This window comes from Francisella sp. AG1 (assembly GCF_057683165.1).
The window spans coordinates 1843513-1958855 of record NZ_CM173135.1 but is presented as its reverse complement, the minus strand read 5'-3'; the positions used below and the strand labels follow the sequence as shown (position 1 = coordinate 1958855).

Here is a 115343-nt window from a genome sequence, read left to right as displayed (position 1 = left end):
AGGGTAGATGTTATTGATGACTATGGTCATCATCCAGTAGAAGTTACAAATTGCCTAGGTGCTGTTAAAGATAAATACCCAGGTAAGAAGATTATTCATGTTTTTCAACCACACAGATATACTAGAAATAGAGATCTTATAAATGAATGGAATAAAGCTCTTAGATTGTCAGATCACTTAATTATATTGCCAACATATTCAGCTGGTGAAGAAGTGATCCGAGGAGCTGAAAGTCGAGATATTACTAAAAATATAGTAAATTGTATCGTGGCGAATAGTTTTGAAAAGGCAGTTCATTATATAGGAAAGCTTGTGGATAATAGTTGTGTTATTTTAATTCAAGGAGCAGGAGATGTTGCAAATTTAGTGGAGATGTTAGGTGAATAATGTAGATAAGTCAGTGCTTTATATTGTTGCTACTCCAATTGGGAATTTAGGTGATATAACGTATAGAGCAGTCGATGTTTTAAGTAATGTTGATGTGGTGTTAGCTGAAGATACACGTGTGACAGCTAAGCTTTTAGCTAGCCTTAATATTAGGAATAAGCAACGTTTAGTTTCGTGTCATAATTTTAATGAAGAGTCTAGGGTACAACAGGTTAAAGATTTCCTTGATCAAGGTGATTCTGTTGCTTTAGTTAGTGATGCAGGTACGCCCTTAATATCTGATCCAGGTTATAAAGTAGTTAGTGAGTTAAGAAAAGATGATTATAAGATAGTTCCAATAGCTGGTGTAAGTGCAGTTATTACAGCGTTATCAGCAGCAGGATTGCCATCAGATAATTTTATGTTTAAGGGGTTTCTATCTGCTAAAAAAGCAAAAAGAAAAGAGCAGATTGTTGAGCTTAAACAAATAGGAACAACCGTTGTATTATATGAATCTGTGCATAGGATAATCTACCTTTTGGAGGATTTGTGTGAGCTTATACCTGAAGCAAACCTAGTTGTTGCAAAAGAGCTGACAAAACAATTTGAAAAGTTTATATCAGGGACAGCTCACGAGGTTAAAAGTTTTTTTGAAAATAACCAAAGTATAATAAGGGGGGAGTTTGTTGTGCTTATTGATTGTGCTATAAGTAAGAAAATTGATGAAACTCCTAGTTTAGGAATAAACGTGAATGAGCTTTTGCAAGAGCTTTTAAAAGAATTACCACTTAAAAAAGCAGTTGCTACGGTAGTAAAGTTAACTAAAGCTAAAAAAAATATAATTTATAACCAGGCGTTAAAGTTTAAAAATTCAACTTCTAATTAGTTTTTTTATGATAAGAAATTTTCGACAAAATCATTCTAACTTTTATGTTTACTCTAATTAGTGCTTTTGATTAAAGGTCCTATAATATAGTTTATTTCTTTTTTCGAAAACCAGTATTTATTGTCATTAAGACTAGGTTTCATGTTTTTTAGGTGTTGGCATTTCATATATTTCTTGTATATATCGGGTAATAATTTTGTATACTATGGTTATAGTTTTTTAAAAAAATACAAGTATGCTACAGCGATCTTTATATACTTTAAAACAGATTTTTAAATACAGAGGAAAGCTTAGGAAGCTTGATGTATCAAAAAGAAGTATTAAAAATATTTTAGAGTTAACTCCTGAGAGACTTGATCAATTAGGAGTTAAGTATTTGGCTTTAGATTTTGATGGGGTTCTATCAAGTCATGGTAAGCCTGAAATGTATCTAGAAGTTAAGCGATGGCTAGATAGTTTTATAACGAAGTTTGATGAAGCTAGGATATTTATTCTTTCAAATAAACCTACTCAGGAGAGATTGTCATATTTTGAGAATCACTATCCTAAGGTTAGATTTATTTCAGGAGTTGCTAAAAAACCATATCCAGATGGCTTAAATAAAATAATAGCATTGTCAGGTTGCAATCCTAGAGAGATTGCACTTGTTGATGATAGACTTTTAACTGGGTATTTAGCTTGCTTGATTGCAGGTTGTTGTCCTATTCTTATCACAAGCCCATATGTAGATATGGATAATTATACTAAAGAAGAAAAGTTTTTTAAGTTTCTACGTTATTGGGAACAAAAATTTTTTTTATAGAATTTTACGTACTAGTATTTTTGTTGATTATTGCTTAGTATTGTATTAGTTGCTTTAAATTAGTATTTATAAATGAAAAAAAATATTCTTGTAACTGTGTTTATATTTATATGGTGCAATGCTTTTGCTAATCACACATTCAGTCAGAGTTTTTTTGATGATTATAATTATTCTACAGAGGGTAATTTTTCTTATAAAAATCAAAGTTATCGCGATGATGCTAAAAAGCAAGAATATAATCATGCTTTTAACAAAGATGATTCTAGTAGTTACAATTGTTCATTTGATGCATCTGGACAGGTTAGATGCGGTGATTATAAAATTATAAATTATAAAAATAATGCAGCAAGTACACAAATAAAAGCACACTTTAAAAAAATCAAAGATGTAAGAGACGTTAGAGATGTAACAGCTGGAGATGATTTTAATTGTGCATTAGATGATGCCGATGATGTATATTGTTGGGGTAGCAATAAGAGGGGTCAGCTAGGTAGTGAAACAGAAAAAACTAAAATATCTAAACCTTTAAAAGTTGATATTGATAAAAGTATTAATTTCAAAAAAATTTATACCAAAGCTCATTACGCTTGCGCCTTAGATGAAAATGGAGGTGCTTATTGCTGGGGTGATGGTAGTAATGGTGAAGTTGGAAATGGAGAAAAAGGACATTTTACAAAGCCTCAGAAAGTCAAAACAGATGTGCGATTTAGTCGATTAAGTATGGCTAGGACTTATACTTGTGGCGTGGCTAAAGACTCAAGAGATGTATACTGTTGGGGAAAAAGCAAGAAAGGTACAGCAAGTCTAGATTCAGAAGTTCCTGTTAAGATGTAAAATGCTTAAAGATTCTAAAAAATTTGTCACGAATACAGGCAATACTAAAATTTTAACTGAAATAGTTGATCAACTTAATAGTTGTGATGAATTTATCATAAGTGTGGCTTTTGTTACTTTTAGTGGCGTGATTTGTATTTTGGAGAATTTACAGCAGTTAAAAATAAGAAGAATAAAAGGAAAAATTTTAACGGGCTGCTATTTAAACTTTACTGAGCCAAAGGCTCTTGAAAAACTGTTGGAATTTGAAAATATTGAGCTTAAAATTCTTGATAATGAAAATTTTCACGCAAAAGGATTTTTCTTTCGCAGAAAAGGCTGTTGGAGCATTATGCTTGGAAGCTCAAATTTGACCCAATCGGCACTTACGGTGAATAATGAATGGAATCTGTTATTTAAAGCCGCTGTGGATGATATTTTCTTAAAACAAATTCTGGCTGAATTTAAAAATCTTTTTAACCAAGCAAGCTACGTGAGAGATATGCTTGATGGGTATAGAGAGATTTATCAAAGTCAAAGTAATTTACTTTCATCAAAAACTCTTGTTTTAAATAGAGTTAAAATAATTCCAAATAAAATCCAAGTAGAAGCTTTAAAAAGTCTGGAGAAGCTTAGGTTAAATGGTGAAGATAAGGCTTTAATAATTAGTGCTACAGGTACAGGTAAAACTTTCCTGAGTGCATTTGATGTTTTGGCATTTAAACCAGAACGATGCTTGTTTATTGTGCATCGTACGAATATTGCAATTAGAGCAAAGGAAAGTTTTTCTAAAATTATTAGTAGTAAAAGTCTGGGTTTGTATACAGGAGGAAATAAATCATCGGCAGACTATCTATTCGCTACGGTGCAAACGCTTAAAAATCCAAAAACTTTGGCAATTTTTAGAGCTGAAGAGTTTGATTATATAATTATTGATGAAGTTCACCATGCAGAGGCTGAGAGTTATAGAAAAGTTTTAGCACATTTTAAGCCCAAGTTTTTGTTAGGAATGACAGCAACTCCTGAAAGAACAGATAGTGCTGATATATTTAAATTGTTTAATTATAATATTGCTTATGAAATTAGGTTACATCAAGCTTTAGATCAAAATTTGTTAAGCCCTTTTCATTATTTTGCTATTGAAGATCTTTATATTGAATCAGAAAAAAAATTAGCTAAAGATTTTACTAGACTTACTAGTTATGATCGAGTGAACCATATCGTTGAAAAAATGAATTTTTATGGTCATAGTGGTCAGTATAGGTCAGCACTGATGTTTGTTAGTAATGTAGATGAGGCGAAGGAGTTAGCATCTAAACTTAATATTAAAGGCATAAAAGCAAAATCGCTTACAAGTCAAGATCCTGAATATATAAGAGAAAATGCTATTTGTGAGCTTGAATCAAATCGGCTTGAAGTGATTGTGACTGTAGATATATTTAACGAGGGTATTGATATACCATGCTTGAACCAGATTATACTTCTAAGACCTACGCAAAGTGCTATCGTTTATGTTCAGCAATTAGGTAGAGGTTTACGTAAATATAAAGATAAGGAGTTTGTTGTAGTTTTAGATTTTATTGCAAATTATGAGAATAACTTTCTTATCCCTATTGCTTTAAGTCAGGACAATAGTTACGATAAAGATCAGCTTAAAAAATTTATGATCTCACCAAACAATTATATTGTAGGTGAAAGCACGGTTACTTTTAGTCATGTAGCCAAAGAATTAATTTATAAAAATATTCAAAAAACTAATTTTTCACAGTTAAAGAATATAAAAAGAGATTATAAACAGCTTAAAAATGAGCTTGGTAGGATTCCAGCTTTAGTTGATTTTCAAAATTATAACTTTATATCTCCAGAGGTTATACTATCAACTAAAGATACTTATTATGATATTCTAAGAGCTTTTAAAGAGGAGATAATTGAACTTAATACAAGAGAGTATAATGTTCTAAAATTTATCTCTAAAGAGTTTACACCAGCTAAACGACTATATGAAATATTGATTTTGGAATATTTACTTAGTGTAGAAATCACGGGAATATTAGAACTTGAGAAAAAACTAAGCAGTTTATTAATAGATTTTGACAAAAATAGCTTTGAAAATGCATTGCAACATTTAACTTTACATATATTTACTGTAAATGCTGGTAGGCAAAATTATGAGCCTATTATAAGCATAAATAATGGAGTAGTTAGTTTATCAATCATAGAGTTAGTTAAGGATAATTGTTTTTTATATGGTCATATTAAAGACTTGATTGAGTATAATAAATTGATTTATATCAAAAAATATAGTTGTGATAAATATGTAAAGTTAGCCCTATATTCTAAATATATGAAAAAAGATATTGCTCATTTACTTAATCAAGATTACACAAATGGAGGCGTGAATTTAGCAGGCTATAGAGTTTTTGATGGTAAAGCCCTTTTGTTTATAACCTTTGATGAAAATAAAAAAAATGATAGCTATGATAATAGATTTATTAGTTCAAACTCTTTTACTTTTTTTTCAAAAAAAGGTAAATCATTGAATGATAGTATTGAAAAAGCCTTATCAATGAATAAATATGTCAGTTATGTGTTTGCTAGGGTTAATAAAGGTGAGAGTTACTTTTTTCTTGGTTTAGTTTCAAAATGTTTGGATGCTAAAGAAATTGTTGAATCACAGCAAATTATTAGGTATATATTTGAATTGGAACATGTTTTATCGAAAGATATGTGGGACTATTTTAAGGCTATTTATAAAAGCAAAAATTGAGGTTTTTTTTAAATAAATTTTGATTTTTGTTTGCTATAATGGAAATTGAAGGAAAATAATATTGGAGATTAGGTATGGCGTATAAGAAAGTTTTGTTGGCGGTAAATGTTTATGAAAATGCAGGTGTTGTTATTAATTCTGCTGTAGATTTTGCTAAGAAAAATAATACTGATGTGTTAAAAATTGTTACTGTTATCGATTGTGTAGCGCCTTTTGCTCCATCTATAGTTGATTTCCAGCATTCGATAGAAGAAGAAGCTAAGGATAGTTTAGATAAACTGGTGTCAAAGATTTCAGGGATTAAAGTCGATCATGAAGTATTAGTGGGTAATCCAGCAGCTGAAATAGTTGCATATGCAGAGGAAACAGAATGTGATGTTATCGTTTTGGGTTCACATGCTACTCATGGTGTTAATTTACTTTTAGGGTCTGTTGCAAATGCAGTATTACATAAAGCGAAATGTGATGTTTTAACTGTACGAGTTAGTGATGATGAAAAAGCCGATAGCAGAGCGCATAATTATCAAAAACTACTAGTGCCAACTGATCTTGAAGGAGATTCTTGTGATGTGGTTAATAAAGCAAAAGATATTGCAAAAGTTTATAATGCAAGGTTAGATACAGCATTTGTAATACCTAATGATAGTATTTCTTTAATGACTTATGAGACTGATAAAGTTGAAGCTGCTTTAACTAAATTTGCTGAAAAAAATGGTGTTGAAGGTGAGAGATCAGTACTAATTGGTGGGATTTCAAATAGCATCTTAGAAAAAGCAGATGAAAATAAAAATGATCTCATTGTTGTTGGAAGTCATAGGCGAGGTGCTATTGGTAGATTTTTCTTAGGTGCTACGGCTAATAGTATTTTACATGAAGCTAAGATGGATATTTTAGTAGTAAGACTTAAATAATATTTTTATAATCCGTCAAATTCGATCCTGAATAATCCTTTATTTTGTTATTAAAAAGTATATTTTTAATAACAAATGTATTTAAATAAAACTACTTACTTTAAATATTTGGTTTGAAAATGAAGAGACTACTAGTTCTATTGGCTAGCTCTGCAGAGTGGTATGAATTTACGGTATATTCTTTTTGTGCGGTTTATATAGGCGCGGCATTTTTTATGGGGGTGCCAACAGTTGGAATGGCTCTTTTACCATCTTATGCAACCATAGGAGTATTAGCCCCATTGTTATTAATTGCATTTAGAATTTTGCAAGGTATCGCAATTGGAGGACAATATAGTGGCTCAGTAGTTATATTAGTAGAGGCTGAGTCAACTATAGCAGCAAAGGCAAAAGCTGGTGTAAGTGTTGTAACAAGTGCTTTTAGTGGGATACTTTTGGCAATTGTGACTTTCCAGATTATAAGGTACTCTATCTCAGATCTGACTATGATGAATGGTGGTTGGAGAATTTTTTTTGGTATAGCAATTATCTTAGTGGTTTTATCATTTTTTCTTAAGCATAGTGATGACCAAGAAAAACCACCTAAATCAAATATTAGTTTAATTAGAGTAATATTTAAAAATTATAAAAGTATGGTATATATGATTTTACTTTGTTTTCCAGGTGCGGTAGTGGCATATTTTCAAATATAGTTAATCTGATAATATTGTGCTAAAGACGTGAGTAATAGCATCAGATAAATTATCAAAAGAATTATTTACTTTTCTTAAAATTCTTTTAAAATTGGCCCAAATTTTTTCTATAGGATTTAAATCAGGAGAATAAGCAGGAAGGTATAGTATCTGTATATCAAACTTCTCTGCTATTTTAGCCAATTTAGGAGACTTATGAAAACTAGCATTATCCATAACAACAGTAGTCTTTGGAATTAACTCAGGACATAAATGCTCTTCAAACCACTGATTAAAAATTTGAGTATCTGTATATCCAGTATACTCTAGCGGTGCTATAATCTTCTTTTCTAAATAGTTATAACCAGCAACTATACTTTTTCTCTGAGTTTGATAAGCAATAACTTCACCATAGCTAGGTTTACCAACAAGAGACCATCCTCTTAGTACAGACTGTTTATTATCCATACCCATTTCATCTAAATATACAAGTTTGTTAGGTTCAATAGTCTCAACAACCTCTATAAAACTTTGCCTATCTTGTTCTTTTCTTTGCTTATATTTAGGTGTCTTTTTTTAAAACTAAAACCAAGTCTGTTAAGACAATCATAAAATGTGCTTCTAGGTATTTCAGGAGCTAATGCTTCTCTAATATCTAAAGCCATTGCATCTGGATATGTTCTTAAGTAGCTTTCTATCGCTTCCTTATCTGTAAAGGTTGCTACTCTACCGCAACCCAAGCCTTGCTTAGATTTATAATCACCAGTTGTCTCGTATAAGTTTATCCAAGATCTAGTAGTACGGATATCTATATTAAAAAAATTACTTAGCTCTTTGTCTGTTAGGCCTTCTTTATATTTAGTTATTACGATATCTCTGAAATCTTGGCTATATGATGACATTTTTTCTAAATATTATAACATTATTGTCAAATAACTATCGGATTAACTATAACAATACTTCCTAATATAATTCTTAAAGTTTTAGGACAAACACATGTAAATGTCGCAATACTTACGACCATCAGCATTATCATATTTATAGTTTTATGTAATATAGCTGCAAAGCTGGTTAATTATTTTAGTATTAAAGCTATAACAACATTTGGCTTGATTTTGATGATTGTTTTGTCTGTTCCTATGTATGCTTTATATAAGTTTAATAGTGATTTCTTGGTAGTTTTTTTTGTGGTTATGGGGGCTATATTTGGTATTTTCTATGGAAATATTATGGTACTTTTTACAGAGTGCTTACCGCAAGAGGCTCGGTATACTGGCTTTGCGTTGGCTTATAATATTGGTTTTGGTATATTTGGCGGGCTGCTCCCATTTGTATGTTTTTATTTAGCGCATACTATTTCAGATTATATGGCTGTAGCCATGATTAGCTTAAGTGCCGTTGTGGGGTTAATCACACTGTACAGGCTAGAGCCTGATAGTTGTAAGCATTTATCTAATAAATAATGTTAGAGAGATATGTATGAAAGAGTATTTTTTAGGGCAACATTGTCTTGTCTATAATATTAGTGATGAACTTTCTTTAAGTGATAATCTAAAAATTTTGAAAATTTATATCGACATATTTGAAGATAAAGAGTTTTGTGCTAAATATAATATTTATGATATTGTGCCCACTTATAATTCTGTAGCATTTCATTTTGATTATAATGATGTACTTATGTTTAAGGAATCTATATCTCAGCGAATAAAAGTTGTAAATTATGAACAAAATATTAAGTCTTCAATCCATATCGTAGAAGTTGATTATAATGGTGAAGATTTACAGAAAGCTTCAAAGATTTTAAATTTGGAAGTTAAAGAAATTATTAAACGGCATTCTCAGGTTGAATACCATATTGCAATGTTAGGATTTAAACCTTACTTACCATATTTGTTGGGATTAGATCATAGCATAGCTATACCTCGTCTAGCATTTCCTAGGAATAGAATACCAGCAGGATCTGTGGGTATAGGTGGAGCTCAAACAACAATATTTCCTGAGCAAACTCCAAGTGGTTGGAACATCATAGGCAAGTCAAATTTTAGTGGTTTTAAGAGTTTAAGACCAGGTGATAAAATGATTTTTAAGGAAGTATAATGTTTTTAGTAAACTGTGATTTAGGGGAAAGAGGAAGTACACATCCTATTGATGATAAACTAGTTAAATATATTAATATTGCTAATATAGCTTGTGGTGGACATGCTGGTGATAAAGATAGTGTTGATTATTACTTAAATCTCTGTGAGCAAAATAATGTTAAGGTCACGGCTCATATATCATATCCGGATAAGGAAAACTTTGGTAGAAAAGTTATTAATATAGATAATGATAGTCTATACGCATCTTTTGATGCACAAATTGCACTTTTTGATAGCAAGATAAAAGCGATAAAACCTCATGGTGCATTATATAATGAGCTTAATGTTAATGAGGAGCTTGTGAAAATATTTGTGAAATGGTGTGTCAATAATGGTATTCAGGAGCTTTTAGTTAGTCCATTTGGAATTTTGAAAGAATATGCTCAATATAAAGGAATAAAAGTGATTAAAGAAAGCTTTGCCGAAAGGGGCTATATGTTGGATAAAAACAATAATCCAATGCTTATTCCTAGAGGGCAACCAAGTGCTGAAATTTATATTGTGGAAAAAGCAGTTAAGCAGTATGAGCAACTAAAGTCAGGTTTTATAGAAATTGATGGACAAATGATTTGCTTTGACTCACAGACCATATGTATTCATTCAGATAGTACTATAGCATTAGAACTTGCAAAGAAATTATCTAAAAACAAAGGCTAGGGCCAATTATGGAAGATATCTTTTCAACTATTGGAGGCTTATTTTTTAAGGTTTCAAATCGAGAATTTGGTTTTCAAGATAAAGGGGAATCTCCCAAGGGTGCTCAAGACCAGTTGAGTTTTAATATTGCATATAATCTTCTTGGGAAACCTTGTGATTTTCAAGCAGTAGAGATGGTTTATCCTGGTAAAATAGTTGCTAATAAGAATTTGATGATCGTCTTGTGTGGATCTTCATATAGTTAATCTGATAATATTGTGCTAAAGACGTGAGTAATAGCATCAGATAAATTATCAAAAGAATTATTTACTTTTCTTAAAATTCTTTTAAAATTGGCCCAAATTTTTTCTATAGGATTTAAATCAGGAGAATAAGCAGGAAGGTATAGTATCTGTATATCAAACTTCTCTGCTATTTTAGCCAATTTAGGAGATTTATGAAAACTAGCATTATCCATAACAACAGTAGTCTTTGGAATTAACTCAGGACATAAATGCTCTTCAAACCACTGATTAAAAATTTGAGTATCTGTATATCCAGTATACTCTAGCGGTGCTATAATCTTCTTTTCTAAATAGTTATAACCAGCAACTATACTTTTTCTCTGAGTTTGATAAGCAATAACTTCACCATAGCTAGGTTTACCAACAAGAGACCATCCTCTTAGTACAGACTGTTTATTATCCATACCCATTTCATCTAAATATACAAGTTTGTTAGGTTCAATAGTCTCAACAACCTCTATAAAACTTTGCCTATCTTGTTCTTTTCTTTGCTTATATTTAGGTGTCTTTTTTTAAAACTAAAACCAAGTCTGGTAAGACAATCATAAAATGTGCTTCTAGGTATTTCAGGAGCTAATGCTTCTCTAATATCTAAAGCCATTGCATCTGGATATGTTCTTAAGTAGCTTTCTATCGCTTCCTTATCTGTAAAGGTTGCTACTCTACCGCAACCCAAGCCTTGCTTAGATTTATAATCACCAGTTGTCTCGTATAAGTTTATCCAAGATCTAGTAGTACGGATATCTATATTAAAAAAATTACTTAGCTCTTTGTCTGTTAGGCCTTCTTTATATTTAGTTATTACGATATCTCTGAAATCTTGGCTATATGATGACATTTTTTCTAAATATTATAACATTATTGTCAAATAACTATCGGATTAACTATATCAGGTTACTAGAATTGATTGTAAGGATATTAAATATAATCAGGTTACTAAATTTAGTCAGGGAGAAATTTTAGAGTTTGCTGGAGCAAAAAAAGGGTTTAGAACTATAATATTAGCGATACCAATAACTAATAAAAAAGCATGTTTCTTAGGCAAAATGAGATCAAGAGAGTTGGAAAAATTTATAAATCAAAACTATAGGGATAATTTTATAAGAGTTATTAAGGGCCCTGAATATTCTATATTAAAAGATAATATTTTCTTTGAGAGTACTTGGAGTCTCTCACCAAATTCAAGTCAGATGGGTATATCTTTTGATGGTCCTAATATAAATAGCGAAAAAATTGAAATGATATCTCAACCAGTTACTGATGGTACTATACAATTGTCACCTAGCGGACCAATAGTTTTAATGAGGCATAGACAAACAGTCGGAGGTTATCCGCGTATAGCAAATGTTACAGAAGTGGATATTAGTAAATTGTCACAGTTTTCACCAGGGGCTAAATTGAGATTTAAATTGATTAGTTTAAATGAAGCTATAGAAAAGGATAATGAATTTAAAATGCTTTTAAAGAATAGCTAGTTAGAGCAAACTTACAAAAGGCTTTCTTTCTAAAATAAAATTTGATTTAAAGTGTTACCCCTTTATATACCACATTTCCGAAAAAAAATGATAGATTATATATTGCTGCAGCTATAAAAACAATATTTTTTTTTAGATATAAATTTTAAGCATTTCTTATTGTTATTATGGATTTTTTTGTTATAGACTCTTAACTGAAGAACATATGGAAACACTATAGCTGTAAAGGAGAAATATATATGTTGCGTAAGCTGGTTAAAAGTTTGATTCCAAGTCAGGATAAGATATTTTTTGAACTAATGATTGAAGCTACAGAGGCTGTTGAAGACTCTGCAAGAATTTTAGATAAGTTAGTTAAAGAAAGTGATAGTCTAACCATCTCAGAATTAGCAGAAGAGTTAAGGCTAACAAGAGCTGTAACTGTTGAGGTTGCGAATAAAATGGATCATGAGCTGTCACGTTATTTTGTTACACCAGTAGATAGAGTTGAATTGCACAATATAATTACACAACTTTTAAAGCTTAATAAAAGAATAGTTAAAATTCATAGATATATGCAGATTTTAATGGAGGAAGAGAGAGGTGATGTTAATTTATATTTAGCTAATTGTGTAGAAACTTTACGCAAAATGACAAAAGTTTTAGATGATATGATGAAAGCTTTTGTAAAGGGTGAGATTAAAGAACTGAAGAGTTTGTATATAAGACTTACAACATTAGATGAAAATGTTATAGAAGACTTAGCTCATGCACTCAAGAAATTCTCACACTATGAGGAAGCAGATGTAATTTTTATAATGAAAGTAAAAGATATATATAAGGCCATTGAAAACGCGATTTCTACTTGTACATCTATAGCAGAGTCAATTATGAGAATATATGTTAAAGAAGTTTAGCTAAAAGGTATATAAAATGATCACATCAATACTTATTGCTATTATTTTGATAGCTTTATTTTTTGAATTCACAAATGGTTTTCATGATGCTGCAAATGTTGTAGCAACACCTATAGCTACTAAATCATTGACTCCATATCAGGCTATAGGTCTAGCTGCTTTCTTTAATTTTTTAGGAGCATTTTTTGGTACGGCGGTTGCTGCGACTATATCAAAGGGTCTTGTTGATACAAGTGTAGTTACAGATATTGTTTTAATCTCGGCCTTGCTTGGTGCAATAAGTTGGAATTTTTTTACATGGAGTTTTGGTATTCCATCCAGTTCTTCTCATGCCTTAATAGGGTCTTTGGTAGGAGCTGTAATTATTGGTTCTAGTTATAAAGATGTTAACTATATGACAGTAATTCATAAAGTGTTAATACCAATGGTTAGTTCTCCTCTTATAGCATTTTTCTTAGCTTTGATAATATGTATATTTTTATTAAATATACTTATGCGTTTTTTTATGGTTAGAACAACAAATAAATATATAAGAGAGATGCAAGTAATATCAACAAGTTTATTATCTTTTTCGCATGGCTCTAATGATGCACAAAAAACTATGTCAATCATAACATTGGCTCTCCTAAGTGCTGGCTTAGTACATACAACACAAGTTCCAGATTGGGTTATTATACTGTGTGGACTTGCTATGGGGTTGGGTACATTATCTGGAGGTAAGAAAATAATTAAAACTCTAAGCACTAAGCTATCTAAGCTTGAACCTGTTAATGCGGTTTCAGCAGAACTTAGTTCAGGGGTATTGGTTTTAGCAGCTTCACATATTGGTTTACCTGTTAGTACTACCCAGGTTGCTTCAGGATCTATTATGGGAGCAGGTTATGCTGACTCAGGAGTTAACTGGAGAGTTGTTAAAAAAATGGTGACAGCATGGGTGCTAACTATTCCAGCGTGTATCATTCTTACATGCCTTATATATACAGCATTATATAATTTATTTGGTTCTTTTTAGTTATAAAAACTTCTATTTATTATTAAAAGCTTTATAATCTACGCTATTCAAAAAAATTATATTTATTTAAATGCAAGAGAAAATTAATAGACTTATGATTTTCATTCATTGGGCTACGGTTATACTTATATTTTTAGCCTTTATAACTATTGAATTTAGAAGTACTTTTGGTAAGCATACCTTATATCATGATGTAATGAAAACCCTTCATCTTTATATTGGATTTTTAGTTTTATTTTTGACTATTTTTAGAATGGTTATTAGAAAATTTATAAAACTACCAATAATGGGAAAAAGGATGTTTTATAATAATTTTAGAGCTATAGTGTCTAAGTTAGTCCATACTTTTTTATATGTTTGGTTAATTGTTATGCCTATATTAGGGTGGTGTATAATAAGTGCTAAAGGAGGTTATGTTATGCCATTTGGTTTACCAACTATTCTTGAGGTTATGCCTAGAGCAGATGTTATAGAAATAAAAGATATACATGAGTATTTTGCGTTTGTTGGTTTGGCTGTTATAGCCGTACATGCATCGGTAGCCATTATAGAGTACTATTTAGTAAAAAGAAACAAAGAAGTAATAATATAATATCATTATAGAGCTTGAGCTTAATAAACTAAGTGTTTTTTATATTCTATAAAGGTTAGAGGAAACTAACTATGTTTTTAATATCTTCTCTCTCTGTTCGGTAATTATTTACTTTCGCTGATGTATTTTCATACCCTATAGCTATTCCACACAATAATATGTAATCATCAAATCCATCTAATTCTTTTTTTATTATATCTGGATAATGTCCTAATGAAGCTTGGGGACAAGTAGCTAAGCCTAAGTCTAGAGCGGCTAGTAAAATTGACTGTATTAGCATGCCACAATCCATATAACTACTAATTCCAGTGTCAGCATATTTAAAAATAAATATAGCGCTTGGAGAATCAAAAGAAATATAGTTTTTCTTCCATTGTTGAATACGTTTTTCCTTGTCATCTCTGCTGATATTTATAGCATTGTATAAGTCATATCCACATTTGCTAGCACGTTTTTTTAATTCTCCCTCTAGAAAGTTGTCACCATCATAATTATATTCCATCCTGGGTTTTTCACGGTTATTGCAAGCGGTTAGAATTTTATGCATAAGGTCTATTTTTTTTTGCCCACTAACCACTACAATCTTCCATGGCTGAGTGTTTTTGCTTGAAGGCGTCCATTTTACAGCTTCAAAAAGTTCTTCTAAGATTTTTATGGGAATTGGTTTGTGTATAAATTCTCTAACGCATTTTCGCTTTTTTAATGCTTCTAAAGTTTGCATGGGCTTACCTTTTTTTAGATTATAGGGTTCAAAATACATTCTTTTTTTACTTTAGCACAAAAGTTTGATTAAAAATGATAATAATAGTTAAAATTTATTTTTATCAAGTAAAATAAATACTATGATAATAAATCAAGTAATTGCTGCATAATAAATAAATGAAAAATATATATATTTTGGTGAATATTTTTTTGGCTTGTGTCACCTCAGTGGCAGCTACAGAAATTTCAGCATATTATTCTGTAAGTGATCTTTCTAAAGGCTACTATTCTGATGATATAAATTATCAGCAGCTAGATAAGTTAATATATAAAGGAATAAAGATCTCTGATTGTAAGCTAAATAGTCGTAGTGTGAGATCTAGTGATTTTATAAAACCGTTATGTTTATCCGAACTACCTATTGAAGAAAATAATGCGATAGTAAGTGGTTTGGTGGATTTGATAAAACATGGGAAGCCGGTATTACTTAATATAAATGATATGCATACAAATGATTTAGTTACTATTATACAACCTCAGTTTAGAGATGTTTTTATAGATTCCATAGAGCAATTTTTTGAAGATGTAAGATTAAAAACGATTAGTAGTAAAAGACGTTATGGAACAACTTTTGCAGGAGTTAATATTGATTGGCAACCTTATGCAAATACATGGTTTTTTCTATATCAGAAAGGAGCACGTAATGAGTTACAAAATTATTTAGATTTTTTGAGTTTAATTAAATTTAAACTTCTCGCTGAAGTAGATATAACTTTACCAGCTAAGGCAAGTATTATTAAGAAAGTAGAAGATGTTTACCCTGGTTTTTGGAGGAAGTTATCAAGTATTGTAGATGTTATGAATATTAATACTTATTACCATAATACTTTAGATATAGAGCAATTCACTAATTATAATTCACCACTTTATTTTGATAAAAACCAACCTCAGGAGGTAGATAACAGAGAAAATGGTAATATATTTTCTACAGTTGGCGCATATCTTAAATATAATATTGACCCTAGTAGATTGGTTATAACCATACCGACATTTGGAGTTGGTTATAGTGAAGTATCTCAAAAGAATGACGGGTTGTATCAGAAATTTTCAAATGATGACTTTAGTGACTCTCTAGTAAAAGAGATTAATTATAGGGATATAGTTACTTTATCAGCTTCTGATTGGAAAATAGTTAAGAGTGAGATGAAAATAGGTCAAGCTTTGGCTTATAATAAAAAACAAAGTGAGTTTTTAACAATTGATACTCCTGAAACTGTTAAGGAAAAAATAATGTTTGTAAAGAAATATGGCTTAAAAGGGGTATTATTTTCAGATATTGCTGGTGATTTAAAAAAGAACGATGCTTTTTATGATAAAAAGTCATTGTTGGTGGCAGCGGATGAGGCTAATTTAGATAATTAGATAAAGTGGTTTTGTACTTGGATATGATTAATAAAAAGGTTAAAAATGATTCTTACTAGAAAAAACTATATAATATGTTCTAAGAATTGAGGGGGATCGAGAATTGTTTACAAAAAAATTAGCTTTTACTTATTTCATTACAATAATATTAATTTTTAACTCTGGTTGGATAGATAGTGTTGTTTTGTATAATTCTTTTGGTGCTAGTGTGGCAGTTATGTCTGGTAATTTGAGGATTTTAGGACATAGTATCGCGGGTTCAGACTGGATATTTATGTATAAAGTTGCTGTGCTTGTTTTAGGTTTTGTCGTTGGAGCTACAATAAATGGGATTATAATGAAAACTGATACCTATGTTATTTCTGAGGATCATACTAAATCATTAGTTTTACAGAGCGCGGTTATGCTTACAGGCACTTTATTGATAGATATTTTTAGTAATAATCGTGTGATTGATGATTTATTTTTAGCTATAGCGATGGGTATGCAAAATAGTTTTACAACTTTATTTTTTGGCGGATTTGCTCGTACAACCCATATGACAGGTACAACAACAGATTTGGGTATTGAGATTGGTAGATTACTTCGAGGTAATACTAAAAATCTTTGGAAAATCCCTTTTTTTGCTATATGTATGATAATGTTTGTAGTAGGCAATGCTGCAGGTGTTATATGGGTCAAAATTTTTGGTCAATATTTTACTCTTATGTTATTCCCATCAGTAATTTTGCCTATATTTGTAGGTGTGATAATTCTATTAACTTATAATATGAAAGTTAGGAATAATAGTCTTTAGTTTTATACAGACAGTAGATTTAAAGAGCTTAGTACTTGTAAGGCAATTATAGCTATAGCAATTGTTATGGTGATAATAGTTATTATTGATGTGCTAATTAAGGCTATGTTTTTACGGTAATTGATAGTCCATAACATTGATAATGGTAAGGCAACTTGTAAAATAGCTACAAAAATACTTGCATATCCTAGTGCGGCTTTGAATCCATCCGGGTATATAGTAGCATAAATATATGCGGGTAAGAATGTGATTATGAAAGCTAGAATCTTATTTTTATGGCTGTTTTTTTCAATTTTATAAGTGTTCCTATTAAAATCAAATAGTCCTAATGCCACTCCTAAAAATGATGTGGATAAAGCAAAAAAACCAAATAGAAATGATATGGTAGAAATATATTTAGAACTAGCATTGAAGTGGTTAATTATTACAGAAGTTATTTCTCCAGATTGTTTGCTAAGTATTCCATTTGAAGTATCAATTGGTAATGATCCTAGTGTTGCAAAAATCCAGAATAAATATATTATTAGTGGTATAGAGCTTCCTAATATAATAGCTTGGCGCAAAGCTTTTTTATCAGATTTAAGATATGTTCTAAGTGTAGGTATAATATGATGGAAGTCAAATGAAGTTAAAAGAATTGGGAAGGCAACCCAAATAAAACTAGTATCTCTTAGCTGGTATGTTAAGTGATTGATTGAAATATGTGGGATTAGAAAGGTAATTAATAAAAAAAATGCTATAAGTTTGCCAGTCAGCATAAGTTTATTAACATGATCAACAATCCTGGTACTTATGTATACAAATATTCCTAATATTAGTATGAAAATAATCCCAGTAATATTTTCTGCTAAGTTTAGCCCTAAGGTATTTAGGACCGTGTATATTAAAAGGCTACCGCCAACAGTATATGCAGCTAGTAGTGAATATAGTAAAAGCACTTGGCATATCCAAACTATTATGACTCCGCTAGCACCAAATGTGTCCCCCGCCATTTTAACAAAGTTTGAACCATCAGCCATTTGCAAATTAACTTCTGCTAAGACTAATGCTGTAAAAGTCATTAATGCCCAGATGCATATGATAAGTATAGAACCAATAAAAAAGCCACTATGGTTGCAGTTGGGTATGGCCATACCCAACTGCAACCATATAGTTTGTACCATATAACGATCCAAATAGCTCAATAGAAGCATAAATAAAAAAACCAAAACATGAAATTTTTAATATAGTTAATCCGATAGTTATTTGACAATAATGTTATAATATTTAGAAAAAATGTCATCATATAGCCAAGATTTCAGAGATATCGTAATAACTAAATATAAAGAAGGCCTAACAGACAAAGAGCTAAGTAATTTTTTTAATATAGATATCCGTACTACTAGATCTTGGATAAACTTATACGAGACAACTGGTGATTATAAATCTAAGCAAGGCTTGGGTTGCGGTAGAGTAGCAACCTTTACAGATAAGGAAGCGATAGAAAGCTACTTAAGAACATATCCAGATGCAATGGCTTTAGATATTAGAGAAGCATTAGCTCCTGAAATACCTAGAAGCACATTTTATGATTGTCTTACCAGACTTGGTTTTAGTTTTAAAAAAAGACACCTAAATATAAGCAAAGAAAAGAACAAGATAGGCAAAGTTTTATAGAGGTTGTTGAGACTATTGAACCTAACAAACTTGTATATTTAGATGAAATGGGTATGGATAATAAACAGTCTGTACTAAGAGGATGGTCTCTTGTTGGTAAACCTAGCTATGGTGAAGTTATTGCTTATCAAACTCAGAGAAAAAGTATAGTTGCTGGTTATAACTATTTAGAAAAGAAGATTATAGCACCGCTAGAGTATACTGGATATACAGATACTATACCTTCCTGCTTATTCTCCTGATTTAAATCCTATAGAAAAAATTTGGGCCAATTTTAAAAGAATTTTAAGAAAAGTAAATAATTCTTTTGATAATTTATCTGATGCTATTACTCACGTCTTTAGCACAATATTATCAGATTAACTATATCCAGATGCAATGGCTTTAGATATTAGAGAAGCATTAGCTCCTGAAATACCTAGAAGCACATTTTATGATTGTCTTACCAGACTTGGTTTTAGTTTTAAAAAAAGACACCTAAATATAAGCAAAGAAAAGAACAAGATAGGCAAAGTTTTATAGAGGTTGTTGAGACTATTGAACCTAACAAACTTGTATATTTAGATGAAATGGGTATGGATAATAAACAGTCTGTACTAAGAGGATGGTCTCTTGTTGGTAAACCTAGCTATGGTGAAGTTATTGCTTATCAAACTCAGAGAAAAAGTATAGTTGCTGGTTATAACTATTTAGAAAAGAAGATTATAGCACCGCTAGAGTATACTGGATATACAGATACTCAAATTTTTAATCAGTGGTTTGAAGAGCATTTATGTCCTGAGTTAATTCCAAAGACTACTGTTGTTATGGATAATGCTAGTTTTCATAAGTCTCCTAAATTGGCTAAAATAGCAGAGAAGTTTGATATACAGATACTATACCTTCCTGCTTATTCTCCTGATTTAAATCCTATAGAAAAAATTTGGGCCAATTTTAAAAGAATTTTAAGAAAAGTAAATAATTCTTTTGATAATTTATCTGATGCTATTACTCACGTCTTTAGCACAATATTATCAGATTAACTATATAATCATCGCAGCCCCAAATTTTCTTGATAAGAACATAGTATTTTATATTAAGGTTGAAATTTTGAATTCCAACTATTTTTATAAAGTTTATAATCAGTGTATTATAGCTTACATAAGATTTTTATTACCACAAAAAATGAACATTATGAAAGATAAAATAAATCAAGCTTTGAAAGCTTTAGATATTAAAGCTAATGATACTCAAATAGAAAAATGGATAAGTTATTTAAAGCTGCTAGAAAAATGGAATAAAGTTTATAATATGACAGCTATTAAAAATATTGATGAAATGTTAGTGAAGCATTTGTTTGATAGCTTATCTATTGCAAAATATATAAAAAACTCTACAACAATTGATGTTGGTACGGGTGGTGGTTTGCCGGGTGTCGTTTTAGCGATTTTATATCCAGACCATCAGTTTACACTGGTTGATAGCGTTGGTAAGAAGATTATGTTTCTTAAAAATGTTAAAAAAAATCTTGGTTTAAATAACATTACCCCAATCAATTCACGAATTGAAGATTTAGAAGGAAGCTATGATAATATTATTTCTAGAGCATTTAGCTCTGTTGATAAGTTTTATGAATTATGTAAGCAATTTTTATCTAACAACAATCAGATGCTTGCAATGAAAGGGCCAGATTTAGAGGAACAAAATTTAACAATGTTGCCTCTAGACATTCAAAAATATAGTGTAAAAGTACCTTTTTTGAATGCAGAAAGAAATATTATTGTTATGAGAAAAAATAATGTTAGATAAGGGCGTGATAAAAAAATCTTATATTAATATAAGTCACAATATTAATAATAGAGCAAACTTATTGGCGGTTAGTAAATATCAATCTGTTGACAAGATTAAATATTTAGCTAGCTTGGGACAAATGGATTTTGGTGAAAATTATTTTCAAGAATTAGAGCAAAAAGCTCTTGAGCTTCCAGAATTACATTGGCATTTTATAGGTTCATTACAATCACGTAAAATTAAATATATAGTTAAATATGTCGACTCTATTCAAAGTGTTGAGAAGTTTGAGCATGTGGAAAAAATTAATAAAGCAGCAACACAGCTAAATAAAGAAGTAACTATATTCTTGCAAATTAATATTGATGATGATCCAAATAAATCTGGTCTTAAGTCATCTCAATTAGAAGAAGGTTTATCAATCATAAATAAATCAAATGATTTCAAGTGTATCAAGATAGTTGGGCTTATGTGTATTCCAGCTAAATCAATAACACCCGAAAATAGTTTTAAAAAAATGCGAGCTTTTTTTAATCAACTTAACTCTAAATTACCACCAGGGAAAGAGTTGAAAAGGTTATCTATGGGTATGAGTGCTGATTATAGATTAGCTATCAAATATGGTAGCACAGATGTGAGAGTTGGAAGTAGTTTATTTGGTAATAGACATCGGTAATAGTTTTTTTAGTTACTATTTAGTTTGGGTGAGATAGTTGATAGTATTGTTCTTGTGTTCGGTATATTTGATTATGGAGTTAATAGATTATAATGAAGCATATAGCAATTATTGAGCCTATTGGGATGTCAGATATAGTTAATCTGATAATATTGTGCTAAAGACGTGAGTAATAGCATCAGATAAATTATCAAAAGAATTATTTACTTTTCTTAAAATTCTTTTAAAATTGGCCCAAATTTTTTCTATAGGATTTAAATCAGGAGAATAAGCAGGAAGGTATAGTATCTGTATATCAAACTTCTCTGCTATTTTAGCCAATTTAGGAGACTTATGAAAACTAGCATTATCCATAACAACAGTAGTCTTTGGAATTAACTCAGGACATAAATGCTCTTCAAACCACTGATTAAGAATTTGAGTATCTGTATATCCAGTATACTCTAGCGGTGCTATAATCTTCTTTTCTAAATAGTTATAACCAGCAACTATACTTTTTCTCTGAGTTTGATAAGCAATAACTTCACCATAGCTAGGTTTACCAACAAGAGACCATCCTCTTAGTACAGACTGTTTATTATCCATACCCATTTCATCTAAATATACAAGTTTGTTAGGTTCAATAGTCTCAACAACCTCTATAAAACTTTGCCTATCTTGTTCTTTTCTTTGCTTATATTTAGGTGTCTTTTTTTAAAACTAAAACCAAGTCTGTTAAGACAATCATAAAATGTGCTTCTAGGTATTTCAGGAGCTAATGCTTCTCTAATATCTAAAGCCATTGCATCTGGATATGTTCTTAAGTAGCTTTCTATCGCTTCCTTATCTGTAAAGGTTGCTACTCTACCGCAACCCAAGCCTTGCTTAGATTTATAATCACCAGTTGTCTCGTATAAGTTTATCCAAGATCTAGTAGTACGGATATCTATATTAAAAAAATTACTTAGCTCTTTGTCTGTTAGGCCTTCTTTATATTTAGTTATTACGATATCTCTGAAATCTTGGCTATATGATGACATTTTTTCTAAATATTATAACATTATTGTCAAATAACTATCGGATTAACTATATAATACTATAACTATAGTAGGGATAATATTTGGATCACTGCTGGTTGCAAGAATAGTTAATAAATATAAATCAGAGAATATATTAGTTGCCGCATTGATCGTTTTAATATTTTTATTTATGCTACTGGCTTTATTAAGAGTATTAGAACTTATTACTCCGATTATATTTTTTATGTTGATGGCTTTAATATATTTTGTGTGTACTTTTATTTATCCTACAGCCTCTCATTTAGCGTCTAATGCGATAAGATGTCGAGCTAATGCTGCGGGGGCTATGAATTTTGTAAATATGTCAACAGGTGTTATAAGTGTTGCTATTATGGGGTATATTCCATTCGAGTATATATGGGATTTTATCATTATATGCTTAGTTTTGCCTATTACATGTTTGCTATTAATATTGAAGATTAGAGTAAAGATTATATAAGAAGAATAAAATTGCCTTTATTGTGCTAGCTATCAAAAATCTAATATAGTAAAATTTTTGTAAGATTGAAGCTTAGAGAAAATCATGACCCCTTTAGACAAAGTAAATAGTTATTTTGAGAATAGTATTCAAGTAAAAATTGAAACAGCTAATATTCTTCCTCCAGCTATTGCACAGTCTGCAAAAGCAATGGTTTCATGTTTGGAAAATGGAGGTAAGATTTTAGTGTGTGGCAACGGAGGTTCAGCAGCTATTGCACAGCACTTCACATCCAAATTACTTAGTCATTTTGAAATGGAGAGACCACCTTTGCCAGCAATATCATTGACAGGCGATATGGCATCTATCACTGCTATAGGTGATCATTACGGTTTTGCGGAAATATTCTCTAAACAGGTTGCTGCATTAGGTAATGAAGATGATATTTTGTTGGTTATTACAGCTGATGGCGAGTCAGAGAATATATTAAAAGCAGTTGAAGAGGCTCATGATCTTGACATGAGCGTTATTGCTCTTACTGGTGCAAATGGTGGAAGATTACAAAGTATGTATGACACAAAAGATATAGAATTGAGAGTCCCATCAAATATTGCCGCAAATATACAAGAGAACCATTTTTTAATCGTACACTGTTTATGTGATATTATTGATCAAAAATTATTTGCTGGCTTAGAAGATTAGGTATATGTTAAATCAATTAAAAAAATATATAGCTGTAGTATTTTTCGTGCTTAATTTATCGGGGTGTGGAGTTATAGAGCCATACACAGCTCCTGTTCCACAAGGAAAAGAGATAAAAAATAAAAAAATTTTTGAAGTTAAACCTGATATGACTAAGAGTGAGGTTGTATATATATTAGGATCACCAGATATTATTGATACATTTAATCCTAACCAGTATATTTATATAAATACTTACAAAAGACATATGCAAGATGAAAAATTTGATGAATCAAAGCTAATCTTAACTTTTAACAATCAGGATAAACTAGTTGGTATTTCAGGAAATTATCAACCACCGACCAAAGAGCCTGTATTTTAGTTAATAACACAGTAATCTATCCTGATATCAAAATAATATATATGACAGTAGACCTTGTTGGTTTCTATAATTATATTTAATAACTAATATTGGCCAACAATTATATGATATTTTTTTAGATTAAGCAGTAGCTGTAGTAAGAGCTTTGATTTTAGCGCTTAAACGAGATTTATGTCTAGCGGCTTTATTTTTATGGATTAGACCTTTTGTAGCATACTTGTCCAACAATGGTACTACTTTTGCGAAGTTTTCTTTTGCAACTTCTAAGTTACCTTTTTCAATAGCGTAAGCAGTTTTCTTTAAGAAAGTTCTTATCATTGAACGGCGAGCTACATTGTGCTGATGATTTCTTTCAGCTTGAATGATTCTTTTTTTTGCTTGTTTTGAGTTAGCCAATTTAATTCTCCAAATTTTTAATTTTTTTTACTTCTTATAATCTTTCGTTTCTCTAGGGGGATATGAGAAAAACATAAATAATATAAATTAATAGCTAAAGTATTTTGCATACATTGTTCTTTTTTGTCAACAAAAAATATAAGATAATTGTGAAATATTAGATTATTAAACTATCTCAATACTACTTTTTGAAGTCGTTTTGTAGCATAATAGGTATCTAGATTTATAAATATAAACAATTACTTTAGTAATAGATAAAATTTAACATTATGAAAAATATAAGAAACTTTTCGATAATTGCTCATATTGATCATGGCAAGTCAACATTATCAGATAGATTTATTCAGGTCTGTAATGGCCTTACAGGACGTGAGATGAAAGAGCAGATGCTTGACTCAATGGATATTGAGAGAGAGCGAGGAATTACAATTAAGGCTCAGTCTGTAACTTTGGACTATGTTGCTAGGGATGGCCAAACATATCAACTTAATTTCATTGATACGCCTGGGCATGTGGATTTTTCTTATGAAGTTTCGCGATCTTTAGCTGCTTGTGAAGGAGCTTTGTTAGTAGTTGATGCTGCTCAAGGGGTTGAAGCCCAAACTGTTGCTAATTGCTATACAGCTATAGAGCAAGATTTGGAAGTTATACCAATACTAAATAAAATTGACCTACCATCCGCAGACCCAGATAAAGTTTCTGAAGAGATTGAAGAGATAATAGGTATTGATGCAACAGGCGCTACAACGTGTAGTGCAAAGACAGGTATAGGTATTGAGAATGTTCTAGAAACGATTGTTGCTAAAGTACCAGCTCCAGAGGGTGATGTTAATGATAGGCTGCAAGCTCTAATAATTGATTCATGGTTTGATAATTACTTAGGAGTTGTATCACTAGTTAGGATCAAAAATGGAACTCTCAAAAAAGGTGAAAAGTTTAAGGTCATGTCAACAGGAATTTCTCATCAAGCAGATAGGCTTGGTGTATTTACTCCTAAAATGAAAGATTTGGATCATTTAAAAGCAGGAGAAGTTGGGTTTATAATTGCTGGAATAAAGGATATTCATGGTGCTCCTGTCGGAGATACTTTAACACATACGCATAAACCAACAGATAAACCTGTACCAGGTTTTAAAAAAGTCCAGCCCCAGGTTTATGCTGGGATGTTTACAATAAGTTCTGATGATTATCCAGATTTTAGAGAAGCTCTTGAGAAACTAAGCTTAAATGATGCATCATTGTTTTTTGAACCTGAGACATCACAAGCATTAGGTTTTGGCTTTAGATGTGGTTTTCTAGGTATGCTGCATATGGAAATTATTCAGGAGAGATTGGAGCGAGAGTATAACCTTGATTTAATTACTTCAGCCCCTACAGTGGTTTATAAAGCTGTTAAAAAAGATGGTGAAATGATAGAAGTTGATAATCCTTCGAAGCTTCCTGATCCAGGTGCTATTGCTGAAATACATGAGCCGATTGTTAGAGCGAATATTTTAGTTCCAAAGGATTTTGTAGGCAGTGTAATTACAATATGTATAGAAAAACGAGGTGTACAAGTCGATATGAACTATGTCGGCAGTCAAGTATCAATAACTTATGATTTACCTATGATAGAGGTTGTATCTGATTTTTTTGATACGTTGAAATCCGTGACAAAAGGGTATGGCTCTTTAGATTATGAGTTAATTCGTTATGAAGCGGCTGATATGGCGCGTTTAGATGTACTTATAAATGGGGATAAAGTTGATGCTCTAGCAAGTATTGTACATAAGAATCAGGCTAAATATAAAGGTCGAGATCTTGTTGAGAGGCTTAAGGAGCTTATTCCTAGGCAAATGTTTGAGGTAGCAATTCAAGCAGCTGTTGGCGGTACGATTGTTGCAAGAAGCACAGTTAAAGCCTTACGTAAAAACGTTTTAGCAAAATGTTATGGTGGTGATGTTTCACGTAAGAAAAAATTGTTAGAAAAACAAAAAGAAGGTAAAAAGAGGATGAAAAATATTGGTTCAGTAGAAATTCCTCAAGAGGCTTTCTTATCTGTTTTGAAAAAATAAAATGATTAGAGATTTATGCATAAGAAAAAAATTATAGTAGGTATATCAGGAGGGGTAGATTCTTCTGTTTCGGCCTTGCTGCTTAAACAGCAAGGTTATGATGTAATTGGCGTTTTTATGAAAAATTGGGAAGAAGATGATAGTGATGAATTCTGCTCAGCTGAGCAAGATATTGCAGATGCACAGGCTGTGTGTGATTCAATTGGCATTCCTTTCAAAAAAATAAATTTTGCTGCTGAATACTGGGATAATGTTTTTGAGCATTTTTTAGTTGAGTATAAGGCAGGTAGGACGCCTAATCCTGACATTTTATGTAACAAAGAAATTAAATTTAAGGCTTTTTTAAGTTATGTTAATTTACTTGGTGGGGATTATATAGCTACAGGCCACTATGCTAGGACGAGAGTTTTAGATAATGGGGCTGTGGGACTAATTAAAGGTTTAGATACCAATAAAGATCAGACCTATTTTTTATACACCCTAGGTCAAGAGCAATTAAAACAAACTATATTCCCTATTGGCGATATAGAGAAAAATAAAGTACGCCAAATAGCAAAAAAGAATCAACTTGTCACGTTTGATAAAAAAGATAGTACAGGAATATGCTTTATTGGAGAGCGTAAATTTAAAGATTTTCTATCAAAATATTTGCCTGCACAAAAAGGTGAGATACATGATGAGCATGGCATTAAAATTGGTATGCATGATGGCCTTATGTATTATACCATTGGCCAAAGACAAGGTTTGGGTATTGGAGGAGTTAAAAACCGTCCAGAAACACCTTGGTTTGCTGCAAAGAAGGATTTGGAAAATAATGTACTAATAGCGGTACAAGGTCATAACCATCCAATGCTGTTTAAGGACTCATTAAACGCTATAGATCTTAGTTGGGTTGCAGGAGAACCACCTAAAGATAAATTTAGATGTAATGCAAAAGTTAGGTATAGACAAGAGGATCAGGCTTGTGAAGTGATAGTAAATCAAGATAGTTCTGTTGAAGTGTTTTTTGATGAGCCTCAACGCGCAATAACTCCAGGTCAATCAGTAGTTTTTTATGATAGAGATATTTGTTTGGGTGGAGGAGTAATTATTTAGATTAGTGATTGTCACTGTCTAAAGTAGTTTCACTTATTTGAACAGGATCTTGTTGAATAGTTGTTTTTGTCTGAGGAGTTTCTTTAACGCTACTACCGCTATCGATAGCTTCTTCGCTATTTCTCATACTTGCATCTGTTATAATACCACCACCATCTAAAGCCGCTACTTTATCTGCGATATTTTGTTGTTGATTTTTTGACATAGGATGTTCGTTATCTACTACTTCTTTAAGGTAGTTGCTGACTTCTTTTTTAACATCTTCTTGATTACTTATAACACCTTTTTGCATGTATTGAGCTTCATGCACAGAATCCATAGTCATGTGAGTGTATAGATATTCAGGATCAATAATGAAAGGTCTAAGTTTTGTATTGTAATTTTTTTCAACTCCTGGGAAATCAACAGTATAGGCAACCTTTATACTTTTCTGACCATTTTCATTTGTAACAACCATTGCAACAAGGTTAGAGTCAATCTCATATTCTCTTCTAACTAAATGGTATTGCTGTTTTCTGTCAAGAACTATTTGTCTGACAGGGGTAGCATATGTAGGAGTTGTTTTGATAGGTTTGTTGATTGTAGTAATCCCTGCTTGTTGTAAGCGTGCAACAGCTTTGCTGCCATGGTTATCTTTAGCAAGTTGCAAATCTATTTCTATCATTTTTGCTAGAACATTTTTTCTAAATTCTCGAGCTTCTTTAAGTGTGAAAGCTAAGCAGGTTCCTGTATCATCTTTTTGGAAGCAACCGTTTCTTTTGTCAATCAAAACAAAGAGTTTCTGGGTTTTGTCATAATATAGTTGGTAATCTGGCGAGTTTTCGCCATGACCTAAGTATATAAACTTATCATTAGAAAGCATCCCGCAGGATGCAATAACTAAAATGAATAAAAAAAGAGATGTTCTTTTAAAAATATTGCGCATATTTGATCCAAATTCTTAATATTATTTACAAGACATAATTCTTGCTCAGGCTTGCTTAAAAGTAAAGCTTAGTACGCCAAAATAGTTAAAAAAATTATTTTTCAGCATTTTCTTTCATTATTTTTCGATATTTTTTCTCAATCATCTTCCTTTTTAAGGATCCTAAGTGGTCAAAAAAAGTTATACCATTAAGATGATCTATTTCATGTTGGATACATCTAGCTAAAAAACCACTTTTCTCAATTTCTATTTCTTTGCCAAATTCATTTAAAGCTTTTATTTTAACATTTATAGATCTTTTTACTTTTGCTGAAATACCTGGGAATGATAGACACCCTTCCTCATCTATAATTTCTCCATTTTTTTGAATTATCTCAGGGTTGATAATGGTGATTATCTCTGAGTTTGAGCTCTCTAAGTCATCGAACATAATAAAAAATCTTTTTTTTATACCTACTTGAACTGCTGCCAGGCCAACACCATTAGCTTCAAGCATTAAATTCTGCATTTCAGCTATAGTTGAGCGAAATTCATCATTGATTTCTTCTTTTTTGACTTCCTTAGCTGTTTCTTTTAAAACAGGGTGGGGATATTTTAGGATTTTTAGAGACATATCTTAAACTCCTTGCTCCAATATATCTTTTTTGATTTGAGCCATGGTAAGGGCAGCTTGAACACAATATTTTCCTTTGTGTCCTTTTTTTCCACCAACTCTATCTAAAGCTTGTTCTTTATTGTGAGTAGTTAATATACCAAAAATTATAGGCAAATTATATTGGTGCATAACTTTTTGTGTTCCATAGCTAACTTGGTCACATACGTAATCATAATGATCAGTCTCTCCACGGATAACACAACCCAATAGTACTATAGCATTGAATTTTTTCGTTTCAGCTAAAAGCTTGGCCATATAAGGAAGTTCAACAGCTCCAGGAACTTTCCTTATATATATTTGGCTATCTTTTAACCCTTGTGAATATGCTTCTGCTAAGGCTCCTTCAAGCATTTTGTCTGTGATTAAAGAGTTGAATTCACTTACAATAATTGCTAGTTTTTCCATTTTTATGCCTATATTCCTTTAATTGTATGTTTCATTTTATCTTTTTTAGTCATTAAATAGCTTTTGTTATGGGAGTTTACAAAAGCTTCGCAAGCAACAGGTTCTGCTTGTATGCCAACTGTTTCAAGAGCATTAATCTTCTTTGGATTATTTGAGATAAGTCTACAGCTATCAATCTTGTTATATTTTAATACTTGAATAGCAAGATCATATTTTCTAGCATCTATTGGTAAGCCTAAAGCAACATTAGCTTCAATAGTATCCATGTTTTTATGCATTTGTAGATTATATGCTTTAAGTTTGTTCGTTAGGCCTATTCCACGACCTTCTTGGTTTAAATATATTAAATAACCACCTTCGTCACTTATCATTTGCATAGCTTTTTTAAGTTGGGCTTGGCAGTCGCAGCGTAAAGAACCAAATAAATCGCCAGTGATACAAGAAGAATGCATCCTCACAAGAGGGCGATTGTTGCTATAAGGCTTAGAGAGAACGACAACTTCTTCACCATTGAACTTATCTTTATAAACAGTCATTTCAAGCTCACCAATATGATCAAAAGGGATTACAGAGCTAGCAGATTTTTCGATAAAGACTTCAGTGGCTAAACGGTATTGGTAGAGCTCGGCAATTGTTAAAAGAGGTAGGCTATATTTTTTAGCAAACTTCTCTAATTGAGTAGTTTTCATCATAGTGCCATCTTTATTCATAAGCTCGCATAATACACCAGCACTATTGAAGCCGCTAAGTTTCATAAGATCAACAGCTGCTTCAGTATGTCCAGCACGGCCTATTACCCCTTTATCATTTGCTATAAGTGGAAATATATGTCCAGGCCTAGCTAATTCTTCGGCTTTAGCTCCTGGTTTTGAGGCAACTTGTATGGTATGTGCCCTGTCCTTAGCCGATACTCCGGTTGTAACACCTTCTTTGGCTTCGATTGTTACAGTAAACGGTGTTGAAAAAGTACTGTTGTTCTTGTCTGCTGCAACCATGGGCGATAGGTTAAGTTTATTAGCTTTTTTTGAATCCATTGATAAGCATATAATACCGCTTGTATGTTCTAACATAAAGGCTATATTTTCTTCTGTAGCTTTTTCACCTGGTAGGATTAAATCTCCTTCATTTTCTCTATCGTAGTCATCTAAAACCACCACAGGAGTTCCATTTTTGAGAGCAGTTATTGCACGTTCAACATTTTGTTGTATTTTTCTAAACATTTTTATTAACTCCTTGAGTGTATTTGTAGATATATTTACCTGTTGCATCTGCTTCAAGGTTAACTATAGATCCTTTGGTATAATTTTTAGCTATTGTAATTTCAGTGGTATGAGGTATAAGTGTGACTGTAAAAGAATCCTTAAAGACATCTATAATAGTTATACTCATGCCATCAATAGTTACAAATCCTTTTTTTATTAAATATTTTAAAAATTCTTTAGAAGCTGATATTTGAATTAGCCAAGCACCAGTTAGATCTTGCATATCTTTAATCATTCCTTTTTCATCTATATGACCTTGTACCATGTGTCCACCTACTTTATCGCCATAGCAAAGTGATAGCTCAGTATTCACAGTATCATCTATTTTAAGAAAATCTAAATTAGTCTTTATAAGAGTTTCAGGTACAGCATCAAAGTCAGCTATAAGACAGTCTTTGTCAAGCTGAGTAACGGTTAAGCAAGTACCGTTTATAGCGACGCTATCACCAATATTACATTTAATACTATTTTTAAACTTTATTTTAAAAGTTTTAATATTATTTTTTACGATTATTTTTTTTATTGTTCCTAATTCTTGAATTATTCCACTAAACATTCCTACTATCCTTATAGCTAGAGTTGATAATTAAGTCTTTACCTAAAAAAGAGATGTTATTAAAGATTAAGTTTTCTTTTGGATTGTTGTTAGCTATTATCACTGGAGATACGTAAGTTTCAAACTCATTAATTAATCTTTTGTTTATAAAGCTTTCTAGAGTTCTTTTTCCTCCTTCTATAAGTAAACTTGTAACGCCTATTTCCCCCATGTTTTTGAGTAGGCTATCTAAACAAACTTGATTATCAGCTTTAGGTAGTATCCAGTATTCGATACCAAGAGTATTTAACTGTTTGGCAACTGATTCAGAGATATTCGTGCAGATGAAAATAGTTTTAGAATTCTTTTGATTTATGATTTTCCAATTAAGGTTGATTTCTCTAAAGCTATTAAAAATAATAAATTTGATTGGGTTCTTTATTTCATTAAGGTTAATTCGCACATCAAGGCTAGGGTCATCATCAATTAATGTTTGTTTACCAATCAAAATAGCATCGTAAATATTGCGCAACCGATGTGTATGTTCTAAAGCTCTTTCGGAACTTATTTTCTTAGAATCATTACCATTAACTGATATTTTACCATCTATAGACATAGCCCATTTCGCATGCACAAAAGGTGTTTTAGTTCTCTGATAGTGGAAGAAAATTTTATTTAATTCTAATGCTTGCTTTTCTAGAATACCTATTTCAACTTCTATGCCTGTGGCTCTTAGTTTTTGAACCCCTTTACCTGCTACTTTAGGATTAGGGTCAAGGATAGCTATTATTACTTTTTTTACCTGGGCTTTGATTAAAGCATCAGTACAAGGGCCGGTTTTCCCTTTATGACAACATGGCTCAAGCGTTACGTAGACGATTGAATTTTTAGCCTTTTTGCCAGCTTTTTTAAGCGCATATATTTCAGCATGATCTCCGCCTGCTAAAGAATGCCATCCTTCAGATATTATCGCGCCATTTTTAATAATAATACAACCTACCATAGGATTTGGTGAGACTGTATCTCTACCTCTATTGGCTAGAGAAAGAGCTTGTTGCATATAGTATTTTTCAATATTTTTCATTAGCCCGTTTAAATTTTTTGTTTATATCTAGGGCAGGGAGAAATTTCATGTTTATACAGAGATACATTTCAGTCGTATATAACTAAATTTCAAGTAATTAACATCTTCTTTCATCCAGACTATAACTGTCGGCTTTGGATTCTCACCAAATCTGCTGGTCCTTTCTAATATGAGTTAGAAAGCGCTCGCGGGCTTCTGCACAAGCAGTTACCGCCGGTAGGGAATTTCGCCCTGCCCTGAAGAATTGTATGTATTATAGCATTATGATATTTAAATATGAATCATTTAATAAAAGGGGATGTATTACTAACCTTGATAGAGTATGCATATGAACTTAATTGTAAACACTTTTATGGAGTATTTTAAATATGCATTTTTAATGGAAGTTTTAGTGGCTAGGTGGTAATATTAGGATCATATATTAATAATATTAAATATTTAATTTTGAGGAAATATAAATGAACAAGCAATTACCTAGCCATAGTATCAAAAGTGTAATAGATGATTTATTTTGTTGTAAAGAAAAACAGTTGATGCATCCACCTAAAGTTCTTATTCTTTATGGTTCTTTACGAGAACGTTCTTATAGCCGTTTTGTTGCTGAAGAGTCAGCTAGGATTTTAACAAGTTTTGGATGTGAAGTTGAAATATTCAACCCCGAAGATTTACCCGTTGCAAATATTGAGTTGACTCAAACAAAAGATGTAGAAAAACTTCCTGAATCAGTACGTAAATTACGAGAATTAGTTGTATGGTCTGAGGCAATGGTTTGGTCCTCACCTGAGGTGCACGGAGCTGTATCATCTGTCTTAAAGAATCAAATTGACTGGCTGCCTCTTGTTATAGATTCCGTTAGACCAACTCAAGGAAAGCTTTTAGCCTTAACGCAAGTTTCAGGTGGATCGCAAACTTTTAATGCATTAAATCAAATGCGTGTGTTAGGAAGATGGATGAGAATGTTTACCATCCCTAATCAGTCTTCTATTGCAAAAGCTTATGAGCAGTTTAATGAAAAGGGTGAGCTACTAGAATCAACTTATAAGCAACGTTTAATTGATGTTATGGAAGAGTTGTTTAAATTCACTTTATTGCTTCGTGGTAATATGGATTATTTGGTAAGTAGGCACAGTGAAGATTTACAAAATTATGATAAGAATAAATTAAGTCCAAAAAATGTAGTATCGTTTCATGGTGAATTTAACTCTTTAAAGGTAGCAAGAGAATCCGGAGTTAGTGCTAGTACATTGAAAGCAAAAGGTTATGAAATAAAAGATTTGCTTGCAGCAGGGTTCTCACAAGATGAAATTAAACAGAAATAATAGTTAGATCTTGGTAAAACTACTGCTACATAAAAGTTAAAATAAATGAATCATTATCGCTTAAAATTAAATATTTTTTTAATAAATCTTGGACAACTTATTATTCCAGGAATTCTATATTATGGTTATCCTTTTATCTATACAACAGACCCTATATATAGTTCAGGTGTAGGGGTGTTTTTAGATTATCAGTGGTATATCATTGCAATGCTATTATCGTGGTCTATTTCTTCACTTTTCTCAGGATTTATCACCAACCGTTATGGTGCATTTTATAGTGTAGTAATAGGTTTTGTTATTACTTTGATTAGTCTTATATTTATATTGTTGTCACAAAACATTTATCAATTATTATTTGCTTCAATATTTATTGGTTGTAGTTTGGCATTTTTGATGTTAGATCCTGCAATTGCATATTTTATGGAACTTGATCAGACCCCTAATATTTTTAAAAAAAGAGTAGTTGTAATGACCTGGTTCAGTGGATTTGCAAATACATTTTCCTACCTTATTATAGCGCCTAGCTTTCACTATCTTCCTTGGGGATTTAGTATGGTTTGTGTGATTAGTATCTTTGTGGGTTTATTCATAGCTTATGCAAAAGCTTTTAATTTTTCAGATAGAAAAAAATACTTAAGTAAAAAAACACAAAAAATGAGTCAAAAGTTAGATAAATTTGGTTATATACCTATTTTATTATTGATATGGGGAGTAAGTATTGGTTTGATGCAGACACTTATATTTTTTGAGTTAATTCCGATCATCACTAAAATTAAATTGCATGAGACTTTTATATTGTTTAGCTTTAGTTTAATTGGTTTTTTCCAAGTTTTTGGACGAGTACTAATTCAGTTTCAAAGTGAAATCACATCTAAATCAATGATTTTGCTTTCTGCAATATTGATGTTCATTAGCGGTATTTTTCTTTTTTTATCTCTAGAGTTTAGTGTTTATCTATTAATTGTGTTTTCAGCATTATTTGGTAGTAGTTTTGGTATTACAACTATTGTTAAACCTATTATAATTAGTGAAGTATTTGAAGATAATTTCGCTATGTATAATAGTATTTACTCTTTTATTATTAATATATCGCGAACTATTATTCCAATTTTTATACTTATGTTTTTTAAGCTTAATTTTACGTTATTGTTTATACTTCTTGGATTAAGTAGTTTTCTTTTGTTATTATCTTCACCTTTAATATTTAAAGGTTTAAGTATAAACAAATAGGTGTTAAAAATTAATATAAACTATTAGAGTATATTTTATACATGATTTTTATAGAACAGATAAGTTTTTTAGATTTTGATAAATATATTATAGATAAGGCATTTATGCTTGAGGTGCTTCTATTGAACAGTTTGCTTTATTCAAAGTACCACTCATAACATATTTTACGCTATCAGCACCTTTTTCTGGTAATGGGCAGGTTACATTTGTTGTATTATCTCTATAATGTTCCCATGCTTTAATTACTACAGAATGGTTTGAAAAGTCAATATCTCCTAATGAAATATCTCCCCATCCACCTTGAATGAAAGGACCATTTCCTGGAGTAACTTTGTACCAGTATCCTGCTAAGTTACCATCACTTGCTAAAGTAACTCCAGATATTTCAGGCGAACCAATTATTATCGGAGCACTTTGTATTGCTTGAGCCAGTTTACTAGAATCAGATGCCAATACAATAATATGATCTCCTTCAGCTACACCATTGAGAGTAAAAACACCCATATCTGTAACATCGCATGTGGCGTTGCTATTACTTTCATCACTACAAGTGTAAATCAGAGAGTCATCATCAGGAGCGTTAAGTAAGATAGCATCAGCTGTAAAGGTACCACCTGTTAAATCAGCTTGAGAAGGAAGTCCTCTACTAATCCAACTAATTGTTGGTTCTTCAAGTGAACCAATTATTTATAGGGGCACTTTGCACTGCTTGAGCTAGTTTACTAGAATCAGAAGCTAATATGATAATATGATCTCCTTCAGCTGTACCGTTAAGAGCAAAGGTGCCATTAGTAGAGGATGGATCAGTGCTCGTAATTTCACACGTAGCATTGCTATTACTCTCATCACTACACGTGTAAACTAGAGAATCATCATCAGGAGCATTTTGTAGAATAGCATCAGCTGTAAAGGTACCACCTGTTAAATCAGCTTCAGCAGGTAATCCACTACTAGTCCAAAGAATGGTTGGTTGCTCAACAGGAGGGGTTATATTCCATAAATCAGCAGCCCAGTCATAAGGAACTACATCTGCTGTATTAGAAGATACAGAGCGAACATTACCTCCTACGCCAGCACCATTCATAGCAATATTTGCAGCCCATGTCATAATACCATCTATTTTTAATCCAGTTGCCTTAATTGCTGGATCATTTTGTAGTATAGTCCATAATTCTGGTACTAAATCTTTTGGTAATCCTGGGTTACCTAATTTAGGTGCTCCACCGGTATCAGAATCACCATTATTAGTTTGGGCTAGAACTCCTATACTAAATTTAGTGTTTGGTCCAATGATATTCATATCGTGTATTTTTTGTAGTATCGAAACAACTTGATCACCATAATGGACTTCATTATTTGCTAAACTATTTGGAATATTACGTGCCGCATCATCATTGTAAAATTGAGGACTAATATAATCAAAATAAATACCATCTGCAGCAAGTTTTTGAAGTGTCTCTCCAACAAAACCTATACCATCTGCATTATTCCAACTACAAGATTGTTACTCACAAGCGATATCTGCAGCACGAGGAGGAGTAGATAAGATAGCATCAGGATTTGCTTCTTTAAACTGTTCTATCGTACTTACCATAGCATCAACAGCCGCATCTTTATCAGCAGCGGTACAAACACTTGTTGCACAACCAAGGCCATAAGCTGTTTCTATATTAATATCAATACCATCATATATTCGTGTACCAGATATTTTTAGGTTATAAATTTCACCGAGTGTTTTTGCAAATTGTTCAGGATCTTTGAGTAGAACATCCCAGCCAGGTTTTATTGGTGCGGTAGGAACAATAGGAACACCTGCTGCTGAACCACCCATGTTCCAGCCACCAATACTTGCTAATAATTTTATTTTTTTGCCTGTTATATTATCAAAAGAATTATTTACTTTTCTTAAAATTCTTTTAAAATTGGCCCAAATTTTTTCTATAGGATTTAAATCAGGAGAATAAGCAGGAAGGTATAGTATCTGTATATCAAACTTCTCTGCTATTTTAGCCAATTTAGGAGACTTATGAAAACTAGCATTATCCATAACAACAGTAGTCTTTGGAATTAACTCAGGACATAAATGCTCTTCAAACCACTGATTAAAAATTTGAGTATCTGTATATCCAGTATACTCTAGCGGTGCTATAATCTTCTTTTCTAAATAGTTATAACCAGCAACTATACTTTTTCTCTGAGTTTGATAAGCAATAACTTCACCATAGCTAGGTTTACCAACAAGAGACCATCCTCTTAGTACAGACTGTTTATTATCCATACCCATTTCATCTAAATATACAAGTTTGTTAGGTTCAATAGTCTCAACAACCTCTATAAAACTTTGCCTATCTTGTTCTTTTCTTTGCTTATATTTAGGTGTCTTTTTTTAAAACTAAAACCAAGTCTGGTAAGACAATCATAAAATGTGCTTCTAGGTATTTCAGGAGCTAATGCTTCTCTAATATCTAAAGCCATTGCATCTGGATATGTTCTTAAGTAGCTTTCTATCGCTTCCTTATCTGTAAAGGTTGCTACTCTACCGCAACCCAAGCCTTGCTTAGATTTATAATCACCAGTTGTCTCGTATAAGTTTATCCAAGATCTAGTAGTACGGATATCTATATTAAAAAAATTACTTAGCTCTTTGTCTGTTAGGCCTTCTTTATATTTAGTTATTACGATATCTCTGAAATCTTGGCTATATGATGACATTTTTTCTAAATATTATAACATTATTGTCAAATAACTATCGGATTAACTATATCAATTTCAGTACGTATCTTAGATATTACGGATGGTCCACCATTATGTACGGAAGTCCAATAATTATTATACTCTTCTCCAGCAATATCTGGACCCATTGCACCAGAATAATTGTCCCAGAATTTATGATATATTTCTGTACTTAATCCTGGTCCAGGTTCATGTACTATGCCGTGACATACGGGGATGGGACTTCCTTGACCTGGGATACCAGATCCATCTCCCCAACAAAATGGATAGTTGACCCAGAATCCATCAATAAGAATAGAGTAGCCTGAATCTGCTAGACCTTCTCCAATAGTATTGAAATACCATGTTTCAGGTGATGGACTGTCATAGCTTTGGAAAAAGCCTAATACATCTTCAGGTGGATTTATATCATTGGATATGGCTGCTGTAAATGGAACAGCCCCCAATAAAAGCGCGGATGCTAATTTAAGTTTTTTCATATTATCTCTCCTTTCTAGATTGTCACATAAATATACATATAAAATGTATATTCACTTTCTTTATAGCATATATTTGAGTAGAATGAAGTTTTTTCTTAGCATTTTTTAGATAAAATTGATTTTATTTGAGAAGTCATATTTGCTTTTATATAGCAGGATTAAAAGAATCTGTAAGCGTAAATTTAGTCTTTACCATACATCTGTTGGAGATGGTTATTATAAAAGTTGAGGTTTTCACCATAGTCGTATTTATTGGTTATAACTTCTATATATACTCCTTTTTTATGATTACGAGCTTTTTTTAAAGCTTGATACAGTTCAGCTTCAGTACTAACTTTGATAGATAGCCAGCCCTTACATCCAAATGCTTCAGGTAGCATTACATAATTAAGCTGAGCAAGATCATCATAGCTTGGGTTGGGGTCAAGTTCAAGGGCTCTTTCAACCATGTAACCACTATTATTTATACAGATTATTATTGGGTTTATATCATACCTCCCCATTACTCCTAAGTCATTAAGAGTAAGTTGATGAGATCCTTCTCCTGTGATTAAAATTGCTCTTGAACTTGGTTTTGCTAGGGCTACGCCAGTAGTTGCAGCAGTTGCCCACCCTATAGAGCCCCAAAGTGTTTGATTATGATATTTTGTACCTTCAGGTAAAGGATAGCTAACAAAATTTAACGATGATGAACCTGTTTCAACTATAAGGTTGTCTGTATTAGTTACAAGGTTTGTGATTTGTAAATATAAGTTTTCTAAAGTTATAGTTTCATTGTTATATGACGGTGAATTTAAAGTAGGTCTTATGAACGGAGGTTTATAGTTAATAGCAGGAGCTTTGTCTAGTAACAGGTCTATAATATCGGATAAGTAGATATTTTTGAAATATGTGTCTGTTGATTCAACAAAATCGGGTCCTAGATTTATGACTTTATTTAGATCAAGGTTGTTAGTAAAGGCTGTGGTGTTAAAATCTGACCATAGAGCATCACCTAAGTTTATGACAGTATCAGCGTTTTCAACTATTTCAGCAGTTCCTTTATTGGAAAGTTTACCTGCATAAAAACCTATATAGTTATCATGATGTTCGGAGATAACGCTTTTATCATGTGGCATGATAGCGAATGGAAGGTTTAATTTTTCGATTAGTTTTATAGCCTTTTCAGTTAGACCAAATCTATCAAGCTTAAGTGAAGGCAATATCACTATCTTTTCTGTTTTTTTAAGCTTATGAATTATAAATTCACTTGCTTCTTCAAGTTGGTTAGCATCGCTTCGAATATGATTATAATTAGCACTATCAGGAGTCATATCGGTGACTTTTCTTTTACCATCATCAAAAGAAATAGAAATATAGGCAGGTTTACGATATTTGAAAGCGTCGGATATTACTCGATTCATCTCTCTACGTGCATTATCTGGAGTTATTGTTGCTGAGACACATGCTGTAGAAGCGGAAAGCTCAATAAAATTGCCAAACTCGCCATCGCCAAGAGTATGGTGTACTTGTCTTTTTTTTGCTACTGCCATATCATCTGGAGACCCAACTAAATGAAAGACAACTAAGTTTTCTGCCTTTGACCCCATAACTCCATTTAAGGCACTTAATTCTCCAACGGCATATGTTGTTGATAGAATTGCAGCACCTTTTATTCTTGCGTAACCATCCGCAGCATAGCTAGCATTTAGCTCATTAGCATTCACTATATTTTTAAGCTTTGGATTGTCAATTAGTGCTCTATCTATTGTAAAGGAGAAATCTCCAGGCACACAAAAAGAGTGGGTTATACCTAAATCAACAAGTCTAGCTACAACATATTCAGCGACATTATTGATCTTATCTGATGTATTATATATTTTTTTCCCTGTTATGAAGTCACTCATAAAATATCCTTTGAAATCTAGAAGAGATAAATTCACTATACATATGTTTGGTATTTCCAGCAATATTAATAGTTAATAATTCTATAATTAATTCCATTTTTTTTAAAAAAGTGGACATAGACTTTCTATAAAGATTTTAATCTCATTTACATATTAAATAAATAAAATACTCCCGCTATTATCCAGCAGATAAGCCAAGAAATAATTGCTGTGTAATATAAAAACCTATCAATCCAATTTAACCTTTCATTAAAATCTGGTAAAAGCTTATACCTAACAGGGTCTTTATCTCTATTTGTTTTTATCGGGATATAAATATAAGATCTATAAAGTGGAAACCTTATGATAGTCTTATATGAGCATGGATTTGCATAGTTTCTACCTACTAGTAAATAACCAGGATACTCAAAATTATATAAATTATCTTTGTAATACTTATCAAACCTTCTAACTGAATAAACACAAAATAAAAAGATGAAGTTAGCCCCTAAGGTTAAGCCAATTACTATCCATAAAACATAAAATTGTAAAGTAAAATCATCAGATGTAAAAAAACTATAGATGGCAAAACAAGAGCCAAAATTCAAGAAAATTATAGAAAACAGAAAGAATATATACATACAAAAAAGATTAAAGTTTCTAATCATAATAGATATTTTTTTATTAAAAAACATCATACCCCCAGTCAGCAATTTTTTCTCCACCGATACTGCCTATATAAGCTCCAATACCTGCAACTACAGCATAAACACCTATCCCAGCCCAACCTACTGGGCCTGATACACTTGCGCCAATCACTAAGCTTACCAGTCCTCCCCCAATAGAAGCGCCAACACTACTACCAATAGCTGATCCTGTAACCTCAACAGCCTTTTTATAAGGATCTTGGCCATTTTGATGAGCCTGATAAGCCTCATAACTTCCAGTCACCACACCAAGCGTAAATAAACCATGTTGAACTATATTACCAAAATTAGCTATCTTTGATAATTTAGAGGCATCTTTTTCACTACCTAAATATAATTCAACATCGTTTAGATTATACCTATTTCGATGTACTCGAGAACGAAATTGGCCATACTTAAAGCTCTTATCTTTAGATATAACTCTTAGCTCTTTTGCTTCATTAAAATATTTTTCAAAATTTTCCAATTCATAACTAGATATTGTATAGTTAATCCGATAGTTATTTGACAATAATGTTATAATATTTAGAAAAAATGTCATCATATAGCCAAGATTTCAGAGATATCGTAATAACTAAATATAAAGAAGGCCTAACAGACAAAGAGCTAAGTAATTTTTTTAATATAGATATCCGTACTACTAGATCTTGGATAAACTTATACGAGACAACTGGTGATTATAAATCTAAGCAAGGCTTGGGTTGCGGTAGAGTAGCAACCTTTACAGATAAGGAAGCGATAGAAAGCTACTTAAGAACATATCCAGATGCAATGGCTTTAGATATTAGAGAAGCATTAGCTCCTGAAATACCTAGAAGCACATTTTATGATTGTCTTACCAGACTTGGTTTTAGTTTTAAAAAAAGACACCTAAATATAAGCAAAGAAAAGAACAAGATAGGCAAAGTTTTATAGAGGTTGTTGAGACTATTGAACCTAACAAACTTGTATATTTAGATGAAATGGGTATGGATAATAAACAGTCTGTACTAAGAGGATGGTCTCTTGTTGGTAAACCTAGCTATGGTGAAGTTATTGCTTATCAAACTCAGAGAAAAAGTATAGTTGCTGGTTATAACTATTTAGAAAAGAAGATTATAGCACCGCTAGAGTATACTGGATATACAGATACTCAAATTCTTAATCAGTGGTTTGAAGAGCATTTATGTCCTGAGTTAATTCCAAAGACTACTGTTGTTATGGATAATGCTAGTTTTCATAAGTCTCCTAAATTGGCTAAAATAGCAGAGAAGTTTGATATACAGATACTATACCTTCCTGCTTATTCTCCTGATTTAAATCCTATAGAAAAAATTTGGGCCAATTTTAAAAGAATTTTAAGAAAAGTAAATAATTCTTTTGATAATTTATCTGATGCTATTACTCACGTCTTTAGCACAATATTATCAGATTAACTATATCAAAATTCTTTCTATACGAACCTGAATAATTACGTGACATTTGTTTTAGCTGAGGTAGCTTTGCATTTAAATTACTATAAGACTCTAAGATCTTCACTAATGTCTTATTATAACGACTATAACCTTGGGTAAGAGAGTTATTAACCACAGAATATCCTATAAAAGCATATTTAGAAAAATCATGTTTATATAGATTACTATTGGCTTCTTGTATAAGATCATAAGTGTTTATAAGGTCAGATATATCTAAGTTTTGATCTAAAATATAATCTAGATTATCACGACCCTTTTGTGTTAGTGATTCATCAAAATCTTTAGATAGCTCGTGATTAAATCTGCGACCAATATAAATATGATATTGCGAATTCTGCTTTGTCCTTTGTCTTTGGTATTGATAGTAGTCCAGCATTAGCAAACCTTGTAATCTTGCTTGAATAAATAAAAAATCCCCTTTAAAGTTATAGTAGCTTGTTGATGCTAGAATTTCTGCTTTGATACAGCAAATATGCGCTATTACTGCGTTTTAAGCCTTTAATTAAGAAGGTTTTTAGTTAGGAGTTGAACTTGATTACTCCAACTATTCCAAGAGCCATGATGATAGCCCCAACTAAAAAAGTTGTTTCGATTAGGATTCCATTTAAGATTAAATCTAGTAATCCAGCAAATATCACCGAAGTTAACATTATTGGTGTTACTATCCTCACTTGTATTAGTCTTAAAGCATAAGTTAGGCTAAATTGGTAAACAACCCCTGTAAATGAAATTAATAATATAATTATAAATTCAAATCCAGAGAGCTCTTTAATAGAAAAAAATCCGACGGATAATCCTATAATAGCTGTAAATAAGAAGAAATAAAACATCATTTGCACAGGTTTGTTTTCTTTGCCAACTAGTCTTAATAAAACTGTTGCTAATGCTGCAAAAAATCCTGAAAAAATCCCCAGAATATATCCTATAGGATTGTAGTTGGTTGACTCTGGGTGAACAATTATTAAAAACCCTACAAAACTGAATCCTATACAAAACAAAACCTGTTTGTTTGTTTTTGTACCAGTAAGTAGATATACAATTAAAGGGGTGAATAGAGGAGAGGTATTCATTAGCAACATGGAGTTCGCTAAGGGTAAATAATTTAATGCGTAAAAGAATAAAAGCATAGCTATAAACCCAGATGCGGCTCTAACAAATATAAGCCAGATTTTATTTGCTTTAAAACTAAATTCTTTATTCAAAAATATAAAAGGAGATAACATTATTAGGCCAATTAAGAACCTATAAGCTATTATCAGGCTACTTGACATAGTGCCCTGAATAAGTGTCACAAAATATCCCATAAGAGCTAAAAATATTGCTCCTATAAATGCAATTAAGATTCCTAAAATAGCTTGGGAATTTTTCACAATAAGAAAAGAATATTTAATATGGTGTATATCATAGAACTTTTAAGGGTAAAAAACTATTTATTAAGAACATATTTTTCGACTATCTCACCAGCAATAAGGTGCTTTTGTATGATTTGTTCTAAAACTTCTGGAGTACATGAGTGATACCAAACATTATCTGGATGTACTACAGCTATAGGGCCATTTTGACAAACTCTTAGACAGTAGGTCTTTGATCTATAGATATGACCATTTTGTGAAAGTTTTAGTTCCACAAGCCTTTTTTTTAAAAAATTCCATGATTTTAATGAAGTTTCACCATCACAGCATTTTTGACGCTCTTGATCACAGCATAAAAAGATATGTCTTTGGATATTTTTAAGACCTAGATTCTTTGCTTTAGTTTCTAATGGCATTCGTGCTGTCATTTTTTTGATCCTTAAATTTAACTAATGTATTTTTACTTAAATACATTTAAAATTGATGGAAGAATATTAACAAATCTGGAGAAAAAATGGAAAAGAACATTTCCAATGAAACGCTAGAGAAATTAGCAAAAATTCATATTAAAGAAATGAAGAGTAAAAGGCGTTGGAAGCTTTTTATCAGAACCTTAATTATTTTGTTGCTTTTGATAATAATAATTCCAGAATTGTTTAGCTCATCAAAGGAACTTAGTCCACATATTGCTTTAGTCAAAGTCCAAGGAATTATAGATGAAGATTCTGAGGCTAATTCAGAGAGAATAAATAAGAGCTTAGATGATGCTTATGCTAGTAAGTTAACAAAAGCTATAATAGTAGAAATAAACAGTCCAGGAGGTTCTCCAGTTCAATCTGATGAAATATATACACATATGCAATACTTACAGCAAAAAAAACCCTCGATACCTATATACGCTGTATGCACCGATGTGTGTGCAAGTGGTGGGTATTATATTGCTACGGGAGCTAAAGAGATCTATGCTAATAAAATGACGATAACAGGCTCTATCGGAGTTATAGGAAGTGGATTTGGCTTTACTGGTCTTATGGATAAGATAGGTGTTGAGAGAAGAACCTACACTTCAGGTAAAAACAAAGACTTTTTGGACCCTTTTTCCCCACAAAAACCATTACAAACAAAACAGTTCGAAAAACTTCTTGATGAGACTCATCAAGTATTTATCGATGCTGTTGAGAAATCTAGGGGAAGTCGACTAAAAGATAAATCAAACGACACTACGTTTTCAGGCGAACCTTTCAGCGGTGTAGAGGCTAAAAAAATTGGGCTTATTGATGGGTTTGCATCCATAGATCAGCTTAAACGAGAGAAGCTTAATAATATGGATGTGATTGATTATACTCAGCCTTTAGATTTTTTAACAGCAGTATCGCAAAAGCTAGGTAATAGCGTTTATTACAAAGCTCTTTCAGAAAGTGATTTTAGCTTAAAATAAATACTATAAATGTTGAAACATCTAAAAACCATGATTATAATCGATATTAATACTAAGTTTTAATATTAAAACAACAAGGAAGTAATAACATGAAAAAGACTATACTAGGTGCAATGATTGCGGGTGGTTTAATGATTACTACGACTACGGCTATGGCTGGTGGTGTAGGTTTTGCAAATGTGCAAGATGTATTTGAAACTTCTCCACTTGGTAAGGCAAAGGTTACCGCTGATGAGAAAAAGCTTAAGCCGCAGATGGATGCGCTTAAGAAGAATATTACAACTCTACAAGAGAAAGTAAACTCTTATACAGAAGAGAAAGATGATGTTCAAACAGATGATGCTGAAGGTGATACTAAACAAGCAGAAGCTGCTGATAAAGTAGAAAACCAGGATAAAGAACAAGCTCAGGCAGATCTTCAAAAAGCAATGAAAGATTATCAGAATATGATGAGTCAAGTACAAAAAATGGCTTCAGATGATGCAGATGCTTTTAAAGATGCTTTAACTAAAGCATCTGCTGAAGTAGCAAAAAGTAAGCAGTTGGATGCAATTCTACCTGCTGAAATGAGCTTGTATAATGTTGGTAATACTGATGTGACTAAAGATATTATTGCTAAAATGCAGTAATAATTTTAGAATATTTTCTCTTTGTAAAAACCTTTTATCTTATTAAATTAAAAGCTTCTTTTTTTTATATCTAAAGCTATGTATAATCTTAGTTTAGATATAAAATTAATTAATTAAAAAGACAACCAAGCTCATGGAAAATTTAGGTTATTTTGTTTCACAAAACTTATTGTTTTGTTTATCTCTTGTTTTATTGTTAGCTATATATGTAATTTTTGAGTTAACACAAACTAAAAAATCACAGCATTCACTATCTGTCGCAGATGCGGTTGTTACAGTAAATAAGGGTAAAGGTATTTATCTTGATGTAAGAGATAGCGAGATGTTCAGTAACACACATATTATAGGTGCTCAAAATATTCAGTTAGAAGAGATTGCACAAAAGCATAAAAAATTAATTAAATATAAATCTAAGCCAATAGTTATATATGGAGATAATGCGCAAAAAGCTATGCTAGAGCTACGTAAAGAAGGTTTTGAGCAAGTTTTTGTACTTAAAGGTGGGTTAAACGAATGGTTACAAGCAAGTTACCCTGTTAAATCATTATCAAAATAAAAATTTATAAAGAACATTAAGGATCATAAAATGGATCAGCAAGAACAACCACAGTTTCAAATTCAAAAAGTTTATGTAAAGGATCTTTCTTTCTCTATTCCTAATTCTGATAAAATATGGACTACAGCTTGGAAGCCAGAGTTACATACAGACCTGAAGGTGGAAGCTACTGATCTTCCAGAGGGCAATACTTACGAAAGTGTTTTGACTCTTGAAGTTAAAGTTAAAAATGAAGACATGATTGCTTTTGAAATAGAAGTTAAGCAGGCAGGCATATTTACAGTATCTAATATGGAAGCAGAGCAAATTGAGCATGCAAAAAAAGCATTTTGTCCAAATATACTTTATCATTATGCCCGTGAAGCAGTTTCAGACTTGGTGATTAGTGGAGGTTTCCCACAATTATGTTTGTCAGCAGTAAATTTTGATGCGATGTATCTTGATTCAATAAAGGAATCTACGGATAGTAAACAACATTAATACTAAAATAGGGGTTAATTATTATGAGTAAAGAAAAAGCTTTAGAATCAGCTCTTTCACAGATTGAAAAACAATTTGGTAAAGGCTCAATTATGAAACTTGGAGATCAACAAGCGGCTCATGATATTGATGTTGTGCCTTCAGGTGTTATATCACTAGATGTAGCATTAGGTATTGGAGGATATCCCAAAGGGAGAGTGATAGAAATATATGGTCATGAATCTTCTGGTAAAACAACTTTAACACTATTAGCCATTGCCCAATGTCAAAAGCAAGGTGGTATAGCTGCTTTTGTAGATGCTGAGCATGCACTTGATCCCAAATATGCCAAGCTTTTAGGTGTGGATGTTGATAATCTTATTGTTTCGCAGCCGGATACTGGTGAGCAGGCTTTAGAGATTACAGATATGTTAGTGCGTTCTGGTGGTGTAGATGTTGTAGTGATTGATTCAGTTGCAGCTCTTACTCCAAAAGCAGAAATTGAGGGTGATATGGGTGATTCTCATATGGGTTTACAGGCAAGACTTATGTCTCAAGCTCTTAGGAAATTAACAGCAAATATTAAACGCTCAAACACACTTGTTATGTTTATTAACCAAATCCGCATGAAGATTGGTGTAATGTTTGGTAATCCAGAAACCACTACTGGTGGTAATGCTCTTAAATTTTATTCGTCTGTAAGATTAGAGGTTAGAAAAGGCGGAGCCATTAAAGATGGTACAGATATCAATGGTAATGAAATTAGAGTTAAAATCGTTAAAAATAAAGTTGCACCACCGTTTAAGCAGGCTGAATTTGAGCTTATATATGGCGAGGGTATTTCCTTAGAGGCAGAGCTTATTGATCTTGGTGCAAAGCATGGAATTATTGAAAAATCTGGTGCTTGGTATAGTTATAAGGGCAAAAAAATTGGCCAAGGCAAAGAGAAATCAAAAGACTATTTAAAAGAAAACACTATTGAACGTGATGAAATTGAAAAGTCTCTATTAGAGCTTTTATTGCCTAATAAATATGCGACTAAAGATTCAAAAGAACCTAAATTAACATCTCAAGATGAGCTTATCTAAAGAAAAAAGCTATCTTCTATACCTTCTTGCAAAGCAAGATTATTCACGAAAACAGCTAGCAGATAAACTTAATCTTAGAGGTAATATTTCAATAGATGAGGTCACTTCTCTTTTAGATGAGTTTGAACAACATAAATGGCTTTCTGATGAGCGTTTTGCAAAGGTTTTTGTAATAAGTGAAATTTCAAAATTAAGAGGTAAAAAAAGGATTATAAATACAGCTATTTATCAAAAAGGTCTTACTCAAGATTTGATCGAAAATTGTATTGAACAAGAGATGGTCGATTGGTTTAAGCTTTGTAAAAAATGTTTAGAAAAAAAGTATAAAGATATAACTAAGCTTGAGATGGACCTTCGATTAAAACAAAAAGCAGTAAATTATTTGTTATATAATGGTTTTAGTTTTGAAGAGATAAATTTTGCGATTAAAAGTGATTGAACTTGTCATCTAGAAGTGGGTACTACTAATTGATTTAAGGTTTTATAAAATCTTGAAAATTTTTATGAAATACTTTTACTCAATTTTTTTTGCTGTAAGCTGTAGTATTAGAAAGTTTAAAAAAAATAAAAATAATATAGGAGAATGAAATGGCTAAAGGAACAGTAAATAAGGTTATTATACTTGGTAGATTAGGTAATGACCCAGAAGTTAGAACAACTCAAAATGGCACAACTGTAGCAACTTTAAGTATTGCCACTAATGATGGTATAGGTGAAAATATTACTACAGAATGGCATAGAGTTGTTGTGTTTGGTAAAGCAGCAGATGCAATCCAAAGGTATGCTAATAAGGGTACACAACTGTTTATTGAAGGTAGGCTTCGTACCAACAAGTGGCAAGATAAAAATGGTAATATGCAATATACTACAGAAATTGTTGCAAATAACTTTCAGTTTATTGGTGGCGGAACTTCACAAGGTAGTTCAAATTATCAGCAAAATAATTCAAATGTGAGCCAATCATCGAATAACAATTTCAATCAGAGTCAACAGCAGTCTTCAAAGCAAGACAAAATGCCTGATTTTGCAGAAATTAATACATCTAATTTTGATGATGATATACCATTCTAATTGGTTTAATCTGGTTGGGCGTGTAAAAATATAAGCTGTCACTAGATCTAAGATTATTATATAATAGTTGCTATATTATATAAAACTTCTAATTTAATCATGTCATATATTCTAGTTTTAAACTGTGGTAGTTCCTCAGTTAAATTTGCACTTATAAATCCTAATACTTCAGAGTCTTTACTTACCGGTTTAGCAGAAAATATTGGTGATAAAAATTGTAAGGTAGTTTTTAAATCTAAAAATAAAGTCGAGAAGTTAATCGAGTATGGTCAATATAAAGCCATATTTGCTCTTCTAAAAGATTTTCTAGTTGATAATGGATATTTAGAAAAAATAGCAGCAATAGGGCATAGGGTCGTTCATGGAGGACAGTATTTCTCAAAATCTGTGTTAATAGATGATGATTCATTACAAAAAATTATAGCTTGTATTCCGCTAGCGCCTTTACATAACCCTGCACATATTGAGGGAATTAGTTTTTGTCAGCAGATATTTCCAAGTTTACCTCAGGTAGCTGTATTTGATACTGCATTTCATCAAACTATGTCTAACTATGTTGCAGAATATGCGATACCACGTGAACTTACATTACAACATGATATCCGTAAATATGGAGCCCATGGGACATCTCATAAATATGTATCTCAGCAAGCAGCAAAACTATTACAAAAAGAAAAAGCAAATGTGATAGTTGCACATCTTGGTAATGGATGTAGTATTACAGCTGTGGTGGAGGGAAAAAGTGTTGATACAAGTATGGGATTAACTCCTCTAGATGGGCTTGTTATGGGTACTCGATCTGGTGAAATAGATCCTAGTGTGTTTACATATATATCGGATAACCTTGGTTGGAATATCAAAGAGATTACCAATATGCTAAATAAGAAAAGTGGACTGCTAGGAATATGCGGACATAATGATATGCGCGAAGTTTCTGAATTAGCTAATAAAGGAGATGAGTCATCTAAGTTGGCTATAGAGATGTTTTGCCATAGAGTCGCTAAATTTATTGCTAGTTATATGATCTATTTTAAAGAATTTGATGCTCTAGTATTTACAGGAGGTATTGGTGAGAATGCTGCAAATATTCGTGAAAATATTGTAGCTAAATTATTGAGTCTAGACTTTAAAATAGATCAATATAGAAATGTTAAATCAGACGTGTTCATAAATAGTGAAGATAGTAGAAATATAATGGTTATAGCTACGAATGAAGAATTAATGATTGCTCAAGAAACACAAACTTTAATGTAAGAATTATAATATGAAAAAATCTATATTTATATTGCCAACCTCTAAGCATATAGGCTTAAGGGTATTAGCAAGTAGTCTAAAATTTGCTTTACAACAAAAAGGGTTAAAAGTTAGCTCTTTTCATCCAATTCATGATATGCAAATGCCCATTAGTGATATCGAGTCTTATCTACTTAATAATAGAATCAAAGACTATGTTGAGCTGGTTTTAAATGAGTTTTATGAGAAGACTCAAAAGTCAGATTTTGTAATAATTTCTGGTCTATTTAGACAGGGTGATAATGCTCACAAGTTGTATCCAATTAATAGTATAATTGATGAGTTAAATATAGAAATTATCAAAGCATTAGGTGCTGAGGTGATTATAGCTTCATATCATGGTAACAAACCTCTTGATGAGCTTAATGATGAACTAGACTATGCAATACGTAGTTTACCTAAAAAAAATAATATCATGGGAGCAATAATAACTAAATTAAATGCACCATATGATGATGATGGTAGAATTAGTTTTAGTTTGACAGATGAAGAAGTCATTAAAGATAAAAAGATTGTTAGCATTGATATGCTTAAGCAAATACCAGTGTTTAGCAAAAAAGGACTAAGCTTACTGGGAGTTGTAAAGTGGGACCAAGAACGTACTTCGCCGCGTGTTTTAGATATTAAAAATACTCTAAAGTTAAACCTTATCTCAGATGTGGGACTTGATGCTCGTGTTGATACCGTTATGATGTGCTCACGTGGAGTTGATAATTTTATTAAAGATCTAACACCAAATTCTTTAGTTATAACCTCAGCGGATAGATCAGATATTTTAGTAACTCTATGTTTAGCAGCTCAAACAGGGATGAAAATTGCAGGTATAATATTAACTGCAGAAGAATATCTTAATGATAAGGTTAAGGATTTATGTATTGAAGCAGCTGAAAAAGTAGGACTTGCAATATTAACAACTAGGAATAAAAGTGTAAATACAATATTAAAAATTGCTAATATCGATCTAATGGGAATACCTATGGATGATATTGAGAGAATTCAAAAGGTTAAGGAAGTTATATCTAGTTCGATAGATAGAGATAAGATAATTAGTGCTATTACAGCTGATATATCTAAGCAGCAGGTTATGTCTCCACCAGCTTTTAGATATTATTTATTAAAAATGGCCAGAAAGGCTAAGAAAAGGATTATTCTACCTGAAAGTTATGAGCCAAGAACATTACTAGCAGCTAAAAATTGTCATGAGCAAGGTTTAGCTGAATGTGTATTGATTGGAGATAGGGAAAAAATTAATAAAGTTGCAGAATTAAATGGTTTTAACTTGCTTGATAGTATTGAAGTGATAGCTATTGATGATAAAGCAGAAATAAAGTATTTAAAAACTTTGATGGATCTAAGAAAGCATAAAGGCTTATCTCAAAGTATGGCCCAAGATGCTTTAAAAAATCCAGTAATAGTAGCAATGCTGATGCTTTATCTTGGTGAGGTTGATGGACTAGTATCTGGTGCAGAGCATACTACAGCAGATATTTTAAGGCCTGCATTACAGTTGATAAAAACAAAGCCAAAAACATCTTTGATATCCTCTGTGTTTTTTATGTGTATGCCAGATGAGGTTGTAGTGTTTGGTGATTGTGCGGTGAATCAAGACCCTTCGGCAGAAGAGCTTGTTGATATAGCGATCCAAAGTGCTGAATCTGCTAGAAAATTTAATATTGAGCCTCGTATTGCTATGATAAGCTATAGCACAGGTTCATCAGGTTCTGGAATCCAAGTTGATAAAGTAAGGATGGCAACAGAACTTCTTAAACAAAAAGCTCCTGAACTATTAGTTGATGGCCCACTACAGTATGATGCTGCAATGATAGATAGTGTAGCAAAGAAAAAAGCTCCTAATAGTCAAGTAGCAGGCAAAGCAACTGTACTTATTTTCCCTGATTTAAATACTGGCAATACTGTTTATAAAGCTGTTCAGAGAAGTGCAAATGTATTAAGCATAGGTCCTGTTTTACAAGGCATAAATAAGCCGGTAAATGATTTATCGCGAGGTGCTACAGTCGATGATATTACTTATACGATTGCTATAACAGCTATACAGGCTATTTAATTTCCCATATAGGGCGGCCGGATATTTTTTTGCTAGTAAAAAGTAATAGTAAGCTTAATATGATATGTTTCATTGTTTCTAGTATACTGGCAATAACTCAGTTAATATAGAGTTAACATCCTCCATATTTAAAATGTTTTTGGCTAATGTTTGAAATCCAAAATATTTATATAAATATCTTAGTTTTTTTTCTTGAAATAATATCAATTATTTCATTGTTATATAGGAATAAATCACTCCGATCACAACTGCTATGGATTTCATTAATTTTATTTACTAATATTTTTGGGGTAATTATTTATTGGATTATTACTTTAAAAAAAAGGAGAAAAATATTCTGTTTTGATTTAAAGAAACAAAAGGTTATAAATAATGGTGATAACGCTAATTTTCCAAATGATATTTTAGCAGTATTAAAAAAGTATGATATAAAAGGTCATTCATATTATAAACAAGAATTCATTTATAATAATAAAATTGTTTATAAAAAATTATATAATCAAATTAAAGCAGCTCAAGAAAGTATATACATATGTTCTTATATTTTTTCTTTTGATAAATATAATACTCTACTAACTAGAAAATTATTAGATAAAGCTAAGGCAGGGGTCAAAGTTTATATAATTGTGGATGCTTTTGGATCAAATACTCTCTCATCAATTACAAATATATCAAGATTATTTTATTTAAAATATAAGAGGATAAATCTTAAGGTTTTTTCTCCTTTAACAAGAGGGTTGTTTTTGGGCAATATAAATCATAGGAATCATCGTAAGATGTATATTTTTGATAGAAAGATTACCTATATAGGCGGAGCAAATTTATCAAAGGATTTTTTATCTAGTGAAAAAGACGTTTGGCAAGACTCATTAATAAAGTTTGAAGGAAAGCTTTCAGGGTTTTATTCTAGATTGTTTATTTCAGATTGGAATTTTATTTCATCTAAAAAAATCGAGCAAAACTATACTATAGATAATTATAATGATTGTGAAGAGGCTCAATATGCTTATCCTATCCCATCTGGCCCAGATATAGTTAATCTGATAATATTGTGCTAAAGACGTGAGTAATAGCATCAGATAAATTATCAAAAGAATTATTTACTTTTCTTAAAATTCTTTTAAAATTGGCCCAAATTTTTTCTATAGGATTTAAATCAGGAGAATAAGCAGGAAGGTATAGTATCTGTATATCCAGTATACTCTAGCGGTGCTATAATCTTCTTTTCTAAATAGTTATAACCAGCAACTATACTTTTTCTCTGAGTTTGATAAGCAATAACTTCACCATAGCTAGGTTTACCAACAAGAGACCATCCTCTTAGTACAGACTGTTTATTATCCATACCCATTTCATCTAAATATACAAGTTTGTTAGGTTCAATAGTCTCAACAACCTCTATAAAACTTTGCCTATCTTGTTCTTTTCTTTGCTTATATTTAGGTGTCTTTTTTTAAAACTAAAACCAAGTCTGGTAAGACAATCATAAAATGTGCTTCTAGGTATTTCAGGAGCTAATGCTTCTCTAATATCTAAAGCCATTGCATCTGGATATGTTCTTAAGTAGCTTTCTATCGCTTCCTTATCTGTAAAGGTTGCTACTCTACCGCAACCCAAGCCTTGCTTAGATTTATAATCACCAGTTGTCTCGTATAAGTTTATCCAAGATCTAGTAGTACGGATATCTATATTAAAAAAATTACTTAGCTCTTTGTCTGTTAGGCCTTCTTTATATTTGGTTATTACGATATCTCTGAAATCTTGGCTATATGATGACATTTTTTCTAAATATTATAACATTATTGTCAAATAACTATCGGATTAACTATATCATATGGCCCTTGCTTTATAGAAATGAAATTTGATGGAACTACAGTGCATCGTTTTAGGCCTATTAATGGAAGACTTTTAGCATATGCTATTCACTATAAAGATTTATCTGGAGATGAAAAAGCTCTTGGTAAGCAAACAATAATATATGGAGGCAAGATTCCTGAGAGAGCATGTAAATATGAAATTTAATGAGTAAGTATTTAGATAAATACTAGGTTAATTAATTGTTTCTATATTATTAGGTTTTATCTATTGAATTGCGAGGTTGTTGTGTATATATTTTTTATAAAATAATATATACAACTATAGAGAAGAAATTTTGCGCGCTAAATCAATAATAATTTCTAGCCTTGGCAGTACTTTTGAGACTTTTGACTTTCATATATTTGGATTATTTGCTTTTCAAATATCTATGTCTTTATTACATAAGGAGTCTTTTAATAGCTCACTTATTTTGATTTTCACTATTTTTGGTGTTGGTTATTTTGCTAGGCCTTTAGGAGCTGTATTTTGGGGTAACCTTGGTGATAAATATGGGAGAAAATTACCATTTAAATGGACTGTGATATTAATAGGTATTTCTTCTTTGATTATTGCAATTTTGCCAAGCAGTAATGTTTTAGGAGTATTTACTCCTTTGATATTAGCAGCATGTCGTTTAATTCAAGGATTTTCTTTTGGTGGAGAGATAACCGCCGCTGTTCTATTAGTACATGAGCAACGTTCAGTTAGGAGGAATTTTTTTACTTCAATCGTTATTTTTTGTGCGACATCTGGTATGATTTTGGCATCAATAGTATATTATTTGCTAAGCCTTGTACTTTCAGCTGAACAGTTTTTTGAATATAGCTGGCGCCTAGCCTTTGCTTTTGGCGGTATCGCTGTATTGATTAGTTATTTTTGGCGATCTGCAATTGAAGAAACTTTAGTCACTGATGCTACAAATCAGCGAGGACTTGTTGTTGTAGAGCTTTTAAAGCAAAAATTAGGTACTTTATTGCGTTGTGTTTTAACTGTTACATCTTGTACAGTGTTTTTAGCGATGTTTATTATCTTTTTACCAGCTTATTGTCAAAAATGTCTAGGTTTTGATAAAGTTACTACATCGACATATGTGCTAGTAACTATAGTAACCTATTCGTTATCAGTTCTTGTAGGTGGTTATATTGCAGATAGAATTGGCAATAGAGCTACTCAAGCCTTAGGTATAGTTATGGCTGTGGTTATACTTATACCCTTAGCAATAGCTTTGATAGCAAAGCAGCCAATAGCATTATTCTTTATAGTGCCTTTTGCTTTTGCTAATGGCTTAATAAATGCTAATTATATGTGTGTAGTGCTAAATAGATTTAGTAAGTTCCAGAGGTTTAGTGGTTTAGCCATTACACAAAATATTTCAATGGCAATATTTACAGGACTTTTGCCAATACTGTTTGCTTATTTAGCCGTTGATTTAAGAATGCTTGCAGCACCATTCTATATTTTATTAGTGTTATATATTATTTCTTTATTTTCTTTATATGAGATTTAATTTTTTTAAATATTTACTAAATAAATATTGTTTAAAGAATTAAAAGTGTGTAAGGTAGTTTCTATAGCGCTGATTTATTTTCAAATTGCGGGCGCTTAATAAAACCTGCTAAAGCGAAGACATCTCTATTATCTCTAGTTTTGTTACCATCGTTTTAGTAAGGTGGCGGTTGTTGATATTAAATATCAAAACCTTTTAAAATTAACAAAACGATGGAGACTCAAAATGTCAAAGCAAACTTTAACTCAAAGACTTGATAAAGGCCCGGTAATATGTGCAGAAGGATTTCTATTTGAAATTGAACGTCGAGGCTATATGGCTTCGGGTGAATTTGTACCGATGGTTTCGTTAGAACATCCTGAAGTTTTAGAGAATTTACATCGCGAGTTTCAGCATGCTGGATCAGATATAGTTGAGGCTTTTACTTATAATGGACATAGAGAAAAGCTCAGAGTCATTGGCAAAGAGCATTTGCTAGAACCACTAAATAGAGAGGCTCTTAGAATAGCTAAGAAAGTTGCTGATACAACACCTAACGGTGTACAGCCAAATTTAATGGCAGGTAATATTTCCAATTCTAATATTTGGAATCAAGGTGATGCAGCATCCCAAAAAGAAGTAAAAAAAATGTTTAGTGAAATGGTTGGTTGGGCAGCTGAAGAAGGGGCTGATATTTTGATAGGTGAGACTTTTTATTATGCTGAAGAAGCATTTGCTGCATTAGAAATCATGCAAAAAACTGGCCTGCAAACTGTAGTCACTTTAGCTCCGATGGGTGAAAATAAAATGCGCGATGGTTGGTCAGTAATAGATACTTGCAAAGAGCTTGAGCAACGAGGAGCTAATGTAGTAGGGATGAACTGTTTTAGAGGTCCTCAAACGATGCTTCCTGATCTTGAGAAAATTCGAGAGGCAGTTAGTTGCCATGTCGCTGGTTTACCTATCCCCTATAGAACTACAGATAATCATCCAACCTTTTTTAACTTACCTGATAATAATGGTTGTGGCTGCCCATCGCCACATGGTAGGACATTTCCTACAGCATTAGATCCATTATTTTGTAATCGCTATGAAATTAGAGATTTTGCAGAAAAAGCTTATAAGCTAGGAATTAATTATCTGGGAGTATGTTGTGGTGCTAGCCCTATGTTAATTCGTGAAGTAGCTGATGCTGTGGGCTTAACTGTGCCAGCAAGTCAGTATAAAGAAAGAATGGAAAATCATTTTATGTATGGTAAAAATAAACGTACAGCTAAACATATGCAAGAATATGGAAATAAAGCTTAAAATAAAATAATAATTTAAAATCAAAGCGCTGATTTATTTCAAATTGCGGGCGCTTAATAAAACCTGCTAAAGCGGAAATTCAAAATATTGTTTTCATCGTTTTAGCAATTTTAAAATTATGGGAGCAAATAATGAGTATTATAAATTCTAGAATTGACACCTTAGCAGTTCACTCAGGTAATCCAGGAGATTTAGCGACAGGTGCTGTAACAACACCTATTTATACCTCATCAGTATATCGCCAGAAAAGTCCCGGTGGTGAGAAAACTTTTGAATATGGCAGAGTTGGAAATCCAACTAGGATTAAATATGAAGAGGCTGTTGCTGAATTAGAAGGTGCTAAAAAAGGTTTTGCCTTTGCTTCAGGAGTAGCAGCAATCAATGCTGTATTAGATACCTTAGAGATAAATAGCCATATAATAGCAGCTGATGCTTTATATGGAGGCACTTATAGATTGTTTGAAGAAATTAAAAAACGTTCTTCAGGTCTTCAAGCTACATATGTGGATTTAGGTAATTTTGATGTCTTGGAAAGTAAAATTCAAAAAAATACTAAAATGATATGGGTTGAGACACCATCTAACCCCTTGTTAAAAATAGTTAATTTAAAAAAACTTAGTGAATTTTGCAATAAATTTAAATTACTGCTAGTCGTGGATAATACCTTTGCGACTCCTTATAATTTAAGGCCTATTTCTTTTGGGGCAGATATAGTTATCCATTCGGCATCGAAATATATAAGTGGTCACTCAGATGTGATTAGTGGGATTGTGGTGGTAAAAGATGACGATAGTCTGATTGAAAATTTAGAACTTGTTCACCTGGCAGGTGGTGCAGTCTCTAGCCCTTTTGATAGTTTTTTAGCTACTAGAGGATTGAGGACGTTAGCATTGAGAATGAAGAAGCATAATTATAATGCTTTAAATATAGCAAAGTGGCTTGAACAGCATCCATTAGTTAAAAAAATATATTATCCAGGGTTAGAAAGTAGTCTAGATTATCAACTTGCAAAACAGCAAATGAGAGGTTTTGGCGGTGTTCTAAGTTTAGAGCTAAAAGGAGGTGATAGCATAGCTAAAGTTTTTTTAGAAAATCTAAAACTATTTGCTATAACTGTCAGTGCAGGAGGAGTTGAAAGTTTATCATCTATTCCAGCATTAATGTCTCATTCATCTATCCCTAAAGAAGTTAGGCTTAAACAAGGGTTGTCAGATGGTTTAATAAGGTTGTCTATTGGTATAGAGGATGTAGATGATTTGAAAGAGGATATCCAACAAGCATTCTTGGTATCAACTGCTAAATCGGAGGATTTGGATGAGGTCATCTCATATAACCAAGCAGTCTAAATATCCAAAGGGAATGTTTTTTTATTTATAACTGGTCTATGGGAGAGATTTAGCTACTATGGGATAACTGCATTGTTGATTCTATATTTATTTAGGTTTTTCAATATGTCAGATGCTAGAGCATACCTTATATATGGAGCTTATGCATCTATGGTGTATGGGACACCAATTATTGGAGGAATAATTGCTGATAAATATATTGGCCAGTATCGATCCATTATAATAGGAGCTATTTTAATAGCTTTGGGACATTTTGTGATGATTATTCCTAATGCACAAAATCTATATTTTTTTATAGGATTGAGTTTAGTTATAGTGGGAACAGGCTTATTTAAACCTAGCATAGGTGCGATAACAGGCACATTGTTTGAAAAAGCTAATCATATTAGAAATCAAGGATTTACATTGTTATATGTAGGGATGAATATAGGAACTATAGTTGCACCTATAGTGTGTTCATATATAGCTATAACTATTAGTTGGAATCTTGCCTTTGGTGTGGCAGGTATAGGGATGTTAATAGGTTTAGCTATATTTATATTGGCTTTATGTTGTTTAGTTTTATTTATTTTTGTGCTGCTGAAATATCCTCTATGGGCAGGCAGGGCTTTATATTTGATGGGAATGATAACTTTAGTACTGATTTTTTTCTTTATCAGACAGTCAAATAATATTGATATAGTTAATCTGATAATATTGTGCTAAAGACGTGAGTAATAGCATCAGATAAATTATCAAAAGAATTATTTACTTTTCTTAAAATTCTTTTAAAATTGGCCCAAATTTTTTCTATAGGATTTAAATCAGGAGAATAAGCAGGAAGGTATAGTATCTGTATATCAAACTTCTCTGCTATTTTAGCCAATTTAGGAGACTTATGAAAACTAGCATTATCCATAACAACAGTAGTCTTTGGAATTAACTCAGGATATAAATGCTCTTCAAACCACTGATTAAAAATTTGAGTATCTGTATATCCAGTATACTCTAGCGGTGCTATAATCTTCTTTTCTAAATAGTTATAACCAGCAACTATACTTTTTCTCTGAGTTTGATAAGCAATAACTTCACCATAGCTAGGTTTACCAACAAGAGACCATCCTCTTAGTACAGACTGTTTATTATCCATACCCATTTCATCTAAATATACAAGTTTGTTAGGTTCAATAGTCTCAACAACCTCTATAAAACTTTGCCTATCTTGTTCTTTTCTTTGCTTATATTTAGGTGTCTTTTTTTAAAACTAAAACCAAGTCTGTTAAGACAATCATAAAATGTGCTTCTAGGTATTTCAGGAGCTAATGCTTCTCTAATATCTAAAGCCATTGCATCTGGATATGTTCTTAAGTAGCTTTCTATCGCTTCCTTATCTGTAAAGGTTGCTACTCTACCGCAACCCAAGCCTTGCTTAGATTTATAATCACCAGTTGTCTCGTATAAGTTTATCCAAGATCTAGTAGTACGGATATCTATATTAAAAAAATTACTTAGCTCTTTGTCTGTTAGGCCTTCTTTATATTTAGTTATTACGATATCTCTGAAATCTTGGCTATATGATGACATTTTTTCTAAATATTATAACATTATTGTCAAATAACTATCGGATTAACTATAGAAGCCGAATATATATAACAGTAACTTTAACCTTCTTTTATATGTTGTTTATGATTCTTTTGCAACAAAGTGGGGGAATGATGAATGTTTTTACTGATCGAAACGTTGATAAAATAATATTTGGATTTAATATTCCTATCAGCGCTTTTCAATCAGTGGAGCCATTTTTCATAATTTTTTTTGGGCCTATTTATACGTATTTAGGAAGACGGTTTCAGGTTAATTCGCATATTTATCCAACTAAATTTGCCATAGGGCTTTTGGTAATGAGTTTTTCATTTTTGATTCTAGTTATAGCTATTCCACTAACAGCAAAAAATGGGATTATTTCATCATGGTGGATAAATTTAAGCTATTTGTTTCAAGCTTTAGGAGAATTATTTATTGGGCCTATAGGTTTAGCTATGATTAGTGTGGTAGCACCAAAAAAGGTTATAGGCTTCTTTATGGGGGTATGGGTTTTAAGTTCAGCATTTGCTAATTTTTTGGCAGCTAGTTTTGGAGCATTGATAAGTGGAAATAAGGAGGGTGTGTTGTCACCAGTTGAGACTATAAATATTTATTCTAAAGCCTTTGGGTATTTTACTTTATTGGGGGTGATAGCTGCTTTAGTTTTATTTATTTTATCACCATATTTAAATAAAAAACTCCAAACCTTAATTGTTCAAAATTAAACATAGATAATTTATTTTAGGCTTATCATTGATTTTTTGCTATAATATTGTGATTAAATTTTATCTATTAACTTTATAAAAACTTTCAAAAGGTTATTTTAAATGAGAACACATTATAGTTCAGATATCAATGAGAAATTAGAGAATCAAAGAGTTACAGTTTGTGGTTGGGTACATCGTCGCCGTGACCATGGAGGAGTTATCTTTTTGGATATAAGAGATAGAACAGGCTTAGTGCAATTGGTTTTCAATCCAGAGAATGCTAATTTTGCTGTTGCAGATAGCGTAAGGTCGGAGTTTGTGATTAAAGCCGATGGTCTAGTAAATTTGAGACCGGAAGGTCAAGAAAATAATAATCTTGCTAGTGGTAAGGTTGAAATAATTGGTGATACTATTGAGGTAATCAATAAATCTAAGACGATTCCTTTTCAGTTAGATGATTTCCAAGCTACAGGTGAAGATATTAAGCTTAAGTATCGGTACATAGATCTACGTCGTCCAGAAATGCAAAATAAACTTATTACGCGTTCAAAAGCGATTAGATATGTACGTAATTTTTTAGATGATAATGGGTTTTTAGATATTGAAACTCCATTTTTAACGAAAGCTACACCAGAAGGTGCTAGAGACTATCTAGTACCAAGTCGTAACTTCAATGGCAAGTTTTATGCACTTCCACAGTCACCACAGTTATTTAAGCAGCTTTTAATGGTTTCTGGTTTTGATAGATACTATCAAATTGTTAAATGTTTCCGTGATGAAGATTTAAGAGCAGATAGACAGCCAGAATTTACCCAGATAGATATCGAAGCTTCATTTGTTGATGAAAAATATATTATGTCGACAATGGAGACTATGGTTGCAGGGCTTTTTAAAGAGACTATAGGTGTAGAATTTGACACACCTTTTCAGGTAATGAGTTTTGCTGATGTTATGGATAAATATGGTTCAGATAAGCCTGACCTGAGGATTCCTCTTAGATTTGTGAATATCAAAGAAGATATGAAGAATGAAGAATTTAAAGTATTTTCTGGGCCAGCTAATGATGCTGGTTCTCGCGTGATAGCGATGAGAATTCCAAATGGTAATGAAAAACTTAGCCGTAAAAAAATTGATGAATATACTAAATTTGTTGGTATTTATGGTGCTAGAGGTTTGGCTTATATTAAAATAAATTCTTTATCCGAAGGTAAAGATGGTTTGCAATCACCAATTGTGAAGAATATTTCAGAAGAAACTCTTTTTAAAGTGATTGAGAAAACAGGTGCTAAAGAAGGTGACTTGCTATTCTTTGGCGCAGCTAAAACTAAGGTTGTCAATGATTCTATGGGTGCTTTGCGTGCTAAGATTGGTGAAGATCTTGAAATTTTTGATAAAAAGTGGGCACCACTTTGGGTTGTTGATTTTCCGATGTTTGAGAAAGCAGATGGCAGGCTATATGCAATGCATCACCCATTTACAGCACCTAAAATAAGTTCAGTTACTGAGCTTGATAGTAACCCAGAAAACTTAGGTTCAAGAGCTTATGATATGGTTATTAATGGTTACGAAGTTGGTGGTGGATCTATCCGTATTCATCAGCAAGAGATTCAAGCAAAAGTATTTAATCTTTTAGGCATTTCCGATGCAGAAGCTCAAGAGAAGTTTGGTTTTATGTTAGATGCATTATCTTATGGTACACCTGTCCATGGTGGTATAGCATTTGGTGTGGATAGGCTTATTATGTTGCTTACAGGCACTACAAATATCCGTGATGTAATAGCATTTCCTAAAACTCAAACGGCCAGCTGTTTGATGACAGAAGCACCATCTAATGTTTCCTTAGAGCAATTAAATGAGCTTGGTATTATGGTGAAAAAAGAAAAGGAAGAAAAGTAATTAACTAATTATTTTCTAAACTAGATTTGAAAATGTATTTGTTTTTTATCTTTGTCCAATGTGAGCCTGGTTTATCTATATATTGAAAATAATCATTAGTAAATGCACCTTGTACACATGTTTCGCGACTATATCTGAAAGTCGTATTTTGGTCATTCATTATCTTTTCCATAACTCCAGGACCTGTTAAATACCATACACCCAGATCTGAGTTATTCTCCTCAATATTTTTAAGTATAATATCTATATATTCTTTTATTTTTGAATTATTTGAAGAAGCTGCAAAAAAGTAGTTAGTAAAATAAAGTTGTTTGGCTTTTATAAACATTTCAGTTTTATTTTTTAAAAATTTCTCAGGTCTAGTAACAAGACAGCCATCCATATCAATATATATTCCGCCATGTTCATATATAGTAAGCAATCGCCAAAGATCGGCTTTTGCTGCTCCTACAGTTAATTTTTGATATGCTATTAATGCGTATGGATGATTTTTTGAAATATATTCTTCAGCAGCCTTATTATCCATGAATCTATATTCATAACGAGGAGCCATTAATCTATTAAAGAGATAGTTTACATATAAAGGTAAAGCTACTTTGTCCGTAAAATTTGTTTGCCATATAATTCTTGGTATAGGAGCTTTTTTTTTGGCTTTTACTAAAGGTTTTCTATAGCTGGGAAGAGTAAATCTTTTATTTGGAAAAATTTTGTGAAAAGGCACAGAAGTAAGTTTAATTAGGTTTCCCAAAACTCTAATTGAACGACTACGTATAATATCTATTTTTATCATCGAAATTAAGGTATTGAATGTTATAATTTTTACCATTATAACATCCGAACTTTTTTTATGTTATTTGAAAGTGGCAATTTAAAAAATACTTTAGTTATCTTTAAATCAAAACCAGCAAAAATTATTGATAATCTAGATAAAAAAATAGAAATAGAAACATTAGATGGTAAGAAAATAAAATTACCACCCAAAAATGTTCAATTTTTAATTCAATCAAAGTTTGATTTTGAGCTTTGTGATTTAAAACAAATAGATATCCCTGATCTTGAATTAACTTGGGAGTTATTACAAGATCAAGATAAAACCTCAGTCAAAGAGTTGTGTGAGCTTTTATTTGAATCAGAAGATGTTAATCAAGCATATACCGTTTGGCTTTTAGTTTCTGAGGGGGAGTATTTTAGTTTTGATGAGAATTTTACAATACAGATTCATTCATTAGAGCAGAAACAGCTTATAACTAAAGAGAAAAAAGAAAAAGCAAAGAAAGAACTGGAGCTTAAAAATTTTATTGAGCGTTTAAATCATAAAGAATATATTAAAGATGATGAAAAGTTTCTAAAAGAGATTGAGGCTTTAGCAACTCTCAAGAGCTCTAAATGTAGGTTTTTTAGATATTTGAGTATGGATGAGTCTGAAAATAGTGCACATAAATTGTTATTGGATATAGGTTATTGGGATGAATATAGTAATCCTCATTTATATCGTTATGGAGCAGAATTAGAAAGTAATCCTACTGAATTTAAATATAATTGTGAATCTGATAATTTAAGGATTGATTTAACGCATTTAGAAGCTTATGCAATTGATGATGAAGGAAGCAATGATCCTGATGATGCTATTAGTTGGGATGCTGAACGAAATAAGATGTGGGTGCATATTGCAGACCCTTCATCAAGTATTGATTTTGGTGATGATGTTGATTTAGAGGCTAGAGCAAGAGGATCAAATTTATATATACCAGAAAAAATAGTTGCGATGTTGCCTCTAGCAGCTACTGAGTGTTTGGGGCTTGGATTGACTGATATATCATCAGCACTATCTGTTGGTTTTTCAGTAAATGAGCAGGGAGATATTAAAGATATAGAAATTTGCTTTAGCAAAATAAAAGTAAAGAGATATTCTTATGAGTTTGCAGAAAATAATTTAAATTTAGGAGCTATAGTAGAGTATGCTAAATTTTTTACTCAAAAACGTATAGAAAATGGGGCTGTTGAGCTTGAATTCCCTGAGTTAAAGATAAATCTTGATGAGAATAGAAATATAGAATTGATAGATCTGCCAAAATTAGGTTCTCGAACACTTGTCAGAGATACCATGCTTATGGCTGGAGTTGCAGTGGGCCAATTTTGTATTGAGAATGATATTATAGTTCCTTTTTCGACACAGCCACAGCATGAGTTAATAAAAGAAGAGTTGGAGCAATTAAATTCAATTACAGATATGTTTGCTATTCGTAAGAAATTGCAAAGGGGAAAATATTCATCTCAACCAAGTATTCATGCAGGGATAGGACTTGAAACATATGTGCAAGTTACTAGTCCATTAAGAAGATATCTTGATTTACTTGTTCATTATCAACTTAGGAATTTTTTAATGAAGAAACCTCTTTTAGAAGCAGAAGAGGTTGATAATATAATTGCTCAGGTTGAAATTCCTATAAAAACAAATAGGCTAACAGAGAGGTTTTCCAATTCTCACTGGAAATTGGTTTATTTAATGCAAAATCTTAATTTAGAGTTTGAAGCAATTGTAATAGAAAAATTAGAAAAAAACAGATTGATTGTTTCTATTGCAGATCTGGCAATGACAAAAAAAATATCAGTAAGTGATAAATATGAATGTAATGATACTTTAACTCTTCGAAATACTTCTATAAACCTTGTAACACAAGAAGCTTTTTTTAAAGTTTTTGAATAAATTAACCATGTTTTAACAATAAATACACAGTTTTATCCACAAGCTTTTAAAAAAATAACCGCTTAATATATTTAAATATTTTTTAAATAAAAAGTATTGGTATTAAAGTGTTTCAGAGCTATTTCATGCTTTATGAGATGTTGAGTATTAGTTTTCATAACAAAGTCATCATATATGTATAAACAGGTTTATCCACAAATACTGATAATATTTGCTATTTAGACTTGTATTAATTGAAATAAAAAGAATAGGTTTATTTTTGTATTCTTTAGTGGTTAATAAACAAGACAAACTAATGTATCATTCTAGTTAGGATTATAAGAAAATAAAATTTCATGGATTACGAACTAGTTGAATCAGTAAACGATGCTAGATATTGCGTCATTTGGTTGCATGGTTTAGGTGCTGATGGGCATGATTTTGTTAATATAACTGAGAATTTTGACACATTATTAGCAAAAACACGTTTTGTTTTTCCACATGCTGATGTAATACCTGTCACCATAAATATGGGTATGCAAATGCGTGCATGGTATGATATTAAATCATTAGATACGGATAGCTTAAATAGAGTTGTTGATGTGGTTGGTATAAAGAATTCTATCAATAAACTTAATGAACTTATTGATATACAAGTCCAGCAAGGGGTAGCAAGTGAGAATATTATTTTAGCAGGTTTTTCTCAAGGTGGGGTGATTGCAACATACACGGCTATTACATCAAAGCGTAAATTGGGTGGAGTATTGGCTTTATCAACATATTTGCCTGCATGGGATAGTTTTAAAGAAGAAATCACTACTATAAATGTACCGATGCCAATATTAGTATGTCATGGAACTCATGATCAGGTTTTACCAGAAGCTTTAGGCCAAGATCTTACTAATAAATTAATAAAATGTGGATTTAATGCTGAATATAAGTGTTATAGTGGTATGCAACATTCTGTATGCTTAGAAGAAATAGAAGATATTTCTAATTTTATTACAATGACTTTTAATATATGAAAAAAATAACAATAGCAAGTAGAGAAAGTAAACTTGCATTATGGCAAACAGATTTTGTTAAAAACAGGATAGAGCGTGAATTAAAAATTCTTTGTGAAATTTCTACAATGAAAACACAGGGGGATATTATTTTAGATAAGCCTTTGAATAAAGTAGGAGGGAAAGCTCTTTTTATGAAAGAACTAGAGATTGCTATGCAAAATGATAGGGCTCATATTGCAGTACATTCTTTAAAAGATGTTCCATATCAGTTACCAGCAGGTTTTTGTTTAGCAAGCTTTATGTCAAGAGAAGATCCCCGAGATGCTTTAGTTTCAAATAAATATAGATCTATAGATGAGTTGCCTCAGGGAGCTATTGTTGGCACATCTAGTTTAAGAAGAAAATCCCAAATTCTGAATTATAGAAAAGATTTAATTATAAAAGATTTACGTGGTAATGTTCAAACTAGATTATCTAAGCTTGATACTGGAGAATATGATGCAATTATTTTAGCAGCAGCAGGACTGATACGTCTAGAACTTCGTGATAGGATAGCTCAGTTTATCCCAATAGAGATATCTTTGCCTGCTGTTGGACAAGGAATTGTTGTTATAGAAATTTTAGCAGAAAAAACAGAGCTTCTTGATAAATTACAGAGTTTGAATTGTCATAAAAGCTTTATTGCTGCAAGTGCTGAGAGAGCTTTTAATGAAGAGCTAAAAGGAGGATGCCATGTTGCTATTGGCGCTTATGCTGAGATAAGAGAAGACCAAAATATAAGATTGACTGCATTAGTTGCAAGTAGTAATGGCCAAAAAATCTTAAAGAAAGATGCGGTTGGTGTTGATCCAATAAATCTTGGTAAATCATTGGCGCAAGATTTTATAAAGCTTGGAGCATATAAAATATTGGAGGCTTAAATGGGTATTTTATTACTATTAGTTGGTGTTGGCGGTGGTTTAGGAGCTATGTCGAGATTTATAGTTACACAGGCTACAGCAGATATCTCTAAACAAATCCCTCTAGGTATTTTACTTTGCAATGTCCTAGGATCTTTTGCTATTGGTGGCATAGCTGCTTTTTTGATTAAAACTAATTTTTTTAATGAAGAAGTATCTACATATATGAGATCTTTATTTGTGACAGGATTTTTGGGAGGGTTTACAACTTTTTCTAGCTTTAGTTTAGATATTCTAAATCTCTTGCAAAGAGGTGAAATATTTATAGCATTAGGGTATATTTTAATAAGTGTAACGGTTTCGTTATTAGCAGTTATCTTAGGTTTTTATTTGATAATGGGAGTATATAGGTGAATAAGAAACTTATTGGTTTTATTCTAATTATAACCTTGGGTATTACAGGGTGCATTCCATTTTTAGGTGGTAATTTTGTTGCTAGAGATAATCGGTTTGGCTCAAGTGGGGGTGTTCATCTCCTTGAGATGCAACAGGGTATTACGGTTAAAGAGCTATATAATGCAATAAAGGGAGCTATAAGGAAACATCCAAAAGAATTTATTATTAAAGGCGATGATTTCGGTAATAAGAAATCAATTGTATGGGTGTTTTCAAATAAATTTGAGAGAGCTGTAACTTTTGAGGCAGTTAAAAGAAATAATAATGTTTATTTAGGTGTTAATATTGGCCTAAATACGAATGATGAAGAGAGTATGCAAAAAGTATATTACCTCGAGGATCTTGTTTTAGATAATTTGATAAAAAAATAGTAAGTAAATATTAAGATTCTTTTTCAACTTTAAATGTTGTGCCACAGTATGGGCAAGTATTTGTTTTCTTATCCTTAAGGTCTATGTATACCCTTGGGTGTAAATTCCAGTTTTCATGATATTTTGTTGGACATGAAACTCTCTCATTTTGATGAACTTTAATAATTTTTTGCTCTTTTTTCATTTTTTTTATATGGCAAATTCCCAATGGCTAAAGTTTAGCAAAAATATTATTAAATTAATAATACAAAAATAAATATAAATAATTTATACTAAAGGCGTTATCGAAAAAACCAAGGGTTTTGGCATATGAAAAGGTTATATAATGCCAGTATGTCAGCAAAGGTTTCTCGCACTAAGTGGGATATTTTAGCTTTATCAATCATACTTTTAATATTGAGCATATTTGTATGGTCTACTTCTAGGCTTGGTGGAGCCGTTGATTATACTAATCAAATAAGTGTAGAGAAATATTCAGAAGTTTCGCTAAACTTGTGGCTTTTGCCTTATTATACAGCAGAAACAACTATCCGAATGTTTATGGGGTTGGGGATATCTCTATTAGTTACGTTTATTTTTGGTGCATGGGCAGCTAAAAGTAAGAGGGCTGAGAGTATTATTATACCTACAGTAGATATATTGCAATCTATACCTATTTTAGGGTTTTTTGCTATTACTGTTTCAGGGTTTCTATTGCTGTTCCCAAACTCTTTGTGGGGAGCTCAGTCGGCTGTGATATTCGGAATAATTACAGCTCAAGCATGGAATATGATTCTGAGTTTTTATCAATCATTAAAGACTGTTCCAAAAGAATTAAAAGAAGCTGCTGATATGTATCAGTTATCAGCATGGCAAAAATTTTGGAAGCTAGAAGTTCCATTTTCTATGCCTGGACTTGTATGGAACACGATGATGTCAATGTCTGCATCATGGTTTATGATAGTTGCTTCTGAGACTATAGTGGTTAATTTTAGTGCATCACAGTCAACACCTATAAACTTGCAAGGTATAGGTTCGTTTATAGATGCAGCTAACAATGCTAGAAACTTTAGTGCTGTTGGTGCTGCTATATTAACTATGCTGATTACGATTATACTTTATGATCAGCTTCTATTTAGACCATTAGTAGCATGGTCTGAGAAATTTGTGTTAGGTGAAAATCAATCAGAAGTTTATAGTAAATCATGGTTTTTACGGATATTACAAAATTCTGTTGCTATTAAATTTATATCTAGAGCATTTGGTAAATTTACAACAGCTGTAATCAATATTAAATTCTTTAAAAAGGATCTTAATAAAGTTTATAATCAAAAAAAACATAGAAAACAAGAAAAACAAGAGACTGGTTTTCAAAAAATTTTCTGGACAATATTCACTACTATAATTGTTTTAGCATTATGTTATTTTGCATGTCAAGCAGTGTTTGGCTCAGGTTCTAAGATAAAACTCTCAGAGACTATAAATATTTTTGGCTACGGTTTATTAACAGGTCTTAGGGTAGTCGTATTAATTGTAGTAACCTCTATAATTTGGGTGCCAATAGGTGTATGGATAGGTATGCGTCCTAAGATAGCTCAGAAAGTTCAACCATATGCTCAAATGGCTGCAGCATTTCCAGTTAATGTTTTATATGGGATTTTTGGTACACTGGTTATAACGTTTAACCTTAATTTTAATATTTGGTGTATTTTGTTGATGGCACTAGGTACTCAGTGGTACATATTATTTAATGTGATTGCTGGAGCATCGGCTATACCAGATGAATTAAAGCTTGCTGCAAAAAATATGCAACTAAAAGGTCTTATAAAATGGAAAAAATATTTAGTTCCAGCCGTTATGCCATATTATGTGACTGGAGCAATTACGGCTGCAGGAGGTGCTTGGAATGCGAGTATTGTATGTGAATATATTAACTGGGGTAAGCATTCAATAATCAAAGCTACAGGTTTGGGAAGCTATATTACAGAATATACTAACATACAAGGCGATCATACATCAAATGTTCTCTTAGGTGTAATAGTGATGTGTATTTTAGTTGTAGCTTCAAATAAATTATTTTGGCGTAGACTTTATAACTATGCAGAAAATCGCTTTAGCATGAATATGTAGGGCGTAGGAGATTCTTTATAAATGAGTAAAAAAATATTTACAGTAGAAAAAATTACTAAAGATTTTAATATCAAGGGTGGCCATTCTCTTAAAGTTTTGGATAACATTGACTTTACACTACATGAGGGAGAGATTGTTGCATTATTAGGTAAATCAGGATCTGGTAAGTCGACCTTACTTAGGATTATAGCAGGGTTATTAAACCCTTCATCTGGGGAAGTTCTTTACCGTGGTAAAAAAGTTTCAGCTCCAGTACCAGATATTTCGATGGTATTTCAAAGTTTTGCTTTGATGCCTTGGTTAACGGTTTTGCAAAATGTTGAGCTTGGTCTAGAGGCTAGAAATATTAACGTGCAAGAGCGTAAGAAAAGAGCCTTAAAAGCTATTGATATGGTTGGATTAGATGGTTTTGAAAACGCTTATCCAAAAGAGCTCTCAGGTGGGATGAAGCAACGTGTCGGTTTTGCAAGAGCGCTAGTGTTAGAGCCAGATGTTTTACTTATGGATGAACCTTTTTCCGCTCTAGATATTCTTACGGCTGAAAACCTTAGGGAAGACCTACTTGACCTATGGGAAAATAATGATGCAATGAAAGGGATTTTATATGTCACTCATAGTATTGAAGAAGCTGTTTTAACTGCTGATAGAATCATTGTGTTTGGAAGTAATCCAGGCTTTATTCGTGGTGAATTAAGAGTTAATATACCTCATCCTAGAAGCTCACAAGATCCGTTAGTTGCTGATTTAGTTGATCAGGTGTATCGTATGATGACTACAGCTCAGACTAAAGAGCTTACAGAGCGTATGAATAAGAAAACTGCAATGTCTATTGGCTATCGTTTACCAGATGTTGATATTTCAGAAATGAATGGTCTTCTTGATGAAATGGCAGAAATAAAAGATGTAGAGGCTGTGGATTTACCCCAGCTTGCTGATGATTTACACCTTGATATTGATGATCTATTTCCTATTATTGAGATTTTATCTATTCTTAGATTTGCAGAGGTTTCTGATGGTGATATAAAGATGACTGCTGTAGGTCGTAAATTTATTGATTCGAATATAGATGATAGAAAATTTATCTTTGGGAGATTATTTTTGAAATATATTCCCTTAGCTCGTCATGTTGTCAAAGTTCTTAATGAAAGAGAAACTCAATCAGCTCCAAGAAGTAGATTTTTAGCTGAACTTGATGATTATTATCCAGTTAACATTGCTGAGAGAGTTTTTGATACATTTATTGATTGGGCGCGTTATGCTGAGCTTATCTATTATGATGCTAATACGGGTATCATCTCATTAGATGAAAATGCTTCTGAATATATTAAAAAGATGTAGCCTTATCCATAATATAATTAGATTGATAAAAAAATTAATTTCAGATAATATCTAAGACTCTTAGGTTATAAAAATTAGGCATTAGTTTGGATAGCAGTAGTATAGAACTATTTATGCACTCTTCTAATTATATTTCGCTAACTGCGGGATTGATCTTGCTTTTTTCAATTGTTTCTCAATATTTGTCTTGGAGATTAAAGCTTCCTTCAATCTTATTCCTGATTCTAAGTGGTATTATTTTAGGCCCACTTTCCGAGGCTATTTTTAATGGTTTAAAGCTTGTCGATGGTGAGATAATTTTTGGTCAGGCATTATCTCCCTTTGTATCAATATGTGTGGCTATAATCCTTTTTGAAGGGAGTTTATCTCTTAATTTCAGTAAAGTTAAAAATGTAAGTAGTATAGTTATTTTGCTTATTACACTTGGTTTAGGGTTAACTATCATTTTCACAGCAGCATTTTGCTACTATGTGGTTGGTTTAAATATAGAGCTGTCAATGTTGATAGGGGGTATTACGTGTGTGAGTGGACCTACTGTTGTACCACCATTGATGAGAACAGTTAGGCCTAAAAGACATGTTGCAAGTATTTTAAAATGGGAATCAATAATAGTAGACCCTATAGGTGCTCTTATTGTTGTTTTTATGCTTTCATGGTTTGTTATTGGTGATAATTTTGCTGGTGATCCTCATGGGTCAGGTCTTTTTATAGCTTATATGCTATTTGTTTGTATTTTAGGAGTAAGTTCAGGGTTTGTTTTTGGTTATTTGATAGGTCTAAGCTTTAGGAGGCATTATATACCCGAATATCTAAAAAGTTTTTTTGTATTAGCAGTGATTGTTGTAGGCTTTATTATTACTGACGCTATGATGCATGGTGCAGGGTTATTAATGGTTACAGTAGCTGGTCTAGTTATGGCAAATATGAAAGATATCAGGATGTCAGATATTGTCTCATTTAAAGAAAACTTGAGTATTGTAATTATTTCTGTCCTTTTTATTGTATTAGGGGCCGAAATAGATTTTAGTTTATTTAAAGACTATTGGTTGGCATTAATAGAAATCTTTTTATTTTTACAGTTCATTTTACGTCCGGCTGTTGTATTTTTATGTTCAATTAAATCTAAAACAACTTATGCAGAAAGAGTTGTGATGGGTATGATTTATCCAAGAGGGATTGTGGCGGCATCTGTAGCAGCCTTAGTAGCAGTAAAAATTACTAAATCCCACCCGGAATTGTATGCAGAGGCAAATACATTAGTCTTTTTTGTATTTATGATAATTGTTTTTACTGTGGTATTTCAAAGTATATTTACCCCGTTTATTTCAAAAGCATTGGATGTTTCAGAACCTGAGGGTAAAGGATTTCTTATCATTGGAGGTAATAGGTTTGCACGTGAGTTAGCTGATGTATTGGCCAAAAATGACATAGAAGTAATTATTACAGATTCTTCGTGGGGAAATGTGCAAAAATGTCGACAGCTTGGACTAAATACATACTATGGTAGTCCAGTTTCAATACATGCTGATTGGAGTATGAGTTTAGTTGGGATTGGTACAATGCTGGGTTTATCAACTAGTGAATATGTAAATGCTGTATCAGCTATGAAATATAAGTATGAGTTTGGATCAAATAATATTTATGTTTTAAGAACCGCGCAAAAAGAGAGCTATAAAGGGATTGGTTCTATTGAAACAAACCTCGCAACCTTATTGTTTGATGAGGAAGTTGATTTTAATCTTCTATTAGAGAGGTTAAATCAAGGAGCAAGGATTAAAAATACTAATATTACTCCTAATTATTCTTTAGATAGATTTTTTATTGACAATATTGATGCGATTCCATTATTTATAATCGATGAAAATGGTTATGCTCAACCATTTAATAAAAATAAAAAAATTAAGCTAGAAACCTATGGTCTGATATCATTAAGAGATGATAGTAATAAGAGTAAGGATCAGCTATGTCTAGATGTATAAGAAGTTTTAATGGGAAGAATCCTAAAATTACTGATTCTGTGTATGTAGATGAGTCAGCAGCAGTTATTGGAGACGTTATTCTTAAGGAAGATTCATCCATATGGCCTCAAGTAAGTGTTAGAGGTGATTTATTAACAATATCAATTGGTATGAATACTAATGTTCAAGATTGTAGTACTTTGCATACTACTGAGTATCCTAAAGGCTCTGGTAAAGGATTTGCCTTAACTATTGGTGACGGAGTGACAATTGGCCATGGTGTCGTGCTTCATGGTTGTGAAGTTAAGGATAATTGTTTAATAGGGATGGGATCTATAATTCTAGATGGAGCAATTGTTGAGCCATGGGTTTTTTTGGGGGCAGGGAGTTTAGTGCCACCAGGTAAAACTCTTGAATCAGGCTTTATGTATATAGGCTCACCTGTCAAAAAAATTAGACCAATTAGTGATCATGAGAGACAAATAATAAAAGAGAATGCGGAGCATTATGTTAAAGTTAAAAATATATATAAAGCAGAGCTTTAAATCTTTAGTAATTTTGTTTCTCGTAAGTTTAATAGTATCCTGTGCAATAACAGAAGCTAATATAACTACTATAGCTAAGCAGTCTAAATTTAAACAATCAATAGTTAAGCAACAGCTACTTAAGTTAAAGAACTGGCAAATCAGTGGAGTAATGGGAATTATTTATAATGATAAGGCTGAGTCAGCTAGTTATACATATAGTCAAAATGCAGATAAATTTAAGATTAAGCTTTATGGACCTCTAGGTATTGGAGGTGTTGAGATAGAGGGAGATTCTAATCAAGTTAGCCTTGAAAATAGTAAAGGGGAGAGGATTGAAGCTAAAGATGCTAAAGCATTGATGCTTAATCAGTTAGGTTGGTATGTTCCAATAGAAGGTTTAAAGTTTTGGGTAAAAGCAATAGCTATACCAAATGTTAAAAATTATTATAAATTAAATGATAATAATCTTGTTGAACAATTATCACAAAATGGTTGGAATATCTCTTACAAAAGATATAAATTGGTTGATAATAAATATCCTTTACCTTCAAGTATAAGAATGTCGAGAGATAATTTAACCATAAAAATTGTTATTAAATCATGGCAAATATAGAAAAAGTTAAAAAATATAATAGTTATGCAAAGATAAATTTATTTTTGCACATTTTAAATAAACGCGACGATGGATATCATAATCTTCAATCATGGTTTACTTTTTTGAATTTAAAAGATAATTTAACTTTTAGTTTTAATACTTCTAAACAAGTAAATATTTCAAGTAATTTAGAGATTGCACCACAGCAGGATAACTTAATATATAAGGCAGTTAAAAAATTTCAGCAAAGTTATAGTGTGCAAGGTATTGGTGTTGATATTGATGTTGTAAAAAATATCCCTATGGGGGCTGGTTTAGGTGGAGGTAGCTCAAATGCTGCTACAACACTTATTGCGATGAGAGATAGATATTTACCTAATTTATCAAATCAAGCGATGCTCCCACTGGCAGTTGAATTAGGAGCTGATGTGCCAATATTTTTATACGGCAGATCTGCTTGGGCTGAAGGTATAGGTGAGATATTATATCCCAAAGATTTCCCACAGCAATTTGTACTATTAGTTAAACCAGATGTTCATATAAGCACTAAAGAATTTTTTGGAAGTGAAAATCTTATTAAAACTACTGCTCTGCTATCTAAAGATTTAAGCTTCGATAAGAGTATTATGCACAATGATTTTGAAAATGTTTTTTCTACAAAATATGCAGATATTTATGATCAGCTTAAGTCATTAGATTCGGGTTTTAAAATGACAGGAACAGGATCTTGTTTTTATCTTCTTTCGATAGATGAGTCTAAACTGCAACAACTTGCAAGAAAAATTGATAAATCTCTTGACAAATGGCTGGTTAAAACATTAAACTATGCCTACTAACTTTTTGGTTAGTTCTATAACTGGGCTATCGCCAAGCGGTAAGGCAACGGGTTTTGATCCCGTCATGCGCAGGTTCGAATCCTGCTAGCCCAGCCATAAAATTATGTTATACTTTAAATTATTCTTATTTTAAGATACTCTGTTTATAGTTAAATTAAGTTTAGGTATAGAGTTGTGTTTTTGGATATTTTATCTTATTTACAGCCAATTGTTTTTTTACTATTTGTGTATTGTATATTAATTCAAAAAAAGACTGCTTGGTTATTTGCAGTGCTAGTCTATGGATATCCATTTCTTAGGGAAATAGTTAATATTAATTATAATATGCCATCTGGTTACTATACATATGTGGTGGGAAATAGTTTACTATATTTTGGAATAGCTATATGGGGAATGCTAGCCTATAAAGTAGAAAGCTTAAGAATCATAGAGCAAAAAAAAGATTACTTAAAAGTATTCTATGGTTTATGTGTAATTCTGTCTATTTATCTGATAATTAATTTAATTTCTTTACCATTTATTATACAAAATTTTGAGGCAAATAATACCATAACGACTTTATATGTGTTAAATGATATTTTTATTTTATCAGGTTTGGTTGTAGCTCTTTTGCATTATAGAGGGTTTGTATGGCTTATAATTTTAGGACTTTTTTTTGAAATATTAGTAAATATAATTTTCATTTTTGAACTTCCTCAATACTATCTATATTCTATGAGAAATTACTACTTTCTCTTAGTAAAAATTTTTAGTATTACAGTTATACTATATAGATATCTAAGAGATACAAAATAAAAATTTTGCAGAGATGGTGTATAAATAGTTATACTATCTGCATAAATAAAGTTTATATTTAAGGATTAATATGTCTGCACAATATCATATAGGTACACCTGGGGAAAGGTGGGATTTTCAAGAACAGCAAGAATGGCTTATAGAGCAGCAAATAAAAAGATCGTATAAAGAAGATGTTGAGAAAAAAATATTAGAATTACCAGTAGATAAGTTTGATGTTGAAAGTTATGGAAAATTAGAGTACTCAGCTGGCAGTTATGATTTATATGCGATTAAGACTAAAAACTGGCAAGCTTCGAAACCGTATATTTTAATCACTGGCGGTGTGCATGGCTATGAGACAAGCGGTGTTCAAGGAGCAATTAGTTTTGCTCAGAGTAAAGCCTTAGAGTTTGCTCAAGATTATAATATTATTATTTTACCATGTTTAAGTCCCTGGGGTTATGAGACAATCAATCGTTGGAACCCTAATACTATAGATCCAAATAGGTCTTTTTACTTGGAAAGTGGATGTCAAGAGACTGTCTTAGCAATGCATTATGTCTTTTCTTTAGAGGTTAAATTTACGATGCATATAGACTTGCATGAAACAACAGACACAGATGATAGTGAGTTCAGACCAGCCCTAGCAGCCCGTGATGGCATATTTATCGATAGGTGGTCTGTGCCAGATGGTTTTTATCTAGTAGCGAATCAGAATAATCCCCACCAAGAATTTCAAAGATATATAATAGATGCTGTAGCTAAGGTTACTCATATTGCTCCAACAGATCCGGATACAAATATCCTTGGTGAGGATACTATTACAGATGGTATTATGTCTTGTGACTCTAAAGCAGAGAAACTGTGCATGTCTTTTACTGATGCTGAATATACTACAACTACTGAAGTTTACCCAGATAGTCCAAAGACAAATTCTCAAGAATGTATATATGCTCAAGTAGCAGCGATAGTAGTGGGTTTAGTATTTCTCAAGAAAAATAAATAAAAGGAAATAATAAAAAATGTTAAGTGGTTTGGTTAATGTTGTAGATTTTTTAGTAAGTATAGTGTTTGGATTATATGCTTTTATATTATTATTTAGGTTTCTACTACAGTGGGTTAAGGCAGATTTTTATAACCCAGTTTGTCAAATGATAATGCGTGCTACAAATTCCATTATACTTCCTATTAGGAAGTTCATTCCAGGATTTCTAAATCTTGATTGGTCATGTATGGTGGCAATTTATATAGTTTTTATGATCCAAAATTTATTGTTAGGATTATTAAATGGCCTGGGGTTTGATATAACTTTTATATTTATAAAACCTTTTGTAGATATCGTGTTTGCGGTTATAAATATATATGTTTATTTAATAGTTATAAGAGCAATAGCTAGTTGGTTTGTTCAAGGCAATTATAACCCAATATTTACAATTATATTTCAGGTGACAGAACCTTTGTTAGCAATAGCTAGAAAAATTATTAAGCCAAGATCAGGATTTGATTTTTCGCCGATTATAGTTTTAGTAGTTTTATTTTGTATTCAGATATTTTTACAAAGTATATTGGCTCAGCTTTTTCATTATTAAAAAAATACTTAAAGCCTATTGTTAAATAAATCTATTGAATGAAGAGCAGAGCTTATTTGCTTTACGACAACTCTAACAGCATCACTCTCTATATCTCGAAGGTAAGAATTTTTTATTGGAGTTTCAGATGCAATGCGTCCAGGGTTGCTATCAAGGATAATAACTCTATCAGCCATATTTACAGCTTCTTCTATATTGTGTGTAACCAGAACTATAGCTTTTGTTGAGGTTTGTTTTGTATGCCATAATTGCATAATATCATCCCTAAGAGTTTTTGCAGTTACAATATCTAAAGAAGAGAATGGTTCATCTAAAAATAATATTTCAGGTTCAATCATTAATGCTCTAGCAAAACCAACACGTTGCTTCATACCTCCTGATAATTCACTTGGGTAAGTATCTTCAAAATCAGTAAGACCAATTTTTTGGATGGTCTTAAGAGCTTTTGGCTTGCTTTTTGATCTTGGTATACCTAATGCATCAGCTCCAAATAAAACATTTTCTAGTACACTTAGCCATGGTAATAAGGCAAAATTTTGAAATACCATTCCAATATTATCTAATGGCCCTTCTACTTTACTTCCTTTATAAAATATTTTTCCAGAAGTAGGTTTTAGAAGCCCACTAAGAATTCTTACTAGACTTGATTTGCCAGCACCTGATTTACCTACAATTGCAATTATTTCATTTTCTTTAATATTAAGGCTTAGATCTTCAATAACTTTTTTTGAGGTTTTTTTATTTTGCTTATACTCAAGGCATGTGTCAAAGCAGTTTATTAGACTATAATTGTTTAATTTATTCATGTTTAACTCCTATTAAAATTTATTTAATTGCATTTATAGTTAATCTGATAATATTGTGCTAAAGACGTGAGTAATAGCATCAGATAAATTATCAAAAGAATTATTTACTTTTCTTAAAATTCTTTTAAAATTGGCCCAAATTTTTTCTATAGGATTTAAATCAGGAGAATAAGCAGGAAGGTATAGTATCTGTATATCAAACTTCTCTGCTATTTTAGCCAATTTAGGAGACTTATGAAAACTAGCATTATCCATAACAACAGTAGTCTTTGGAATTAACTCAGGACATAAATGCTCTTCAAACCACTGATTAAGAATTTGAGTATCTGTATATCCAGTATACTCTAGCGGTGCTATAATCTTCTTTTCTAAATAGTTATAACCAGCAACTATACTTTTTCTCTGAGTTTGATAAGCAATAACTTCACCATAGCTAGGTTTACCAACAAGAGACCATCCTCTTAGTACAGACTGTTTATTATCCATACCCATTTCATCTAAATATAGTTAATCCGATAGTTATTTGACAATAATGTTATAATATTTAGAAAAAATGTCATCATATAGCCAAGATTTCAGAGATATCGTAATAACTAAATATAAAGAAGGCCTAACAGACAAAGAGCTAAGTAATTTTTTTAATATAGATATCCGTACTACTAGATCTTGGATAAACTTATACGAGACAACTGGTGATTATAAATCTAAGCAAGGCTTGGGTTGCGGTAGAGTAGCAACCTTTACAGATAAGGAAGCGATAGAAAGCTACTTAAGAACATATCCAGATGCAATGGCTTTAGATATTAGAGAAGCATTAGCTCCTGAAATACCTAGAAGCACATTTTATGATTGTCTTACCAGACTTGGTTTTAGTTTTTAAAAAAGACACCTAAATATAAGCAAAGAAAAGAACAAGATAGGCAAAGTTTTATAGAGGTTGTTGAGACTATTGAACCTAACAAACTTGTATATTTAGATGAAATGGGTATGGATAATAAACAGTCTGTACTAAGAGGATGGTCTCTTGTTGGTAAACCTAGCTATGGTGAAGTTATTGCTTATCAAACTCAGAGAAAAAGTATAGTTGCTGGTTATAACTATTTAGAAAAGAAGATTATAGCACCGCTAGAGTATACTGGATATACAGATACTCAAATTTTTAATCAGTGGTTTGAAGAGCATTTATGTCCTGAGTTAATTCCAAAGACTACTGTTGTTATGGATAATGCTAGTTTTCATAAGTCTCCTAAATTGGCTAAAATAGCAGAGAAGTTTGATATACAGATACTATACCTTCCTGCTTATTCTCCTGATTTAAATCCTATAGAAAAAATTTGGGCCAATTTTAAAAGAATTTTAAGAAAAGTAAATAATTCTTTTGATAATTTATCTGATGCTATTACTCACGTCTTTAGCATAATATTATCAGATTAACTATATACAAGTTTGTTAGGTTCAATAGTCTCAACAACCTCTATAAAACTTTGCCTATCTTGTTCTTTTCTTTGCTTATATTTAGGTGTCTTTTTTTAAAACTAAAACCAAGTCTGTTAAGACAATCATAAAATGTGCTTCTAGGTATTTCAGGAGCTAATGCTTCTCTAATATCTAAAGCCATTGCATCTGGATATGTTCTTAAGTAGCTTTCTATCGCTTCCTTATCTGTAAAGGTTGCTACTCTACCGCAACCCAAGCCTTGCTTAGATTTATAATCACCAGTTGTCTCGTATAAGTTTATCCAAGATCTAGTAGTACGGATATCTATATTAAAAAAATTACTTAGCTCTTTGTCTGTTAGGCCTTCTTTATATTTAGTTATTACGATATCTCTGAAATCTTGGCTATATGATGACATTTTTTCTAAATATTATAACATTATTGTCAAATAACTATCGGATTAACTATATATTTTGTTTCAGCAAGCTTGTATAGAGGCTTCCATATAAAAATCACGCATAAGGCTACTAAAGAGCATAGGGCTACTACTGCTAGAGCAGCTTCATGTAGTTGATTACTTCCGGTTGTTGTTGATACTAGCGCTCCGATACCGTCAACTTTAATAGTATTAGAACCCCAGATAACAACCTCTGCAGCAATAGCAGAGTTCCAGGCACCACCCACAGCACTGATAATTCCACATACTATATATGGAAATACAGCAGGAATTGCAAATTTAAACCACCATTTAAGACCTTTGAGGTGAAATGACTTAGTCATTTCTATTATTTCTGTTGAGAGACTAGATAGACCAGCAATTACGTTAAATAGTACATACCATGACGTTCCAGTCATTATTAGAGGAATAGCCCAAACATTTAATGAACCGCCACCAGCTAAAATTAATATAGCTACTATAGGGAAGAATATTGGTTGAGGAATTGCAGCACAAACTTGAATCACCGGCTGAACTAATTTAGTTCTTGTAGCTGATAGGCCTATCCAAATACCAAGAGGTGTACATATTATTACACTTATCATCATTGCAAGAGTAACACGTATAGTTGTTTCAACCATTAGTGGTATTAAGTATGTCATATCACCGTCAGGGAAGAAGTTCCAAAGAGATGAACCAGCCCAATAACATGCCCAGATTATCAAGATATACCATACTGCACACCCGACCTTTCTGATTAATGTGCAGTCTTTGATAGGTGACTTAAATGAAAATCTTCTTGCAATATTTGTCGCACCATTGATTGACCAAAAAACAAAACTCGACACAAAAGGTTTGAAGAAACTTATAAGTCTAGATTTGTTATATGAGCGATATAACCATGGACTACTATGGTTTTTATTATTTATTGACTCATATTTAAATTTTTCTGACCATTTAACTAATGGTCTAAAAAGTAACTGATCAAATAAAACAATATTTAAAACGATAGCAATTAATGCATAGATTATTGCTGTTATATTTGAGCTTGTTAAGGCAAGAGCTATATATGAACCTATGCCTGGTAAATTTACATCTCCTGTTACAGTTGGTATAGCTTCACTAGCTGTTATAGCAAACCATGCCGCTGATTGCGATACCATGATATTCCAGAGTAATCCTGGCATAGAGTAAGGAAGTTCAATCTTCCAGAATTGCTGCCAAGCATTTAACTTAAATGCAGCCCCAGCTCCTACTAGATCATCAGGCACAATACGTATAGTTTGGTAGAGTATTAAGGCCATGTTCCATGCTTGAGATGTAAATATTCCAAAAATTGCGGCAGTCTCAATTCCCATTACAGAATGAGGGAATATAAATATAAAAAAAGCTGTTGTGAAGGTAAGAAATCCTAGCAAAGGAGCAGACTCAAGGAAGTTTATTATTGGTAGACATACTCGAGCAAAATGCTTGTTTTTAGCACATGCATATCCAGCTATCAAAGCAAAGATAAATGAAAATATCATACCTATTATAAGGCGCATGGTTGTCCTAAGCATATAATAAGGTAGGTTACTAGGATCGAGAGATATAGCAGTAACTGAAGAAGTATCTATAAATGCTTGATGCATATCGTGCCATGCATAATATGTTAGGAAACTAACTATAAATAGTAGCGCTAGTTTTGAAAAAATTCTATATTGTTTATTTTTTTTAGTCAATACATATTTTTTGATATTTGAATTTATTTTATAAAAATAATCTAGAAAAATTATTGTACTAAGTGTTTAGCTACAGAATATAGGGTATGAAGCTTATATTATGTTTTAATTTAAAGCTAGGGACTAGAGTTTAGTTGCCAATATTAAGTTGCTTGATGTAGTATTTATTACATGCATCTATTTTTGTGTGTATTATGCTTATTAAAATAAGATGGTTAATGATTTTTCTTTTATTAATTAGTATATCTTCATGTGATTCCTATCAAAAGATTGATGATTTTAAATATAATCAAGTTATTGTGCTTACAGGTGTAGTTACTAGTATTCCAGAGACTCGCGAGAATAATTTAGAATTTATATTTCATAGCTATAAATACGGTAATATTATACTTAAGGCAGATAAAAGTTATAAACATTATCTAATTCCAGCATCTAAGCTTAGGTTAGATGCTAAGGTTTATAAACTACATGAGTATGATAATGAGGCAGCCTTTAACTATACTGAGTATTTGGCGCGTAAAAATATTGTGGCAATAGGTAGTGTTATAAGTGGCACAAAAATCTCATTTAAAGGTCTATCAAGTGTTTACTTACCTGAACGAATGAGGTTCTACTTATATAAACATTTTCAAGTTCAGCTTGAGGATACTAGGTTTAGCCCTTTTGTTTTTGCTTTACTTCTTGGTTATAAGACTTTTGACAAATCTCAACAAGATTTACTATTAAATTCTGGAACATCTCATTTGATGGTAATTTCAGGTCTACATATTGGGCTTATGGCATTAGTTGCATATCTTATTTTTAGAGGAGTTTGGTCATTTTTTCCAAGTCTATGTCGTAGAATTCCTGCTCAGTACATATAGTTAATCTGATAATATTGTGCTAAAGACGTGAGTAATAGCATCAGATAAATTATCAAAAGAATTATTTACTTTTCTTAAAATTCTTTTAAAATTGGCCCAAATTTTTTCTATAGGATTTAAATCAGGAGAATAAGCAGGAAGGTATAGTATCTGTATATCAAACTTCTCTGCTATTTTAGCCAATTTAGGAGACTTATGAAAACTAGCATTATCCATAACAACAGTAGTCTTTGGAATTAACTCAGGACATAAATGCTCTTCAAACCACTGATTAAAAATTTGAGTATCTGTATATCCAGTATACTCTAGCGGTGCTATAATCTTCTTTTCTAAATAGTTATAACCAGCAACTATACTTTTTCTCTGAGTTTGATAAGCAATAACTTCACCATAGCTAGGTTTACCAACAAGAGACCATCCTCTTAGTACAGACTGTTTATTATCCATACCCATTTCATCTAAATATACAAGTTTGTTAGGTTCAATAGTCTCAACAACCTCTATAAAACTTTGCCTATCTTGTTCTTTTCTTTGCTTATATTTAGGTGTCTTTTTTTAAAACTAAAACCAAGTCTGGTAAGACAATCATAAAATGTGCTTCTAGGTATTTCAGGAGCTAATGCTTCTCTAATATCTAAAGCCATTGCATCTGGATATGTTCTTAAGTAGCTTTCTATCGCTTCCTTATCTGTAAAGGTTGCTACTCTACCGCAACCCAAGCCTTGCTTAGATTTATAATCACCAGTTGTCTCGTATAAGTTTATCCAAGATCTAGTAGTACGGATATCTATATTAAAAAAATTACTTAGCTCTTTGTCTGTTAGGCCTTCTTTATATTTAGTTATTACGATATCTCTGAAATCTTGGCTATATGATGACATTTTTTCTAAATATTATAACATTATTGTCAAATAACTATCGGATTAACTATAGGAGTTACATTTTCACTTTTTATAGCTTGTTTTTATAGTTTTCTCGCCGGTTTTAGTTTACCTACACAAAGAGCCATCATAATGCTCTTTGTGGTATATATGATGTGGTTTTTTAAAAAAAGAATCCAAGTGGTTAGGGCTTTATTAATAGCGCTAAGTATAATAGTATTGTTGGATTTTAAATCTATATATAGCATTAGTCTGTGGCTTAGTTTTTCAGCAGTTGCTGGGTTGGTTGCTATAGCTATTATTCTTCAGCAATATAAATCAAAATTAGTAGTCACTTTACTGGCACAGATTTACTTGGCAATATTACTGATTCCAATATCTGTTTATTATTTTGGTAGTTTTTCAATAATTTCTATTTTTGCAAATATTGTAGCAATTCCGTTAGTAAGTTTTGTCATTGTGCCATTATTATTGCTAAGCCTTTTAGTTTCTTTTATGGGAGTTAAGCTGTGGGTAGTGCCTATGTTCTTTATAAAGCTTCTCTATGCCTATTTAATGTTTTTGACTAGTTATTTTGGCTTAGTCAATTATTGGAGTAATTTCACGTTTATAACGCTGTTGATTGTAATTGTAGGAATTTTTTTATTAGTATTTCCTTTAAGTAAATCTTTTAGACTGCTTGGCTTGGCTATGTGTTTAGTATTTTTTCAATCATCCACGAATATTGTTCATAAATATAAGTATTTTCAAATACATATATTTGATACAAAAAAATTAATGGTTTTAGTACAAGAGCAGGATAAAAGTTTACTATATCTATCTGTTGACAACTTGAAAAATAAATATGTTCTTTTTGATACTCTAGAAAAATATTTGAAGGTTATGGGGGTGGAGCAAATAGATTATTTGATAGTGGTTGGAAATGAGCCAGTGTCAAATTTAGAATTAATTAGAAAAATTGCAACTATTAAGTCAGTAGTTTCAAATCTAAAGCTAATGGAAAAAACCAGATCATGCAACTATCATAATAATTTTCACTTAACTGATGGTGTTTTGGTTAAATTCTTATCGACAGAAAAAGATTGTTTTGTAGCTTTAAAATATGATGGTAGAGAATTTCTACTAATGGATGATGCTGATAAAGTAGCCCAGCAAGAGATTTATCAATTATATAACAGGGTGGTTAAGCCAGATATTATTATTTCTCCAGTATTGCTTGATCAGCAGTTTTTAAAATTTCAACCTACTTATTTTATTTATAGTTCAGACCAGCTTTTTAAGAGATCTTCTTTACAAAAAACTGAAGTAAAAGTGTTTGATACATATAATAATGGAGCTATAACTATTGTTTTAAATAAAAAAAATTCTCTTAGAGTGTTTTCTCAATTTAAAAAATACTAAGAAATATATACAACAATTTTTTTATAAATTGTATCAAAAATTATTGAGGGTATTAGACTTAGGATTTTTCTATAAGTCTTTTATGCATAGTGGGGGTTAACTAATAGTCTAGAATAAAAGCTAATTAATTAACTAATTTGGTCTAGTTCTTTCACAAAATTGCTTATAAATGTTACTATTTAGCAAGTAAAAAGTAATTTATTTTATTATCAATGATAAATATCATAAAATGTAGTTATTACGCTTTATTTTCAATAACTTGTTTATTATCTAGTGCTATAGTCGCATTCGTACCAATATTTTTTTTCTCGTTGGCTAAATTATTGATTCCAATAAGAAAAATCCGTTACTTTTGTACCTCTGCAGTACAATTTTCTGTAAGTTTGTGGGTGAGTTTTGCGATATGGATTACGAAGCTTTTTTCTCCAACTAAAATAGAATATGAGAAAAATATTACTCTTGATAAAAAGGGTTCATATTTAATTATTTGTAATCATAGAAGTTGGCTTGATACATTTGTATTAATGCTGACATTCCATAAAAAAATATCGTTTCCAAAATTTTTTATGAAGTTTCAAGTATTTTTCGTACCTGTATTGGGATTGGTGGCATGGGCCTTAGAGTTTCCGGCTATGAGGCGTTACTCAAAAGAATATATAGCTCAACACCCCCAAAAGAAAGGAGAAGACTTAAAGAAAACCTTCGAATACTGTAAAAACTTATCAATAAGACCAACTACAATTGTAAATTTTATTGAAGGTACTAGGTTTTCTTATGAGAAGGCCAAAGAAAGTAACTATGAAAATTTACTTAATCCAAAAGCTGGTGGGATTGCTGTGATATTTAAGAGCTTATCTGATAGGATGACAGGTATTTTAAACACGACTATTGTTTATGATAACCCAAACCAAACATTGTGGGATTTTATGATTAGGAAGACCAAGAAAATAAAAGTAAAAGTTGACTTTATACCTATTTCAGAAGTTCCTTTAGGTAATTATTTTAATAATGAAGAGGATAAGAAAAATTTTCAAGTTTGGCTAAATAGTTTGTGGAAAAATAATGATGATTATCTTTCTAAACAAGAAAAAGCGTAGCTGGAATTAAATTTAATTCGACAGGTTCTTATAGTAACGAAGGTGTTGGAAAATATTTGTTTAACTAACTAATCCAAGCAATCTCAACAAATAAAAATAAAGCTGAGTAAATACCCATAAAAATAAAAGGCATATAAATTTCCAAGAATCTAATAGGCTTGAAAGATCCTTTTGCTTCAGCAATATGTTCTTCAGTTAGCCAGACTCTGGATGGCAGGCGTCTTTCAAGAGATGGTACTATACTGTTTTTTATCTGGATATGATGCCTAAAGAATCTAATAATCTTCCACCAAGCATAACAAAAAACCAAACCTGCAAAATAAGGAATACTTACTAATATGCCGGAAGGTGGGTTTTCAACATTAATGTTGTTACTAATAGCTAAAGCAACTATTCCCACTAATAAAAGATTTATTACTAGGAAAAATAAGTTAATAACTATTCTCCTATAGCTAGTTCTATCAGTAAGCTCTACATATATTCTATACTGTTCAATTAAGAGAGCATTATATTGCTCGTTAGATAAGCTACTTTCATCTTCATTACTCCATAATTTATCCTGGATGTCTTTCTCACTAATCTTTTCCATTTTTTCCCTTCGTCAGTAAATTAAAAATAGTTTAACAGATGTATGCTATTATATTTTAAGTTATTTATCAAATTTTTACTAATTAATAATTACCTGATTCTTTCATCTGTAATTATATTAATAATTTTAGATGGTTGTGCTAGTTGAACTTCGGTGTTAAGTACATAAATATTAGGGAATTTATTGTTTATTGCTTTAGCATTATTAATAAATTCTTCTCCTGATATATTCGCACTGGTTGAAATGATAGCACTATCTATTTCTAGACATATTTTTTTGATTATATCAGTTCTTACTAAGCGTATAGCAACAGTAGGCTTACCACCCGTGAGCCATTGAATACTTTTTTTGCTGGGAACAATCCAGGTGGTAGGTTTTTTTTGTATTGAGCATATTTTTTTGATTTGATCGTTAGATAGCTTAGTTTTATCTACAAATTTTAGGAGTTGACTATAATCATGCGATATTATAATAAATCCTTTATTTAGTTCTCTTTTCTTTAATTCTATAATTTTTTGTACGGCATTATTTGATATACGACAGCTTAAGCCATATACAGTATCTGTGGGAAGACTAACTATTTCATTATTTGCTAATTCGCTAAAGATTTGACTTAGGTCTTTTGTAAGCATAATTTTAAATGATATTATTTAATTAAGTATTATTTTATTACATTTTAGAGATAAAAAAACCTATAAGCTAAGAAATAACTTATAGGTTCGTATTTTAATTAGAGATTTAAAGATTTTAATTAGAATTTACTTCTTACTCAATTGCTCTTTGATAAGGTCACCAAGAGTCGTAGGAGTCATTTGCTCTACTTTATAGTTAGATTTACCGCCTGCAGTAGTAGTATCTTCATCAACAGCCTTGATAGAAAGAGCGATACTTCTTTTCTTAACATCAATATTGATAATTCTAGCTTCTATTTCTTGACCTTCACTTAGTTCATCACGAACGTCTTTTGTGTGATCCACAGAAATTTCAGCTATTCTGATGAAACCATCGATACTATTTTCTTCATCAAGCATAACTACAGCACCATTTTCTTGTACTTTAGCTACATTACCTTTTACTAAAGAACCTTTAGGATGAATGTTAACGAAGTTTTTAAATGGATCTTCAGAAAGTTGCTTCATGCTAAGAGCGATTCTTTCAAGGTCAGTATTAACAGAAACTAATATAGCTTCTACTTCATCACCTTTCTTAAGTTCTTTTATAGCTTTAGCAGGGTTATCCCAAGCAACGTCTGAAATATGCACAAGTCCATCAATTCCACCTTCTAAACCGATGAATACACCAAATTCAGTAAGAGATCTGATTTTACCAGTAACTTTGTCACCAGTTTTGTAATTTCTTTCAAACTCATTCCAAGGATTAGGTCTGCATTGCTTAATGCCTAAAGATATTCTATGGTTATGCGCATCTAACTCAAGTACGATAACTTCAACTTCTTGACCAATAGAGACAGCTTTATGAGGATTGACGTTTTTGTTAGTCCAGTCCATTTCAGATGTATGAACTAAGCCTTCGATGCCTTCTTTTAACTTAACAAAACAACCATAGTCAGTGATGTTAGTTACTGTGCCCATAAGCTTAGCGCCTACTGGAAGTTCGTTAGCTATATTTAACCAAGGATCTTCACCAAGTTGCTTAATACCTAGAGATATTCTTTGTTTTTCTTTATCAAATTTGATTACTTTAACATCAATTTCTTGGCCGATAGATAGTACATCTGTAGGATGGCTGATTCTACTCCAAGAGATATCTGTAATATGTAATAGACCATCAACTCCACCAAGATCGATAAATGCACCGAAGTCTGTGATATTTTTAACGATACCTTTAAGAATACTACCTTCAGAGATTTTCTCTAGCATAGCATCTCTATCGCCAGAATTGTTCTCTTCGATAACTGCTTTTCTAGAAACAACAATGTTGTTTCTCTTAGTATCAATTTTAACAACTTTTAATTCGATATCTTTATCTTCTAAATGAGCCACATCTTTGACAGGTCTAGTGTCAACTAATGAACCAGGTAAGAAAGCTCTTAGGCCTTCAACATCCATTGTGTAACCACCACGAACGTGGTTAGTGATTTTACCAACGACAGTTTCATTGTTTTCGAAAGCATTCTCGATTCTGTCCCAAAGCTCAATTTTTTTAGCTTTATCTCTTGATAATCTAGTCTCGCCCCAGCTGTTATCTAGAGCTTCTAAGACAACATTAATTTTATCACCAGCGGCAACTTCTAGCTCACCATTATTATTTTTTAGAGAAGCTACAGGGATGAAAGATTCTGATTTAAGACCAGCATCGATCATTGCAAATTCTTTATCAATGCTCACAACAGTTGCTTCGATGATTTTACCTACTCTCATCTCTGTTTGTTTTAGAGATTGTTCAAATAGTTCTTTGAAATTTTCTGACATTTTTTGATTTCCATATTCCAGTGTGGTTGGTTTAACATAGTCTGCAAGTATCCACTGGTATTTTTTTATAAAAACACTGGCAAACAATTCTGTAATGTGTAATATTATCTAAGAGATGGGAATTCTTCAAGAAAAATATAATAATAATTTATGTTAAGTGCTTCTGTAAATCATGTTTTTTTTATGCAAGAAGCTTATAAACAGGCGCTATTAGCTTATCGATCAGGTGAAGTCCCTATTGGTGCTATTCTTGTCAAAAATAATCAAATAATTGCAAAAGCTTGCAATAAGACTATAACTTTAAATGACCCTACGGCTCATGCGGAAATTCTAGTTTTGCGTTCAGCAGCAGCAAAATTGAGAAATCATAGGTTAGTTGATACAAAATTGTATGTTACTTTAGAGCCATGTATAATGTGTTTTGGCGCTGTAGTTCAAGCAAGAGTATCAGAGTTGATATATGGTTGTGATGATACTCGAGTTGGAGTGATATCTCGAGAAAATGTACACCAAAATAAGAATATTAATCATAATCTTGATTTGGTAGATGGCGTAATGGCTCAAGAATGTGGAGAGCTTTTGAGAAAGTTTTTTAAGGAAAGAAGAAAGTGATATATGGCTAAAGATAAGATAGTGGTTTTGTATGGTGGAGATTCTCCTGAGAGAGAGGTTTCTTTAGAATCTGGAAAGGCTGTTTTAGACTCGCTTATGCGTCAGGGATATAATGTAATAGGTCTTGATGCTAGTTCAAAAGAGTTAGTTGCGAAGCTTTTAGAATTAAGTCCAGATAAATGTTTTATTGCATTGCATGGTGAGGATGGTGAGGATGGTCGGGTTTCGGCACTATTAGAAATGCTTGGTATTAAACATACTAGTTCAAGCATGAGATCAAGCGTTATAACTATGGATAAAATGATTTCTAAAGAGATGTGGATGCATCATCATATGCCTACACCAATAGCAAAAATCCTTACTGAGCAATTGGTTGATGAAGATGAAATTAGCTTTCCTGTGGCAGTTAAACCAAGTAGTGGGGGTTCTAGTATTGCTACTTTTAAAATTAAAACTATTGATGAGCTAAAACCTGCTTACGATGAAGCTTCTAAGTATGGTGATGTCATGATTGAACAATGGGTTACTGGTAAAGAAATAACTATAGCTATTGTAAATGATGACGTTTATTCATCTGTGTGGATAGAGCCTTTAAATGAATTTTACGATTATGAATCAAAGTATAGTGGTAAATCGGTTTATCATTCACCAAGTGGTTTGAGTGAAGAAAAAGAATTAGAAGTACGTCAGTTGGCTAAAAAAGCATATGACCTTTTGGGTTGTAAGGGGCATGCCAGAGTTGACTTTATATATGATAATGGTGAATTTCATATTATGGAAATAAATTCTTCTCCAGGAATGACTTCAAATAGCTTGTCGCCTAAATCAGCAGCAGCTGAGGGGGTTGATTTCGATGGTTTTGTTAAATCGATAATAGATCAGGCACAATGATTCGAGTCATCCGTAAGCTGATAATAGTGATGCTAATATTATCAATAACTTTGGGCATAGCTATTTATATATCAACTAAGACTGATAGGGCTATTTCGAGGGTGGATGTTGTTTCTAATGATGGTTTAGTTTACATATCTAAACAAGATTTGATAAAAAAAATTACTCAACTTAGTCATGATAGGGAATGGCTTGATATTGATGTTAAAGCTATTGAAAAATATCTTTATTCTGTAAAAGGTGTTGATTACACTCTTGTGAAAAAAGTTTGGCCTTCCGCTGTAGTTATATATATGTATGATCATAAGCCAATAGCTTATTGGAATAATAATAAGGTTCTGTTGGATAACATGGAAATCATAAAGCCAACTGTCTTTAGTTATGATGGTGAATTACCATATATTATAAGTACAAGTCAAACAAATAGAGATTATATCTATGAAACTTATGAGAAATTAAACAGTTTTGCTGAACAAAACGATATGCATATTATTAAGATTTTTTATCAAGGAAATCAGTTTAGTTTGTTATTTGATAATGATAGTAAAGTGATTCTTGGTTCAACTAAATTACAGCAGCGCCTTGAGCTGTTTTTCAAATCTTATCAAATGGTTAGGGCATATAAATCTGTGCAGTATTTTGATATGCGTTATGGCGATGGTTTTGCGGTGAAGTATAAGTAGAAAAGTATTTATTTTATTGGTTTTCTATGACAATAAGCTTATAATGTAACATAAGTATATATTAGTAGAAAAATATCTGTCTTTAGATTGGGGCTAAAAATAAATGGGTTTTGGGAATAATAATTTTTGCGCGGTTGATTTAGGTTCTCATAGAGTAACTGTAGCAATCGGTCAGCTTGCTGAAAACAAGAGTATAAAGATATTAGGTGTTAGTCAGAAAAAATCAAAAGGCATTAAACAAGGCTCAGTAATTAATCTAGAAATGGCTATGGAGACTTTAAATTCCGCCTTAGATGAGGCTAAAAGTATAGCTGGAGTTGAGATTAAAGAAGTTACTCTTGGTATTAGCGCACCAAGTATTAGTGGCTTCAACTCTTATGGATTAGCTGCTGTTGAAGAAGGTGAAGTAAGTATCGAAGATCTTGCTATGGCTATTAAAACTGCAAAAGCAATCCCAATGTCAGCTGATACTGAAATGTTACACGTTTTACAAAGAGATTATGTTGTTGATGGCCAGCCAGGTGTTACTGAACCAATTGGTATGTTCGCTGTTAGGTTAGAGTCAAATGTTCATATAATAGTGGCGTCTTCACGATTATTACAGAATGTTCGTAAATGTGTTTCAAATTGTGGCTATAAAATAAATAATTTGGTAGTTGAGCATTTAGCTGCAAGTAGTGCAACTATTACTGATAATGAAAGAGAAATGGGTGTTTGCCTTGTGAATCTTGGTGCTGATTCAACTAGTTTTTCAGTATTCTCAGATGGTGGGATTTGTTATACCTCAAGCATTATCACGGGAGGAAGCAGTATATCTTCTGATATTTCTAAGGTTTTTAGATTGCCTGTAGAAGCTGCAGAAAGCCTTAAGTTGCAGTATGGTTATGCGGCAAGTAAATATCTTAAAAACCCTGATGAAAAGATAGATATACCAAATTCTTTAGGGAATGCAAAAAAAAGAATATCTTTACAGGATTTGTCATTGGTTATAGAGGCAAGAGTTGAAGAGATTTTTGAATCTTTATATAGAGAATTGGATCAGAATCATCTTTTGGATATTATATCATCTGGGATAGTCTTTACTGGTGGAGGAGCTAAATTAAAAGGCCTTGCTAGACTTGCCGAAGATATGTTTAAATTACCTGTAAGGGTAGGTGGTCCAATAGATGTTTCTGGAGCTAATGAAGTTGTACATAATCCTTCATATGCAACGGTCGTTGGTCTACTAAAATATGCGTCAGAAAATAGTGATCCAAATCTGGAGCAAGGATTGGATGAAGATATGCTAGAAATAGATGATGAAGCAGGAAAACCAAAGAAAAAGATAATGAAATCTGTCAAAGGATGGTTTTCGAATAATTTTTAAAGTAAGAAGTTTAAAGGTAAATCTAAAGTAAAGGAGTATTGTATGTTTGATTTTAATGACTCAATGGTTTCAAGTGCCATAATCAAAGTGGTTGGTGTTGGTGGTGGTGGCGGTAATGCCGTCCAGCATATGTGTGAAGAAGTTACGGATGTGGAATTTTTTGCACTAAATACAGATGGCCAAGCATTATCAAAATCAAAAGTTCAAAATGTATTACAAATAGGTACAAATCTCACTAAGGGCTTAGGTGCTGGTGCAAATCCAGAAGTTGGTAAAAGAGCAGCCACTGAGGATAGAGCTAAAATTGAGCAACTTTTAGAAGGTGCTGATATGGTTTTTATCACTGCTGGTATGGGTGGTGGAACAGGTACTGGTGGAGCACCTGTAGTTGCTGAGGTAGCAAAAGAAATGGGTATTCTTACAGTAGCTGTAGTTACTAAACCTTTCCCTTTTGAAGGTCCAAGAAGAATGAAAGCTGCTGAATATGGTATCGATGAGCTTACCCAACATGTTGATTCTATTATTACAGTACCTAATGAGAAGCTTTTAAGCGTACTTGGTAAAGGTGCATCTCTTTTAGATGCATTTAATGCTGCAAATGATGTGCTAGGCAATGCTGTAAAGGGTGTTTCAGAGCTTATTACTAAGCCTGGCCTTATTAACGTCGACTTTGCTGATGTAAGGGCTGTAATGACTGATATGGGTTTAGCTATGATGGGTATGGGCGAGGCTACTGGTGAAAATAGAGCAAGAGAGGCAGCAGAGGCAGCTATATCAAGCCCACTATTAGAGGATATTAACCTAGATGGTGCTAGAGGTGTGATTGTAAATATTACGGCTGGTATGGATATGTCTATTGGTGAGTTTGAAGAGGTTGGTGAGGTAATTCGATCATTTATTTCCGATGAAGCTATCGTTATAGCTGGTACTGTTATTGATCCAGACGTGTCTGACTCAATGAAAGTAACAGTAGTTGTAACAGGTATTGAAAAAGTTGCTATGAAAAAAGGCTTTGGTGTTGAAAAGACATCCTCAAGTCAGCAACAAAGTTCAGTTGGTTATTCAAATAAACCATCTACTCCATTCTTAAGAAAAGAGACAGAAGTTGTAACAAATTCAAATAATGGATCAAAAACTGATTCTGACTCAACTAATAAATCAGATATTCCAAGCTTCTTAAGAAGAAGATAGTAAGTCTAAAGTTATTCTGTATGTAATATGTGTCTTCATTAATTGAAGACCAGAGAAGTTTACAGAATTAAAAATTCTTTGGGAAATATTGAAGATTATATATTCTAAGATTTATTTACAATATTAAGATAAAGAGTAAAGAGATAAATTATGAATCAAAAAACTATTTCAAGAAATTTTTCTGTAACAGGGGTTGGTTTACATTCTGGTATAGATGTTTCAATGACTGTTAAGCCTGCTGATATAAATACTGGAATAGTTTTCCGTCGAGCAGATTTAAACCCTTCAGTGGATATTAAAGTTAACCCATCTAATATCAAGGAGGCTGTTATGTGTACTCTTTTGACAAAAGATGGGGACCAGAATTTGGCAGTATCAACAATTGAGCATTTAATGTCTGCTTTTGCTATGTTTGAAGTAGATAATGTGCTTATTGAAGTTAATTCTCCAGAGCTTCCAGTAATGGATGGCAGTTCTTATGAGTTTACGCAGCTTTTAACAGAAGTTGGTGTTTCTGAACAAAATTCTGTTAGGAAAGGCATAAGGATTCTAAAACCAGTAAGAGTAGCGTATGAAGATAAGTTTGCTGAAGTTTTGCCAAGTGATGTGCTTAAGTATGAGTTCAAGATTGAGTGGAATCACCCAGTAATAGCAGCTACAAATGATCATATTTTATTTGAATATGATCTTGATGAATATATTAAGATGATATCAAAAGCGCGTACTTTTGGTTTTTATGAGCAGTTAGCATATCTACATCAAAATAATTTAGCAAAAGGTGCTTCTCTTGATAATGCGGTTGGTATTTCAAATGAGGGCGTCCTTAATGAAGGTGGTTTACGCTATGATGATGAGTTTGTACGACATAAACTTTTAGATGCGATAGGAGATTTCTATGTTGGTGGCTATATTCTAGGACATTTCAACTGTTTTAAGTCTGGTCACACTCTTAATAATAAGCTTTTACATGCTATTTTTGCTGATAAAAAAGCATGGGAATATATTTAGTTTATAAATCAGATTAGTCTGTTAGATAGATGTTTTCGTCTTTAATATCTATCCCTAAGTTTTCCTTAATTAATTGTACATTTTCATCTTCAAATATTTTATTTACTGCATTCTCACGCTTTATTTCAGCTGGAGATTTTTGGTTAGTAGAAGCAGCATTGATAGGCAGATTCTTTATGACTAATGTGAAGCCAGTATTATTTAAATGCTGTCCTATATTTGCTTGTAGCTTGGCTATGCTTTGAGGGTCAAGATCAAGAATTTTTTTAGCATCATCATTTAATTGTAATACAAAATTATCTCCATTATCTTTTAGAAGGTGGCTGTTAAAAGCAAGAGTTTTTGTGAAACCTTTAAGTTTTATTCTACTTAATACATTAAACCATTTCTTATCTAAAGATTTTTCTTTTAATCCTAGCTGATCAATAACCTCTTCTTTAGCTTTGGGTATGTTAATAGCTTTAGATACAGAAGAAGCTTGTTTTTTGTCAGGCGTAATGAAAGTTTGCTTAAGTTGGGATATATCATTTTTAGTAGTCTGAGATAAGCTAGGTGCAGTAGGTTTTGTTTTACTTTCAGCTAAGTTTTTTTTTTGAAAAGCTATTAGTCTAAGGATAGACATAGTCACACCTGTTTCAAAATTTGGTGCTAAAGCAATATCTTTTTTAGCCGAAATCGTTAGCTGGTAAAGAAAATGGGCTTGTTCAACTGATATTTTTGCTAAGATCTTCTTAATAAGATCAATGTCGATATCATTAATAGCATCTAGTGATTGTGTGAAGCTGTAAATACAGCATGCAAACCAAATCTCTGCAATTCTATCTAGTACGGCAGTAGCGTTGTTTTCTGATAATGTAAGGTTTTTAACTGCAGGTAGTATTGCGTTAGGATCATTATCAATGACAGCATTGATGATATTATAAACTTCTTCGCTATCGATGATACCAAGCATTTGTTTGATTTGGGTTTGTATAAGTTCACCACTACAGAAACTAATGGCTTGATCAAGTAAACTAAGTGCATCTCTGAGGCTGCCTTTAGCATGATAAGCGATGTATTCTAAAGACTGTTCATCAAAATTGATGTTTTCATGCGATAGAACATCTTTAAGTTGAGCTTTAATGTCTACTTGGGAAATATGCTTAAGATGAAGTTGAATGCACCTGGAAAGTATAGTGACTGGTATTTTATGATAATCGGTTGTTGCTAGTATAAACTTTACATACTCAGGAGGTTCTTCTAAAGTTTTTAGTAAAGCGTTGAAACTTTGTTTAGAAAGCATGTGTACTTCATCTATTAAATATACTTTATAGCGACCCTGTGAAGGCATATATTGGACGTTATCAAGAATTTCTTTTGTTTCTTCAACACCAGTGCGAGATGCAGCATCAATTTCTATAAGATCTATAAAACTATTATTATTAATTGCTGTACAATTTTCACATTTATTACAAGGATCAGCTGTTATACCTGTTTTACAGTTTAGACACTTTGCAAGTAACCTACCTAGGGTGGTCTTACCTACTCCACGAGTCCCTGTAAACAAATAAGCATGATGGACTTTTTGCGTTTCTAAAGCATGTATTAAACTTTTAAGAGCATGTTGTTGGCCAGCAACTTCTGAGAATGATTGAGGTCTATATTTTCTTGCTAATGCTTGATATGACATTTATAAATATTTTATTAAAAATCCTATGTTAAATAATAGCAGAGTTATGCAAAAAGGATAAGGTGTTATTTGTTGATTATATATTTGAAGCTTAAAATATTTCATGGAATATGTGTGGTTTATTTTTGAATAGCGTAATTAGCTGGCTTTTATTTAGTAGGTATATATAAATAATATAATGTCATTCAAAAGAATTTGTATTGTAAGCTGTAAAAATATAAAATCTATACACAAAATTTATACTAATAAAAATCTAAAAATGGAATCTATAAACTATAAGGTTTTGTTAAAAGAACTAACGGCCCGTATTGAATCTCTACGGGAGTATCTTTGACTATGATGTTAAAAAAGAAAAGTTAATTGAAGTTTTGATGGAGCTAGAAGATGGCTCTATTTGGGATAATCCTGAGTATGCTCAAAATCTTGGTAAGCAAAAAACTGAGTTGGAAAATGTTGTAAATGGTTGTGAGCATATAAGTGAGACTTTAGAGACACTTTCAGAACTGTTTGAGTATGCGGAAGAAGATGAGCATTTAAAGCAAGAAATTATTAGTGATATTCAGGATATAACCTTAGAGATTGAGAAGCTAGAGTTTCGTAGGATGTTCTCTGGTGAAATGGATATAAGTAATGCATTTCTTGATATTCAGGCAGGATCTGGTGGCACCGAAGCGCAGGATTGGGCTGAAATGTTAATGCGGATGTATATGCGCTGGGCTGATAGTCATGGTTTTAAAGTGATGGTTGATAATATTTCAGATGGTGATGTTGCAGGAATAAAAGGTTGTACTCTAAAAATTGAAGGCGAATATGCTTATGGATGGTTACGCACTGAGACAGGTATCCATAGACTAGTTAGAAAATCTCCCTTTGATTCAAATAGTAAGCGTCATACCTCATTTGCATCGGCATTTATCTCTCCTGAGGTAGATGATAATATTGATATAGAAATCAATCCTGCAGATCTTAGAGTAGATACTTATAGGGCTTCTGGTGCTGGTGGACAGCATGTTAATAAAACTGATTCTGCTGTTAGAATAACGCATGTACCAACAAGTATTGTTGTCCAGAGTCAAAGTGATAGATCACAGCATAAAAATAGAGATAGTGCAATGAAGCAACTTAAGTCAAGACTCTATGAAATGGAATTACAAAAGCGAAGTGCTGATAAAAGTGCTCTTGAAGATACAAAAGCAGATATTGGTTGGGGTAGTCAGATTCGTTCTTATGTTTTAGATCAGTCGCGCATTAAGGATTTGCGGACGGGTGTAGAAAATACTAATACTCAAGCAGTATTGGATGGTGATTTAGATAAATTTATAGAAGCAAGCTTGAAGAGTGGGTTATAATTTTAACTTAATAGATATAGTTATATCTTACTGCATGGATGGTAAATAGAAGGTTTTAAAAAAAATGAGTAGTAAATTAAAAGATTTAATAAAAACATCAATAAAAGAATATTTGGATACTAATGAGATTACTCTTAAGGATGCTGTTAGAGGTAAAATTAGAGAGCAGGTTAGTAATTCACTTGAGCATATTCAAGAAATAGATGATATTGCAAAAGAAAAAATCAGAATGTTTGTGAAAAAGCATATAACAGATATGCAAGAAAGCTCTCAAATGACTTTACGTAAAGAAAAATTACAAACTCTAGCAGAGCAAAATAATGGTATTAGTCACCCAAATAGTTTTAGAAGAAATACTATAGCTACAGATTTGCAGAATAAGTATGCAGAATATACAAAGCAAGATTTAGAAAACTTAAATGAAAAAAATCAATATAATGTTACCGGTAGAGTAGTTTTACGTCGTGTGATGGGTAAAGCATCATTTATTACGCTCCAAGATTATTCAGGTCGCGTCCAGGTTTATCTAAAAAAGAGCGATCTTCCAGAAGGACAGTATAATACTTTTAAAAATCTTTGTGATTTGGGAGATATCGTAGGCGTTTCAGGAACTATGTTTAAAACAAATACAGGAGAACTATCAGTAGAGGCTAACCATTTTGAGATTTTGACAAAATCTATTCGTCCATTGCCAGATAAATACCATGGTTTGTCAGATCAAGAAACTAGATATCGCCAACGATATGTTGATTTAATCACAAATGAAAAAGCACGTGAAGTTTTTAAAGTGCGTTCAAAAGTAGTTAGTTTTATTCGTAATTATTTTGATAATATCGATTTTATGGAAGTAGAGACTCCAATGATGCATGTTTTGCAAGGTGGTGCTGCAGCTAAACCATTCACAACTCATCATAATGCACTAGATATGCCATTATACCTACGTATTGCTCCAGAGCTTTATTTGAAAAGGCTTGTTGTAGGAGGTTTTGAACGAGTTTATGAGATAAATCGTAATTTTAGGAATGAAGGAGTCTCATCTCGTCATAATCCTGAATTTACAATGCTTGAGTTTTATATGGCTTATGCTGATTATAATGATTTGATGGATCTAACAGAAGATATGCTATCTAGACTTGTAATGGATGTTACAGGTTCACAAGAGCTTGAGTATGGTGAGTATAAAATCAATTTTGGTGGTAAGTATGAGCGTATATCAATGGTGGATGCTATTGTTAAGCATAATGAGAGTATCTTAAAAGATGATTTGGCTGATTTTGAAAAAGCTAAGGCTATTGCTGAAAATTTAAAAATAAAAGTTGAGCCATTTTATGAGCTTGGACATCTTATCAATGAAATATTTGAAGAAACAGCTGAAGATAAGCTTATTCAGCCAACATTTATTACAGATTATCCTGCAGTAGTGTCACCATTAGCTCGTCGTCAAGATGGTAATCCAGAGTTTACGGATAGATTTGAGTTCTTTATCGGTGCTCGTGAGATTGCAAATGGTTTCTCTGAGTTAAATGATGCAGAAGATCAAGCTAACAGGTTCAGAAAACAAGTTGAAGCAGCTGCATCGGGAGATGATGAGGCTATGCCTTATGACAAAGATTATATTAGGGCGTTAGAGTATGGTATGCCACCAACAGCTGGTCAAGGCATTGGCATCGATAGATTAGTGATGTACTTAACAAATTCACAATCAATTAGAGATGTGATTTTATTTCCACATATGAAACCTGAGTAATAAAAAATGTTAAAAGATATCTTAAGTTCAATTTTTGAAAATGTATATAATCCAGAGATTGACTCTCAACAATACATCGAAAAAATTGTTAGCCGTGATTATAAGTAGACTGTCGATGGCCATAAACTTAATTATGATGAGTTTATTCAACATATAAACAAACAGCGTCAAGTGGTTAAAGATGTACGTTTTGAATATATTTTTTTGGCTGAAGAAGGAAATGTGGTCGCATCATTACATAGGGTCTATACAACTAAGATTGCCAATAATCAGTCTCTTATTGCTGAAGTGCATGCTTTTTTTGAGTTTGCTGATGGTAAGCTAATTTTATGTGATGAGCGTACTAGGATTATTCAAGGTTCGAAAGAAGATCAGGATTTAGGGCGTAGGAAATAAAAGGAAAATTATGTCAAAGGATATTGTCAGTCATGGCATATTTTCTAGCTATGATAAGGCTGTTGCTAAAATAAAATCGATAAGCATTTGAGTAAGCTTTTAGTTGAGCTAGAAGGATGTCCATTTGGGAGGTTTTTAGTACAAAATAAAGCTAATTATTTTAATGATTTTGGGTATAAGATTATTACTAAGCCGCTAGCATTTGTAGCTACTCAGTTTAGATCTTTGGTTTTCAAAAAAAATGTTACTGACTTAAAAGATAATTCTTATGTGATGTCTGCACCAGCTAGCCTACTACCAGAGTTTACTAAAGACTTGATTTTAGTTAGCTAAGAATTTTAGAATTGATGCTTATGATCTTGATTCTAGATGTATAGATCAGACTGAGCTATCAAGGTTGACAAATATTGAGTATATTATTGCAGATATGTTTAAAATAGATATTAAAAATCAATATGATGCTGTAGTAAGTAATGGACTTAATATTTATCTTGAGTCTGATGAAAAAGTATCTGAATTTTATAATATTATTGCAAAAAGTCTTAATCCAAGAGGGATTTTTTAAAAAAACTTTAATATTGTATTTATCCAGTTACTCTATCAAGCAGCTCGACAATGCAAGTATTGTTATTTGCTCGGGCATCATCTATTGGTTTTCTATCCCATCGATCTTTAGGGTTAATATTTGCATTTTTACGAATTAGGTATTTTACTACATCTTCATGGCCCTCTGCAGCAGCTAGATGAAGAGCTGTTCTTTTATCATAATCTCCTTTATTTATATCTACTCCTAAAGCTATAGTTCTTTTTACTTCGGAGATATCCCCTGTGCTAGCAGCCCAAATTAGCTCAAAAGTTAAATTTGAATCAACTAGCGTTTTATTCTCAAGAGGATTTAATTTATCACTACGTGTTACATGATCATAGTTATGAAAGCTGAACTTCTCAACTAGTCTTTTACTGAACTCTACACCCTTGACAGAGTTATGGTTAGAGTCTAGTTTAGGTGAAAATATAGCAAAGCCACCAACATTAGGAATTGCAATGACTAGTGATCCAGATACACCAGATTTTGCTGGTAAACCAACTGAAAAAGCATACTCGCCTGAGAAATCATACATACCGCAAGAGTACATCATTGAGAGGCTATTTCTAATAGTGGTTGGGGAAAATATTGTTTTGTTGGTTAGTGGGCAAATGCCTCCATTTGCAAGTGAAGACATTATTTTCGACATTTTTTTTGCATTAATTTGGATAGAGCAAGTTTGGAAATAAAAATCTAAAGATGTGTGTATATCTGTCCCTGTAGGAAAAGCTCCTACCTCTTGCATGAAATGAGCAAGTGCATAATTTCTATTGGCAGTTTCTTTTTCAGAGTGATAAACGGCATTATCAAAACCAATACTATCTCCACCAGCAAGATCTTTCCAAACTTGGGTAATATACTCAAATCTATCAGCAAGATTCCATTCCGGTTTGATTAGTGAGCATGTCATAATAGCTCCAGAATTAATCATCGGGTTGTGAGGTAAATCATATTTGTTTAGAGCAATAGCATTAAAAGTGATACCGCTGGGTTCTCGTCCAACATGACTATGAACTTTATTTTCACCATTTAGCTCGGTTGCTATAGAGTATGTTATAACTTTTGCTGTTGATTGGACACAGTATGGTTCTAGATAGTCACCTAAGGTAATCATTTGACCATCAACACTACAAAAGGCAACAGCAAAAAGTTCGGAGTTAACTCTTGCTAGTTGGGGGATATAATTGGCATTTTCACCGTATACATTTTTTTTTGTTTCGTTATAGATTTCTTCAATTTCTTTTTTAAATTCTTTAAAATCTGGAATTATAAATCCTTTATTAATGGATTTTTCGATAAGACCAATGCTTTCGGGAGTGATTTCTTGAAATGTCTCAAAGTTTATTTTATCAATTCGTGATAGCTTATTAAGTTTTATCATTAATTTAGTAATGCGAGGATCATCAGAAGATATTCCAGATTCATTTAAGATGTTAATAATATCCGTTTTAGTCATAAAACCATTTTTATCACAAATAGCATTAAAGATATTTTTATAGTGATCTTCACCGATTGAATAGCTTTTTATCATTTTTATTTTCATGTTTTGTGATATTTCTAAGCAAGTATTTAGTATATTTTACAGAAAAAGAAGGAGATTTAATATAGCTTGAATTTTGGTGGTTAGGGTTTTAGCCAATTGTTGCTTTAGCTAGTGTGATTGCTACTAAATATGGATCAGAGTTTGCTCCTGGTCTTCTATCTTCGAAGTATCCATATCCTTTCAGTACAACAGGTCTAGGGATTCTAATAGAGCAGCCTCTATCTGCTTCACCGACAGTGAAAGTATCAATATCGCTAGTTTCATAATCACCAGTTAATCTTTCGTGTAGGCCATGACCATAGTCAGATATATTTTGCTTATGGCTTTTTTCAAGGTTTTTGATAATTCTTTGTATTTCAGCTTTACCAGTTGAAGCATCTCTAGTACCCTTAGTAGAGAAATTTGTGTGCATTCCAGCACCATTCCAGTTACCTTTTATTGGTTTATTATCAAATGAAATAACTATATCATACTCTTCACCTAACCTTTCTAACAGCCATCTTGCTAAGTGAACATGGTCAGATATGTTTAATATGCCGGCATCTTCATTATCTACACCTCTAGGACCAATTTGGAATTCCCATTGGCCTGGCATTACTTCAGCATTGATTCCATAAAATAAAATTCCAGCTTCAAGGCAAGCTCGCATATGATCTTCTACTAAGTCACGACCAAAGGCTTTTTTTGCTCCTGCACTGCAGTAATATGGACCTTGAGGACCAGGGAAGCCAGTTGTTGGCCAACCTAATGGGCGATTATCTTGGAACATTGTATATTCCTGTTCAAATCCTGCCCACATCTGGTGGTCACTTGAACTTTCAAGTATTGCTCTTAGTTTTGCTCTATTGTTTGTTTTGTGTGGAGTCTTACCATCAGGGTTAAAAACTTCACATAATACGATGTAACCACAGTTTCTTAATGGATCAATTATGAAGTTGACAGGTTTAATTATGCAGTCTGAATTATCTCCAGTAGCCTGATTTGTAGAAGAACCATCAAAATTCCACTCCGGAAAATCTTCTAGAGAGATTGCTTCTTTATAAGGTAATACTCTTGTCTTTGATCTTAATTCAGGTACAGGATCTGTTCCATCAATCCAGATATATTCTGCTGTTACTATCTTCATATATTAAATCTCTTCCTTGGTTGTAGTTGCAGTATAATGATATCAATTAAGAATAAAAAGTAAATATTTTAGATGGTTAAAATAAGTGATTATTAAGTGTTTGAATATTAATTTAATATGTTAAAAACTATTTCGTTAAGATTAAGTTTAATATTTCCTTTTTTTGCACCCTTGATATATAAGTCAGTTTCAAGACATTTACTTAAGTTATTGGAAATTTTAGCTGCGCTGATTTTATTTGCTAAGCTGGAGTAGAATTTTTGTTTAGATGGCCAAATATTATTGTCTTTAAATATTTTTTGATGATAAGTTGGTTGAGTGTTTCTTAATTGAGAAAGTATTCTTAATTCTCTTTTTAAAGCCCATAAGACTAAAGGGGGCTTATCATTCTCATTTAGAATACTATTTAATATTTTTAATGCTTTAGCCTTTTGTTGAAATAAGATAGCCTCAGAAAGATCAAATATATCAAAGTTAGAGTGTTCATGTAAATATGGGCGAATTGAGTTTTCATCAAAGCTTTGATCATTTTGCCGAGATAGTAGCTTTAGAATTTGTTTTGCAGCTATTAAATTCCCTTCAGTTTTTTGTGCTAAAAGTTGAGAGGCTTCTTTTGTTAAATTTAAACCTATTTCTCTAGTTTCGTGGTTTATTATATTGATAGCATTATTGAGATTTGGTTGGAAAATACGAATATGTATAGCCTTATTTTCAAGTTTTTGAAACCATTTGGTAGAAATATTTTGTTTTTTCATGCCGTTAAAAATAAGCAGGTATATGTTTTCATCCTCACCAAGAGGTTTTTCTAATAGAGCTTGCTGGAGCTTTTTTTGAGGTGGTTTTTCAAAGTTAAATTGGATTAATTTATCCATAGTGAATAAGCTTAAGCTATCTATTTCATTATATAAAACGTCTATGTTTTGCTCAGTTAGATCGTGTTGGATTATTTCATAGTTTTTAGTTTTGAAGTTATTTGTTATTTTTTCAATAATATTATGCTTTTGTAGAGGTTCATCACCAGTTACAATAAAAAGCTTGTGGTTTGAGAGATCTTCTTTTTGTACTAAGTCAAAATAGTTTATTTCCATAATATTAAGAATTTTTTATTATTTTTAAGAACAATAATCAGTTTACTATATTGTTTAAGTATAGGGAAAGTTAATATCAATTTTAGTAATAATTGTAAGGGCTTTTTTCCAGTATGCACTATAAAGTTATAGTTAATCTGATAATATTGTGCTAAAGACGTGAGTAATAGCATCAGATAAATTATCAAAAGAATTATTTACTTTTCTTAAAATTCTTTTAAAATTGGCCCAAATTTTTTCTATAGGATTTAAATCAGGAGAATAAGCAGGAAGGTATAGTATCTGTATATCAAACTTCTCTGCTATTTTAGCCAATTTAGGAGACTTATGAAAACTAGCATTATCCATAACAACAGTAGTCTTTGGAATTAACTCAGGATATAAATGCTCTTCAAACCACTGATTAAAAATTTGAGTATCTGTATATCCAGTATACTCTAGCGGTGCTATAATCTTCTTTTCTAAATAGTTATAACCAGCAACTATACTTTTTCTCTGAGTTTGATAAGCAATAACTTCACCATAGCTAGGTTTACCAACAAGAGACCATCCTCTTAGTACAGACTGTTTATTATCCATACCCATTTCATCTAAATATACAAGTTTGTTAGGTTCAATAGTCTCAACAACCTCTATAAAACTTTGCCTATCTTGTTCTTTTCTTTGCTTATATAGTTAATCCGATAGTTATTTGACAATAATGTTATAATATTTAGAAAAAATGTCATCATATAGCCAAGATTTCAGAGATATCGTAATAACCAAATATAAAGAAGGCCTAACAGACAAAGAGCTAAGTAATTTTTTTAATATAGATATCCGTACTACTAGATCTTGGATAAACTTATACGAGACAACTGGTGATTATAAATCTAAGCAAGGCTTGGGTTGCGGTAGAGTAGCAACCTTTACAGATAAGGAAGCGATAGAAAGCTACTTAAGAACATATCCAGATGCAATGGCTTTAGATATTAGAGAAGCATTAGCTCCTGAAATACCTAGAAGCACATTTTATGATTGTCTTACCAGACTTGGTTTTAGTTTTAAAAAAAGACACCTAAATATAAGCAAAGAAAAGAACAAGATAGGCAAAGTTTTATAGAGGTTGTTGAGACTATTGAACCTAACAAACTTGTATATTTAGATGAAATGGGTATGGATAATAAACAGTCTGTACTAAGAGGATGGTCTCTTGTTGGTAAACCTAGCTATGGTGAAGTTATTGCTTATCAAACTCAGAGAAAAAGTATAGTTGCTGGTTATAACTATTTAGAAAAGAAGATTATAGCACCGCTAGAGTATACTGGATATACAGATACTATACCTTCCTGCTTATTCTCCTGATTTAAATCCTATAGAAAAAATTTGGGCCAATTTTAAAAGAATTTTAAGAAAAGTAAATAATTCTTTTGATAATTTATCTGATGCTATTACTCACGTCTTTAGCACAATATTATCAGATTAACTATATTTAGGTGTCTTTTTTTAAAACTAAAACCAAGTCTGGTAAGACAATCATAAAATGTGCTTCTAGGTATTTCAGGAGCTAATGCTTCTCTAATATCTAAAGCCATTGCATCTGGATATGTTCTTAAGTAGCTTTCTATCGCTTCCTTATCTGTAAAGGTTGCTACTCTACCGCAACCCAAGCCTTGCTTAGATTTATAATCACCAGTTGTCTCGTATAAGTTTATCCAAGATCTAGTAGTACGGATATCTATATTAAAAAAATTACTTAGCTCTTTGTCTGTTAGGCCTTCTTTATATTTAGTTATTACGATATCTCTGAAATCTTGGCTATATGATGACATTTTTTCTAAATATTATAACATTATTGTCAAATAACTATCGGATTAACTATACAGAAGTATGTCGAATTATTGTTGGGGTTATTACTGTTGTTACGGTGATTTATTTTTTTACTAAACTTTTCCAGCAAGAAGCTCATGAACAAAAAAGAATGTTTGTAGCCTTAATACTTATAATTCAAGGGGTGATTTTCTTTGTTTTATATCAGCAAATGCCAACTTCACTAAACTTTTTTGCAGTGAATAATGTAGATACGCATTTTCTTGGAATGACGTTGCAACCAGAGCAATGGCAGGTACTTAATCCTTTAGTTATTGTTACAGTGTCACCGGCATTATCTGTGTTGTATCGTAAATTTCCAGGCACGCACGTTACTAAATTTTGTATTGGTATGACACTCTGTGCTTTAGCTTTTTTAATATTATATCTACCTCAATTTACTACTACTACAGGTATAGTTTCCGGTTGGTGGATGGTTGCTAGCTATTTCTTCCAGTCTACAGGTGAACTTTTGATTTCTGCATTAGGATTGGCTATGGTTGTTGAATTATTTCCTCGTAAAATGAGTGGTTTTGCATCAGGAATGTGGTTGTTGTCAAGTATGGTAGCAGGACCTATTGGTGGTGTGGTTGGTGCTTTAACAGCACCTGCTGCAGGTGAAAAATTTACCAAACTTGAAAGTATAGCAGTCTATGGACATGTATTTTGGATGTTAGGTATCTTTGTTGCAATTGTTGCTGCTATTATGTGGCTATCACGTGGATGGCTTAATAGAATAATTGAAAGTACTCATGTCTCGATGAACCAGGATTTACATAATCCGTTTGAAGAGTATTTAAATAAAGGCCAAGAAGTCTAAATATATTATTTCTAATAACTTTGCTATTGTGACAAGGTTAGTTTTATCTGTTAAAATACTATAAGTTTATATTACTTAGTATTGATTAAATGTCTTTAAATGATTATTTATCTGGTTTAAATGTTCAGCAGCAACAAGCTGTTGTTCTTGAAGACCGTAATTCTTTGATTTTAGCTGGTGCAGGCAGTGGTAAGACAAAAGTCCTGACATCACGCATAGCTTATTTATGTCTTGATAAAGGTGTTGCAGTTGATAATATACTAGCAGTTACATTTACAAATAAGGCAGCTAAAGAAATCCATCATCGTGTTGGATCTATGTTAGGTATGTCAACTTTTGGGATGTGGCTTGGGACATTTCACGGTTTAGCGCATAGATTGCTACGTAAACATGCTCATGAACTAGACCTTGATAAGAATTTTAGGATTTTAGATCAGGATGAGCAGGCTCAGTTAATCAAGAAAGTTATTAAGAGTTTAGATCTTGATGATAAAAAGTATCCACCTAAGTTGCTACAGAGCTTTATAAATAAACAAAAAGATAAAGCTATACGAAGTAGTAAGTTAGCTAAGCAGTATGATATGAATTATAGTTATATTTATACAGCTTATGAGAAAAGATTACAGTTAGATAATGCCCTAGATTTTGCAGATTTACTTTTATATTTATATGAGTTGTTTTTGTTAAATAAGCAGCTTAGAGAGTATTATCAGGACTTATTTAAGTATATTCTGGTTGATGAATTTCAAGATACAAACCATGTTCAATATTTATGGCTTAAGCTTTTAGTTACAGAGAAAAACTGTATGATGGTTGTTGGTGATGATGATCAATCGATATATGGTTGGCGTGGCGCAGTAGTTGATAATATTCATAATTATGTTAAAGATTTAAGTGATGTTGAAGTTATAAAATTAGAGCAAAACTATCGTTCAACAAAAAATATTCTAAATGCAGCGAATTCTGTTATAAAAAAAAATAATAATAGAATGTCAAAAGAACTATGGTCTGCAGCTGAAGAAGGAGATAAGGTAGAGGCCTATTGTGCTGTAAATGAGCGTGATGAAGCAAAATATATTATCGAAAAAATTCGTAAGCTACATTCAGAAGGAATTAGCTTTAATGACATTGCAATTTTATATAGATCTAACTATTTGTCGCGTGTATTAGAGGAGAGTTGTATTTATGCAGGTATCCCTTATAGGATATATGGAGGATTTAAATTTTTTGATAGAGCGGAGATTAAAGATGCTTTAGCATATCTAAGGTTAGCAGTTACAAATAATGATAATCTTGCATTTGAGAGAATTATAAATACACCAACAAGAGGTATTGGCAATAAAACATTAGATATTATACGTAATTTTGCGCATATAAATTCAGTATCATATTACCAGGCTATAATTGAAGTTGTTCAAAGAGAGCTCGTAACCAAAAGAACAATGGGACTTCTTTTAAAATTTATTGAATTAGTTAATAATATATCTCAACAGGCTTCGGAATTGAGTTTGGACAAGCTTTTGGAGTTTGTGATTAATCAGAGTGGTTTATTATCTTCATATGAAGAAAAAAATACTGAAAAAGATCGTCAAAAAATTGATAACCTAAAAGAGTTAATCAGTGCAGCTAAAGATTTTGAGCCACAGACAGAGCTTCTTGATGATAATGTTGATATTTTACAGGATTTTTTATCTTTTGCAGTTTTAGAAGCAGGAGATATGCAGGCTGATGAGGCTGTTGATAGTGTGCAGTTAATGACTATCCATGCTTCAAAAGGTTTAGAATTTAAATACGTTTTTATAGTAGCTGCAGAAGAGGGGGTTTTCCCTCCTAGTTCCGTTATAAATGCAGAAGAAACTTTTGATAGTACTTCTTCAAAACAGCTTCAAGAAAAATTAGCTGAAGAAAGAAGATTATTTTATGTAGCAATAACTAGAGCTATGAAAGCTTTAACTATAAGTTATGCTCAAGTACGTAATATATTTGGTCGTAGTAGCTTTCAAGTTAAATCACGGTTTTTGAATGAAATAGATTCTCAGCATCTTAAAGAAGTAAAGAAAGGCCTTTCAACAGTAGCAACAAGATCTAGGATAAACCAGAAATCTAAATTTGGAATGTCTCCTTTTGATTTTCTTAAATCAAATAATTCTAAAAATAATGATTTTAGACCTGGAGATAAAGTCTTCCATAAAGTCTTTGGCAAAGGGCTATTTATTAAAGCTCAAGCCCAGGGGAATAAGGAGTTTTACACTGTTGATTTTGGCGTGGATGTTGGGCAAAAAATACTTTTGGCAGATATTGCAAATCTTGTTAAAATTTAATATTTTTGGCCATACTTCTTTGAATGATAAGAGCTAAAAATAGGACGATTATAAAAGTTATTGTTATGCTTGTTTTTGCTTCAGTATTGAAGAAATTTCCTAAATCTATAGACATTCCAACACCTAGTTGTCCAATTTCTATAATTAAGGTGATTAGCATGTTTGTAATAGCCATACCTACTGCTGCAAAGTTTTTGGAACATATTTTGTTAAAATAATACCATACCAGCACCTGAGAGGCTGAAAATGCGCCAAACATAAAAGTTAGGATTAGATTATTATTTTTAAATAAGCCTAAACTAATTAATATACTTACTATAGAGATGCCTATTGTTGATAAAGTTATGATGTTTTTTCCAGATATATGGTTGCTAAGAGTGGTTATTATTGGCGAGAAAATAACCCATCCAAAAAAAATTGAGGTGATAAGTGTAGTTGCAATGATATTGTTAAGTCCGTAAGTTTGCTTAAAGTATAGTACGCCATATTGAGAGGTGAGAATAACTGTGGGTGTATAGAGTAATCCCGCCCAAATTGCATTTTTCCAGATAGCTTTGTTTTTTATAAGCTGTTTTCCACTTTTAACTATTTCATTTAAGTTTGGCATTAATGATACTTGGTGTTTTTCTTTGGGTATGGCTAACTGAAAAAGTATCGCTAAAGGTAAGGCGATTATTCCTGAAAAAATAAAAATATTTACCCATGATGTCACATAGTGAGAAATTATAACACTAATGTTTTGTGAAAATGCAGCTGCAAGAGTGCCTAATGAAATAACAAGACTGGTGATTAATGGAAAATATTTAGAGTCAAAATTTTCAAGAGTTAATTTCAAAACTCCAATAAATGCGAAAGATGACCCTAAGCCAACGATTAACCTGCCGATTAGAGCAAGATTATATCCACCTAACACAAACACTACGTTGCCAGCACCACATAATAATATTGCAACTATCAGGACTTTTTTGCTTCCGAATCTATCTAGCAATATTCCAGCAGGTATTTGCATTAAAAGATAAGTTATATTATAGCTAGAAATTAAAAAAGAAAACCCAATATGAGTGGAAATCTGGAAGTGGTCAACTATTTGTTCCTGATATGCACCAGTTAGTATTCTCAGGAAAAATTCATAGCAATAAAAAATGATTCCAACGAAGAGAATTAAAGAGAGTTTTAATTTATGCATATTAGAAAAAAGTTTTTTTGTTACTTAGTTAATGTATAACTTTGTGGAAGAAATGTCGAATTAACTTTATCTAATATCTGCCATATTTGTTACTTTATGATAATATAGGCTATGAATTAGGAGGTGTTATGATTAGAAATTCAGCTTTTTTTATAATATTACTAAGTTTTTCGTATGTTTATTCAGATAACTCTTTTAGTTCAGAAACAGGCAAATATTATATTGCTGATAATGATCTTTTTTATCGTCCAGGTGGTGAAAGAGGAAATGAAGTTATTGATAGAAAAAATGCTTCAGATTTTTTAGCAGGTGTTTCAGATTCAGCTTTTGACATTACAGATTCTTTAATTTTGGATGCGTATACGAGTTCAACTAGTTTGATATCTCAAGGTTCATATGGAGATATTAAAGACACCAAGTTTTATACGCAAGAGACAAAATTAGTAAAAAAATTATGGGATGATAAATTTGAGTTATACGGTGGAGCAGTTTTAGGTGCAAGTCCATATCAGTTAAATAATATGAATTCGGCTTATGATTCTGGCTCTAGGATTGCAGCTTTTGCAAGTGGGCGTGCAGGAACTAAGTATAATTTTTCTAATAGTTTTGGACTGCTGGTTGAAGGACAATATAATCTTACGGGTGAAATGGCAAATAATACTGATATACTAACAAGCTTTGATGGCGCACAGTATCGTGATTCTAAAATTATAAAAACAGGTTTTGAATGGGATTTTTAGGTGGGGATCATCCATAGTTTGTATTGAAATGATTGATCTTTTAGATATGTTGATTATGTGATTTAAATTAATGAGTCTAGATGTTTTCTAATCCATGCTTTAGACTTTTCTGGAACCTCATCTAGTTTAAAAATAATTTGAAAGAATTTATTTTTGAGTTTAGTTTCATTACCATACATTTCACTTACTGCGGCACTAAATTCTTCAATAATAATATCCCCACTTTGGGAGCCTATTTTTTTTAAAATATTACGAATTCTATTCTGCCAGTAAGCGTCCATAGCAGAATCTAGCCATTGAACCATATCATTATTTAAGCAATGTTCGCCATCATTTGCACCTGTCATAAAGCCTTTTTTCCAGATTTTTTCCTTAAGTCCAGCATATTTTTTCCCATACAAATTATGAATTGCATGATGAACTTTTTCACCAATTCCCATTCCAATACCACTCTTAGGGTTGTCTAGGAGGTGTTCTTTAATTTGATTACAAATATCAGACCATCTTTTTTCAAAGGCTTTTTTTGTATGTGGCTTATTCTCTTTTAGCTCATTTTCAAATTCTATATATTGTTGTAAATCATCACCATTTAAAACTTTTTTAATCCATTTATTTTCTAGTTCTATACTCATATCATACACCTTTATAAGTTTAATAATTTTATTCCAATTAATTGATTTATTATGATCATACTCACTAGTTGCTTGTTGTAATATGCTTATCAAATTAGTCAATGAATTTACTTTTTTTTCTAAAAAACTAATTTGTTGACATAACTGTATTTCTAAACTTAAGCTTTTATCCATTATTTTCTTAATTTGAGAAAGCTTAATGCCAAAACTTTTTAGAGCTACTATTTGTTGTAATTTTAATAAATCTTTCTCAGAGTATTTACGATAACCATTTTCTAGTCTTTCAGAAGGAATTAGTAAACTAATATAATCATAATGATGTAATGTCCTAACTGAAACATTTGTTAATTTACTAAACTCTTTTATATACCATTTTTTAGCCATTCTAATCCTCCTTCAATTAGATATTTTAAACTATGACGTAACGTCAAAATCAATGGTTTTTTTGAAAAATTACTCAATTCCTACATTTTTATATTTTAAATGGTAGTGTAAAGTTGCTTTAAATATTATTAAATCGTTTTGTTATTTATTTCGTAGCTAGTTTTTTTGAATATCTATAGTTTCTACTATGCATATTTTTTGTTTTGTGTACCTGATAAGCCTACCATCTATTCTTTTTTGAGACCTAGTAAATCTTAAACTAGTTATCGTTATTTTTTTAAATTTAGCTAATTCTTTTGAAGAAAATATGGATAAAATGATGCATCTCCATAGACTTTTGGCTATAGTACTTATAAATTATTATATTTACATATAAATGCTTTTATCGCATAATTTTGTAACATTAAATAATATGATTATTTTTCCTAGATATGCAAAAAGTCACTAAGTCTGCTCTTATAATATGGTTTGTATGTGCATTTTTTTACGCTTTAGAGTTTATTGTTAGAGCTTCAGGTAACTCACTATACCATGATTTTGCTGCTGCTCCGTATAATTTAAGTTCTGAGCAAATTAGTATTTTCAGCTCGGCTTTTTATTGGGCTTATGTAGCTTCGCAGTTACCAGCAGGTATTTTAGTAGATAAGTTTGGTATTAAAAAAATAATGTTAATTAGTACTTTTATATTTTCAATTGGAGTATTGATAGCTACAAGAGCAGTTTCACAAGAGTATTTGATTATATATCGAGTACTAGCCGGCATTGGTGGTGGATTTGCATTTTTATGTTCATTAAAGGCGATAGCTATATGGTTACCAAAGAGAACTTTTCCATTATTTACTGGTGCTACACAGATGCTGATGTATGGAGCAGGTACATTGACAGGGTTACCTTTAGTTATGTTATCAAATAATTATAGTATACAAACAATAATGTCCGGTATTTTTGTTGTTTCGGTAATTTTATTTGTATGTGTATTATTTTTTATACCTTTTAGTGAGCCACATAATCAAAAAGATACAGATGTTTTAGCTGATACACAGACTAAAGTAAAAGATATACCTATAGTATTCAAGATTAAGCAAATCCTACTAAATGGATTTTTCTGTTTTACAATTTATGGAACTACAGCTTTATTTGCTGATTTGTGGAGCTATAGGTTCTTAAGTTTAGATGGTTACTCTGATCAATCTGCGGGTCTAGCATCCTCAATGATATTTATAGGTATTGCTATTTTTAGTCCTCTTTGGGGCTTTATAGCAACAATATTAAATAAGCAGAAAAATTTGCTTACTCTAGCTTCAATTTTAGGTTTTTTAATAGTTAGCGCTATTGTATATATGCACCTTAATCCAATATTGATGTGTTTTTTATGTGTATTGTGGGGTGGTATGCAAGCGGTACATGTGTTGAATTTCACTATACTAAGGACTCATATTAGTCCACTTTATATTGCTACTGGTATTGCAATGGTTAATTTATTTATACCTCTAAGTGGAGCTATACTACAGCCATTTGTAGGTTTTATGGTCTCATTGTTGGAAAGTTATGGTTTTGCGGAGCTTGCTGCATTTAAATACGCGTTATTGATTTTACCAGTATTAATGCTTTTATCAATAATGCTTTCTCTTTTTATTCAAGAGAAAAATAATTTATAATTTATTGTTTAATTCATCATAAAAGGATGTTTTTTTATGACTAAAGATTTTGTTTTAGCAATTGATCAAGGTACAACTAGTTCACGTGCGATTATTTTTGATAAAAAGGGTAATATAAAAAAGATTGCCCAAAAGGAATTTACACAGATATACCCTAAGAGTGGTTGGGTTGAGCATGATGCAATGGAAATTTGGGGGACTCAAAGTGGAGTAATGCGTGAAGCATTGGAGTTTGGTCGTATTAAGCCTGATCAAATTGCTGCAATAGGTATCACAAATCAACGTGAAACTGTAGTTGTGTGGGATAAGGAAACTGGAGATCCTATATATAATGCTATAGTTTGGCAGTGTCGCCGTACTTCAGATATTTGTGACAGTATAAAAAAAGACACTAAACTAGTTAAATATATTAAGGAAAATACAGGCCTTGTCGTTGATGCGTATTTTTCTGGTACAAAAGTTAAGTGGCTACTAGATAATGTTGAAGGTGCTAGAGAGAAAGCTAATGCCGGTAAGCTCCTTATGGGAACTATAGATACATGGCTAATTTGGAATTTAACCAGAGGTAAAGTTCATGCTACAGATTATAGCAATGCATCACGGACAATGTTGTTTAATATAAATACTTTAGAGTGGGATAAGAAGATTTTAGAATATTTTGATATACCAGAATCGATGCTTCCTGAGGTTAAAAATTCAAGTGAGATATATGGTGTCACAGATGGGCATACTTTGGCAGGTGCAGAAATACCGATAGCTGGGGTGGCAGGAGATCAGCATGCGGCATTATTTGGCCATTGTTGTTTTGAAAAAGGTATGGCAAAAAATACGTATGGTACAGGGTGTTTTGCACTTATGAATGTTGGCGATAAACCAGTTTTTTCAGATGCGGGCCTTCTTACAACTATTGCTTGGGCTGAAGATGGTAAGCCAACTTATGCTTTAGAGGGTAGTGTATTTATTGCAGGTGCAGTTATTCAGTGGATACGTGATGGTTTGGGGCTTGTCCGTTCTGCAGAGGATAGTGAGTATTATGCTACTAAAATTGATTCAACTAATGGGGTATATCTTGTACCAGCATTTGTAGGACTTGGTACGCCATATTGGGATATGTATGCTAGAGGCACAATTGTTGGTATCACTAGGGACACCAAGCGTGAACATATAATAAGAGCAGCTCTTGAAGCAATTGCATATCAAGCTAAGGACGTGTTGGACTGTATGAAAGACGATACTGGGCTTGATTTAACTGGCTTGCGTGTTGATGGCGGGGCTGTACAAAATAATTTTTTAATGCAGTTTCAATCAGATATTTTACAGTCTAAAATTTCTAAGCCTAAAATTAATGAGATTACAGGGTTAGGCGCAGTATTCTTGGCAGGTTTGGCAGTTGGGTTCTGGAATAATAAAGAAGAGCTAAGAGCTATTTTAGATACAGAGAGAACATTTGAGCCACAACGTGATGAGATCACAGTTGCACATGATTACAAAGGCTGGAAAAAAGCCGTCGAAAGAAGTAAGGCGTGGGTAGATAAATGATGCAAG

Annotated in this window: 109 protein-coding genes, 1 tRNA gene, 13 pseudogenes and 1 riboswitch (2 of these 124 only partly in view); of the genes and pseudogenes, 82 read left to right on the top strand and 41 right to left on the bottom strand. The window is 31.9% G+C overall.

Annotation, left to right across the window (positions count from 1 at the left end; genetic code table 11):
* The 7 genes and pseudogenes from murC to ACR0PV_RS10190 form a co-directional block, all read left to right on the top strand.
* Positions 1-387, top strand: partial view of a UDP-N-acetylmuramate--L-alanine ligase gene (gene murC, locus ACR0PV_RS10220; RefSeq protein WP_488172957.1) — the end only. Its footprint begins 972 nt before the window's first position; 387 of the gene's 1359 nt are visible here — the last part of the coding sequence; the start codon falls outside the window, past its left edge; its stop codon occupies positions 385-387.
* Positions 380-1252, top strand: a complete 873-nt coding sequence (gene rsmI / locus ACR0PV_RS10215; RefSeq protein ID WP_488172956.1) for a 16S rRNA (cytidine(1402)-2'-O)-methyltransferase — start codon at positions 380-382, stop codon at positions 1250-1252. The genes murC and rsmI overlap by 8 nt, the downstream gene beginning before the upstream one ends.
* 235 nt (positions 1253-1487) lie before the next feature.
* On the top strand, positions 1488-2054 hold the full coding sequence (locus ACR0PV_RS10210; RefSeq protein ID WP_488172955.1) for a YqeG family HAD IIIA-type phosphatase: 567 nt from the start codon (positions 1488-1490) through the stop codon (positions 2052-2054).
* Between the two features lie 72 nt (positions 2055-2126).
* A complete protein-coding gene (locus tag ACR0PV_RS10205) occupies positions 2127-2888 on the top strand; it encodes an RCC1 domain-containing protein (RefSeq protein WP_488172954.1) in 762 nt (253 codons plus the stop codon).
* Position 2889: 1 nt separating this feature from the next.
* On the top strand, positions 2890-5634 hold the full coding sequence (locus tag ACR0PV_RS10200; protein WP_488172953.1) for a DUF3427 domain-containing protein: 2745 nt from the start codon (positions 2890-2892) through the stop codon (positions 5632-5634).
* 74 nt (positions 5635-5708) lie between these two features.
* A complete protein-coding gene (locus ACR0PV_RS10195; RefSeq protein ID WP_488172952.1) occupies positions 5709-6545 on the top strand; it encodes a universal stress protein in 837 nt (278 codons plus the stop codon).
* 119 nt (positions 6546-6664) lie between these two features.
* Positions 6665-7234: pseudogene (locus ACR0PV_RS10190) on the top strand (MFS transporter); the annotation flags it as partial.
* A 3-nt stretch (positions 7235-7237) separates the two neighbouring features.
* On the opposite strand, the gene ACR0PV_RS10185 reads toward ACR0PV_RS10190, so the two are convergent.
* A protein-coding gene (locus tag ACR0PV_RS10185) for an IS630 family transposase (RefSeq protein ID WP_488172591.1) occupies positions 7238-8118 on the bottom strand; the annotation gives its coding sequence in 2 pieces (ribosomal slippage) (positions 7238-7794 and positions 7794-8118; 882 coding nt in all).
* A gap of 48 nt (positions 8119-8166) precedes the next feature.
* Between ACR0PV_RS10185 and ACR0PV_RS10180 the strand changes: the two are divergent.
* The 4 genes and pseudogenes from ACR0PV_RS10180 to ACR0PV_RS10165 all read left to right on the top strand — a co-directional run.
* Positions 8167-8679 (top strand): annotated as a pseudogene (locus ACR0PV_RS10180) (MFS transporter); the annotation flags it as partial.
* Between the two features lie 16 nt (positions 8680-8695).
* Complete coding sequence (locus ACR0PV_RS10175; protein WP_488172951.1) at positions 8696-9313, top strand: 5-oxoprolinase subunit B family protein; 618 nt, start codon at positions 8696-8698, stop codon at positions 9311-9313.
* Positions 9313-10011 carry a 5-oxoprolinase subunit PxpA gene (locus ACR0PV_RS10170; protein WP_488172950.1) on the top strand — a complete coding sequence of 233 codons (699 nt, stop codon included), beginning with the start codon at positions 9313-9315 and terminating at the stop codon, positions 10009-10011. The genes ACR0PV_RS10175 and ACR0PV_RS10170 overlap by 1 nt, the downstream gene beginning before the upstream one ends.
* A gap of 8 nt (positions 10012-10019) precedes the next feature.
* Positions 10020-10250: pseudogene (locus tag ACR0PV_RS10165) on the top strand (5-oxoprolinase subunit C family protein); the annotation flags it as partial.
* A 2-nt stretch (positions 10251-10252) separates the two neighbouring features.
* Here the strand turns inward: ACR0PV_RS10165 and ACR0PV_RS10160 are convergent.
* Positions 10253-11133 (bottom strand): IS630 family transposase gene (locus ACR0PV_RS10160; RefSeq protein ID WP_488172194.1). Its coding sequence is split into 2 segments (ribosomal slippage): positions 10253-10809 and positions 10809-11133, totalling 882 coding nucleotides; the frame shifts between segments, so codons are not numbered across the junction.
* A 208-nt stretch (positions 11134-11341) separates the two neighbouring features.
* On the opposite strand from ACR0PV_RS10160, the gene ACR0PV_RS10155 reads away from it, so the two are divergent.
* From ACR0PV_RS10155 to ACR0PV_RS10140, 4 genes are all read left to right on the top strand, one after another.
* Positions 11342-11770: a 5-oxoprolinase subunit C family protein gene (locus ACR0PV_RS10155; protein ID WP_488172949.1), complete on the top strand. Its 429-nt coding sequence runs from the start codon at positions 11342-11344 to the stop codon at positions 11768-11770.
* 239 nt (positions 11771-12009) lie between these two features.
* The gene (locus ACR0PV_RS10150) at positions 12010-12666 is read left to right on the top strand and encodes a PhoU family transcriptional regulator (RefSeq protein ID WP_488172948.1); all 657 of its coding nucleotides are present in this window, start codon (positions 12010-12012) and stop codon (positions 12664-12666) included.
* A 16-nt stretch (positions 12667-12682) separates the two neighbouring features.
* Complete coding sequence (locus tag ACR0PV_RS10145; RefSeq protein WP_488172947.1) at positions 12683-13678, top strand: anion permease; 996 nt, start codon at positions 12683-12685, stop codon at positions 13676-13678.
* Between the two features lie 70 nt (positions 13679-13748).
* On the top strand, positions 13749-14270 hold the full coding sequence (locus ACR0PV_RS10140; RefSeq protein WP_488172946.1) for a cytochrome b: 522 nt from the start codon (positions 13749-13751) through the stop codon (positions 14268-14270).
* A gap of 55 nt (positions 14271-14325) precedes the next feature.
* Here the strand turns inward: ACR0PV_RS10140 and ACR0PV_RS10135 are convergent, their stop codons facing one another.
* Positions 14326-14991 (bottom strand): nitroreductase, encoded by a 666-nt coding sequence (locus ACR0PV_RS10135; RefSeq protein ID WP_488172945.1) that lies wholly within the window; start codon positions 14989-14991, stop codon positions 14326-14328.
* Between the two features lie 191 nt (positions 14992-15182).
* On the opposite strand from ACR0PV_RS10135, the gene ACR0PV_RS10130 reads away from it, so the two are divergent.
* Positions 15183-16394 carry a glycoside hydrolase family 18 protein gene (locus ACR0PV_RS10130; protein WP_488172944.1) on the top strand — a complete coding sequence of 404 codons (1212 nt, stop codon included), beginning with the start codon at positions 15183-15185 and terminating at the stop codon, positions 16392-16394.
* A 103-nt stretch (positions 16395-16497) separates the two neighbouring features.
* Complete coding sequence (locus tag ACR0PV_RS10125; RefSeq protein WP_488172943.1) at positions 16498-17190, top strand: YoaK family protein; 693 nt, start codon at positions 16498-16500, stop codon at positions 17188-17190.
* A gap of 2 nt (positions 17191-17192) precedes the next feature.
* On the opposite strand, the gene ACR0PV_RS10120 is transcribed toward ACR0PV_RS10125, so the two are convergent.
* Positions 17193-18353 carry an amino acid permease gene (locus tag ACR0PV_RS10120; protein ID WP_488172942.1) on the bottom strand — a complete coding sequence of 387 codons (1161 nt, stop codon included), beginning with the start codon at positions 18351-18353 and terminating at the stop codon, positions 17193-17195.
* 112 nt (positions 18354-18465) lie between these two features.
* Here ACR0PV_RS10120 and ACR0PV_RS10115 point away from each other — a divergent pair.
* The 4 genes and pseudogenes from ACR0PV_RS10115 (at position 18466) to ACR0PV_RS10100 (ending at position 21292) form a co-directional block, all read left to right on the top strand.
* Positions 18466-19209 (top strand): annotated as a pseudogene (locus ACR0PV_RS10115) (transposase).
* A gap of 3 nt (positions 19210-19212) precedes the next feature.
* Positions 19213-19868, top strand: a pseudogene (locus tag ACR0PV_RS10110) (IS630 family transposase); the annotation flags it as partial.
* A 142-nt stretch (positions 19869-20010) separates the two neighbouring features.
* Positions 20011-20634, top strand: coding sequence for a 16S rRNA (guanine(527)-N(7))-methyltransferase RsmG (rsmG, locus tag ACR0PV_RS10105; RefSeq protein WP_488173998.1), 624 nt, complete (start codon positions 20011-20013; stop codon positions 20632-20634).
* The gene (locus ACR0PV_RS10100) at positions 20624-21292 is read left to right on the top strand and encodes a YggS family pyridoxal phosphate-dependent enzyme (RefSeq protein ID WP_488172941.1); all 669 of its coding nucleotides are present in this window, start codon (positions 20624-20626) and stop codon (positions 21290-21292) included. The genes rsmG and ACR0PV_RS10100 overlap by 11 nt, the downstream gene beginning before the upstream one ends.
* A gap of 138 nt (positions 21293-21430) precedes the next feature.
* Here ACR0PV_RS10100 and ACR0PV_RS10095 read toward each other — a convergent pair.
* Positions 21431-22311, bottom strand: a protein-coding gene (locus ACR0PV_RS10095; RefSeq protein ID WP_488172940.1) for an IS630 family transposase whose coding sequence is annotated in 2 segments (ribosomal slippage) — positions 21431-21987 and positions 21987-22311 — 882 coding nt in all. Because the reading frame shifts where the segments join, the coding sequence is not laid out codon by codon here.
* A 562-nt stretch (positions 22312-22873) separates the two neighbouring features.
* Here ACR0PV_RS10095 and ACR0PV_RS10090 point away from each other — a divergent pair.
* Entirely contained in the window at positions 22874-23470 is a 597-nt protein-coding gene (locus ACR0PV_RS10090; RefSeq protein WP_488172939.1) for a D-sedoheptulose-7-phosphate isomerase, read from the top strand.
* A 4-nt stretch (positions 23471-23474) separates the two neighbouring features.
* The gene (locus ACR0PV_RS10085; RefSeq protein ID WP_488172938.1) at positions 23475-23831 is read left to right on the top strand and encodes an outer membrane protein assembly factor BamE; all 357 of its coding nucleotides are present in this window, start codon (positions 23475-23477) and stop codon (positions 23829-23831) included.
* A gap of 120 nt (positions 23832-23951) precedes the next feature.
* Here the strand turns inward: ACR0PV_RS10085 and rpsT are convergent, their stop codons facing one another.
* Positions 23952-24227 (bottom strand): 30S ribosomal protein S20, encoded by a 276-nt coding sequence (gene rpsT, locus ACR0PV_RS10080; RefSeq protein ID WP_488172937.1) that lies wholly within the window; start codon positions 24225-24227, stop codon positions 23952-23954.
* 269 nt (positions 24228-24496) lie between these two features.
* Between rpsT and lepA the strand changes: the two genes are divergently transcribed.
* Together lepA and mnmA are read left to right on the top strand one after the other, a co-directional pair.
* On the top strand, positions 24497-26281 hold the full coding sequence (gene lepA, locus ACR0PV_RS10075) for a translation elongation factor 4 (RefSeq protein WP_488172936.1): 1785 nt from the start codon (positions 24497-24499) through the stop codon (positions 26279-26281).
* 15 nt (positions 26282-26296) lie between these two features.
* Positions 26297-27376 (top strand): tRNA 2-thiouridine(34) synthase MnmA, encoded by a 1080-nt coding sequence (gene mnmA, locus ACR0PV_RS10070; RefSeq protein ID WP_488172935.1) that lies wholly within the window; start codon positions 26297-26299, stop codon positions 27374-27376.
* A gap of 1 nt (position 27377) precedes the next feature.
* Here mnmA and ACR0PV_RS10065 read toward each other — a convergent pair whose 3' ends face one another.
* The 6 genes from ACR0PV_RS10065 to ribD form a co-directional block, all read right to left on the bottom strand.
* Entirely contained in the window at positions 27378-28301 is a 924-nt protein-coding gene (locus ACR0PV_RS10065; RefSeq protein WP_488172934.1) for an FTN_0109 family protein, read from the bottom strand.
* 94 nt (positions 28302-28395) lie between these two features.
* Complete coding sequence (gene def, locus ACR0PV_RS10060) at positions 28396-28914, bottom strand: peptide deformylase (RefSeq protein WP_488172933.1); 519 nt, start codon at positions 28912-28914, stop codon at positions 28396-28398.
* Between the two features lie 3 nt (positions 28915-28917).
* On the bottom strand, positions 28918-29361 hold the full coding sequence (ribH, locus tag ACR0PV_RS10055; RefSeq protein ID WP_488172932.1) for a 6,7-dimethyl-8-ribityllumazine synthase: 444 nt from the start codon (positions 29359-29361) through the stop codon (positions 28918-28920).
* Positions 29362-29369: 8 nt separating this feature from the next.
* Positions 29370-30581 (bottom strand): 3,4-dihydroxy-2-butanone-4-phosphate synthase, encoded by a 1212-nt coding sequence (gene ribB, locus ACR0PV_RS10050; protein ID WP_488172931.1) that lies wholly within the window; start codon positions 30579-30581, stop codon positions 29370-29372.
* A complete protein-coding gene (locus ACR0PV_RS10045) occupies positions 30574-31179 on the bottom strand; it encodes a riboflavin synthase (RefSeq protein ID WP_488172930.1) in 606 nt (201 codons plus the stop codon). Before ACR0PV_RS10045 ends, ribB begins: the two co-directional genes overlap by 8 nt.
* Entirely contained in the window at positions 31172-32242 is a 1071-nt protein-coding gene (gene ribD, locus ACR0PV_RS10040) for a bifunctional diaminohydroxyphosphoribosylaminopyrimidine deaminase/5-amino-6-(5-phosphoribosylamino)uracil reductase RibD (protein WP_488172929.1), read from the bottom strand. The genes ACR0PV_RS10045 and ribD overlap by 8 nt, the downstream gene beginning before the upstream one ends.
* Before the next feature lie 98 nt (positions 32243-32340).
* Positions 32341-32490, bottom strand: a riboswitch (FMN riboswitch).
* Between the two features lie 210 nt (positions 32491-32700).
* Here ribD and arsH point away from each other — a divergent pair.
* Both arsH and ACR0PV_RS10030 read left to right on the top strand, forming a co-directional pair.
* Entirely contained in the window at positions 32701-33561 is an 861-nt protein-coding gene (gene arsH / locus ACR0PV_RS10035; protein ID WP_488172928.1) for an arsenical resistance protein ArsH, read from the top strand.
* 45 nt (positions 33562-33606) lie between these two features.
* Complete coding sequence (locus tag ACR0PV_RS10030; RefSeq protein WP_488172927.1) at positions 33607-34791, top strand: hypothetical protein; 1185 nt, start codon at positions 33607-33609, stop codon at positions 34789-34791.
* Positions 34792-34893: 102 nt separating this feature from the next.
* Here ACR0PV_RS10030 and ACR0PV_RS10025 read toward each other — a convergent pair whose 3' ends face one another.
* From ACR0PV_RS10025 to ACR0PV_RS10000, 6 genes and pseudogenes are all read right to left on the bottom strand, one after another.
* Positions 34894-35244, bottom strand: a complete 351-nt coding sequence (locus tag ACR0PV_RS10025; protein ID WP_488172926.1) for a hypothetical protein — start codon at positions 35242-35244, stop codon at positions 34894-34896.
* 217 nt (positions 35245-35461) lie between these two features.
* Positions 35462-36091: a hypothetical protein gene (locus ACR0PV_RS10020; protein WP_488172925.1), complete on the bottom strand. Its 630-nt coding sequence runs from the start codon at positions 36089-36091 to the stop codon at positions 35462-35464.
* 630 nt (positions 36092-36721) lie between these two features.
* A pseudogene (locus tag ACR0PV_RS10015) lies at positions 36722-37503 on the bottom strand (IS630 family transposase); the annotation flags it as partial.
* 26 nt (positions 37504-37529) lie between these two features.
* A complete protein-coding gene (locus ACR0PV_RS10010) occupies positions 37530-38003 on the bottom strand; it encodes a hypothetical protein (RefSeq protein WP_488172924.1) in 474 nt (157 codons plus the stop codon).
* Between the two features lie 182 nt (positions 38004-38185).
* Positions 38186-39889 (bottom strand): alpha-keto acid decarboxylase family protein, encoded by a 1704-nt coding sequence (locus ACR0PV_RS10005; protein WP_488172923.1) that lies wholly within the window; start codon positions 39887-39889, stop codon positions 38186-38188.
* 663 nt (positions 39890-40552) lie between these two features.
* Positions 40553-41119 carry a hypothetical protein gene (locus tag ACR0PV_RS10000; RefSeq protein ID WP_488172922.1) on the bottom strand — a complete coding sequence of 189 codons (567 nt, stop codon included), beginning with the start codon at positions 41117-41119 and terminating at the stop codon, positions 40553-40555.
* Here ACR0PV_RS10000 and ACR0PV_RS09995 point away from each other — a divergent pair.
* A protein-coding gene (locus ACR0PV_RS09995) for an IS630 family transposase (RefSeq protein ID WP_488172178.1) occupies positions 41110-41990 on the top strand; the annotation gives its coding sequence in 2 pieces (ribosomal slippage) (positions 41110-41434 and positions 41434-41990; 882 coding nt in all). The genes ACR0PV_RS10000 and ACR0PV_RS09995 overlap by 10 nt on opposite strands.
* Here ACR0PV_RS09995 and ACR0PV_RS09990 read toward each other — a convergent pair.
* The 3 genes from ACR0PV_RS09990 to ACR0PV_RS09980 all read right to left on the bottom strand — a co-directional run bounded on the left by ACR0PV_RS09990 (position 41968) and on the right by ACR0PV_RS09980 (position 43809).
* The gene (locus ACR0PV_RS09990; protein ID WP_488172921.1) at positions 41968-42405 is read right to left on the bottom strand and encodes a hypothetical protein; all 438 of its coding nucleotides are present in this window, start codon (positions 42403-42405) and stop codon (positions 41968-41970) included. The two genes, ACR0PV_RS09995 and ACR0PV_RS09990, sit on opposite strands and share 23 nt — an antisense overlap.
* 142 nt (positions 42406-42547) lie before the next feature.
* Complete coding sequence (locus ACR0PV_RS09985) at positions 42548-43399, bottom strand: DMT family transporter (protein ID WP_488172920.1); 852 nt, start codon at positions 43397-43399, stop codon at positions 42548-42550.
* A 56-nt stretch (positions 43400-43455) separates the two neighbouring features.
* On the bottom strand, positions 43456-43809 hold the full coding sequence (locus tag ACR0PV_RS09980; RefSeq protein ID WP_488172919.1) for a (2Fe-2S) ferredoxin domain-containing protein: 354 nt from the start codon (positions 43807-43809) through the stop codon (positions 43456-43458).
* An 86-nt stretch (positions 43810-43895) separates the two neighbouring features.
* Between ACR0PV_RS09980 and ACR0PV_RS09975 the strand changes: the two genes are divergently transcribed.
* From ACR0PV_RS09975 to ACR0PV_RS09930, 10 genes are all read left to right on the top strand, one after another.
* Positions 43896-44819: a S49 family peptidase gene (locus ACR0PV_RS09975; RefSeq protein ID WP_488172918.1), complete on the top strand. Its 924-nt coding sequence runs from the start codon at positions 43896-43898 to the stop codon at positions 44817-44819.
* A gap of 89 nt (positions 44820-44908) precedes the next feature.
* Positions 44909-45448 carry an OmpH/Skp family outer membrane protein gene (locus ACR0PV_RS09970; RefSeq protein WP_488172917.1) on the top strand — a complete coding sequence of 180 codons (540 nt, stop codon included), beginning with the start codon at positions 44909-44911 and terminating at the stop codon, positions 45446-45448.
* Positions 45449-45581: 133 nt separating this feature from the next.
* The gene (locus tag ACR0PV_RS09965; protein ID WP_488172916.1) at positions 45582-46004 is read left to right on the top strand and encodes a rhodanese-like domain-containing protein; all 423 of its coding nucleotides are present in this window, start codon (positions 45582-45584) and stop codon (positions 46002-46004) included.
* A 30-nt stretch (positions 46005-46034) separates the two neighbouring features.
* Positions 46035-46484: a protein-export chaperone SecB gene (secB, locus tag ACR0PV_RS09960; protein WP_488172915.1), complete on the top strand. Its 450-nt coding sequence runs from the start codon at positions 46035-46037 to the stop codon at positions 46482-46484.
* A gap of 23 nt (positions 46485-46507) precedes the next feature.
* The gene (gene recA, locus ACR0PV_RS09955) at positions 46508-47551 is read left to right on the top strand and encodes a recombinase RecA (RefSeq protein ID WP_488172914.1); all 1044 of its coding nucleotides are present in this window, start codon (positions 46508-46510) and stop codon (positions 47549-47551) included.
* Positions 47538-47990 carry a regulatory protein RecX gene (locus ACR0PV_RS09950; RefSeq protein WP_488172913.1) on the top strand — a complete coding sequence of 151 codons (453 nt, stop codon included), beginning with the start codon at positions 47538-47540 and terminating at the stop codon, positions 47988-47990. The genes recA and ACR0PV_RS09950 overlap by 14 nt, the downstream gene beginning before the upstream one ends.
* Before the next feature lie 149 nt (positions 47991-48139).
* On the top strand, positions 48140-48622 hold the full coding sequence (locus ACR0PV_RS09945; RefSeq protein WP_488172912.1) for a single-stranded DNA-binding protein: 483 nt from the start codon (positions 48140-48142) through the stop codon (positions 48620-48622).
* Between the two features lie 99 nt (positions 48623-48721).
* Positions 48722-49876, top strand: a complete 1155-nt coding sequence (locus tag ACR0PV_RS09940) for an acetate/propionate family kinase (RefSeq protein ID WP_488172911.1) — start codon at positions 48722-48724, stop codon at positions 49874-49876.
* A 10-nt stretch (positions 49877-49886) separates the two neighbouring features.
* Positions 49887-51980: a phosphate acetyltransferase gene (pta, locus tag ACR0PV_RS09935; RefSeq protein ID WP_488172910.1), complete on the top strand. Its 2094-nt coding sequence runs from the start codon at positions 49887-49889 to the stop codon at positions 51978-51980.
* Between the two features lie 146 nt (positions 51981-52126).
* Positions 52127-53038 carry a phospholipase D-like domain-containing protein gene (locus ACR0PV_RS09930; protein ID WP_488172909.1) on the top strand — a complete coding sequence of 304 codons (912 nt, stop codon included), beginning with the start codon at positions 52127-52129 and terminating at the stop codon, positions 53036-53038.
* Here ACR0PV_RS09930 and ACR0PV_RS09925 read toward each other — a convergent pair.
* Positions 53016-53759: pseudogene (locus ACR0PV_RS09925) on the bottom strand (transposase). The gene ACR0PV_RS09930 and the pseudogene ACR0PV_RS09925 overlap by 23 nt on opposite strands.
* Positions 53760-53834: 75 nt before the next feature.
* On the opposite strand from ACR0PV_RS09925, the gene ACR0PV_RS09920 reads away from it, so the two are divergent.
* The 5 genes from ACR0PV_RS09920 to ACR0PV_RS09900 all read left to right on the top strand — a co-directional run bounded on the left by ACR0PV_RS09920 (position 53835) and on the right by ACR0PV_RS09900 (position 58682).
* A complete protein-coding gene (locus ACR0PV_RS09920) occupies positions 53835-54002 on the top strand; it encodes a hypothetical protein (protein ID WP_488172908.1) in 168 nt (55 codons plus the stop codon).
* A gap of 130 nt (positions 54003-54132) precedes the next feature.
* Positions 54133-55344, top strand: coding sequence for an MFS transporter (locus ACR0PV_RS09915; protein WP_488172907.1), 1212 nt, complete (start codon positions 54133-54135; stop codon positions 55342-55344).
* Between the two features lie 225 nt (positions 55345-55569).
* Complete coding sequence (locus tag ACR0PV_RS09910; RefSeq protein ID WP_488172906.1) at positions 55570-56631, top strand: homocysteine S-methyltransferase family protein; 1062 nt, start codon at positions 55570-55572, stop codon at positions 56629-56631.
* A gap of 131 nt (positions 56632-56762) precedes the next feature.
* Entirely contained in the window at positions 56763-57977 is a 1215-nt protein-coding gene (locus ACR0PV_RS09905; protein WP_488172905.1) for a trans-sulfuration enzyme family protein, read from the top strand.
* A complete protein-coding gene (locus ACR0PV_RS09900; protein ID WP_488173997.1) occupies positions 57978-58682 on the top strand; it encodes an oligopeptide:H+ symporter in 705 nt (234 codons plus the stop codon).
* Here ACR0PV_RS09900 and ACR0PV_RS09895 read toward each other — a convergent pair.
* Positions 58660-59540 (bottom strand): IS630 family transposase gene (locus ACR0PV_RS09895; RefSeq protein ID WP_488172904.1). Its coding sequence is split into 2 segments (ribosomal slippage): positions 58660-59216 and positions 59216-59540, totalling 882 coding nucleotides; the frame shifts between segments, so codons are not numbered across the junction. The genes ACR0PV_RS09900 and ACR0PV_RS09895 overlap by 23 nt on opposite strands.
* Here ACR0PV_RS09895 and ACR0PV_RS09890 point away from each other — a divergent pair.
* Positions 59531-60265 carry a POT-type proton-dependent oligopeptide transporter gene (locus ACR0PV_RS09890; protein WP_488172903.1) on the top strand — a complete coding sequence of 245 codons (735 nt, stop codon included), beginning with the start codon at positions 59531-59533 and terminating at the stop codon, positions 60263-60265. The genes ACR0PV_RS09895 and ACR0PV_RS09890 overlap by 10 nt on opposite strands.
* A 102-nt stretch (positions 60266-60367) precedes the next feature.
* Positions 60368-62143 (top strand): aspartate--tRNA ligase, encoded by a 1776-nt coding sequence (aspS, locus tag ACR0PV_RS09885; protein ID WP_488172902.1) that lies wholly within the window; start codon positions 60368-60370, stop codon positions 62141-62143.
* A gap of 4 nt (positions 62144-62147) precedes the next feature.
* Here the strand turns inward: aspS and ACR0PV_RS09880 are convergent, their stop codons facing one another.
* Positions 62148-62933: a glycosyltransferase family 32 protein gene (locus ACR0PV_RS09880; protein WP_488172901.1), complete on the bottom strand. Its 786-nt coding sequence runs from the start codon at positions 62931-62933 to the stop codon at positions 62148-62150.
* 57 nt (positions 62934-62990) lie between these two features.
* On the opposite strand from ACR0PV_RS09880, the gene ACR0PV_RS09875 reads away from it, so the two are divergent.
* The 5 genes from ACR0PV_RS09875 to ACR0PV_RS09855 all read left to right on the top strand — a co-directional run bounded on the left by ACR0PV_RS09875 (position 62991) and on the right by ACR0PV_RS09855 (position 67562).
* Entirely contained in the window at positions 62991-64850 is a 1860-nt protein-coding gene (locus ACR0PV_RS09875; protein ID WP_488172900.1) for a ribonuclease catalytic domain-containing protein, read from the top strand.
* Positions 64851-65185: 335 nt separating this feature from the next.
* Complete coding sequence (locus tag ACR0PV_RS09870; protein WP_488172899.1) at positions 65186-65854, top strand: dienelactone hydrolase family protein; 669 nt, start codon at positions 65186-65188, stop codon at positions 65852-65854.
* Positions 65851-66756: a hydroxymethylbilane synthase gene (gene hemC / locus ACR0PV_RS09865; protein WP_488172898.1), complete on the top strand. Its 906-nt coding sequence runs from the start codon at positions 65851-65853 to the stop codon at positions 66754-66756. Before ACR0PV_RS09870 ends, hemC begins: the two co-directional genes overlap by 4 nt.
* Positions 66757-67149, top strand: a complete 393-nt coding sequence (gene crcB, locus ACR0PV_RS09860; protein WP_488172897.1) for a fluoride efflux transporter CrcB — start codon at positions 66757-66759, stop codon at positions 67147-67149.
* Positions 67146-67562 carry a hypothetical protein gene (locus ACR0PV_RS09855; RefSeq protein WP_488172896.1) on the top strand — a complete coding sequence of 139 codons (417 nt, stop codon included), beginning with the start codon at positions 67146-67148 and terminating at the stop codon, positions 67560-67562. The genes crcB and ACR0PV_RS09855 overlap by 4 nt, the downstream gene beginning before the upstream one ends.
* A 10-nt stretch (positions 67563-67572) precedes the next feature.
* On the opposite strand, the gene ACR0PV_RS09850 is transcribed toward ACR0PV_RS09855, so the two are convergent.
* Positions 67573-67746 (bottom strand): zinc-finger domain-containing protein, encoded by a 174-nt coding sequence (locus ACR0PV_RS09850; RefSeq protein WP_488172895.1) that lies wholly within the window; start codon positions 67744-67746, stop codon positions 67573-67575.
* A gap of 125 nt (positions 67747-67871) precedes the next feature.
* Between ACR0PV_RS09850 and ACR0PV_RS09845 the strand changes: the two genes are divergently transcribed.
* The 10 genes from ACR0PV_RS09845 (at position 67872) to ACR0PV_RS09800 (ending at position 77291) form a co-directional block, all read left to right on the top strand.
* Entirely contained in the window at positions 67872-69671 is a 1800-nt protein-coding gene (locus tag ACR0PV_RS09845; RefSeq protein WP_488172894.1) for an ABC transporter permease, read from the top strand.
* Positions 69672-69692: 21 nt separating this feature from the next.
* The gene (locus tag ACR0PV_RS09840) at positions 69693-71009 is read left to right on the top strand and encodes an ABC transporter ATP-binding protein (RefSeq protein ID WP_488172893.1); all 1317 of its coding nucleotides are present in this window, start codon (positions 69693-69695) and stop codon (positions 71007-71009) included.
* Positions 71010-71122: 113 nt separating this feature from the next.
* Complete coding sequence (locus ACR0PV_RS09835; protein WP_488172892.1) at positions 71123-72988, top strand: cation:proton antiporter; 1866 nt, start codon at positions 71123-71125, stop codon at positions 72986-72988.
* Positions 72973-73512: a gamma carbonic anhydrase family protein gene (locus tag ACR0PV_RS09830; protein ID WP_488172891.1), complete on the top strand. Its 540-nt coding sequence runs from the start codon at positions 72973-72975 to the stop codon at positions 73510-73512. Before ACR0PV_RS09835 ends, ACR0PV_RS09830 begins: the two co-directional genes overlap by 16 nt.
* Positions 73463-74107, top strand: coding sequence for a lipoprotein insertase outer membrane protein LolB (gene lolB, locus ACR0PV_RS09825; RefSeq protein WP_488172890.1), 645 nt, complete (start codon positions 73463-73465; stop codon positions 74105-74107). Before ACR0PV_RS09830 ends, lolB begins: the two co-directional genes overlap by 50 nt.
* The gene (gene ispE, locus ACR0PV_RS09820) at positions 74095-74925 is read left to right on the top strand and encodes a 4-(cytidine 5'-diphospho)-2-C-methyl-D-erythritol kinase (RefSeq protein ID WP_488172889.1); all 831 of its coding nucleotides are present in this window, start codon (positions 74095-74097) and stop codon (positions 74923-74925) included. The genes lolB and ispE overlap by 13 nt, the downstream gene beginning before the upstream one ends.
* Before the next feature lie 21 nt (positions 74926-74946).
* Positions 74947-75021 (top strand) — tRNA-Gln (locus tag ACR0PV_RS09815).
* A gap of 78 nt (positions 75022-75099) precedes the next feature.
* A complete protein-coding gene (locus tag ACR0PV_RS09810; RefSeq protein WP_488172888.1) occupies positions 75100-75720 on the top strand; it encodes a hypothetical protein in 621 nt (206 codons plus the stop codon).
* Positions 75721-75790: 70 nt separating this feature from the next.
* Positions 75791-76708, top strand: a complete 918-nt coding sequence (locus tag ACR0PV_RS09805; RefSeq protein WP_488172887.1) for a M14 family metallopeptidase — start codon at positions 75791-75793, stop codon at positions 76706-76708.
* A gap of 16 nt (positions 76709-76724) precedes the next feature.
* Positions 76725-77291, top strand: coding sequence for a YggT family protein (locus ACR0PV_RS09800; RefSeq protein WP_488172886.1), 567 nt, complete (start codon positions 76725-76727; stop codon positions 77289-77291).
* A gap of 8 nt (positions 77292-77299) precedes the next feature.
* Here the strand turns inward: ACR0PV_RS09800 and ACR0PV_RS09795 are convergent, their stop codons facing one another.
* Complete coding sequence (locus ACR0PV_RS09795) at positions 77300-78097, bottom strand: ABC transporter ATP-binding protein (protein ID WP_488172885.1); 798 nt, start codon at positions 78095-78097, stop codon at positions 77300-77302.
* A 39-nt stretch (positions 78098-78136) separates the two neighbouring features.
* Positions 78137-78601 (bottom strand): annotated as a pseudogene (locus tag ACR0PV_RS09790) (IS630 family transposase); the annotation flags it as partial.
* A 49-nt stretch (positions 78602-78650) separates the two neighbouring features.
* On the opposite strand from ACR0PV_RS09790, the gene ACR0PV_RS09785 reads away from it, so the two are divergent.
* Positions 78651-79531 (top strand): IS630 family transposase gene (locus ACR0PV_RS09785; RefSeq protein ID WP_488172170.1). Its coding sequence is split into 2 segments (ribosomal slippage): positions 78651-78975 and positions 78975-79531, totalling 882 coding nucleotides; the frame shifts between segments, so codons are not numbered across the junction.
* 2 nt (positions 79532-79533) lie between these two features.
* Here the strand turns inward: ACR0PV_RS09785 and ACR0PV_RS09780 are convergent.
* A pseudogene (locus tag ACR0PV_RS09780) lies at positions 79534-79952 on the bottom strand (helix-turn-helix domain-containing protein); the annotation flags it as partial.
* Between the two features lie 26 nt (positions 79953-79978).
* Positions 79979-81706, bottom strand: a complete 1728-nt coding sequence (locus ACR0PV_RS09775) for an ABC transporter permease subunit (protein ID WP_488173996.1) — start codon at positions 81704-81706, stop codon at positions 79979-79981.
* Between the two features lie 179 nt (positions 81707-81885).
* Here ACR0PV_RS09775 and ACR0PV_RS09770 point away from each other — a divergent pair, with 179 nt between their 5' ends.
* Positions 81886-82554: a ComEC/Rec2 family competence protein gene (locus ACR0PV_RS09770; protein ID WP_488172884.1), complete on the top strand. Its 669-nt coding sequence runs from the start codon at positions 81886-81888 to the stop codon at positions 82552-82554.
* On the opposite strand, the gene ACR0PV_RS09765 is transcribed toward ACR0PV_RS09770, so the two are convergent.
* Positions 82555-83435, bottom strand: a protein-coding gene (locus ACR0PV_RS09765) for an IS630 family transposase (protein ID WP_488172194.1) whose coding sequence is annotated in 2 segments (ribosomal slippage) — positions 82555-83111 and positions 83111-83435 — 882 coding nt in all. Because the reading frame shifts where the segments join, the coding sequence is not laid out codon by codon here.
* A 30-nt stretch (positions 83436-83465) separates the two neighbouring features.
* On the opposite strand from ACR0PV_RS09765, the gene ACR0PV_RS09760 reads away from it, so the two are divergent.
* A complete protein-coding gene (locus ACR0PV_RS09760) occupies positions 83466-84836 on the top strand; it encodes a ComEC/Rec2 family competence protein (protein ID WP_488173995.1) in 1371 nt (456 codons plus the stop codon).
* A 212-nt stretch (positions 84837-85048) separates the two neighbouring features.
* Entirely contained in the window at positions 85049-85933 is an 885-nt protein-coding gene (gene yihG, locus ACR0PV_RS09755) for a 1-acylglycerol-3-phosphate O-acyltransferase, YihG family (protein ID WP_488172883.1), read from the top strand.
* A 64-nt stretch (positions 85934-85997) separates the two neighbouring features.
* Here the strand turns inward: yihG and ACR0PV_RS09750 are convergent, their stop codons facing one another.
* The 3 genes from ACR0PV_RS09750 to rpsA all read right to left on the bottom strand — a co-directional run bounded on the left by ACR0PV_RS09750 (position 85998) and on the right by rpsA (position 88954).
* Complete coding sequence (locus tag ACR0PV_RS09750) at positions 85998-86522, bottom strand: intracellular proliferation membrane protein RipA (RefSeq protein WP_488172882.1); 525 nt, start codon at positions 86520-86522, stop codon at positions 85998-86000.
* Positions 86523-86611: 89 nt separating this feature from the next.
* The gene (locus ACR0PV_RS09745) at positions 86612-87154 is read right to left on the bottom strand and encodes an L-threonylcarbamoyladenylate synthase (protein ID WP_488172881.1); all 543 of its coding nucleotides are present in this window, start codon (positions 87152-87154) and stop codon (positions 86612-86614) included.
* A 126-nt stretch (positions 87155-87280) separates the two neighbouring features.
* Entirely contained in the window at positions 87281-88954 is a 1674-nt protein-coding gene (rpsA, locus tag ACR0PV_RS09740; RefSeq protein WP_488172880.1) for a 30S ribosomal protein S1, read from the bottom strand.
* Between the two features lie 150 nt (positions 88955-89104).
* Here rpsA and tadA point away from each other — a divergent pair, with 150 nt between their 5' ends.
* The 6 genes from tadA (at position 89105) to lpxC (ending at position 94705) form a co-directional block, all read left to right on the top strand.
* Entirely contained in the window at positions 89105-89566 is a 462-nt protein-coding gene (tadA, locus tag ACR0PV_RS09735) for a tRNA adenosine(34) deaminase TadA (RefSeq protein ID WP_488172879.1), read from the top strand.
* 3 nt (positions 89567-89569) lie between these two features.
* Positions 89570-90457 (top strand): D-alanine--D-alanine ligase, encoded by an 888-nt coding sequence (locus ACR0PV_RS09730; RefSeq protein WP_488172878.1) that lies wholly within the window; start codon positions 89570-89572, stop codon positions 90455-90457.
* The gene (locus ACR0PV_RS09725) at positions 90454-91140 is read left to right on the top strand and encodes a cell division protein FtsQ/DivIB (RefSeq protein WP_488172877.1); all 687 of its coding nucleotides are present in this window, start codon (positions 90454-90456) and stop codon (positions 91138-91140) included. Before ACR0PV_RS09730 ends, ACR0PV_RS09725 begins: the two co-directional genes overlap by 4 nt.
* Before the next feature lie 103 nt (positions 91141-91243).
* The gene (gene ftsA, locus ACR0PV_RS09720; RefSeq protein ID WP_488172876.1) at positions 91244-92506 is read left to right on the top strand and encodes a cell division protein FtsA; all 1263 of its coding nucleotides are present in this window, start codon (positions 91244-91246) and stop codon (positions 92504-92506) included.
* 42 nt (positions 92507-92548) lie between these two features.
* The gene (gene ftsZ / locus ACR0PV_RS09715) at positions 92549-93697 is read left to right on the top strand and encodes a cell division protein FtsZ (RefSeq protein WP_488172875.1); all 1149 of its coding nucleotides are present in this window, start codon (positions 92549-92551) and stop codon (positions 93695-93697) included.
* A gap of 147 nt (positions 93698-93844) precedes the next feature.
* A complete protein-coding gene (lpxC, locus tag ACR0PV_RS09710) occupies positions 93845-94705 on the top strand; it encodes a UDP-3-O-acyl-N-acetylglucosamine deacetylase (RefSeq protein WP_488173994.1) in 861 nt (286 codons plus the stop codon).
* 13 nt (positions 94706-94718) lie between these two features.
* Here the strand turns inward: lpxC and dnaX are convergent, their stop codons facing one another.
* The gene (gene dnaX, locus ACR0PV_RS09705) at positions 94719-96374 is read right to left on the bottom strand and encodes a DNA polymerase III subunit gamma/tau (protein ID WP_488172874.1); all 1656 of its coding nucleotides are present in this window, start codon (positions 96372-96374) and stop codon (positions 94719-94721) included.
* A gap of 259 nt (positions 96375-96633) precedes the next feature.
* Between dnaX and prfB the strand changes: the two genes are divergently transcribed.
* From prfB to ACR0PV_RS09680, 5 genes are all read left to right on the top strand, one after another.
* Positions 96634-97723 (top strand): peptide chain release factor 2 gene (prfB, locus tag ACR0PV_RS09700; RefSeq protein ID WP_488172873.1). Its coding sequence is split into 2 segments (ribosomal slippage): positions 96634-96705 and positions 96707-97723, totalling 1089 coding nucleotides; the frame shifts between segments, so codons are not numbered across the junction.
* A gap of 64 nt (positions 97724-97787) precedes the next feature.
* Complete coding sequence (gene lysS / locus ACR0PV_RS09695) at positions 97788-99470, top strand: lysine--tRNA ligase (RefSeq protein WP_488172872.1); 1683 nt, start codon at positions 97788-97790, stop codon at positions 99468-99470.
* Between the two features lie 144 nt (positions 99471-99614).
* Positions 99615-99866: a nuclear transport factor 2 family protein gene (locus ACR0PV_RS09690; RefSeq protein WP_488173993.1), complete on the top strand. Its 252-nt coding sequence runs from the start codon at positions 99615-99617 to the stop codon at positions 99864-99866.
* 87 nt (positions 99867-99953) lie between these two features.
* Entirely contained in the window at positions 99954-100199 is a 246-nt protein-coding gene (locus ACR0PV_RS09685) for a hypothetical protein (RefSeq protein WP_488172871.1), read from the top strand.
* A 94-nt stretch (positions 100200-100293) separates the two neighbouring features.
* Positions 100294-100431: a hypothetical protein gene (locus tag ACR0PV_RS09680; protein WP_488172870.1), complete on the top strand. Its 138-nt coding sequence runs from the start codon at positions 100294-100296 to the stop codon at positions 100429-100431.
* 19 nt (positions 100432-100450) lie between these two features.
* Here ACR0PV_RS09680 and glsA read toward each other — a convergent pair whose 3' ends face one another.
* From glsA to ACR0PV_RS09660, 4 genes and pseudogenes are all read right to left on the bottom strand, one after another.
* Positions 100451-101995: a glutaminase A gene (gene glsA / locus ACR0PV_RS09675; RefSeq protein WP_488172869.1), complete on the bottom strand. Its 1545-nt coding sequence runs from the start codon at positions 101993-101995 to the stop codon at positions 100451-100453.
* An 88-nt stretch (positions 101996-102083) separates the two neighbouring features.
* Positions 102084-103121 carry a glutamine synthetase beta-grasp domain-containing protein gene (locus tag ACR0PV_RS09670; protein ID WP_488172868.1) on the bottom strand — a complete coding sequence of 346 codons (1038 nt, stop codon included), beginning with the start codon at positions 103119-103121 and terminating at the stop codon, positions 102084-102086.
* A 107-nt stretch (positions 103122-103228) separates the two neighbouring features.
* On the bottom strand, positions 103229-104209 hold the full coding sequence (gene holA / locus ACR0PV_RS09665; RefSeq protein ID WP_488172867.1) for a DNA polymerase III subunit delta: 981 nt from the start codon (positions 104207-104209) through the stop codon (positions 103229-103231).
* Between the two features lie 132 nt (positions 104210-104341).
* Positions 104342-104881 (bottom strand): annotated as a pseudogene (locus ACR0PV_RS09660) (IS630 family transposase); the annotation flags it as partial.
* A 49-nt stretch (positions 104882-104930) separates the two neighbouring features.
* Here ACR0PV_RS09660 and ACR0PV_RS09655 point away from each other — a divergent pair.
* Positions 104931-105674, top strand: a pseudogene (locus ACR0PV_RS09655) (transposase).
* Between the two features lie 13 nt (positions 105675-105687).
* Here ACR0PV_RS09655 and ACR0PV_RS09650 read toward each other — a convergent pair.
* Positions 105688-106020 (bottom strand): annotated as a pseudogene (locus ACR0PV_RS09650) (IS630 family transposase); the annotation flags it as partial.
* A gap of 50 nt (positions 106021-106070) precedes the next feature.
* Here ACR0PV_RS09650 and ACR0PV_RS09645 point away from each other — a divergent pair.
* Both ACR0PV_RS09645 and ACR0PV_RS09640 read left to right on the top strand, forming a co-directional pair.
* Positions 106071-106877 (top strand): annotated as a pseudogene (locus ACR0PV_RS09645) (oligopeptide:H+ symporter); the annotation flags it as partial.
* 89 nt (positions 106878-106966) lie between these two features.
* Positions 106967-109198 (top strand): UvrD-helicase domain-containing protein, encoded by a 2232-nt coding sequence (locus ACR0PV_RS09640; protein ID WP_488172866.1) that lies wholly within the window; start codon positions 106967-106969, stop codon positions 109196-109198.
* Here ACR0PV_RS09640 and ACR0PV_RS09635 read toward each other — a convergent pair.
* Positions 109188-110384 carry an MFS transporter gene (locus tag ACR0PV_RS09635; RefSeq protein ID WP_488172865.1) on the bottom strand — a complete coding sequence of 399 codons (1197 nt, stop codon included), beginning with the start codon at positions 110382-110384 and terminating at the stop codon, positions 109188-109190. The two genes, ACR0PV_RS09640 and ACR0PV_RS09635, sit on opposite strands and share 11 nt — an antisense overlap.
* 128 nt (positions 110385-110512) lie before the next feature.
* Between ACR0PV_RS09635 and ACR0PV_RS09630 the strand changes: the two genes are divergently transcribed.
* Complete coding sequence (locus ACR0PV_RS09630; protein WP_488172864.1) at positions 110513-111124, top strand: hypothetical protein; 612 nt, start codon at positions 110513-110515, stop codon at positions 111122-111124.
* Between the two features lie 62 nt (positions 111125-111186).
* On the opposite strand, the gene ACR0PV_RS09625 is transcribed toward ACR0PV_RS09630, so the two are convergent.
* On the bottom strand, positions 111187-112140 hold the full coding sequence (locus ACR0PV_RS09625; RefSeq protein WP_488172863.1) for a MerR family transcriptional regulator: 954 nt from the start codon (positions 112138-112140) through the stop codon (positions 111187-111189).
* Between the two features lie 431 nt (positions 112141-112571).
* Between ACR0PV_RS09625 and ACR0PV_RS09620 the strand changes: the two genes are divergently transcribed.
* The 3 genes in view from ACR0PV_RS09620 to ACR0PV_RS09610 are tightly spaced (at most 36 nt apart) and all read left to right on the top strand, a layout consistent with a single transcriptional unit that may run on beyond the window.
* Complete coding sequence (locus ACR0PV_RS09620) at positions 112572-113798, top strand: MFS transporter (protein WP_488172862.1); 1227 nt, start codon at positions 112572-112574, stop codon at positions 113796-113798.
* Positions 113799-113834: 36 nt separating this feature from the next.
* Entirely contained in the window at positions 113835-115337 is a 1503-nt protein-coding gene (gene glpK / locus ACR0PV_RS09615; protein ID WP_488172861.1) for a glycerol kinase GlpK, read from the top strand.
* A protein-coding gene (locus ACR0PV_RS09610) for a glycerol-3-phosphate dehydrogenase/oxidase (protein WP_488173992.1) crosses the window boundary here: on the top strand, positions 115337-115343 show its 5' portion. 1529 nt of this gene lie beyond the right edge of the window; 7 of the gene's 1536 nt are visible here — the first part of the coding sequence; its start codon is at positions 115337-115339; its stop codon lies off the right edge, out of view. The genes glpK and ACR0PV_RS09610 overlap by 1 nt, the downstream gene beginning before the upstream one ends.

Coding starts and splice junctions, on each gene's coding strand:
- ACR0PV_RS10140 (WP_488172946.1), top strand. CDS start 13,749: ATGCAAGAGAAAATTAATAGACTTATGATTTTCATTCATTGGGCTACG.
- ACR0PV_RS10065 (WP_488172934.1), bottom strand. CDS start 28,301: ATGCGCAATATTTTTAAAAGAACATCTCTTTTTTTATTCATTTTAGTT.
- ACR0PV_RS09850 (WP_488172895.1), bottom strand. CDS start 67,746: ATGAAAAAAGAGCAAAAAATTATTAAAGTTCATCAAAATGAGAGAGTT.
- ACR0PV_RS10085 (WP_488172938.1), top strand. CDS start 23,475: ATGTTAAATCAATTAAAAAAATATATAGCTGTAGTATTTTTCGTGCTT.
- ACR0PV_RS10000 (WP_488172922.1), bottom strand. CDS start 41,119: ATGATGACATTTTTTCTAAATATTATAACATTATTGTCAAATAACTAT.
- ACR0PV_RS09805 (WP_488172887.1), top strand. CDS start 75,791: ATGTCTGCACAATATCATATAGGTACACCTGGGGAAAGGTGGGATTTT.
- ribD (WP_488172929.1), bottom strand. CDS start 32,242: ATGAAAAATATTGAAAAATACTATATGCAACAAGCTCTTTCTCTAGCC.
- ACR0PV_RS09770 (WP_488172884.1), top strand. CDS start 81,886: ATGCTTATTAAAATAAGATGGTTAATGATTTTTCTTTTATTAATTAGT.
- ACR0PV_RS09970 (WP_488172917.1), top strand. CDS start 44,909: ATGAAAAAGACTATACTAGGTGCAATGATTGCGGGTGGTTTAATGATT.
- ACR0PV_RS09630 (WP_488172864.1), top strand. CDS start 110,513: ATGATTAGAAATTCAGCTTTTTTTATAATATTACTAAGTTTTTCGTAT.
- ACR0PV_RS10145 (WP_488172947.1), top strand. CDS start 12,683: ATGATCACATCAATACTTATTGCTATTATTTTGATAGCTTTATTTTTT.
- ACR0PV_RS09965 (WP_488172916.1), top strand. CDS start 45,582: ATGGAAAATTTAGGTTATTTTGTTTCACAAAACTTATTGTTTTGTTTA.
- ACR0PV_RS10150 (WP_488172948.1), top strand. CDS start 12,010: ATGTTGCGTAAGCTGGTTAAAAGTTTGATTCCAAGTCAGGATAAGATA.
- glpK (WP_488172861.1), top strand. CDS start 113,835: ATGACTAAAGATTTTGTTTTAGCAATTGATCAAGGTACAACTAGTTCA.
- ACR0PV_RS09875 (WP_488172900.1), top strand. CDS start 62,991: ATGTTATTTGAAAGTGGCAATTTAAAAAATACTTTAGTTATCTTTAAA.
- tadA (WP_488172879.1), top strand. CDS start 89,105: ATGTTAAGTGCTTCTGTAAATCATGTTTTTTTTATGCAAGAAGCTTAT.
- ACR0PV_RS09950 (WP_488172913.1), top strand. CDS start 47,538: ATGAGCTTATCTAAAGAAAAAAGCTATCTTCTATACCTTCTTGCAAAG.
- ACR0PV_RS09980 (WP_488172919.1), bottom strand. CDS start 43,809: ATGACAGCACGAATGCCATTAGAAACTAAAGCAAAGAATCTAGGTCTT.
- dnaX (WP_488172874.1), bottom strand. CDS start 96,374: ATGTCATATCAAGCATTAGCAAGAAAATATAGACCTCAATCATTCTCA.
- ACR0PV_RS09830 (WP_488172891.1), top strand. CDS start 72,973: ATGTCTAGATGTATAAGAAGTTTTAATGGGAAGAATCCTAAAATTACT.
- yihG (WP_488172883.1), top strand. CDS start 85,049: ATGATAAATATCATAAAATGTAGTTATTACGCTTTATTTTCAATAACT.
- holA (WP_488172867.1), bottom strand. CDS start 104,209: ATGGAAATAAACTATTTTGACTTAGTACAAAAAGAAGATCTCTCAAAC.
- ACR0PV_RS10135 (WP_488172945.1), bottom strand. CDS start 14,991: ATGCAAACTTTAGAAGCATTAAAAAAGCGAAAATGCGTTAGAGAATTT.
- hemC (WP_488172898.1), top strand. CDS start 65,851: ATGAAAAAAATAACAATAGCAAGTAGAGAAAGTAAACTTGCATTATGG.
- ribB (WP_488172931.1), bottom strand. CDS start 30,581: ATGTTTAGAAAAATACAACAAAATGTTGAACGTGCAATAACTGCTCTC.
- ribH (WP_488172932.1), bottom strand. CDS start 29,361: ATGGAAAAACTAGCAATTATTGTAAGTGAATTCAACTCTTTAATCACA.
- ftsA (WP_488172876.1), top strand. CDS start 91,244: ATGGGTTTTGGGAATAATAATTTTTGCGCGGTTGATTTAGGTTCTCAT.
- ACR0PV_RS09635 (WP_488172865.1), bottom strand. CDS start 110,384: ATGCATAAATTAAAACTCTCTTTAATTCTCTTCGTTGGAATCATTTTT.
- ftsZ (WP_488172875.1), top strand. CDS start 92,549: ATGTTTGATTTTAATGACTCAATGGTTTCAAGTGCCATAATCAAAGTG.
- ACR0PV_RS10010 (WP_488172924.1), bottom strand. CDS start 38,003: ATGAAAAAACTTAAATTAGCATCCGCGCTTTTATTGGGGGCTGTTCCA.
- ACR0PV_RS10205 (WP_488172954.1), top strand. CDS start 2,127: ATGAAAAAAAATATTCTTGTAACTGTGTTTATATTTATATGGTGCAAT.
- ACR0PV_RS10090 (WP_488172939.1), top strand. CDS start 22,874: ATGACCCCTTTAGACAAAGTAAATAGTTATTTTGAGAATAGTATTCAA.
- ACR0PV_RS09890 (WP_488172903.1), top strand. CDS start 59,531: ATGATGACATTTTTTCTAAATATTATAACATTATTGTCAAATAACTAT.
- secB (WP_488172915.1), top strand. CDS start 46,035: ATGGATCAGCAAGAACAACCACAGTTTCAAATTCAAAAAGTTTATGTA.
- aspS (WP_488172902.1), top strand. CDS start 60,368: ATGAGAACACATTATAGTTCAGATATCAATGAGAAATTAGAGAATCAA.
- rpsA (WP_488172880.1), bottom strand. CDS start 88,954: ATGTCAGAAAATTTCAAAGAACTATTTGAACAATCTCTAAAACAAACA.
- ACR0PV_RS09975 (WP_488172918.1), top strand. CDS start 43,896: ATGGAAAAGAACATTTCCAATGAAACGCTAGAGAAATTAGCAAAAATT.
- ACR0PV_RS09870 (WP_488172899.1), top strand. CDS start 65,186: ATGGATTACGAACTAGTTGAATCAGTAAACGATGCTAGATATTGCGTC.
- arsH (WP_488172928.1), top strand. CDS start 32,701: ATGAACAAGCAATTACCTAGCCATAGTATCAAAAGTGTAATAGATGAT.
- crcB (WP_488172897.1), top strand. CDS start 66,757: ATGGGTATTTTATTACTATTAGTTGGTGTTGGCGGTGGTTTAGGAGCT.
- ACR0PV_RS10020 (WP_488172925.1), bottom strand. CDS start 36,091: ATGAATATCATTGGACCAAACACTAAATTTAGTATAGGAGTTCTAGCC.
- ACR0PV_RS10195 (WP_488172952.1), top strand. CDS start 5,709: ATGGCGTATAAGAAAGTTTTGTTGGCGGTAAATGTTTATGAAAATGCA.
- ACR0PV_RS10005 (WP_488172923.1), bottom strand. CDS start 39,889: ATGAGTGACTTCATAACAGGGAAAAAAATATATAATACATCAGATAAG.
- ACR0PV_RS10170 (WP_488172950.1), top strand. CDS start 9,313: ATGTTTTTAGTAAACTGTGATTTAGGGGAAAGAGGAAGTACACATCCT.
- ACR0PV_RS09945 (WP_488172912.1), top strand. CDS start 48,140: ATGGCTAAAGGAACAGTAAATAAGGTTATTATACTTGGTAGATTAGGT.
- lolB (WP_488172890.1), top strand. CDS start 73,463: ATGCGGAGCATTATGTTAAAGTTAAAAATATATATAAAGCAGAGCTTT.
- ispE (WP_488172889.1), top strand. CDS start 74,095: ATGGCAAATATAGAAAAAGTTAAAAAATATAATAGTTATGCAAAGATA.
- ACR0PV_RS10175 (WP_488172951.1), top strand. CDS start 8,696: ATGAAAGAGTATTTTTTAGGGCAACATTGTCTTGTCTATAATATTAGT.
- ACR0PV_RS09880 (WP_488172901.1), bottom strand. CDS start 62,933: ATGATAAAAATAGATATTATACGTAGTCGTTCAATTAGAGTTTTGGGA.
- ACR0PV_RS09840 (WP_488172893.1), top strand. CDS start 69,693: ATGAGTAAAAAAATATTTACAGTAGAAAAAATTACTAAAGATTTTAAT.
- mnmA (WP_488172935.1), top strand. CDS start 26,297: ATGCATAAGAAAAAAATTATAGTAGGTATATCAGGAGGGGTAGATTCT.
- ACR0PV_RS09930 (WP_488172909.1), top strand. CDS start 52,127: ATGTTTGAAATCCAAAATATTTATATAAATATCTTAGTTTTTTTTCTT.
- ACR0PV_RS10100 (WP_488172941.1), top strand. CDS start 20,624: ATGTTAGATAAGGGCGTGATAAAAAAATCTTATATTAATATAAGTCAC.
- ACR0PV_RS10200 (WP_488172953.1), top strand. CDS start 2,890: ATGCTTAAAGATTCTAAAAAATTTGTCACGAATACAGGCAATACTAAA.
- ACR0PV_RS10155 (WP_488172949.1), top strand. CDS start 11,342: ATGAGATCAAGAGAGTTGGAAAAATTTATAAATCAAAACTATAGGGAT.
- ACR0PV_RS10120 (WP_488172942.1), bottom strand. CDS start 18,353: ATGGTACAAACTATATGGTTGCAGTTGGGTATGGCCATACCCAACTGC.
- rsmG (WP_488173998.1), top strand. CDS start 20,011: ATGAACATTATGAAAGATAAAATAAATCAAGCTTTGAAAGCTTTAGAT.
- lepA (WP_488172936.1), top strand. CDS start 24,497: ATGAAAAATATAAGAAACTTTTCGATAATTGCTCATATTGATCATGGC.
- ACR0PV_RS09940 (WP_488172911.1), top strand. CDS start 48,722: ATGTCATATATTCTAGTTTTAAACTGTGGTAGTTCCTCAGTTAAATTT.
- ACR0PV_RS09640 (WP_488172866.1), top strand. CDS start 106,967: ATGTCTTTAAATGATTATTTATCTGGTTTAAATGTTCAGCAGCAACAA.
- ACR0PV_RS10210 (WP_488172955.1), top strand. CDS start 1,488: ATGCTACAGCGATCTTTATATACTTTAAAACAGATTTTTAAATACAGA.
- ACR0PV_RS09990 (WP_488172921.1), bottom strand. CDS start 42,405: ATGCTGGACTACTATCAATACCAAAGACAAAGGACAAAGCAGAATTCG.
- ACR0PV_RS09620 (WP_488172862.1), top strand. CDS start 112,572: ATGCAAAAAGTCACTAAGTCTGCTCTTATAATATGGTTTGTATGTGCA.
- ACR0PV_RS09800 (WP_488172886.1), top strand. CDS start 76,725: ATGTTAAGTGGTTTGGTTAATGTTGTAGATTTTTTAGTAAGTATAGTG.
- pta (WP_488172910.1), top strand. CDS start 49,887: ATGAAAAAATCTATATTTATATTGCCAACCTCTAAGCATATAGGCTTA.
- ACR0PV_RS09750 (WP_488172882.1), bottom strand. CDS start 86,522: ATGGAAAAGATTAGTGAGAAAGACATCCAGGATAAATTATGGAGTAAT.
- def (WP_488172933.1), bottom strand. CDS start 28,914: ATGTCTCTAAAAATCCTAAAATATCCCCACCCTGTTTTAAAAGAAACA.
- ACR0PV_RS09920 (WP_488172908.1), top strand. CDS start 53,835: ATGAAATTTGATGGAACTACAGTGCATCGTTTTAGGCCTATTAATGGA.
- ACR0PV_RS10030 (WP_488172927.1), top strand. CDS start 33,607: ATGAATCATTATCGCTTAAAATTAAATATTTTTTTAATAAATCTTGGA.
- recA (WP_488172914.1), top strand. CDS start 46,508: ATGAGTAAAGAAAAAGCTTTAGAATCAGCTCTTTCACAGATTGAAAAA.
- ACR0PV_RS09835 (WP_488172892.1), top strand. CDS start 71,123: ATGCACTCTTCTAATTATATTTCGCTAACTGCGGGATTGATCTTGCTT.
- ACR0PV_RS09625 (WP_488172863.1), bottom strand. CDS start 112,140: ATGGCTAAAAAATGGTATATAAAAGAGTTTAGTAAATTAACAAATGTT.
- ACR0PV_RS09795 (WP_488172885.1), bottom strand. CDS start 78,097: ATGAATAAATTAAACAATTATAGTCTAATAAACTGCTTTGACACATGC.
- ACR0PV_RS09745 (WP_488172881.1), bottom strand. CDS start 87,154: ATGCTTACAAAAGACCTAAGTCAAATCTTTAGCGAATTAGCAAATAAT.
- ACR0PV_RS09730 (WP_488172878.1), top strand. CDS start 89,570: ATGGCTAAAGATAAGATAGTGGTTTTGTATGGTGGAGATTCTCCTGAG.
- ACR0PV_RS09910 (WP_488172906.1), top strand. CDS start 55,570: ATGTCAAAGCAAACTTTAACTCAAAGACTTGATAAAGGCCCGGTAATA.
- ACR0PV_RS09670 (WP_488172868.1), bottom strand. CDS start 103,121: ATGAAGATAGTAACAGCAGAATATATCTGGATTGATGGAACAGATCCT.
- ACR0PV_RS09680 (WP_488172870.1), top strand. CDS start 100,294: ATGTTTAAAATAGATATTAAAAATCAATATGATGCTGTAGTAAGTAAT.
- glsA (WP_488172869.1), bottom strand. CDS start 101,995: ATGAAAATAAAAATGATAAAAAGCTATTCAATCGGTGAAGATCACTAT.
- lysS (WP_488172872.1), top strand. CDS start 97,788: ATGAGTAGTAAATTAAAAGATTTAATAAAAACATCAATAAAAGAATAT.
- ACR0PV_RS09725 (WP_488172877.1), top strand. CDS start 90,454: ATGATTCGAGTCATCCGTAAGCTGATAATAGTGATGCTAATATTATCA.
- ACR0PV_RS09845 (WP_488172894.1), top strand. CDS start 67,872: ATGAAAAGGTTATATAATGCCAGTATGTCAGCAAAGGTTTCTCGCACT.
- ACR0PV_RS09905 (WP_488172905.1), top strand. CDS start 56,763: ATGAGTATTATAAATTCTAGAATTGACACCTTAGCAGTTCACTCAGGT.
- ACR0PV_RS10045 (WP_488172930.1), bottom strand. CDS start 31,179: ATGTTTAGTGGAATAATTCAAGAATTAGGAACAATAAAAAAAATAATC.